This window comes from Flavobacterium zepuense, from assembly GCF_007097145.1.
Taxonomy (GTDB): Bacteria; Bacteroidota; Bacteroidia; order Flavobacteriales; family Flavobacteriaceae; genus Flavobacterium; species Flavobacterium zepuense.
The window spans coordinates 288,357-403,699 of record NZ_VJVZ01000002.1; the positions used below are offsets into that span (position 1 = coordinate 288,357).

Sequence of the window (115,343 nt, forward strand, 5' to 3'; positions counted from 1 at the left end):
TAGGGCTTACCCTGCTCGTCTATTTCAAAATTATAATCGGCAAGTCCGGTAGCTTCATAACCACTAAAATAAAGGTGGCGCTGTATTTCGTCTCCAAAAAACGCATTAGGCTGAAACCTTACTTTAAGGTCTTTCCCGCCAAGATCCTGCACAAGCTTAACATCACGCTCATTTGTGGCACTTACCATTACATAACCTTCAGTACCGGCGGTATTGTTAAGCCATTTAAAAAATCCTGAATGCAGTAAAGGCGCAACCCAGTACAGTTGGTCGTTAACTTTCTGAATAAAAAATTCGCCAAGTTCGGCTTTGCTGCCCAATGCAGGGTCAGATCCTAATATTTTTTCACCCAACAGGGTGGCAAGTTCTTCATCAACCACGCGAATACGGTCTAACGATATAGGTGCTATGTGGTTGGTTATCTTTTCACCTTTGTGTACTTTACCTATCATACCTCTGTAAGCATCACTCCTAAAGATGGGCGCAGTGGTTACTAACGGCACAATTGTAATATACAGCAGTATAACAACTATACCTATAAGCGGTATGCGGTGCCATTTTGTAAATTTAAATGTGGTTTTACCGGCTTTCATTTCCGGCCTTATGGTTATGGCTATGCTTAAAACAAACAATACCAAAAGCATAATTGGCAACTGCATAAACCCATAATTAATAACGGGCATACCAAAATACAGGAATAAAAATGCTAAAAAAGCCAATGGCAATACAAATAAATATTTTTTCATTTTAGGTGGTTTTGGTATATTAGTCGGTATTGTTGCATAAAGTTACAGGGAAATATTTAAGATTTTTTATTTAAGATTTAAAGTGAGTGATATTAAATGAACGGCTTAAGAGAACAGATGGCTTTCTTATGTAAAAGGTTAGGCAAATCCGGTTCATTTTTTTTTAACATGTATATCGGTCAAAAATAGGTTTGCAGGATATTTATGTAAATCTTTACCACACAATTACTATTTTTGTTGTAATTACCCTAATTACTTTATATGAAGCTGCTGATTGTTGAAGACGAACCCAATTTGTTATCGGTTATCCGAAAGGGTTTATCTGAGAAAAACCATGACGTTAGTGCCGCGTTGGACGGCACCACAGCGCTGGAAATGATTGCTGAAACCTCTTTTGACGTTATTGTTTTAGATGTAATGCTACCTGATATTAATGGAATAGAAATTTGCCGCAGGCTTAGGGCAGCGGGTAATTTTGTGCCAATATTGATGCTAACCGCACTTAACAGCAGCGAAAATATTGTGGCGGGCCTTAACACAGGCGCCGATGATTATATGGCCAAGCCCTTTAGGTTTACTGAGCTTGAAGCGCGTATAAATGCCCTTGCACGCCGCGCATCGCAGGAGCATAAAACTCCGGAGACTATTACAATAGAAGATCTTACCATAAACCTTCGCACTAAAACCGTAAGCCGCGGCGAAGACACAATAGCGCTTACCGCCAAAGAATTTGGACTTTTGTATTATTTAGCAAAGAATACTAAGACCATACTATCGCGCGAAAAGATACTGGATAACGTTTGGAACATTAATTTTGACATGAATACTAATGTGGTAGATGTTTACATTAATTACCTGCGCAATAAAATTGATAAACCGTACCCTAACAAGCTCATTCATACTATTAAAGGGTTAGGCTATGTGCTTAAAGCATAACGCATGCAGATAAAAAAAAAAATAACCATTACTTATGTAGCGCTTTCGGGCGTAAGCACGTTGCTGCTGTGCATAGTGGTGTTTTTTCTTTTTAAACGCAATAACGAATATTATTTTGTTAAGCGGCTGGTAGACAGGGCAAAGATAGTTGCATCGATACATTACCAGGAAGACCCCGAAAAGGCCAATTATTACCGTGCGCTTAAAGAAAATGGCCTGCCGGAGCTTATAGATGAGCATGAGTATGTGCTTAAGGTAAACGGGCCTGATTCTTTTGAATACAATACCGCCCTTAACCTGCCTCCTGAATTTTATAGTGACGTTATGAAAACCGGAAGCGGCTGGTTTGCCGAAGGCTACACGTATTATTACGCCCAAATATTTAACGAGAACGGACTTAAGTATATGGTTATAGTATCGGCAAAAGACCGGCGGGGCAATACTACAACTTTGTATATTTTAAGGATAATGTTATTTGGCGGACTTGCATTCCTGTTGCTTGCTTACTTTTTAGGCCGGTTCCTTGCCCGCAGGGTTATTAATCCGGTAGCACGCATAACTAAGGAGGTTAACCGCATTAGTGCGTCTAACCTGCATAATCGGCTACCGATGCCCGATGCCGATGAGTCGGACGAAATATACGAACTTACCAAAACGTTTAATAATATGCTTGACAGGCTGGAGACAAGTTTTGAAATCCAGGCCAACTTTATAAACAACGCATCCCACGAGCTTAAAACTCCTATAACTACCATAATTGCCGAGACTGAAATAGCGCTTCTTAAAGAACGCGACCCCGGCGAATATGAGGAGGTACTTACTAATATACACCAGCAGGCAACGCGCCTGGGCAATCTTACCGAAAGCCTGCTGAAGCTTACACAAACCGGTTACGACGGTCAGAAACAGGTTCAGGATATCGCCCGCCTTGATGAATTGCTTATTGATGTGAAAGCCGATCTTGACAGGCTGTATCCTAACAACCGCGTTACCTTAAGGCTTAACGATATGCCAGACGACCAAAAACTGCTTAAACTGCCATGCAACCGTGCCTTGTTAGAACTCGCTATTGGCAATATTATAAGCAACGGGGTTAAGTACAGTAACAATGAAGAAGTTTTTGTAAACCTAAAGGCTAACGATGTTGGCATTCATATTTCTATTAGTGATATTGGTATTGGTATACCACCCGAAGATATTCCGCATTTATACGAGCCATTCTTTAGGGGCAAAGAAGCATCCCGGTATAATGGCTATGGCCTTGGCCTCCCTCTTGCCATGAAAATTATCCGTATGCATAATGGTAACCTTACCGTACAGTCAGAACCCGGTAAAGGCACCGTAGTATCTATTATTTTTTATCGTGAAAAATTTGATCCTAAAAACCTTATCGTCAATGTTAGAAAATCTAACGGATAATCTAAGGAAAATCTAATTCAAATTTAAACCCACTCTAATGTTGTAGTAGTTAATTTGTAGTGTATCAAGCAATTTACACTATGAAAAATATACTCATACCCACTATTCTTGAAGCCGATACGGTGGGCGCTGTTAAAACGGCCGCCAAACATGCATCAGGACAAAATTGTGCCGTTGTATTGATGTTATTGTGCGATGTGCCCGATACGTATTCAGCTGGCTACCTGCTGCAAAAAATAACTCCCGGTTATACTGCAGCACAGTCAGCCGTGCTTAACAAATGCAAAGAAATTATAAAAAATACTCCAAACTGCGTATTGCAGGTACATATTCAGCATGGTATATCGGCACCTTTACTCAAAGGGCTTATAGAACACAAGGGTATTGGCCTAACTATACTAACAACTTCCTATAAGCAGGAGCAGCAAAAAATACACCGCTACTGCACTGCATTGCTTTTAAACAGTAAGTGCCCTTTGTTACATCTTGGGCAAAACTGTACGGGCCAGCTGCTTAGCAAAGCTATGTATCTGGAACAGGAAAAAACCACAGTGGGTTTGCAGGAAGTTCAGGACATGATTAACGACCGTTTTAGTTTTACCATTGTAAGCCGTGCCATGCTTGCCAGCGAACAGGACCCCGAAGACCTTGCGCCCATGCTTGCCGAAGCAATTTTTAAGAATGATATTGACGTACTTGTAGAAACACGGAAGCCTGAAAAAGTTAAGCTTAACAGGAAAAGCCATTCCGTTGTAAACGAAGCTTTGGGTATGCCAGTATTATCGCTTTACGAAGGGGTTTTATAATCATGTCTATTAACAATTAAAGAGAAGATTATGCTGCTAAATAAACGAATACCCATGTCTTATGTGCTGGGCAAAATAAAGATAGAATTGGCGCTCGTTATAGTATATGCACTGGGTTTTGAAGTTGTACACCATTTTTACCATGCTATATCTATAAATATTCCTATTGCTGTGCCTACTATTATAGGTACAATTATATCGTTACTGCTTGCATTTAAAAGCAACCAGGCTTATGACCGTTGGTGGGAAGCCCGTATTGTATGGGGTGGTATTGTAAACGACTCCAGGTCGTTGCTGCGCCAGGTAATTGTATTTTACAAAGACCCTGATTTTTCTATAGAAGCTAACGATTTTAAAGAAGGCTTTGCTAAAAGGCAGGCTGCATGGTGCTATTCGCTCGCCCAGGCGCTGCGTGGTAAAGACCCGGTTAAGCCTATTAAAACATTATTAAATGAAGACGAATTGCGCTTTGTAAAGAACCACAAGCATGTGCCTAATGCATTATTAATGCTGCATGGCAAAGAACTTAAAAAAGCATTAGAGGAGGGCAAGCTAAACGTATACCAGCAGGTAGAGATAGATAATACCCTAACGCGTTTGTGCGACTCTATGGGCAAGTGTGAGCGTATTAAAAACACCATTTTCCCAACCACATATAGCATGTATATAAGGTTTACGCTTTGCCTGTTCCTTATACTGCTGCCTTTTGGGCTTACCGATTATTTAGGATGGCTGCAAATACCGGTTGTGGCAACTATAGGCGCAGCGTGTTTTCTTATTGAAAAAATGGCGATACACCTGCAGGATCCGTTTGAGAATCGCCCTACCGATACGCCTATGATATCAATATCCAACAATATAGAAAATAACCTGATGCAAATGGTTAACGAGTACCGGGACGAATTTGCGCCGGAAGATGCTCCTAAAGAACCTAACCTTCATCATATACAACCTGTTAAGAATGCCTATTTTGTTTTGTAGTTTATAATTGTTTTACAAGCCTTAAGTTTTGTGTTTTCCGGCCTGTTCCGGGTAGTTATGTATGGTTGCCGCCCTTGTTATACAGGGGCGGTTTTTTGTTTATTACCATCAAATCATCAATTGTTAGCAATCCCGCAAAAAACATTATTTTTGCAGTCACAAACAGCAAAAAACAAAATTAAGATATGAAAGCATATGTATTTCCGGGTCAGGGTGCCCAGTTTACCGGTATGGGTAAAGAGCTTTATGAAAGTTCTGCCGAGGCGAAGGAATTATTTGAAAAAGCTAACGATATACTGGGTTTTCGCATTACCGATATTATGTTTGAAGGTACGGCCGACCAGCTTAAAGAAACCCGTGTAACACAGCCTGCGGTTTTTTTACACTCGGTTATATTGGCAAAAACATTAGGCGACAGCTTTAAGCCGGAAATGGTTGCAGGCCACTCGTTAGGGGAATTCAGCGCGCTTGTGGCTGCCGGAGCCTTAACTTTTGAGGACGGACTTAAACTGGTTTCGCAACGTGCCCTTGCCATGCAAAAGGCCTGCGAAATAACTCCCAGCACTATGGCCGCCGTTCTTGGCCTTGAAGATAATGTAGTAGAAGAGGTTTGCGCACAAATAGATGGCGTTGTAGTTCCTGCCAACTATAACTGTCCCGGCCAGCTTGTAATATCCGGCGAAACAACAGCGGTAGAAGCTGCCTGCGAAGCCATGAAGGCTGCCGGCGCTAAAAGGGCGCTGATACTGCCTGTGGGCGGTGCTTTCCACAGCCCTATGATGGAGCCTGCCCGCGAGGAGCTTGCTGCTGCCATAGAGCAAACTACTTTTACCAACCCAATTTGCCCAGTATACCAAAACGTACCTGCAACCGCAGTTACAGATGCCAATGAAATTAAGCGTAATCTGATCATTCAGCTTACTGCCCCTGTAAAATGGACACAGAGTGTACAAAACATGATTGCCGATGGCGCTACCCTGTTTACAGAAGTTGGCCCGGGTAACGTACTGCAAGGCCTTGTAAAAAAAATAAACAAAGAAGCAGAGACAGCTTCGGCGGGAGCATAATTTAAGTTTTCAGCCTGCCTGTTAGTAAACAGGTCTAAGTGATCAGTTTTCAGATACAGCTAATCCCCATTATAATCGTAATGGGGATTTTTTATGTAACTAAATCATCAATAAACATAATTACAAGCAACCTTTTAACAATTGCACCATCTGCTAAGCAATCGCCTTAACCAAACCCTATGCTACCACGATTACTATGGCTTTTGCTGCTGCCGCTATGCCTTACCTCCTGCGCCACGATTTTTAACCGCAAAGAATATAAGCTCAAAATATATGCCTACGAAAATAATGTAAAGGCAAAAGTATACGACAGTATATACACCCTGCCCGCTTACGTTAAGGTAAAACGCGGTAAACAAGACCTTGCCGTACAGTTTATAACCGACTCGCTTACACGCAATATAATAGTTAAATCATCGGTAAATCCGGAGTTTATTTACGGCAACCTTGCCTTTCTACAACTTGCGCCGGCAGGATATATTACCGATTGCTTTACCGATAAACGCTTTTACTACGGCCGCAAACTGCTCTTTAAAAGCTGGGATACCACTACGGTTTTCACGCCGCCTTTACTTAGTGGAGTAAAGAAATATTTTGCCCAAAAATATCCGGTGCAAAAGAGGCAGGTAAATATGTCGGTTTCTATTCCCTATATAAACGGGTTTTATATGCAGCCAAAGGACGAGGGCATAAGGATGAACGCAGGCTTTTTTGGGCTAAGTGCCGGGTTGGAATACTATTATAAAGACAATACATTCGTGAAACTTAACATCGCCAGCACCATAGATTTCGACTTTTTTATACCTGTACCTATAGAAGGTGATGGGCCATACCAAAGTACACGGAATTTTAATATAAGCCTTACCAACAATCATAAAGTGTCGCGCTTTGTTTTGGGTTATGGGGTTAGCTACGCTAAAAACACCTGGCAGTATCATACCGGAAATAGCTTTGATGAAACATTTGGCACCATTATGCCCACACCATCACGAAAAGAGGTAAGCCACTCTTTTGGATTAGCTTTTAATGCCTACCACCAATTTACCGACGACTTTTTTATGGGCGTAGTATACAACCCCACATTTTATGATGTTTCGCCTTCAGGCAATTTTAATTACCAGCACGTTATAAGCCTTGACCTTATGTGGAAGGTGCGACTTTGGAAATAGAGTTTAATGATAGCAAAAATCCCAAACCGTATGGCTTGGGATCTTATATATTTTATTCGATATTGCTCACTTCGCTACGCTCGTTCGAAAGGACAAACTTGCCTGAAAACTGTTACTGCGACTGAAAACTACTTCGCGCGCACCTTTTGTTCCCATTTCCAGGCAGAGGCAAGTGCTTCATCAAGGCTTAGTTCGGCTTTCCATCCCAAAACATTGTTTGCTTTGGTAGTATCGGCGTAAGCCTCGGTAATATCACCGGCCCTTCTCGGCACTATTTTATAGTTAAGGCTTTTGCCAGATGCTTTTTCAAACGCATGGATAACTTCTAAAACAGAGCTTCCTTTACCGGTACCAAGGTTAAATACCTCTACTTTATCGGCATTCTTTTTATCTACAAGCCTTTTAAGGGCTTTTACGTGTGCTTTGGCAAGGTCTACCACGTGTATGTAATCGCGCACGCAGGTACCATCAGGCGTTGGGTAATCATCGCCAAAAACCGAAAGCTGGTCGCGCAGGCCTATGGCGGCCTGTGTAATGAACGGAACAAGGTTTTGCGGCACACCCAGGGGCAGCTCGCCAATATTAGCCGACTCATGCGCTCCAACCGGGTTAAAGTAGCGCAGTAATATTGCTTCGATAGCGCTAACAGCAGCCACATCGCGAATGATCTCTTCGCCTATTTGTTTGGTGTTGCCGTAAGGCGACATGGCAGGTTGCACGGCAGTATCTTCAGTAATAGGCATTTTTTCGGCCTGGCCGTAAACGGTACACGAAGAGCTGAATATAAAGTTGGCTTTATCTTTCTTTTGCAATTCCTGTAAAATATACACCAGTGCACCAATATTGTTTTCATAGTACAGTAACGGGTTTTGTACACTCTCGCCCACCGCTTTAGATGCTGCAAAATGTATAACTCCGCTAACATCGGCATATTTGGCAAAAAACTGCTGTACGGCTGCTTTATCCCTAAGGTCAACCTGTTCAAATTCGGGACTCTTGCCGTTAATGGCTTTAATACCTTCTAAAACGGTTACAGATGAGTTAGAAAGGTCGTCTATAATAACAACCTCAAAGCCTTCGTTTTGCAATTCTACCACAGTATGCGAACCTATAAAGCCCAGGCCGCCGGTTACCAGTATTTTCATATTTATTTTTTAGTTGGTGCAACAGTATAATTAAAAAGGTACTCGCCGTTCTTATCCCTATAATCGTAAGTTAAGGCAACATCCATTTTCCTGAATGCCTCCATAGTAGAAGCATTGTCAAGATTATCCTGAGCCTGTTTTTTTAGTTGTGCTTTTACCTCTTCAATATTTTCGGGCAGGGCATCTTTACTGGCGGTTGTAGCCGTATAATAGTACACGAGCGTTAACGGCGCTTCTTTAGCCGATGTGCTATCAAGGCGCGTACCGCCATCAATAACCATTGGGCACATTTTATCCATCTGGACAGACATTTCCTGCAACTCGGTAAAATAGTCGTCTTTTACACAACCTGTTGCCAATGCAGCGATAAGAAGCATAAAGCACAGCCTTAATCCTAAATGTATAGTACCCAATTTATCTTTCATTATGCTAAAAATTCGATTACACTATCGGTAATAAATTTAATTTGCTCATCATCAAGCTCGGTATGCATAGGCAGGGCAATAACCTCTTTTACCAGTTGGTTGGTAACAGGGAAATCGGCCTCGTTGTAACGGGCATCGGCGTAAGCCTTTTGGCTGTGCAATGGTATAGGATAATAAATAGCACAAGGTATGCCTTTATCCAGCAGGTGTTTCATAAGCGCATCCCTGTCGGCATCCAGTATACGTAATACATACTGGTGAAACACATGGCTATCTGTACTGCCAATTACAACTGGAGGAACAATTTTAGCATGGTTGGCAAAAGCAGCGCTGTATTTAGCAGCCGCTTCCTGTCGTGCTTTGTTATAGGTATCAAGATGAGGCAGTTTAGCATTAAGCACTGCCGCCTGAACACTATCCAGCCTTGAGTTTACACCCACAACATCGTGGTGGTAACGCTCATACATGCCATGGTTTACAATACCTCTAAGGGTGTGCGCAAGGGCATCATCATTAGTAAAAATGGCACCACCATCGCCATAGCAGCCTAAGTTTTTAGATGGGAAAAACGACGTTGAAGCCACATCGCCTATTACGCCAACTTTCTTTTTAGAACCGTCGGCATACGTATAATCGGCACCAATGGCCTGTGCGTTATCTTCTATAACATACAGGTTATGTTCTTTAGCAATGTCAAGGATAGCCTCCATATTAGCGGCCTGCCCAAACAAATGCACCGGAACGATAGCCTTTGTTTTAGGAGTAATGGCTTTTTTAATAGCCTCGATAGAAATGTTGTAAGTATCAACATCAACATCTACCAAAACCGGGGTAAGCTGCAACAAGGCAATAACCTCTACCGTGGCGGCAAAAGTAAAATCGGCCGTAATAACCTCATCGCCGGGTTTAAGGCCAAGGCCCATCATGGCTATCTGCAGGGCATCGGTACCGTTTGCACACGGTATTACGTGCTTAGCGCCAAGATACTGCTCAAGGTCTTTTTGAAATTTATGAACCTGGGGTCCGTTTATATAAGCTGTGTTATCTAAAACTTCCTGAATAGAAGTATTTACTGTATCTTTAATACTTTCATACTGGCCTTTAAGATCGACCATCTGGATTTTTTTCATTATTCTGAAATTATTTAAATCAACGCAAAACTACTAATTTAATAACTCAGCACCAATCAAAATGCTATAAAGTATGTAATTTAGCAGCCCAATATTTTACTTATGTTTTTCCTTTACAGCCTGCTTACGCACATAGCCAGTTTTGTTTTAAAGATTGTAGCGCTTTTTAGTCCTAAGATCAAACTATTTGTGCACGGGCGTAAAGATGTATTTAAAACGCTTTCGCAAAAAATAAGCCCTGCCGACAAGACCATTTGGTTTCATGCGGCATCGTTAGGCGAATACGAGCAGGGCCTGCCCATTATGGAAAAAATGAGGCAACTGCATCCCAGCCACAAAATAGTGCTTACGTTCTTTTCGCCATCGGGCTACGAAATACGCAAAAACACTAAAGCCGCAGATGTGGTGGTGTACCTGCCATTAGACACCCTGGCTAATGCTAAAAAGTTTATGCAACTTGTACACCCATCAATGGCATTTTTTATTAAGTACGAGTTTTGGCCCAACTACCTTAACGAGCTTAAAAAACAAAACACCCCTACCTATCTTATATCGGGACTGTTTAGGCCCAATCAGGCATTTTTTAAATGGTACGGCGGTTTTTACCGTGAGGCATTTAAAGCCTTTAACCACTTTTTTGTGCAGTACGAAAGCTCTAAACAATTACTGGCAACTATTGGCTTTACCAACGTTACCATTAGCGGCGACACCCGTTACGACCGCGTGAGCGAAATTTTAAACCGCGACAACAGCCTGCCGTTTATAGAAGAATTTATTAATGGCAAAACTACCGTGGTGTTAGGTAGTTCCTGGCCAAAGGACGAAGCCCTAATCCTGCCGTTTATAAATGCCTCTACCGATGTAAAATTTATAATAGCGCCGCATACCCTGGGCGAAGACCACATAAACGATATAAAGAACAGCCTTACCAAAAACACCGTTTTATTTTCTGAAAAAGAAGGCAGTAATCTGGCAGAATATTCGGTCTTAATTGTAAATACTATAGGTATATTGGGTAAAATTTACAGCTACGCCGATGTGGCCTATGTAGGCGGTGGCTTTGGTACGGCGGGGCTTCATAATATATTAGAACCTGCCGCTTTTGGCGTGCCGATTATTATTGGCCCGAACCACCAAAAATTCCCCGAAGCAGTTGCACTTGTACAAATGGGCGGTGTTATTGCCGTTAAAGACAAGACCGGAATGGAAGATGCATTATCGTCTTTAATTTACAACGATGATTACCGTTGGGAAACCGGCCACACTGCCGGTACTTTTGTAAGCATGAACCGCGGTGCGGTAAACATTATAATAAACCATATTATTACAGATGCAGCCAACATTTAAACCCTTTGAAGCTACCGATGCCCCTGCTGTAATTACCATGATGCAGCAGTTTTATGCCATAGACGGTTACCCCATTGATGCAGCCGTTAGCAATGGCCTGTTTTTTGAGTTTATAGAAAATGATTCTCTTGGGCATGGCTGGGTTATGTTATATGACGGCAAGCCTGTGGGTTATTTTATCCTGACCTTTGTATTTAGTTTTGAATACCAGGGCCGCATAGCCTTTTTAGATGAGCTGTTTGTATCGACCGAAGCTCGTGGCGCAGGGCTTGGCAAACATGCACTTGATTTTATTGCCGAAGAAGCTAAAGCACTATCCATTAAAATCGTTTACCTGGAAATTGAGCCCCATAACGAGGCCGCCCGCAAACTCTACCTCTCTAAAAACTACACTGTACACAAACGCGGACTGATGCGTTTGGTTGTTCAATAACATTAGCAAATTATATCTTATGCATTAAATTCCGGAGGGGCGGCACATCTATAAATTGTATGCCGCTCCTCCGGAGCTCTATTGCATAAAGCAATATATAACTATAAATATACCGCCCCGCTGAGGCTCATACTTCTTCACTTAAAACGGGAAGCTACAAAACGCAAATTATTTCATATTAATAATAAGCTTCGGAGAAGCGGCATATTTATAGAAACAAATCTCGTAGCGCGTTTTTGAGCTCTGGAGGAGCGGCATATAAATACTTTCAATTTATCTAATCCTATTACTCCGGCATCATACCAGTAGTTATGGCTATACGGTTCCAGCTGTTTATTACTACAATGTTCATGATAACCTGAGCAGTATATTTTTCGCCTAAAACTGCCACGGCAGCATCATACGTAGTATCGCTCACGTGGTTGCCTATAAGGGTAACCTCTTCGGTAAGGGCAAGTATGGCCTGCTCTTCAGGGCTAAAAAATGGGGTATCCCTCCATGCACTTACTGTGTAAATGCGCTGCTCTGTTTCGCCATATTTGCGGGCATCTTTAGTGTGCATATCCAAACAATAGGCACAGCCGTTTATTTGCGAAGCGCGTATTTTTATAAGTTCTTTGTGTAGTTTATCAACCTCTGTAGTAGCAAGGTATTTTTCAAATGCCATCATAGCCTGGTAGCCTTCTTTCTCAATTGCGAATAAATTCATTCTTGTTTTCATGACTTATTGTTTTAATTTGTTTGATACAAATTTCTAACAAGCACACATCAAAAAACTTAATCAAGATTAAGAAAAAAAATTTACACTTTTTTAGCCCGTATTTTACTCAAAAATTCGGGTGTAACCCCAAGGTAAGAGGCTATTAGGTATTGCGGAACCTTCTGAACAAAATCCGGATTCATAGTGCTGAAAAAACGGTAACGCTCCTCGCCCGACATATTAAATACATAATTAAACCGCATTAGCGATGCACCATAAGCCGTTTCGAGCACCAGCCTGAAATAGCGCTCCAATTTTGGTATCTTTCCTGACAGCTCCTCCATTTGCTGCTCATCAACCGCAATAACAACGGCATCGTTTACGGCCTGTAAATTAAACACTGAAGGTTTTTTGTACTTAAAACCCAGATAATCGGTAATCCACCAGTTATCAATCCCAAACTGGATCATTTGGTCTATCCCTTTAGCATTAGTAATGTACAGCCTAAGGCAGCCCTGCACTACAAAATATTTGGCACGGCAGGGTTCTCCCGCTTTAAACAAAAATTGCTTTTTCTTTAAATGTTCAGTAAAAAGCACGTCCTCAATAATAGATTTTTCTTCCGCGCTAAGCGCTACCTGCTTCTCTATATGGGTTATAAGCCGGGATACCATTTGCTAAATAATTTTTAGCTAAAGTAATTATTTTCAGCCAATACTGTTTTCAGAATATCACAACTCAACCACTCATTGTTAAAAAATTATTATATTGCGCCCGCTAACTTAAACTTATCATGAAACTACTACGCTTACTGGTATTATTGTTTGCTTTGCCTGCTTTTTCACAGCAGGGTGGCATGTGGATACCATCGCTCCTAAAGGGCATGAACGAAAAAGAAATGAAACACCTGGGCATGAAAATGACCGCACAGGATATTTATGATGTAAATAAATCAAGCCTTAAAGATGCCGTACCACAATTTAACGGCGGCTGCACCAGCGAGGTTATATCATCTCAGGGATTATTACTTACCAACCACCACTGTGGTTTTGGCGAGATACAAAGCCACAGCACGGTAGAGCACGATTATATTGCCGATGGCTTCTGGGCCATGAACCTGTCTGAAGAGTTGCCCAACCCAGGGCTTGAGGTTACTTTTATAGCCCGTATAGAAGATGTTACCACTAAAGTATTAGAAGGTACCCAAAACCTTACCGAAGAAAAAGACAGGGTTAAAAAAATACAGGACAACATTAGCAACCTTACCAAAACACTACCTAAAGAAAGCTGGCAGGAAAACAGCATACGTACCTTTTACGAGGGCAATCAATACATGCTGTTTGTAACCGAAACATTTAAAGATGTTCGCCTTGTGGGTGCACCGCCATCATCTATAGGTAAATTTGGATCGGATACCGATAACTGGGTGTGGCCACGCCATACCGGCGATTTTTCTCTTTTCCGTATTTATGCCAATAAAGATAACCGTCCGGCAGCCTACAGTAAAGACAATGTGCCTTATGTGCCTAAGTACTTTTTCCCGGTATCGTTAAAAGGTATTAAGGAGGACGATTTTACACTTGTGTTTGGCTATCCGGGCCGTACTACAGAGTATTTACCTGCCATTGCCGTAGAGCAAATTGTAAACACCCTTAACCCTGCCAAAATAGAGGTTAGGGATGCTGCCCTTAAAGTAGCCGATGGCTTTATGCGTAAAGACAAAGCCATAAAAATACAATATGCCGCCAAGTATGCCCAAATTGCCAATTACTGGAAAAAATGGATAGGCGAAACACAAGGGCTTAAAAAAACCAATGCCGTACAAATTAAAAAAGATTACGAAAAGCAATTTACCGCCTGGGTACAAAAAGCAGGTAAAGAGGCTGAATATGGCAACCTGCTTAGCGACTTTACTTTGTATTATAATGCAATTGAGCCGTATTCGCTTTCGCGCGATTATTTTAACGAGGTGGTATTGCGCAATACAGAGCTGCTTAGCATAGGCTACAGGATGTTTCAGTTAGAGCAGGTTTTAAAAACCAAAGGGCCACAATCTTTTGGCGACCGTAGGGAAAAAACCCTTGCCGCGCTGGAAGAAACTTATAAAGATTTTAATAAGGCGGTTGACGAAAAGGTGTTTGAGCAGCTTATTACGCTATACGCAACAAAATCCCCAAGGCAGTTTGTTCCGCTTGAATTGAGGGATGCCGATTATAAGAAAATTACGACCGAGATATACAGCAGGTCTAAACTAACCAGCCTGCAGGGCGTAGAAGACCTGCTTGACGGCGATCCAATGGCTGCCGTTGCCAAGCTTAATGACGATAAGGGCTACCAGTTCGTTAAACTCCTTACGCAAACGTATATGGATAAGGTATCGCCAAAGTACGACGAACTTAATCTAAAGATTGCTGCCCTGCAACGCACGTACATGAAGGCTATCTTAGAGCTTAGTCCTAAAGATGCACGCCTGTTCCCTGATGCTAACAGCACGTTAAGAGTAACTTATGGCAAGGTTAAAGGATATAAACCCGGCGAAGACGATACTTATTATGATGCGCAAACCTATTTAGATGGCGTAATTAAAAAGTATGTTCCCGGCGATTATGAGTTTGATATACCTAAAAAGCTTATAGACCTATATAATGCCAAAGATTACGGACAGTATGGCGAAAAGGGCAAAATGCCGGTTTGCTTTATAGGCACAAACCATACTACCGGCGGAAACTCGGGAAGCCCGGCCATAGATGCCAATGGTAATCTTATAGGCCTAAACTTTGACCGTGTATGGGAAGGTACCATGAGCGACATACATTATGACCCATCTATATGCAGGAATATTATGGTAGACATTAGGTATGTGCTCTTTATAATAGATAAATTTGCCGGTGCAGGCCATTTAGTAAAAGAAATGAAGGTGGTTAAGTAAGAATTTAACCACGCCTGTTGTATTTTATTTTATTGCAAAACAAGCATTTAAGATGTAAGCCGGTTACAGATAATTAAAAAATCTGTTAAAAACTGAAAACGATGTACATAAAATTCTGAATTTCAGCGTTAAAAGAATTAAAAAAATTTTAATGATTATTATTATGTCATATCAAAAAATTTATATCTTTGCTCCGAATTAATAATTAACCTTTATAATTTAGTAAGATGAAAAAAGTTGTTTTAAGCGTAGCTCTTGTAGCTCTTGTATCTTTAGCGTCATGTAAAAAAACTGAAACTGAAACTACTGTAAATGCAGACACAGTTGTAGCTCCAGTTGAAGAGCCAGTTGCACCAGTTGCTGCTGACACTACTGCTGCTCCAGTTGCTGATACAGTTGCTCCTGCTACTACTCCAGCTCAGTAATTAGTTACTGCAAAAAGTATTAAGAAGCTCCGCAATGCGGGGCTTTTTTTATGGGATATATTTACAATACAATCAAAACATATGATAAACTGGCTACAAAATTGGTTTCTTGAGCAATGCGATGGAAATTGGTAACACGAACAGGTTATTAAAATTGAATCTTTAGACAACTCCGGCTGGAGCATTGAAATTGATTTTAACAACATTTCAATTCATGTTAGATATGATGTTCCGTATAAATTATTTGAAAGAGAGGAAAATAATTGGATTGGATATGAGATAACAGATAATATATTTTACGGCATAGGCGACCCATCAAAACTACATATGACCCTTGAATTATTTAAAAGCCTGGCCACCCACAATAAGATTGACAAAAAGAAGATAGTACTTTAAACGATATACGTTTAAAATACCATAACTTGATGGCGTAGGTTTGCAATCCTACAAAAGATTAATTTCAAACCACAACCCACAAAAAAAGCCCCAACATCTGTTGAGGCTTTAAGATAATATGAGCGAAAAACGGGATTCGAACCCGCGACCTCGACCTTGGCAAGGTCGCGCTCTACCAACTGAGCTATTTTCGCAGTACAATAAATAACACTCGCAATACTGGTATTGCGAGTGCAAATGTAACACATATTTTTAATTTTGCAAATATTCAGTACACCGAAAAGCAAAATTTATGCTAAATACACTTACCAAAAACTAAGACACAAAAAAAGCCTCAACAATTGTTGAAGCTTTTAAAAATCTTGTACTCAAGGCGGGACTTGAACCCGCACGGGCATTACTACCCACTGGATTTTAAGTCCAGCGTGTCTACCAATTCCACCACTCGAGCATAAAAGTAGATTCTGAGCGAAAAACGGGATTCGAACCCGCGACCTCGACCTTGGCAAGGTCGCGCTCTACCAACTGAGCTATTTTCGCATTAAATAAAAGAACGTTACCGTGTTATTATTACGGGTGCAAATGTAACACATATTTTGAGTCCTGCAAGCGTTTTCGGTAAAAATATTTCAGCCAAACCATAACTTTCTGATAACGTTTACCTTAAAAACAAACTTTTTCTACACACTATTTAACCAGCATGCGCTTAATCTCGTTAAGCTTCATTAATGCCTCTACCGGGGTTAGTGTATTAATATCAAGGTTTACTATTTCTTCTTTTATTTCTTCCAGCAATGGGTCGTCCAGGTTAAAGAAGCTCAACTGCAATTCTTCCTTCGGCGATGCCTTTATATTACCCAGTGCTTCACCGCTATGGTCTTTCTCAAGCTTTTTAAGCAACTTCTGGGCCTTCTGTATCACCGTTTGCGGCATCCCGGCCATCTTAGCCACATGGATACCAAAACTGTGCGCAGAGCCGCCCTTTACAAGCTTACGTATAAACAGCACCGTATCTTTTAATTCTTTAACCGATACATTGAAGTTTTGCACACGGGTATAAATATCCTGCATTTCGTTAAGCTCATGGTAATGCGTAGCAAACAACGTTTTAGGCTGCGCGGGGTGCTCGTGCAAAAACTCTGCAATGGCCCAGGCAATACTGATACCATCATACGTACTTGTACCACGGCCAATTTCGTCGAGCAAAATAAGGCTGCGGTCACTCAGGTTGTTCAAAATGCTGGCCGTTTCGTTCATCTCCACCATAAAGGTAGATTCGCCCATCGATATGTTGTCGCTCGCCCCTACCCTTGTAAATATCTTATCTACTATACCCATACGCACGCTTTGCGCGGGCACAAAGCTTCCCATCTGCGCAAGCAATACTATCAGGGCAGTTTGACGCAGTATAGCCGATTTACCCGACATATTGGGCCCCGTTATCATTATAAGCTGTTGCGATTCCCTATCCAGGAACACATCATTGGTAATGTACGGCGTACCTACAGGCAGTTGCTTTTCTATAACCGGGTGACGGCCTTCTTTAATATCAAGCTCAAAACTATCGTCAATTTCAGGGCAAACATATTTATTTTCTATGGCCAGTTGCGCGAAAGATGCCAGGCAGTCCATCTGCGCAATAAGGCTGGCGTTAAGCTGTACCGGTTTAATATAAGTAGCTATCCATACCACTAACTGATCAAACAACTGGGTTTCCAGGTAATGTATCTTTTCTTCGGCACCTAAAATTTTGGTTTCGTATTCTTTAAGCTCTTCAGTAATATAACGCTCGGCGTTTACAAGGGTTTGCTTACGTATCCACTCGGCCGGGACCTTATCCTTATGCGTATTACGAACCTCTATATAATACCCGAACACATTATTGAACGATATTTTTAACGACGAGATTCCCGTTGCGGCGGACTCGCGCCTCTCTATCCCCTCTAAATATTCTTTACCGCTATAGGCAATAGCCCTAAGCTCATCCAGTTCCGGGTGTACGCCTTTAGCAATCGCATTGCCCTTGTTTATGGCAACGGGCGCTTCGGGGCTTAGGGTAGTCTTAATTTTTTCACGCAGCAGTTCGCAGGCATGCAGGCTGTCGCCTATAGCTTTAAGCGCATCGTTCTGGCTTTCCAGTGCAAGCTGCTTTATAGGCACAATAGCATCAAGCGAATCTTTAAGATACACCACTTCACGCGGCGACACCTTGCCGGTAGCAATTTTAGAGATAAGGCGCTCCAAATCTGATATTTGCTTTATCTGCTGCTGAATACGCGTCAGTATACTTTTATTTTCTTTTAAGTAGGCCACCACCTCATGGCGTGCCCTTACTTTATTGGCATCTTTAAGCGGCAGCGCCAGCCAGCGCTTAAGCAGCCTGCTGCCCATAGGGCTTAGGGTACGGTCTATAACATCAAGCAGCGTAACCGCATTAGGATTGTTGCTCTGGTATAATTCGAGGTTACGGATGGTAAAACGGTCCATCCATACGTAAGCATCTTCGGCAATACGCTGTATGGCAGTAATATGCTGCACGCGGTTGTGCTGGGTTTCGCTAAGGTAATACAGCACCGCGCCACTGGCTATAACACCTTCCTGCAGTTCTTCTACCCCAAAACCTTTAAGGGAGTTAGTACCAAAGTGCCCGGTAAGGCTCTCAAAAGCATAATCTTCTTTATACACCCAGTCTTCCAGAAAAAACGTGTGGTAATCATCTCCAAAAGCAGTCTTAAAGGTTGCCTTATCGTTTTTGGGAACCAATACCTCACTAGGACTAAAATTTTGCAGCAGCTTATCTATATACTCTTCATTACCCTGTGCAGTTAAGAATTCGCCGGTAGAAACATCAAGAAATGAGATACCCACTATCTTTCTGCCAAAGTATACCGATGCCAAAAAGTTATTGGACTTGCTGTGCAGCACCTCATCATTCATAGACACGCCTGGGGTAACCAGTTCGGTCACGCCGCGCTTTACTATGGTTTTGGTCATTTTGGGGTCTTCCAGCTGGTCGCATATTGCTACGCGTAAACCTGCTTTTACCAGTTTAGGTAAATAAGTGTTTAACGAATGGTGCGGAAAACCCGCCAGGGCCGTCTCGCTATCGCTGCCGGCACCTCTTTTGGTAAGGGTTATGCCCAATATCCCCGCTGCCCGAACGGCATCTTCGCCAAAGGTTTCATAAAAATCGCCCACCCTGAACAGCAGGCACGCATCGGGGTATTTCGCCTTAATTGCGTTATACTGTTTCATTAACGGGGTTTCTTTAACTATTTTTTCTTTAGATGCCAAGGCTGTAGGATATTAAATGTAAGGAGGCGAATTTAATCAAAAAAAACGGCAATAAGTAATCCGGCACTACCTGCATTATACACCATTTATTAACCGCAGTTATTTACGGGTTTACCTCAATTATTTACCGCAGTCTTTATTATTGCTTACTTTTGAACCAAACTAATATTATTACCGTATATATAAAAAGCATAAGCTAAGAAAAATACCTAAACACTACTATTTCTTATGCCGATAACCGCTCTCTGGGAGAAGAGCGGTTATTTTTTTATAGATAGTGATTAGTAGATTATTGGATGGGTTGGGTATATTAGATCAGCCGGACCGTCTAAAAATCTAATACACCAATTATCTAAACATCTAATATACTAACAATCTAAAAATCCCACTTACTCCATAAAATTTGCCTTAATTTTGCTGCTGCAATTTATAATGCACTTATGAGAAAGATAACCAACAGCGAACTGAACCGCAAAAACCCTGAAGAATTTAAGGAGGCTGAAAAAACACCCATCATTATTATTTTAGATGACGTACGGAGCCTGCACAATATCGGGTCGGTTTTCAGGACAGCGGATGCTTTCCTCATAGAGAAAATATACCTGTGCGGCATTACCGCCACACCCCCCAATAAAGAAATTCATAAAACCGCCCTTGGCGCTACTGAAACAGTTGCCTGGGAGTATCAAAAAGAGGTTACCGAGGTTATAAAATCGCTTAAAAACCAGGATATTGCCGTTTTAGCCATAGAGCAGGTAGAAAACTCTGTTCTTTTACAGGATTTTGAGCCAACTGAAGGCAAAAAATTAGCCTTAGTGTTTGGTAATGAGGTTAAAGGAGTGGCGCAAGAAGCTATTGACTTATGCGACGGAACGATAGAAATACCCCAGCTGGGAACTAAACATTCCCTCAACATTTCGGTATCTGTGGGCATTGTAGTGTGGGATTTGTTTAAAAAAACTATACGATAACGTTTCCGCTGTTATTTTTGCTATTTTTACGGGATGAAGACTTTTGCCCCGTTTTTTTTACGATTACAATTATTTTTACTTCTTGTTTGCTTTAATGCTACTGCCCAGACAAACCAGGCGCCTGTTGTAACTGCAACCGGTAACCAGGTATATTGCCCCGGCACCCCCATAAATATTGTAACCGCATTTAACATTACCGATGCCGATGACACCGGCACCACGGCCGTATACATACAAATATCGTCGGGTTATGTAAACGGGCAGGACAACCTTAGCCTTAGCACCACTATACCCGGCATTACCAGCAGCTGGAATGCCCTTGCAGGCAAGCTTACCCTTAGCGGTACCGGCGGGCAGCAGGTACCTTACACCACACTTATAAATGCAGTTAACAGCGTTGTATATAACAGCACTTCACCAAACCCATCGGGTACGCGCACGTTTTCTATTACTTTAGGCGATGCCAATTATTTGCCTTCTACGGGGCATTATTATAAATATATAGCTTCATTAGGCATAAGCTGGACGGCCGCTAAAACAGCCGCTGAGAACTCCACTTACTTTGGGCTACAAGGCTACCTTGCCACACTTGGTGCAGCCGATGAATCGCAGCTTTGCGGCCAGCAAACCACCGGCACAGGCTGGATAGGAGGATCGGACGCGGCTACAGAAGGCGTTTGGAAGTGGGTAACCGGCCCCGAGGCAGGCACCACGTTTTGGAACGGCGGCGCCAATGGCTCATCGCCCACCTATGCGTTTTGGAATAATGGCGAACCCAACAATACCGGTAATAACGAAGACTATGCACACATTACCGCACCGGGTGTTGGTATTCCCGGATCGTGGAACGACCTGACCGTTACCGGCGACCCCAACGGCAACTACCAGGCAAAAGGCTATATTGTAGAGTATGGCGGTATGCCCGGCGATGTTGCCCCGCAAATATCGGCCAGTACTATGGTTACCATTCCAACTATAACCGGTTCTACAGCGGGCAACACCTGCGGTAGCGGAACAATTACCTTACAGGCACAATCCGGCAGCGGTACGGTGTATTGGTACGCCGGCACAACAGGAGGCCCTGTACTGGCAACCGGTAACAGCTTTACCACGCCCAACTTAACACAAACCACAACCTATTATGCGTCGGCGTATGATGTTAGCTGCACCACAGCCAACCGCACCGCTGTTGTAGCAACCATAAAACCCATACCTGTGGTAACAGTTACGAGCCCGTCTTTTGTGTGCGATATGGGTGCACCTACGTTACAGGCAACAACATCGGGCGGAACCATTAGCTGGTTTACTCAGGCAAGCGGCGGAACGGCTATTGGTACAGGAACAAGTTTTACAGCACCTGCCGTTAATGGCAATACCACTTTTTATGCCGAGGCGACTGATAACGGCTGTACCTCAGCACGTCAGCCTGTAAACGTGGTGGTTACACCTTTACCAACCATAACAGCCCCTAACCCGGCCGCCCTTTGCGGTGGTGGTACTGCAACTTTGCAGGCCGCTCCATCGGCTGGTACAACAAACTGGTACGATGCGGCAACAGGCGGCAACCTTATTGGCACAGGGAACAGCATTACGAGCCCGCAGGTAACGGAAACAACCACATTTTATGCCGAAGCGGTAAACAATACCTGTACCTCTGCAACACGGGAAGCAGTTACGGTTACGGTAATTCCACAGCCGGTTATAACAACAACAAGCCCTGTATACGTTTGCGTACAGGGAACTGTTCAACTGGAAGCTACGGCAACCGTAGGCACCATAAGCTGGTACGATGCCCCAACAGGCGGTACCCTTATTGGTACAGGCAATAGTATTACGAGTCCGTTTATAACATCTGACACTACTTTTTATGCAGAGGCTGATAACTCAGGCTGTATAACACCTACCCGCACACCGGTTTTGGCTACGGTATTAGCATTGCCAACCGTTACGGTAACCACGCCGGTATCTATTTGTGGCGAGGGTATCGCAACCCTAACGGGTGTGCCATCGGCGGGAACTATTGAGTGGTATGATGCCCCAACAGGCGGTAACCTCGTGGCTACAGGCAATACGGTTACGAGTCCGACTATTACTACCGATACCACTTTTTACGCACAGGCACTCAACAATAGTTGCCCCGGTGCTACCAGAACCGCGGTTAATATAATAGTGAACCCTGTACCGGTTTTAGGTGATGATGAAGATGTTGAATTTTGCGAAATTGCAACCCTGATTTTAGATGCAGGCCTGCCTAACGAAACGTATTTATGGAGTACCGGCGCCACCACCCAAACCATTACCATTGATGAAGCCGGTACGTATAGCGTAACGGTTACTAATTCGGTTGGGTGCCCGGCTACAAAAGTATTTACGGCAACCACTATTGCAGCGCCTGAAATCGACGATATTATTGTGACTAACGAGAACGCCACCATAACGCTCGAAAACCCTAACCCCGAAGATTTTGTATACTCTGTAGATGGTGAGAATTACCAAACTTCGCCTACGTTTCACAACCTGCCAAGCGGGGTGTATTATGCGTATGTAAAATCGAACATAGGTTGTGGTGAAGATGATAAACGTTTTACTGTAAACCTTATCCCGAAAGCGTTTACCCCTAACGGCGATAATGTGAACGATGTTTTCAGTTTAGCGGGCATGAATAAGCTGCCACAGGCTACTGTGCTTATTTTTGACCGTTACGGCAAAATAATCACGCAGCTTAACAGGCAAAACCGATCATGGGATGGCACGTATGATGGCCGCCAGTTACCCTCTACCGATTATTGGTACATTGTAAAAGTAGATGATGCAACCCCCGAGATAAAAGGCCACTTTGCCCTGATACGCTAACAATTGTCTATTTTGGCGCATTGTGTATCTGCTCCAGCAGCCAGATGTAATCTTCCTGTTGGTTTACAAAATCACGCCCGCTTACATCAATAATTAAAATATTGAGTCCGGTGGTGTTTTGCATATACTCTAAATACCCTTTATTGATATCATCAAGGTACTGAGCGGTAATTTCCTGCTCATAACTGCGGCCGCGCTGTTTTATGTGCTGTAAAAGCGTTGCACTGTTTTGGTACAGGTACACATACAATCCCGGCCTGGGGATTTCGCTGTACATAATATCAAACAGCTTTTTGTACAAGTTGTACTCATCTTCGCTGAGGGTAACTTTAGAGAATATCAGCGATTTAAACACGTGGTAATCGGCAACCACAAAATCGTTTTGCAGGTTAAACTGCGCCAGGTCATCGGTAATTTGCCGGTAGCGGTCGGCCAGGAACGACATTTCCAAAGAAAACGCATATCTGTCGGGTTCCGCATAAAATTTAGGCAGGAACGGGTTATCGGCAAAACGTTCAAGTATAAGCCGCGCATTAAAATCTTCCGATAATTTACCCGCAAGCGATGTCTTTCCTGCACCAATATTCCCTTCTATGGCAATGTACTTAAACTGGTCGGGGGTAAAAGCCGTTAACGGGCCGGGCAGTTGCATTACAAAATCGCAGGGGCTGTCGTCTCCGGAATTATCAATTAAAGCATTTACATCCATTTGTAGCTGCGGGTGCACCCAGTGCGGCGCAACATCCCGTAAAGGCAGCAGCACAAAGTTGCGCAGCTGCATCCGCGGATGCGGTACCTCTAAATGCGGCTCAGCAACCACATCATTATTAAAAGCAATAATATCTATATCTATCGTGCGCGATATGTGCCTTACATAGGCATCCCTAACGCGGCCTCCCGCCTGTTCGGCTTCCTGAAGGCCTTCTAAAAGCTGGTGTACGGTTTTGCTTGTATGCAGTAAAAGCGCGCAGTTGTAAAAAGCATCGCCATCAAACCCCATAGCGGGGTTTTCATAAATACCCGATATTTTTACAACGGTAGCCACGCGGCTGTTTATAAAATCTATCCCGTCCTGCAGGTTTTGCAGGCGGTTGCCAATATTACTGCCCAACGATAAAATGGCGGTGTTTTGAAATTTCATAGCTGCAAAGTAAGTAAACATTTTAACTGCGGCGGCAAATTACATGCAGCTTGTTATAAAGAGTGCAAAAATAAGTGTAACATATGTTAGGTTTTTACGACATATGTTTAAAAGTAATTAATTATGCAGTTTTTAAAAAATGTATTGTCTACACTGGTAGGCTTATTCCTGTTTTGTTTCCTGTTCTTTATTTTCATCATAGCTATAGCAGCAATTGCCGGTGGCGGTGGCAGTAGCGATGATGTAGTTCAGATAAAAGACAACTCGGTTATAGAACTTGACCTTAGCGAAGTTACCGCCGACTATGGCGGAAAATTTATTTATAAAGACTTTAGCATGCTCGACTCTGAGCCTAAAGACGGCCTTATTGATGTGCTTAACGCCATTGACGAAGCTAAAAAAGACAGCAAGATAAAAGGCATTACCATAACCAACAGCAGCATTAACCTGGGCATGGCACAAACCAAAGCCCTTAGGGATAAGCTGGAGGAGTTTAAAAAAGCGAAAAAATTTGTTGTGGCGTATTCTGACATGTACAGCCAGAAAGACTACTACCTTAGCTCGGTAGCCGATACGCTTTATATCAACCCGATTGGCGACCTGGAGTTTAAAGGATTATCATCTGAAGTGATGTTCTTTAAAGATTTTCAGGAAAAAACCGGCATTACCATGGAAGTCATCCGCCACGGAAAATACAAAAGCGCGGTGGAGCCGTTTTTAGCCAACGAAATGAGCCCTGCCAACAGGGAGCAGATCAATGCGCTGTTAACATCGGTTTGGAGCGGCATTGTAACCGATATTGCCGCAAGCCGCAGCATACCGGCGGACAGCCTTAACAGCATTGCCGACAGGCTTGGTGCCCGCACTGCCGAATTAGCAAAACAGGTTAAGCTTATTGATAAAATAGGTTATGAAGACGAATACCGCAACGGTATTAAAAAAGCACTAAAGGTTGATAAGGCCGATGATTACAACAAAGTAGACATACTGGATTATGCAAAGGCTACAGCGCTAAATTCGCTGCTTAGCGGCGCTACCGATAAAATAGCGATTATTTATGCACAGGGCGAAATAAGCGGCGGCCAGGGCGACATTAACGTTATTGGCGAAGGCTCGTTACGCAAAGCTTTTAAGAAGGCACTGGAAGATGAAAATGTAAAATCTATCGTATTGCGTGTGGATTCTCCGGGTGGAAGCGCCCTTACATCAGAACTGATATGGAGGGAAGTAGAGCTTGCCAAAAAGAAAAAACCGGTTGTGGTTTCTATGGGTAATTATGCGGCATCGGGCGGGTACTACATTTCGTGTGGTGCCAACAGGATCTTTGCCGAGCCGGGTACCATTACAGGGTCTATAGGTGTGTTTGGCGTATTGCCCAATTTTACCAAGATAAGCAACAACATGGGCATACATACAGAGCAGGTTAGCACGCATAAAAATTCGGCTGGTTACAGCGTGTTCAGCCCGCTACAGGACAACAATCGCGAAACCATACAGCAAAGCATAGAGCATATTTACAGCACGTTTGTAAACCGCGTGGCTACCGGCAGGAAAATGACCCCGGAGGCCGTTGATGCCATTGCGCAGGGCCGCGTTTGGACGGGTAGCGATGCCCTTAAAAACGGACTTGTAGATGAAATAGGCGGGCTTGATGATGCCGTTAAATATGCTGCAAAACTGGGCAAGACCACTAAATATAATACGCAAAGCTTTCCGCAGTTTGAAAGGGACCTTAGCAAGATGTTTGCCAACCTGCCGTTTGCACAGTCTAAAGAGGCATTTATTAAAGAAGAACTGGGCACAGAAAATTACCAGATGATAGAACGCATAAGGCGTGTAACCCAGCTTAGGGGCACACAGGCCATGATGCCTTTTGAAATAAATATTAGGTAAGACTCGTTGTATTGTTTTATCTTTAAGGCCCAAATAGTTTTGTTATGTTGAAAAAGATCCTGAAATGGACAGGTATTACCCTGTTGGTTATAATTATTGCGCTTGCCGTTGCGCCGTTTATTTTTAAAGACAAAATAAAAGCCATGATCGTTAAGGCTATTAACGAGAAGGTAGATGCCACTGTAGCCTTTGAAGATGTTAACCTTAGCCTGTTTAAGCATTTTCCGCAGGCGAGTGTAAACATCGAAAAGCTGAGCATTATAAACAAAGCCCCTTTTGCCGGCGATACGCTGGTGTACATGGGCGAGATAGACCTTAACATGTCGGTTAAGGAGTTGTTTAAAAGCGAGGGCGAAACCATGGCGCTGCAATCCATCAGCACTAAAAACGGTGTGGTAAACATACTTTTTAATAAAGATGGTGTGGGCAATTTTGATATCGCTATTAAGGACGATTCGGAAAAACCTGCTTCTGCCGAGGCAAGCAAGCCTTTCGCGCTGAGCATACAGAATTATGAAGTAGAGAACCTAAAGTTCCGCTACCACGACGACCGCTCTAAAATAAACATGGTTATAGACAGCCTTAACCACAAAGGCACCGGTAACTTTGCCGCCAACAAGCTGGACCTTGACACCCATACCACTGCAAAACTTACGCTGGATATGGATAAGACCAACTACATGCGCAACGTAGCCCTTAAGCTGGATGCCGTGTTAGGCCTGGACCTTGATAAGAGCATTTATACCTTTAAAGAGAATAAGGCTTTTATAAACCAGCTTCCGCTGGAGTTTGACGGCAGCATGGCGTTGCTTGAGGCCGGACAGCAGATAGACATGACGTTTAAAACGCCTACCTCATCGTTCAAGAACTTTTTAGGGCTGGTGCCGGAGTCGTATTCGGGCAGCCTTGCCAACGTGAAGACTGAAGGCGACTTTACCATTAACGGTAAAGTAAACGGATTAAACAGCGATAACAGCGTACCTAAATTCAACATTGCGATAGCATCAAACAATGCGTCGTTTAAATACCCTGACCTTCCAAAATCGGTTCAGAATATTGTTATCGATACAAAAATCATCAACGAAACAGGTGTGCTTAACGACACCTACGTAAACCTTGATAAACTGTCGTTTAGGATTGACCAGGATGTGTTTGATGCCAAGGCAAATATTAAAAACCTTACAGAGAACCCACTGGTTGATGCGCGTCTTAAAGGAACGGTTAACCTAAGCAACGTAGCAAAGGCCTACCCGGTAAAGCTTGATATGCCGCTAACCGGTATATTAAAAGCTGATGTTGAAACTAAATTCGACATGAAATCGGTAGAGACCGGCGCTTACGAAAAAATACAGAACAACGGTACCATGAGCCTAAGCGGCTTTAATTATAAGGCCGATGGCTTTGCACAGCCGTTTGTTATAAGCCAGGCCGATGTTGCCTTTAACCCAAGCCGCATTACCCTTAGCCGTTTTGATGCCAAAACCGGCAGCAGCGATATTGCCATAAATGGTACGCTGGATAATTTTTACGGCTTTGTGTTTAAAGACCAAACGTTGCAGGGTAAATTCAACATGAGCTCTAACAAGCTTGTGGTGTCTGATTTTATGGCGCAGGAAGCCAAAACCACTACTACCAAGAAAACAGAGGGCGGCGAAACCACTACCACCACTAAAACAACCACAAAATCGGATGCGGTTAAGATACCTGCCTTTTTAGATTGTACAATTAATGCTAAGGCAAACACGGTGGTGTATGATAACCTTAACCTTACCAATGTATCGGGCACAATGATCATTAAAGATGAGGCGGTGGCATTGCAAAACGTAAAAACAAACGTGTTTGGGGGTACCATAGGCTTTGCGGGTAATGTATCTACAAAAGGCACAACACCTAAGTTTAACATGGACCTCAACCTTAACAGCCTTGATATTACACAGTCGTTCACGCAGCTGGAAATGCTAAAATCTATTGCGCCTATTGCCGGTGTTATTAACGGTAAGATGAACTCGAATATTAAGCTATCAGGTAACCTGGACAGCAAGGAAATGACCCCCGATCTTAAATCGCTTATTGGCGACCTTGCCGGATCTCTTGCCGGTACTACCATCAATACTCAAAACTCCAAGGTACTAACAGCGCTTACCAGCAATGTTAAGTTTTTAGATCCGTCCAAACTTAACCTCAACCAAAAAATAAACCTGAGCTTTGCCGATGGTAAGGTAAACATTAAGCCGTTTGCGCTTAAATACCAGGATATAGATATTAACATACAGGGTACGCATGGCTTTGACCAGAACATGAACTACAATGTAGCGTTTGATGTGCCTGCTAAGTATTTAGGATCTGAGGTTACCAATCTTATTGCCTCTTTAAAAGGCGCTGACGCAAGTAAAATAAGTGTGCCGGTTAATGCCGTTTTAAGCGGTAACTTTAAAAGCCCTAAGGTTACTACCGATCTTACAAAATCGGTTACGAGCCTAACGCAGCAGCTTATAAAACAGCAAAAAGACAAGTATGTAAATGATGCCAAAGACAAAGGTAAAGACCTTTTAAATGGCCTGCTAAACGGTAATAAACCTGCTACAACTCCTGCCGATACTACCAAAGCCAAGGCACCGGTAAAAACCGAAGATAAAGTTAAGGAAGGCTTAAAAAACCTGCTTGGCGGTAAGAAGAAAAAAGAGTAGGCTTTAGTTGACTGTTTCAAGTTTTCAGTCGCAGTCACAGTAGGCAGAACATAAAAACGCCTGACAGAAATTATCTGTCAGGCGTTTTTATTTATCCCGAAACCCAAAACTCTGAACTCGAAACCCGTAACTTTTTAAACATTTATCTGCACTACAAAACCTTCGTAGGCACGCACATTAAATACGGTACCGTCTTCAAAAATAAGGTATTGCCCTTTAATGCCCATTAGTTTGCCGCTGTAGGCGGGGGTTGTGGTAAGGTTAAGGCTGCTTATCTTTTTAGGGTATTCTAAAACAGGATATTCCAGCGTGTATAATTTCTCGGCGGTGGTTTCAAAATAAGGCATTACCTCATCGGGCAGGTTCCAACTTGCTTCATTACGGCGCGCAATCAGGTCTATGGGCGGCACATCATTCAGCAACATTTTCTTCCAGTTTATCTTATCAGAAAAATACTGTTTAAGGGCAACTTCGGTAATCCCGGCAAGGTAGCGGTTAGGCACCTCTACCAAAGGTGTTGCATAGCTGGCACCCTGGTCTATCCAACGGGTGGGCACCTGCGTTTTGCGGGTTACCCCTACCTTCATATCGCTGCTGGCAGCAAGGTATACCACATGCGGCTGTAATTGCACCTTTTGCTCGTAGGCCAGGTCGCGATCGGCGATACCCAAATGGGCGGTACTCAGTTCGGGGCGCATTATCCAGTCGCCTGCACTCGGTATGCTGTAAAAACAGTCGTAACAAAAGCCCATGCGGTAAATTTTCTTCTTCTTGTTGCAGTTGGTGCAACGAAAACCCATAAAGTTAATTTCGAAGTCTTTACCCAAAAGCTGGTTAACATGTAAAAAACTATCATCAAAAACCAGGTAATATTGTATAGGGCTACCCGCCTCGGTTTGCATTTTTGTGAGAACTCCTTCGTATTGCATGAAAAATTTAGTATTTTTATGGCTATAAAGATAGCAAAATATGGCTTTGCCAATAATCAATTCGATAGCCTCCTGGATACTCAAAAAAAGGGTTCACCAAATAGAACTTTTTATGAAGTACCCTAACGAAGTACAGGAGGAGTTACTGCACAACCTTGTTAAAATGGCCGAAAACACTGCCATAGGCCGCAAATATGGCTTTGAGTCGGTTAAGAATTACAGGGCTTTTGCCGAGAGGGTACCGGTATCTTCTTACGAAGACCTGGAACCCCTTATTGAACAAACCCGCACCGGCGAGCAAAATGTTTTTTGGCCCACCCCTATTAAATGGTTCGCCAAGAGCAGCGGTACTACTAATGCCAAGAGCAAATTTATACCCGTAAGCCCCGAAGCGCTTGAGGATTGCCACTATAAAGCAGGCAAAGACCTACTGTGCCTGTACCTTAACAACAACGAAGATTCTCAGCTTTTTACCGGCAAAAGCCTTCGCCTTGGCGGAAGCAAACAGCCGTATGAAGACAATAATACTTTTTTTGGCGACCTGTCGGCCATACTGATAGACAATATGCCGTTTTGGGCCGAGTTTAGCAGTACGCCCAGCAACCGTGTATCGCTTATGGGCGAATGGGAAACCAAGCTCGCCGCCATTGTACAGGAAACCATGCACGAAAACGTAACCAGCTTTGCCGGTGTACCCTCGTGGATGATGGTGCTCCTCAACAAAATAATGGAAGAAACCGGCAAGCAGAACCTTTTAGAGATATGGCCCAACCTTGAGGTGTATTTTCATGGGGGCGTTAGCTTTGAGCCATATCGCGAGCAATACAAAAAGCTGCTGCCCAAGAGCGGTTTTCAGTACTACGAGATATACAATGCCTCCGAAGGCTTTTTTGCCATACAGGACAGTAACGACAGCAACGAACTGCTACTGATGCTGGATTACGGCATTTTTTACGAGTTTATCCCGATGGATACTTTTGGCACCCTTAACCAGCGCGTTATCCCGCTAAGTGAGGTAGAGCCCAACCGCAACTATGCCATTGTTATTACTACCAATGCCGGGTTATGGCGCTACATGATAGGCGATACCGTGAGGTTTACGTCCATCAACCCGTACCGCATAAAAATTACGGGGCGCACCAAGCACCATATTAATGTTTTTGGCGAGGAGCTGATGGTAGAAAATACCGACCAGGCTATTGCCAAAGCCTGCCAGGCTACCGGTACCGAAGTGATAGATTATACCGTTGCCCCTATTTTTATGGAAGGCAAAGAGAAAGGTGCCCACGAGTGGATCATCGAATTTAAAAGTGTCCCGGCTGATGTAGAGCATTTTAGGGCAACATTGGACGAGGCGCTGCAATCTTTAAATTCTGATTATGAGGCCAAGCGTTACAATAACATGACGTTAAACCCGCTTGTGTTAAATGTAGCACGCCCAAAATTGTTTTACGACTGGCTTAAAGAGCAGGATAAACTGGGCGGGCAGCACAAAATACCACGCCTAAGCAACGAGCGCCATTATCTGGAACAGCTAAAGAATATGCAGGTGGCAGGCAGTTTTTCTGACATCGCATAAAATTTAACACATACAAAATCAACCAAGTATAAAATTTTGGCATTACATTTGCCTAACAATTAACAAATTATTAATAAGATGGGTTTAATGAAGAAGAAGTATTTTTATGGAGTGGGTATAGCCCTTGTTTTATTAACAACCTCTTGCGGCCCTGCGGCGCACAGGTACAGCTGCGGCGGCAAGCGCCGTTGTATATCGTATAACGAAGTTGAAAAAGTTCCGGTAAAAACGCCACGCACTTTTACAAAAAACGCATAAAAAATGCCGCTCTAAACAGAGCGGCATTTTTTATTGCTGCTTTAGCTTAATTATATATTTAAAATCGCCCTCGTTACCATTGTTTATATCAAACTTAATTGCACCTGTATAGTTAACATCTCCCCGTTTAACCTTGAAAACATATACAAGTTTAAGATCGTTATCGCTGTTTAGCAGAAATCGGGAAAGATACGTTTCTGTATCACCTATAAATTCAGCAAGTTCAGCAGCATTAATTACAGTAGTAAAACCTTTACTGCCATGCATTACAAATAAAGAGGTATTACGTACCGGCCAGTTCTTAAAAAGTTCATCATCCGGCCATATTGATGGATCGTTATCTGCAAAAATATCACTTGACGGGCTGGCTGCATAGGTTGAAAATGTTTCGTTATACTCCTGCTTAGTGCCCAGCACCATATCTATATTGGCCGCATGTGCAGCAGCTTCGTTAACCCTGTAGGTAGTTCCTGTCACCAAATCTAAATAACATCTGGGGTTTGCATTTAAAACGGTAGACGCTGCAATTTCTAAATTACCCTCTATTACGGCTATACCCTCATATTGGGGCGCAGGCTCTGCATTATCATCGCTGCAAGAAATTAGGGCCATGCTAAAAAACAGGGCTAAAAATGTACTGTGTAGTTTTTTAATCATATTATCTTATAGCAAGGTTAGGGAATGTTGCTGATGCTCGTAAAATACGCAATTTATTAATATTCCTGCAACCGCCCCAAAAAAAAATGCCACTCCAAACCGGAGCAGCATTCTTAAATATATATAACCTGTGTACTACTTATTATTTAATGCTTATTGCAGCACCACCGCCCGGTGCAAGTTTTTGCTGTAGTTTGGTCTTGCTGTTTACCTTAATGGTTTTGATGGCATAGCTTTGAGGGTTTTTCTCGTAGTGCGCATCTTTACCATCTTCATAAATAGTAGCGGTAAACGTTTTGCCTTTTGGCAGGAATTCAAAACTAATGTTTGCGGTACGTGCATTTTCATCGGTAATGGCGCCAATAAACCACTCGTCTTTACCTTTTGCTTTACGTGCCATAGTAATGTAATCGCCAGGCTCAGCTTCAACAACGTAAGACTGATCCCAATCGATCGCTACATCTTTAATAAACTGGAACGCATCCAGGTGCTTGTTATAGGTTTCCGGTAAATCAGCCGCCATTTGCAGCGGGCTGTACATGGTTACGTAAAGCGCTAATTGCTTAACCAGCGTGGTATGTACAAATGAGTTATTATCGGGGTTGTAAGCGCTAATTTTAGTCTGGAAGATACCCGGGGTATAATCCATTGGGCCGCCCATTAGCCTTGTAAACGGCAGGATAGTAGTATGGTCCGGGTTATTACCGCCAAACGATTCGTACTCGGTACCACGCGCCGCCTCATTACCAATAAGGTTAGGATACGTTCGCGCAAGGCCTGTAGGGCGCACTGCCTCGTGGGCGTTAACCATAATTTTATATTCGGCAGCCTTGGTAATGGCATACAGGTAATGGTTGTTCATCCACTGGCCGTAATGGTATTCGCCACGCGGAATGATATCGCCTACATAACCGCTTTTAACAGCGTTATAACCGTTATCAACCATAAACTGGTAGGCTTTATCCATCCAGCGCTCGTAGTTGCGCACAGAGCCCGATGTTTCGTGGTGCATAATTATCTTAACCCCTTTAGAGGCCGCATAGCGGTGCAGTTCTTTCACATCAAAATCAGGGTACGGGGTTATAAAGTCGAACACAAAATCTTTCGATTTGCCAAACCAGTCTTCCCAGCCCTCGTTCCAGCCTTCTACCAATACGGCATCAAAACCATGTTTGGCTGCAAAGTCAATATACTCCTTAACGTGCGCGGTGTTTGCAGCATGCTTACCGTTAGGCTTGGTTTTGCTGTAATCCAACTCTCCAAGATGCACATTGGTAAGGTCGTTATACGCCCAGGTGCTTTTACCGGTAATCATTTCCCACCAAACACCTACGTATTTAACGGGTTTTATCCACGATACATCTTTAAATTTTGTAGGCTCGTTAAGGTTGTAAATGGTGCGCGACATTAGTATATCGCCCGCTTTATCGCTAACCAGTACGGTTCTCCACGGCGATTGGGCAGATGCCTGCAGGTAGCCTTTGTTACCGGTAGCATCGGGGGTAAGCCACGACTCAAGCACCATATTTTTGTCATCAAGGTTTAACGACATGGCCGAATAATCAATAAGCGCTGCCTCGTGTATGTTGATATAAAGGCCATCTTTGCTCTTCATCATCAATGGCGTTTGCAGGCCGGTTTCGGAAAAAGTTTCCTGCGATGCATTTGGCGTAACGGCACCTTTCATCTTAGCGCGAATTTCGGACAGGTTAGATGTTGTGGTGCTGTACTCCTGTGTATCGTAATCGCCCGGAAGCCAGAAGGCCTTATGGTCGCCCGCCAGTGCAAACTGGGTTTTTTCTTCTTTTATAACAAAATAGTTAAGCTCCGGCTGCTCCGGGAACTCGTACCTAAAGCCAAGGCCATCATTAAACACCCTGAAGCGTATGCGGATGTACCTGCCTTTTTGTGCCTTTTGGCTCAGTGTTACCAGCAGCTCGTTATAGTTGTTACGGATGCTTTTTTCCTCGCCCCACACCGGTGCCCAGGTTTCATCAAAGGTGGCGTTCTCGGTTTTATCAACGGTAAAACCGTCTACCATTGGGGCAATATCCTTAGTATCAATACCCAGCTTACTGGTTTTAATTACCGGTTTCTTTTTATAACTAAGCTCATATGTAGGCTCGCCTTTTGCGCTTAGCTTAAAGGTTAGCACAATGTTTTTATCGGGTGATGTTAACTGCTGGGCGTGCAACACGGCACCGGCAAGCAGCATAACAGCCCATAATAATTTTTTCATGGAGTTTGTTTGAAAGTTAATTATTTGTTTGAAAACGATAAAATTACCAAAATAAAGCACGCAATTTTGCACTATAACAATTTCGTAGCTACGCAAACCTTTGCGTGTTGAAAAGTTTTCAGTCAAAGGCCATAAAGTCTGTCAAGTTTATCAAGTCGTAAGGTCGAAAGCCGAAGGACTGATGATCTGTCTACGATAATTACACTAAAATAGAAAGGTGATTTATTGCCGCTTCGACAGGCTCAGCATGACAATAAATTATCTTCTATTTTAAACTTTATTTTAGATTGCCGCACTCCGCAAGCTTCGTTCGCAATGACAATGCGTGAAAATATCTACGTAAATCAGCGTTTGCCTTGTATCCTTGTTATCCCCACCTGTAACGTCCGTGTCATCCGCGTTCCATTACTGGTGTAGGTACAAAAAAATAGCTGCCCGTCCCCGGGCAGCCCTTTTCCAAAAACATCTATTCTAAAATTCACAATTATGCCAGCGGTCCGCCGGCGATAATCTCTTCATTTGAGAACGTTTCAAATTTAGTAAAATTTTTCCTGAATTCGCCCGCTAATTCATTGGCTTTTTTATCGTAGGCGCTTTTATCGCTCCATGTGTCGCGTGGATTTAACACCTCATCAGGCACATTAGGGCAGCTTTGCGGTACCGATAGCCCAAAAAACTCATCCTTTATATAAGTAACGTTATCAAGTTGCCCGTTTAATGCCGCGGTAATCATGGCACGGGTATATTTTAATTTCATACGGCTGCCGGTGCCATAAGCGCCACCTGTCCAGCCGGTGTTTACAAGCCATACATTTACACCGGCCTCCTTCATTTTCGTACTCAGCATCTCTGCATACGCTGCCGGGTGCAACGGCATGAACGGCGCGCCAAAACAAGCCGAAAAATTAGGCTGCGGCTCTTTAACACCTTCCTCGGTACCCGCAACTTTCGCCGTGTAACCCGATATAAAGTAGTAAGCAGCCTGGCCCGGAGTAAGTTTAGATATAGGAGGCAGGATACCGAAAGAGTCGGCACTCAGGAAGAATATATTTTTAGGGTTGTGGCCTATAGAGCCCGGCTGCGTGTTGTTAATGTGGAATAACGGATAGCTAACACGGGTGTTGGGAGTGATGGAAACATCCTCATAATCAACCTCGTTAGTACCCGGTTTAAACACCACATTTTCCAGCAGCGCCCCTTTTTTGATGGACCTGAAGATATCTGGTTCGTGCTCCTCGGTAAGGTTAACCACCTTGGCATAGCAGCCGCCTTCAAAGTTAAACACGCTGTTATCATGTGCCCAGCCGTGCTCATCATCGCCAATTAACTTACGGTGCGGATCGGCCGATAAGGTAGTTTTACCCGTACCCGATAAACCAAAGAAAATAGCGGTATCGCCCTCCTCGCCCACATTAGCACTACAGTGCATGGGCAGGGTATCTTTAAAAACAGGAAGTATAAAATTAAGTGCAGAGAAAATGCCCTTTTTCATTTCGCCGGTATAGCCCGTGCCGCCTATAAGCGCTATCTTTTTAGTAAAATTAAGTATTGCAAAATTATGGCTTCGGGTACCGTCTACCTCAGGGTTGGCCCTAAAGCCCGGCGCGCAAACTACATGCCAGTCGGCTTTAAAATCTTCAAGCTCCTCTTCTTTAAGCCTTAAGAACATATTGTAGCAAAACAGGTTGCTCCACGCTGTTTCTGTAACCACCCTAACATTAAGCCTGTAATCGGCATCGGCACACACATAGCTGTCCCTTACAAAAACCTCTTTACCGCTAAGGTAAGCCGTAACTTTGTTGTAAAGCGCATCAAACTTATCGCTGTTAAACGGCAGGTTTACGTTACCCCACCACACTTTATCCTCGGTAATACTGTCTTTAACAATAAAACGGTCCTGTGGCGAGCGGCCGGTAAATTCCCCTGTGTTAATAGCCAGGGCTCCGGTAGAAGTTTCTACACCCTGTCCTTTTTCAATTGTAATGTCATGAAGTTCCTCTGGCGTAAGCTGATACCTGATTGTAGCATCGTTGATTCCGATCTCATTTAACGCAATCGTTTTCGTAAAAAGGCCGTAATTCTCCATAGTTTTGGGTTTAGAGTGAATAATTACTACGGCGCAAAGATAGTAATTATTCTTTTCCCTATAAAGAATTATGATTTTTTTATCGCTTTTGCTTTATTATGTGTAAAAACAACACAGCCCACGCACTAATTAGTAACAATCCTCCAATAGGGGTTATCCACCCAAACTTAGCAAAATCAAAGGGTAAAAGCGTATTTATAGCCAAAAAATAGATAGAAACCGAAAATAAAAACACACCGCCCACAGTTAGCCAAAGGATGCTTTTTTTAGCTTTATCCGAAACATAAGCCGTGGTACCCACAAACAACAAAAACAGCGCGTGGAAAATCTGGTAGCGTACCCCGGTTTCAAAAACGATGACCATTTCAGGCTCTACCACCTTTTTTAAACCGTGCGCCCCAAAAGCGCCTAAAACTATTCCTGTAAGGCCTAAAACGGCTGCTGTTGCTATAACTTTCCTATCCATTTTTGTAAGTATTAATCATTGTAAAATTAATGACTTTAAAATATTTAACGCAGAATATTTTTTTATAAATATAACATTTTACTACATTCGTGTTATAATTATAAAAAGCTATGAGGAATATTTTAATTATTGGCGCCGGAAGATCGGCCTCGTCATTAATAGAATACCTGTTGAATAAGTCGGTTACCGAAGATCTTTTCCTAACCATTGGCGACCTTTCGGCAGCGTTGGCCGAACGCAAAACCAACGGCCACGAAAGGGCGCGCGCCATAGCTTTTGATATTTTTAACGAAGCGCAGCGCCATGAGGAGATAGGCAGGGCTGATATTGTAATTTCGATGCTGCCTGCCCACCTGCACTACGAGGTGGCTAAGGACTGCATTACTTATAAAAAGCACATGGTTACGGCCTCTTATATTAGCCCCGCCATGCAGGAGCTGGATGCACTGGTTACCGCCAACAACCTTGTTTTTATGAACGAGATTGGGCTGGACCCGGGTATAGACCATATGAGCGCCATGAAGATTATTGATGAAATACGCGACCAGGGCGGCAAGGTGATATTGTTTGAGTCGTTTTGCGGAGGTTTAGTAGCGCCTGAGAGCGATAACAACCTGTGGAACTATAAGTTTACCTGGAACCCGCGCAATGTGGTTTTGGCCGGCCAGGGCGGCACTGCCAAGTTTATCCAGGAGGGTACGTACAAGTACATTCCGTACAACAAGTTATTCAGGCGTACCGAGTTTATGCAGGTAGAGGGTTACGGCCGTTTTGAGGGCTATGCCAACCGTGATTCGCTTAAATACCGCAGTGTTTACGGTTTGGATGATGCGCTTACCCTTTACCGGGGCACGCTGCGGAGGGTGGGCTTTAGCAAATCGTGGAATATGTTTGTTACCCTTGGCATGACCGATGATAGCTACGTTATGGAAGACTCTGAAACCATGAGCTACCGCGAGTTTATTAACTCGTTCCTGCCCTACCATCCTACCGACTCTGTTGAGCTGAAGCTGAGGCATATGCTTAATATAGACCAGGATGATATACAGTGGGAGAAGCTAATGGAACTGGATTTGTTTAATGCCCACAAAATAGTAGGCCTGCGTAACGCAACGCCTGCACAGATACTGGAAAAAATACTATCGGACAAGTGGACGCTGAGCTCTGATGATAAAGACATGATAGTAATGTACCACAAGTTTGGCTACGAGCTTAACGGACAGCAAAAGCAGGTGGATGCCACTATGGTTTGCATAGGCCGGGACCAAACGTTTACCGCTATGGCAAAAACCGTAGGCCTGCCGGTGGCAATTGCTGCATTACAGATACTTAACGGCAAAATTACCACTCCCGGTGTGCAATTGCCCATAAATAAAGAAGTGTATTTACCCATACTTAAAGAACTTGAAGAATTTGGGGTTGTTTTTCATGAAAAACACGTTCCTTACATGGGTTACAACCCGCAAAATGTAGCGAGCTAAAACCTCACTAACTAACTCAAAACCCGAAAAACCTTCCTGCTCCCGGCAGGAGGGTTTTTTATTTGCCTGAAACCTCATCATTAAAAATAAAAAAAACCGAAGGGCAAAAATGCCGATCGGTCTCTATATTATTTTGAAATTCCAAACTTAAAATTCCAAGTTCCAAAAATCAAATTTCAAATTTAGAAAATCCCAAAAAACAAATTCTAAATCTCAAAGTTTAAAATCAAATTTCAAACTTGAAAACAAATCTTATTTCCAAAAATCTGATATTATAAAAAATCTAAGAATCCAAAATGCAACTCAATATCCAAAAGTGAAATATTAAGGTTTTTTAACCATTTTAGGTCCAAAAACAGACTTAATTTAGCCTCAAATTTGGCATTTCAAAATCCAAAAGTGAAATATTAAGCACTTTTAGAGGTTAATTTTTGAATTCTTAAATCTAAAATCTTTAAATCTTAAATTAATTAAAACGGAAGATCGTCGTGGTCTTCTTCTTTATAATTGGTTGCAGGTTCAAAAGCATCACGTGCTGCCGGAGCCTGTCCGTAACCCTGTTGTGGTGCCTGCTGGTAGCCGCCGCCTTGTGGCGCCTGGCCATAACCCTGCTGCGGAGCCTGCTGATAACCACCCTGTTGAGGCGCGTCGGCTGCTTTTTCTATCCTCCAGCCCTGTATAGAGTTAAAGTATTTGGTTTCACCCTGAGGGTTAACCCATTCCCTACCCCTTAAATTTATGGAAACTTTAACCGGCTCACCTACACGGTAGTTGTTAAGCAGGTCGCACTTATCCTGAGTAAACTCAATCATAATGTGCTGCGGGTACTGCTCGTCTGTAGTAACTACCAACTCTCTCTTCCTGAAACCGTTAGCGCCAAAAGCTTTGGTCTCATCGATCATTTTAATTCTTCCTGAAACTTCCATAATGTAATTGTTGTTTTTCTACCTTAAAATAGTAGCTATCGTTATTAAATGTTTTAAAAATCCTTCTTGGCCAGCAGTACCTTCCACGCGTCAAAAACGCGGTTATCGTCCAAGTATTCCTTGGCTTTTTGCAGTTTTTTATCCTGATCATCAGCGCTTAACACGCCCTTTACCTCAAAGCTCTCTTTTACAAATATACTAACTTCTTCTTCAGTAGGCAAGGTTTCTGTGTTACCAAGTTTGCCTAAATCGTTACCATCAAAAAAATGGCTCTCTTTAACAAAAGCCGGTATGGCGTCAACCCCTATGCCCAGTGTGGTTAGCGGCTTCTCAACCTCAAAAAGCCCTTGCGAAGACCTTGAGTACCAGTTACCTCCAAGCCTTGACACGAGGTCTATCTTATGCTGATCTATAGCGCCGTTTTCATCTAAAATGCTCTCATCTATGTGCATTTTAAGCACTTCGCACAGTATAAGGTTACCGGCGCCACCCTCGGTACCCATGGCAATAATCTCGTTAACGCGGCACTCAAACTGTACCGGTGCCTCCTTAACCCTGAATGGGGCTACTATATCGCTGGGAATCATGGTAAAGCCTGCTTTATCAAACTCGTTTACCCCTGCGGCATATTCGGTACTTGATAGCGATGTTTGCTCTACCATGCCATAACTAACCACGTTTATAACTACCTCACGGTTAAGCTCTGCGTTAAGCAGGGTATGCTTTACAGTGTTGTCGCGCACACGCCTTGAGGGCGAAAATATAAGTATGGGCGGGTTGCTGCTAAACAGGTTAAAAAAACTGAATGGCGATAGGTTAGGCACCCCGTTCCTGTCTACAGTACTCGCAAGCGCTATGGGCCTTGGTCCTACAGAGCTTTGCAGGTAGCCGTGCAGTTTTTGAGTGGTGAGTTCTTTTGGATCTATAGTAAGCATGCTGCTTTAATTTAGATTGCAAAGATACTTTTTTGGCCTATTGCAAACAGGACTGTTAATAAAATAAATACCTGCCTTTAGCGTTATTAGTACCCACACCTTACCTACCGTAACTTTTACTATCTTTAAGCCTCAAAATTTTTGTATGCAAATTTCAGATAACAGGACCGTTACCCGCTGGATCATTATCATTATCTCCTTTTTAATTTTACTGCTTATTGTATGGAATACCTACTACCTTTTTCAAACCTTTAAGGCAGAGGAACGTGCTAAAATGGAGCTTTGGGCAGCATCTCAAATAACACTAAACAATGCAACAGAGAATACTGACGTGGATTTGCCGCTGGAAATTATAAGCAACAACACTACTATACCCATTATATTAACCGAGATAAAAAACGGTAAAGACAGCATTGCCAAGGAAGCTAATATTAGCGAAGATATTGTAAAGGACACCGTTAAAATGCGCGACCTTTTAGAGAGCATGAAAAGGGAAAACGCTCCTATAAAGATGGAAATTTCTAAAAACCACATGCAGTATATTTACTATGGTAACTCATCGCTGCTTAACCTTTTAAAGTACTATCCCTTTGTATTGGTGGTCATTATACTATTGTTTAGTGCCGTGGTTTATAACTTTTACCGTGCCACAAAAGCAGGGGCTCAAAACAGGCTTTGGGCCGGTATGGCTAAGGAAACTGCACACCAGATAGGCACTCCCCTATCGTCTTTACTGGGGTGGATAGAAATTATGCGGGTGGATGATGTAGACCCTACCACGATTGCCGAAGTTGAGAAAGATGTATTACGACTGCAAACCATAGCCGACCGTTTTAGTAAAATTGGATCGGAACCCTTATTGGAAGAGCGCGATATTATTGCTGAAACCGAAAAATCTTTTGAGTACCTGCGCTCGCGTGCCTCTAAGCAGGTGGAGTTTAGCTTTAAGGCCCCAAATCACGCCATACTGGTACTGCTTAACCCTGAGTTGCATAGCTGGACAGTAGAGAACCTTGTAAAGAATGCCATTGATGCCATGAAGGGCAAAGGCAAGCTGGATGTTGTTATTGAAGAAAAAGACCGCTTTGTAAAGATAAAGGTATCCGACTCCGGAAAAGGGATACCAAAAACACAGTTCAGGAAAGTGTTCGAGCCCGGTTTTACTACCAAAAAACGCGGTTGGGGCCTTGGCTTATCGCTTACTAAGCGTATTGTAGAAGAATACCACAAAGGCAAAATAAAGGTACTAAACTCTGAAATTGGCAAAGGCACTACCATGCAGGCCAGTTTTAAAAGGGTATAAAAAAGCGGGAAGTTTTTATCTTCCCGCTTTTTTATGGTAACCAATTGGTTACTATGGGTTGCTGGTGAAAATATAAGTAATATCAGCACCATTAAAGGTTGTAGTGATCTCAAAATTTTGAGCATCAAGCTTATCAATACTATACGTTATTGTTTCGCCATCTATTGTTGTTGTAAGCGTTTGCTCTGCTGCTGTATAAGTTCCGGTAGCAGTTGCAGCATCTGTCTGGCAGTCATAATAATCAACTTCTTTTACAGTTCCATTTGTTAGGTACTCGGTGTAATCTTTCCCGCAGCTTTCATGCCCGTCATAAGGAACGGTTACACCTCCAAATTTTGTAGACACAGGATACCATCTATGGTCAAGATGCTCCAGGTTAACCGCAGGGCCATCATCATCACTGCCACATGAAGTTGCAATGAATGCCATGCCAAGAAGTGCAAAGCTTAATTTAAGTAATTGTTTCATTTGAAAATATAAGTTAGGGTTAGTGGGTAAAATATGTTTAAAAAAGGCGGAAACAACGTCCGCTTACTATCTTAAAGGTTGGCGCTTATAGCTTTTGCCAGTTCCTCAAATTCTTCTTTTTCAAGCTTTACCTTATTTACAAAGCGCATCTCGTCCATTTCGTTAAGCGGTATAAGGTGTACGTGTGCATGGGGCACTTCCAGTCCTACAACAGCCATACCCACCCTTTTGCAGGGTACGGTTTTTTCTAAGGCAATGGCCACTTTGCGGGCAAACTCCATAAGGCCTACGTAATTTTGCTGCTCCATATCAAACAGTTTATTTATTTCCTGTTTGGGTATGCACAACGTGTGACCTTTAGCATTAGGATTAACGTCTAAAAAAGCAAGAAAATTATCGTCTTCGGTAATTTTGTAAGCCGGTATCTCGCCGTTTATTATTTTAGTAAAAATAGTGCTCATAAGCTAAGGCTTTACATTAGTCTCTTGTAATTTCCAGCAGTTCGAATTTAAGGATACCGTTAGGGACGTTAATTTCTGCGATTTCACCTACCGATTTACCCAAAAGCCCTTTGCCTATTGGCGATGTAACCGATATTTTGCCCGTTTTGAGGTCGGCTTCGCTCTCGGCAACAAGTGTATATTTCATTTCCATGCCGTTGGCCTGGTTTTTTATCTTAACTGTACTTAATACAAGCGCCTTAGAGGTATCTAACTGCGACTCATCTATAAGCCTTGCGTTAGATACAACTTCTTCCATTTTAGATATCTTAAGCTCTAAAAGGCCCTGCGCCTCTTTAGCGGCATCATATTCGGCATTTTCAGAAAGGTCGCCTTTGTCCCTGGCCTCAGCAATAGCTGCACTTGCCTTAGGTCGTTCTATACTTTTTAGCTGATCCAGCTCGTCTCTTAATTTTTTTAACCCTTCTGCAGTGTAGTAAGATACTGTACTCATAACTTCATCGTTTATATAAATAGAAAAAATCCCATCACGACGGGATTTCTTTTATGCAAAGATAGCATTTATTTGTTAAATCACTTTTTAAATGTGCAATAGCACAAGCCAAAGTTAATTAAATTAAATTTGTTTCATAATTATTAAAGTAAAATTTACCCATGAAAAAATATATTTTTTTCCTGCTTGCACTACCCCTTTTTTTAGCCTGTAGCAACGACGATTTTAATAACAGTAACCGCTATCTGCCCAGCTATAATTTTTCTATCCCCATAGATATGAGCCTGCCGCTATACAGCAATTTACAGTTCACATCAAACCCGGTGCGTATTACTACCGACGGCATAGGCATTAATGGCGTAATTGTTATGAACACAGGTAGTGGCTACCGCGCATTTGAGGCCAGCTGCCCCAACCAGGCCTTAAGCGATTGTTCTGTTTTACAAATTAATGGCATATTGGCAAAATGCCCCTGCGATGGCGTAGAGTATAGCCTTTTTACGGGTGATGCCACCACCAAAGTAGAATTCCCATTAAAACAATACAGGGTAGAGGTTTTAAGTTCTACCGCAATACGGGTTTACAACTAATATGCCGGTTATAAGGCTGCAATACAGTATTAACGCCCCCATAAATGTGGTGTTTGACCTTTCACGAAGTGTAGACCTGCACAAGATATCTACAGCGCATACCAATGAGGAGGCTGTTGCCGGGAAAACATCGGGGCTTATGGAGCTTCATGACAGCGTTACCTGGCGTGCAAAGCACCTTGGGCTTACCCAGCACCTTAGTTCCAAAATTACGGCATTTAACCGCCCCAATATGTTTATAGACGAAATGGTAAGCGGCGCTTTTAAAAGCTTTAAGCACCAACATATTTTTACCGAAGTAAACGGGCAAACCGTAATGACGGATGTTTTTACCTACCAAAGTCCGCTTGGGATATTGGGACGCATTGCAGATGCTGTTTTTCTTAAGAAGTACATGCAGAAGCTTTTAACCGAACGCAACCGCATTATTAAAGAGTTTGCCGAAGACGCTGATAAATACAAAAAAATCCTGCCGTGAAGCAGGATTTTTATACAACACAACTAAACTCAAAAAATATTAGAATTTAAGCGTAGCCCCAACTAAAAAGTTAGTGCCTGCCTGCGGGTAGTAACCCGCACCTTCTATAGTTTGTATGGTTCCGGGATTGGTAAAATCATCATCATAAGTATAGAAATAGCCGTTAGACTCGTATTTATAGTCAAAGATGTTATTTACAAGGCCCGATAGTACTATCGATTTTACGAAGCTATTAGTGGTAATTTCGTAACTGATGTTAAAGTCGTTTACAAAATAGCTTTCCAATTTAGAGCTATCGCTATCTATATTACCCATGTACTGCTCGCCCACAAATTTAGACAGCAAACTCGCCTGCAATCCTTTTACAGGAAGCACCGTTATGGCATTACCCATTACTACATTTGGTGAAAATGCTATATTGGTATTGCCCAGGTTTTGCAGCACACCATCCCTTTGGAAAAAGAAATCAAGGTTTTTGTTGCTGCTTACCGCTACGTTAGGGCGCAATAAAAGCTTATCAGTGACGTATACGGTGGCATCAAGCTCTACACCCAGCCTGTAGCTGTCGCCACTATTGGTATAAATAGGCGATCCCACATCATTTAAAGCCCCTGTAAGCACCAGCTGGTCTTTGTAGCGCATGTAGTATCCGTTAATATTTACAAGCGTCCTGCCACTTTTAAACCTCCAGCCCAACTCAAAATCGTTAAGGGTTTCGGGTTTGGCACTGCCATTCTCGTAATCGTCCCGGCGTGGCTCACGGTTGGCGCGGGCGTATGATGCGTATAGGGTATTTTTATCGTTTACTGTAAAGGTTAAACCTGCCTTAGGATTGTAAAAGTCAAAGGTATCATCTACAGGGTCTACAAGCACGCCATCGGCACTGTAATTTACCCTGCGGTACTGCATGTCGCCATACACTCCTAAAGCGGTTGTAAGCTGGTAGTTTATCTTACCAAACACGTTAAAGTCGGTTTTTTTGGCATCATCATTATAATAACGCTGGCCCGGGCGCACATTGCCGCTAAACTGCGACCATATAACCTCTCCATAGTGCCCCCCTTCATACTTGTTCCAAGCACCGCCTACTGTAACACTAAGTTCGTCTTTTTTATAATTGGTAGAAAATGTAGTACCGTAAAAATCGTTATCCAGCCATTTGCGGGTAATAAGATCGGCTGCGCTAACCTCTTCGCCATTTACTGTAAGGGGCGTAAGGCCATAGTCAACAAAATCAGCATCATCCCTGTAATTTTCATAATAGCCTTTACCTTTTGTATAGTGTACGGCAAGGTTAGTGTTCCAGTTCTCGGTAAGCTTCTCATTCCAGTGCAACTGGTAATGGTCCTGCTGGTAATTATCGGTCTCATTGTTATAAAAACGGGTTACGCCGTTTTCATCAACATATTCGCCAGATGTATTGTAGGTTCGGTCGTTTTTAAGTTTCTCCAAGTCTTCAAGGCCGTTCCATGACTGGTACGTTTTCTCGTTACCGCCAAAAACAAGCGCCTTAATTAAGGTAGTTTTACCCACATAGGTACCCTGTAAAAAGTACGATTTTAAGCTGGATGCAGCCCTGTCTATATACCCGTCTGACTCTATGTTAGATAACCTTCCGGCAATCTCAAAATGGTCGTTCATTAAGCCGGTGCTGAATTTTACCGTGTGTTTCCTGGAATTGTAGCTGCCAAAAGAGTTGGAAAGCTCTGCACTCGATTTCTTTTGAAACGCATCGGTAAGCAGGTTAAGGCTTGCGCCAAATGCTCCCGCACCGTTGGTAGATGTACCTACCCCGCGCTGTAACTGGATGTTCTCTACCGATGAGGCAAAATCGCCCATATTAACCCAAAACGTACCGTGCGACTCGGCATCGTTATACGGGATACCGTTAAGCGTTACGTTAATGCGCGAAGCGTCAGACCCACGCACGCGCATACTGGTGTAGCCTATACCGTTACCGGCATCTGTTGTGGTTACTACTGATGGCAGGTAATTTAGCAAAACCGGGATATCCTGGCCCAGGTTTCGGGGCGCAAGCTCTTCTTTGCTGATGTTACTAAACGTAACCGGTGTTTTGCTGTTTACACGCACAGCCTGTACCAAAACTTCATCAAGCTTGGTAGTGTCCTGCGCTGCAGGCTGCTGAGCAAATGCTGCAACTCCAATAAAAGATAGTGATAATGAAAGCAAAGGCTTTGCAACTTTGCATCTTTGCAACTTTGCGACTTCCTTAGAATTGAATAAAGTTTTCATCCGTAAAAATGATTTACGAATAAAAGGGGCAATTATTCTTGTTGTTAGTTAAAAAATATGTTTGGCAAAATGTTACGGCGTGCACTCCGCTTGTTTGGCCTTTTAATTTCCCTTGGCGGCATTACCCGCCCAGGTTCTTTGGGTATGATCTCAGCCCGATTGTTTAGGGCACCCCTTTGAGACGGCGCAAATGTAGTAAAAGTATTGAGACAAAAGTATCAAGAACTGAGAAACCCGTATGATATTTAAAAACCAGCTTTATTATTTAACAATTAAATTAATTATCAAGCACTTAACCATCTGATAATAATTTAAAAACACGTTGTAAATAGCCAGTTAACCTATAATAATGTTCTTTGTAATGGTCGCGATCCAAAAGCTTTTTCACAAACAACAATCAATTTTTATCAATTAATTAAACTTCATCCAATGAAAAATACTATGCTTGCAATGCTGGCCCTGGCCGGTGTGATGCTATTTTCATGCTCTGCGCCATCTATAAACGAAATCGAGGAAACCGACGAGATAATGCCTGATACTACAGCTAACGGCCTGAGATTAGCCGCCACGGTAAACACTAACGCTTTTTTAAGCTGCGGTTGTACCGAAAGCACTGCTAAGATTACAACGACAGAGTCGGCAACATGGGCCACAACTTTTGCGCCGCTTGTTAAGTTTGACCGCGCTGCGCCTGATTACCCAACATCGGTAGAAGATATATGGGCAAGTACTAACCCGGGCAGTATTGTTTGCAACGGACAATTACAGCTTACTAACAGCACCGCCCCTACCAGCCTTAATTTCCCTACCTATTATGATGTGCAGCAGCACCCAACTGATGCGGATAAAGTATTTATAGACTACTGGTTTACCTATAAAAAACAGGAGCCTTGTTCTGCCGGGCAAGGTGGCCATGATTACGATTGGGAGCACATTGTTATACAGTTTAAAAAATCAACGCAGAGGATCGTTACGGTTACGTATTACCAGCATGGTGGCTGGTATACTATAGACTGGCGTAATAAAGCCGCAGGCACAAGGGTTGTGGCATTTGTGGGCAAATATGCACACGGTATGTACAACAACAGCAACACTATTAGCTTTATTGGCTATGCCTGTACTTATTTTGGCGATTACCGCAACCCGGCCGATGCCACCGACGAGGCAAGCACATGGAACAACCTTGTACGCATGACGTGCGATAAAACTGAATTTAACTTTAACGGTGGCTGGGGCACTACAGGTAAAGGCCCGCTACACCGCGACCGCCAGTACTGGAACTTTGCAGCCTGCAACGGCAGTGATACCTTTGGCACTAACGGCTGTAGTGGTTCTGACTTTGCTGTAGGCACCATTATAGGCACCATTAACTAATGGCTTAATCCATCTTTATATTTTTTTGAAACTGGCTGTCCCCGTGGGGGGATGGCTTTTTCACTCATCAAATACAAACGATTATTAAAGCACAAACCCCGCCAATTATTTGGTGGGGTTTGTCTATTATCTCAAATCTATTATCTGACTGTCTTCTCCTAAAAATCCGGACGGCGGCGCGATTGTTTCTTATCAGCCTGGCGGCGTTTGCCCTCTATCCTTTTCTTGATAACCGACCGTGGTATTTTTGTAGGCACCCTTGGTTTATCTACCTTAAGGGCACCCTCTAAAACCTGTAAAAAGCGCCTGGTAACAATATCTTTATTGCGTATCTGGCTACGGTCTTCGTCACACTGCAAAATCAGTACCTTATCATCGGTAAGGCGGCTGGCAAGCTTTGTTTCTATAAGCAGTTTCTCTTCATCGGATAACGACTGCGATTGCAACAGGTTAAAACTAAGCACTACCTTACTGGATACCTTATTTACATTTTGCCCTCCTGCACCACTACTCCGTACTGCCTTATAAACCAGCTCTGTAATTATCTTTTCCCTGTCCACAACTTCTTTGTTCTTCTAAATATTATACCGGTTTTTGGTGCGCTGCCTTAAGCAGGTCGTTAACCGTTTTAACCGGGTTAAAGGTTTTAAGCGGCACCTCTGCAAATACGGTTATCCAACCAGCCATAGCACCGTTCCATAAGCCCGGAAGCTCGTATGATTTTACATCTTTACCCATCCTGTTCTTGTATACAATAAAACCCGTATTAGGATCAATATACTGTGTTAGGTCAAACTTATTGCCTTTGTAATCTTTAAGCCCGCACACAAGGTCTACCGGGTTAAAATGGGTAGATTGCGAGAATATATGGCTTTGTATCTTGTTATCAAGGTCTATTTGCGAGCTCTCTACAATTTGCAGCGATACCCTGCCCCTTTTACCTTTAACCCAGAACGGACCACCACCGGGCTCGCCCTCGTTCTTAACCATACCGCATACGCGGATGGGCCTATCTAAAGACTCCTTAACGTATAAAAATTTATTTTCAAGCGTAAACTTATCAAAATCAGGCGAAATATCAAGCGAAAGCTTGTTAGCAGCAAACTCTACAATTTCGTCCAGCTCATCCTCGCTAAGGTCGCGGTTTTCAATATGCCTCAGGTAGTTAAAAATCTTACCCTGAAGGTCTACCAGCATGCCGCCAAGCGCCTTTTTATAAAGGGCTATGGTTTCCATCTTGGTATGCCTTACGTTATCTATGTTCTTAACAAACACAATATCTGCATCAAGGCGGTTAAGGTTCTCAATAAGAGCGCCGTGGCCTCCCGGCCTAAAGAGCAGGTTGCCTTTTTCGTCCCTAAATGGCTTGTTGTCCATATCTACCGCAAGGGTATCTGTTTCCTTATGCTGGTAGGTAAAGTTAAAACTTATCTTAATACCCGACTCTTCCTCCACAAGGCTCCTAACCTCATTTATAGAGTCCAGGAATCCGTTAAGGTGATTTTCGGATATGGTAAAATGCACGTGCGTTTGCCCCTGAGAGCTGGCGTATGCCACACTTTCCCTTAAATGCTCATATACAGGCGTTGCCGTAAGGTTGCCATAGCAATGAAAAGGCAAAATACCTTTTGGTTTGTTAGCATAATCAAAAAACTCTTCAGACATCATTGTCTTGATAAAGCTGTAGTTACGCGCATCTTCCCTTACGTTTTCATCATCAGCCGTTGGGTATACAACGTGCTTTTCTGATACGGCAGCGATCTCTTTATAAAAAGGGAATTTTTCAAGGCCCAGTAAAAACACCTGTAGCGAATTATCTTTTTTACGGTTTATATATCCGTTAATAGTCTCTTTTTTAGGATCATAGTCGGATATAAAGTCGTGTAAAAACTTAAACATCCTTGTAGCTGCGCCAGATGCAGGCACAAACTTTTTAAGCTTATAGCTCTCTTTCTTAGTGTCAAAATAGCTGGCACAATCTTCGGCCATTTCTTTGGTAAGCATAAAGATACCATCGCCCGGTGTTGCAGGGCGCTCCAGCGTAATTTTATCTATACCATTTTTAAATATAGAAAGCTGGCTGCCAATCTTTTCCTGGCTAATATTTCTTTTGTATATCTGTATAAAATCGGTTATGGTAAGGCCCATTTCAAAAGCCTTTTCAAGCTCTTCTATAATAGATGATACTTTTTCAAACACGTTGTCATACCCATCAATAATGCGCAGGCGCGGGTTGCTGTTAACGCGTAGTTTTTCGGCAAGTATATTAGCCTCTTTATTTTCTTCGGGAGCAATAACAATAGCCATATCCGATTGTTTTGGCATACTTACCAAACCAATGTCTTTAGCTTTAAAGTTAAGGCGGCGGTTGTTTTTTTCTTCGGCAAAAGGTTCCTTGTTTAACAGGCCCGCAGTGTGCTTGCTGTCAAATTCTGCATAAATAGTGATATTTAATGTTGCAGTTTTTTGTCGTGTAAAATTGTCTTCCATGCTATGTAGCCGTAAATGGCAATTACAGTTAAAAATACATTTAAAATACTGGTAAGCGTATAGCCCTTTAGGTAAAAAAGCGGAATGGCTATTATATCCCCGGCTATTAAAAACAGCCAATTTTCGAGCTTTCTCTTTGCAAGAAGGTAAGTTCCTACAAAAAGCAGTCCTGTCATTATTGTATCTGCATAAGCCCACCAATGAACAAGCATGTTAAACCCTATGTAAATACACGACACAAATATAATAGAAACAATGAAGATAATTGCGCATATTTTGTAATCTAAATGCGAAATTTTTGTTATTTTTAAGGATTCTTTAACATTTCTGTATCTTCTCCACAAAATCCAGCCATAAATACTCATATAAAAATAATACAAATTAATAAGTAAATCGCCATAAAGCTGCCATTGCACCAAGAGGTATATATAAATAATGGTACTTGCCAATCCTGTAGGATAAAGGAGTATGCTGTTCTTTTTAGAATAGATAACACTTATAATACCCAAAACAACCGCGGTAGCCTCAAGAATTTTTTGTATGGTGGTATATGTGCTGTACTGGCTAAATAAAGTAGTAATTAAGTAGTTGTAAATGTCGTGCATTAGGTGCAGTTACTAATTGTTCTTACCCAGGCAGTATACAAGGGTAAATTCTTCTATTTCTTCAAAATAAAAGGGGTATTGGGCATGTATGTCTTCAAATTTAACTTGGGCTATGCCTTGTGCATTGGCTAATTCAAACGGAAAGACCTCAATATGCTGCTTAAAGCTTAATCCTTTACGCGACAGCATTTTATAAACCGCCTCTTTAACTCCCCAAATAACAATAAGCTTTTTCATGTAGGTATCTAAGTGTGTGGGGTCCAGGTAGGCAAACTCAGGTTCCATGAACTTCTCTGCTATGGTAATAACCTTTTCACGCTGCATTTCCATATCAATACCACTCTCGCCACTACTTACAATTATAGCCGAAAATGCATACGAATGCGTTATAGATATGGTGTTGCCGTCCTTAAGGTGGGGCTTGCCGTCGGGCGTGTAAAAAAGGTCGTAATCGGTATAGCCTATTTCCTGCATAAGCATGCGCACGCCAAGGAAGGCCTTGCGGTGTGCCTCGCTTTTCATCTTATCCATCTTATGCACACAAACATCCTTAAGCCTCACAGCCTGAGACAGCTCCTCCATGCTTTCGGTGTTTTTCCAGACAAGCAAACGGGTGGTATCATTTATAGTAACAGATTTATATAAAGGCATTTATTATAGTAAAAAGGGCGTTCTTTAAAAACCAATTCATTAAATTTGCAAAAATTTTGGCTAATACAAATATACAATATTCATGAGTACTACAACTACGCCATTTGTGGCTTATAAGGTTAAAGATATTTCGCTTGCGGAATGGGGACGAAAAGAAATAGGGCTTGCCGAAGCAGAAATGCCTGGCCTAATGGCACTTAGGGAAGAGTATGGCGCACAGCAACCTCTTAAAGGTGCGCGCATTGCAGGCTGCCTGCACATGACCATACAAACTGCGGTGCTTATAGAAACCCTTGTTGCCCTTGGCGCAGAGGTTACCTGGAGCTCTTGTAATATATTCTCTACTCAGGACCACGCTGCTGCTGCCATTGCTGCTGCCGGCATACAGGTTTATGCATGGAAAGGCCTTAACGAAGAGGAGTTTGACTGGTGTATTGAGCAAACGCTTTTCTTTGGCGAAGACCGCAAACCGCTTAACATGATCCTTGATGATGGTGGCGACCTTACCAACATGGTTTTTGACCGTTTCCCGGAGCTTGTTGCTGAAATTAAAGGACTTAGCGAAGAAACCACTACGGGTGTTCACCGCCTGTATGAAAGGATGAAGAATGGTACGCTGCTTATGCCGGCCATCAACGTTAACGACTCGGTTACTAAATCTAAATTTGATAATAAATACGGCTGTAAAGAGAGCGCTGTAGATGCGGTTCGCCGTGCTACCGACCTTATGCTTGCCGGTAAACGCGTGATTGTGTGCGGTTATGGCGACGTAGGTAAAGGTACTGCTGCTTCATTTAGGGGTGCAGGATCTATAGTTACAGTTACCGAAATCGACCCTATTTGTGCCCTACAGGCTGCAATGGACGGTTTTGAAGTGAAAAAGCTTGATACTGTGATAGCTACAGCCGATATCATTATTACCACTACCGGTAATAAAGACATTGTTGTGGGCCGCCACTTTGAGCAAATGAAAGATAAAACGGTTGTTTGTAACATCGGACACTTTGATAATGAGATAGATATGGCTTGGTTAAACAAAAACCACGGTGCCTCTAAAATTGAGATCAAACCACAGGTTGATAAGTATACCATTGCAGGTAAAGATATCCTTATCCTTGCCGAAGGCCGCCTTGTTAACCTTGGCTGTGCTACGGGCCACCCAAGCTTTGTAATGAGTAACTCCTTTACAAATCAGACACTTGCGCAATTAGAGCTATGGAATAACAGCGATAAATACAACAACGAAGTGTACATGCTGCCTAAACATCTTGACGAAAAAGTGGCTTCTCTTCACCTTGCTAAGTTAGGTGTTGAACTTGAGACACTTAACAACGAGCAGGCTGCTTATATTGGTGTAGCGGTTGAAGGTCCGTACAAACCGGAATATTACCGTTACTAAGATTAATTTCCGAGTAAAGAATTCAGAATTAAGAGTGAAAAAGCTTCAAAAAGTGCTTAATATTTCACTTTTGGATTTTGAAATGGCCTTTTTGAGTCGAAAATAGTACGATTTTAAGCCCAAAAAGGGCTAAAAAACGTTGATATTTCACTTTTGGATTTTGGATTAAGATTTCAGATTTTAGAATTCAGATTTTAGATTGGAATTTGTTTTCGTGATTTGATTTTTGAAATTTGTAATTTGTAATTTAAATTATATACATTCCCTCATGATTTTTCATGGGGGTTTTGTTTTTAAAAAAGAACAGTATAATTTTGTTATGCCTGCATACGTTATTATAAACAAAAGCATTTTATGTATTTTTTATCGCGCGAACTTTTTTTCCCTCCCCTAAGGCATGCTTCACCCGAAGGCATCATTGCCATAGGAGGCGACCTTTCGCCCGAGCGGTTAATGCTGGCCTACCGCAGCGGCATCTTTCCGTGGTTTGAAGAAGACGAGCCCATACTGTGGTGGTGTCCGCCGGAACGCATGGTACTGCTCTTCCCGGAGCTTAAGGTATCTAAAAGCATGCGCAACATCCTTAATCGCAACATGTTTACCGTTACCTTTAACACCGCTTTTGCCGATGTTATTGCCAACTGCCGTACTATTAAGCGCGACGGGCAAAACGGCACCTGGATAACCCCCGAAATGACCGAGGCTTACTGCAAACTGCACGCCCTGGGCCATGCAAAATCGGTAGAAGTGTGGAAGGATGGCGAACTTGTGGGTGGTTTATACGGAATAGACCTGGGCCATATTTTTTGTGGAGAGAGCATGTTTTCTAAAGTCCCCAATGCAAGCAAAGTAGCGTTTATTGCCCTTGCTAAAAAACTGGAGAACGAAAATTACCGCCTATTAGACTGCCAGGTACATAACGACCACCTGGAGAGCCTTGGTGCCTGCGAAATTTTCAGGGAAGATTTTTTAGAGATACTTACGAGTTAAGATTTCAATTGACAATTTAAAGGTAAGCACTGCTAATAACTCTGATTAGCCTACCGCAATTATATTTCAGACGGAAATTCTTCCTCAACTAATTCGGCAAGTGTTGGCAACGCTTCTCCGTTCCTGATCTTATCTAAAATCAATTGTGTTTCCCTATATTCCATTGCCTCGGGAGAAGTTGAAAATTCTGCTTTAAAGCCTAATTCTTTGATTTTGGCTTCAATTTCTTCTAAAGTGACCTTAAAAAATTCACGCCTGTAATTAAGCATGTTTACCTTCTTCTCAGAAAAAGCCTTATGAAGTTCATATTCTAATGTTCTGGCTTCATCAGAATAAATTAGCGCATGTACGTCAAATTTAAAAGGAACCGAAGCATCCCCTAATTCGCGTACACGGTCTAATGGCTCAAGCCTGCGGGTCATACCAATTTTGTATACATCTTCGCCAAATGAACCAATGTTAGAAATTATGTATACATGCCCTCTCTTAGTTTGCTGCGCCATAGACAAGGCTCGTTCTTTTCTCAACCTCGCTTCTTCCAGTTCAGCTTCCAACAGCGATATTTGTTCCTGTAGTTTAAATTGGGTTTCCGTATCTGCCAAACCAAGCTCTTTCTGTACTTTTTCTAATGCTTTCCTGTAAAGTGATTCTTCTTTTTCAGCCTCACGCTGAACTTTTTCAAACTCACGTCTTGCCTTTTCTTCCTCCCTCAGTTCCTCCTGTATCGCCCGCATTTCTTCTTTTTCCTGTTGCTTTTTTGCCTGATATTCATACTCCAATATAAGTTCTTTCAACTTAAGATTGTAATACTCGTGGCTTATAGAAATTGCATTGTTTTCGGCTAATTTATTTATCGCCTCAAATGACTTGCGTATACGCTCCTTTAGTTGGTTAACGTTGTTCCATTTAACTTTGGCTATTAACGAATCGCTTTCGCCATTGAATGCCCGGAGTGTAAGCTTAATTAATCTTTTGGTAGAAGCAGTACCTTTTGCAACACTGCCGTCAATAGTCCAGTTAATACTGCATTTAGCCGCTGTTTCGGAGTAGAGCATATTCTTTTGCTTCTCACGTATCCTGCCTTGTTCTTCACGATACTCATCAGATTTTTCGAAATCGTAAATCGGCTCGTAAACCCCAAAGTCAATTAAGTCTAATTTATTTTCGTATACACTAATCTCATTGCGAAGTTTGGCATATGTTTCTTTTGAAGTAGAATACTTTGTTTTTAACTCCTGATACTGGCTTTGTAATTTATCAATATTATCCCGTTTTTCTTTTGAGGCAATTTCATAATCGCTTTTTATGGATTTAATTTTTTTATTTAAATCAGCTATTCAGTAAATCTGCCAATGGTCGATTCAAAATTATTGATCTGTAATTCTTTTTCATGAATCATAGAATCCAAAGCTATTTTACTCGACCGTATTTTTTCGTTTAATGCTGCAATTTCGGTATATCTGCCAATAGTCGACTCGAAGTTATTAATTAACAATTCCTTTTCGCGAATTGCTGCATCCAGATCAATAATTGGCTTATACTTTTCTAATAAAGATTCGAGTTCTTTTATTCGTTCTAATTCCTCCCTTTTAAAAAAATCCAGTGCCATAATTATATTGGTTAGTTGCACAAACCTAAATAATAAATTTATAAATACTTTACGGAAATCCTCATTATCACAAAATAAAAAAAGCCGCTTCAACCACAGTTGAAACGGCTTCTCATCATTATAAAGAACTGTAAACATTAATTTAAAAACTGCTTGCGGAACTCCACCGGGCTTAAGCCCGTTTCTTTTTTAAAGAGGCGGCTAAAGTAGGGCGGATTTTCAAAACCCAGCAGGTAGGCAGTTTCAGCCACTGTTTTTTCTGATGCCTGCAATAGGTTCTTGGCCTCACCTATAAGGAAGATATGGATGAGCTCCAGAGCCGTTTTGCCGGTTTCCTGGCGCAGCAGGTCGCTTAAATAGCGTGGGGAGGTGTTAAGCTGCTCTGCCATACTTTTTACGTTAGGCAGGCCGTTATCTTTAAGGCGGCCATCATCAAAATAAGCGCCCAAAAGGTTGTTGAACTTAGACACCGTTTTACCCGAAACCTCTTTACGGTTAATAAACTGGCGCTTGTAAAAGCGCTGTGAATATTTAAGGAGGCTATCTATATGTGTTAGTATAATTTCGCGGCTGTACTCATCCTGGTTATCATAATACTCGCCTTCTATTTTACGGTAAAGTTCCCATATAACAGCCTCTTCTTTTGGCGAAAGGTGCAGGGCCTCATTGGTTTCGTAGTCAAAAAAGCCATACTTTTTAATATCGCCATGCAGCATGTGCCCGTTAAGGTAATCTTCATGAATGTAAATAAGAAAACCATCTTCTTCCAGCTCTAAATCGCGTATCTCTATCACCTGCCTTGGCTTAAGGAACATGAGCGACCCATTAGCATGATCGTAAACGGTGCGCCCGTAGCGTATAACCCCCGACTTCATTTTTTTAAAGCCAACGGTATAGAAGTCGCCAGTAAATTCACCCTCGCCTACACTGCACGCGCTAAGCTTTTGGCACCTTATGAGTCCTAACAATGGATTCTCCGGCGGCGGAAAGCCCACAGCGCGGCACAATTCGCTTATACTTTTGTAATGTTTCATTGTCAATACTGTTTATATACCCCCGCAAAAAGCAGCACTGTAAAGATATAAAATTAATATACCAATCGGTATATTTTTAGTTGCCGTGTGCCGCAACTGCTACATCATTCCACTCTTCCCATTGGGCTATACGTTCCTGGTATACGTTTTTAGCCCAAGGCAATGTATGCTTGCCAAGGAACAGGCGAAGCGGAGGGTTTTTACTATCAACTAATTGAAGCACCGCAGCCGATGTAGCTTCCGGGTCGCCAAAAAAGCCTTCCTGGCTACCGGCTTCGGCAAACGATTCGCGTATGCTGCCATAAATCTCCATAGGTTCGCTTTGCACCGCACTGGCACCACCCCAATCTGTACTAAAACCGTTAGGCTCTATAAGCGATACGTTAATGCCAAACTGTTTAACCTCCTGCGCAAGGGTGTCGCTAAGGCCTTCCACAGCAAATTTAGAGGCGTTATACAGCCCCAGCAGCGGCAGGGTTACAATACCAAGCACGCTTGATACCTGTATGATGTGCCCGTACCCCTGTGCCCTGAAAACAGGCAGTGCAGCCTGTGTTACCCACAGCAGGCCAAACACGTTGGTTTCAATTTGCTGGCGTGCCTGCTCCTCGGTAGTTTCTTCTATAGTGCCAAACAATCCGTAACCGGCGTTGTTTATTACTACATCCAACCCGCCAAAATGGTCGGCGGCATTTTTAACCGCAGCAAAGGCATCGGCACGGTTGTTAACATCAAGTTTAATGGGTAGTACAGCATCGCCGTAAGTAGCTACAAGGTCGGCCAGGTCGGCAGTATTACGGGCAGTGGCAGCAACTCTATCGCCACGTTTTAAAAAGGCTTCGGCCCAAAGTTTACCAAACCCACGAGATGCTCCTGTTATAAAAATTGTTTTTGACATGATTTTGTTTCTTTAAGATTATGATACAAAGTTATGCCCACGGTGCCCGTGCCGACTTATACAAACGAGCGGAAAGATGATACAGATTACCGTTTGAAATGACAATAAAGGTAATTTGGTGATTTGGTAATTTGGTGATTTGATTTGTGAAAATTTGTGCTAATTCGTGTCAAAAAAAATTGCGATAATCCCGACAAGAATTACACTAATTTGCACAGATTAAATTAGATACATAATCTTGGTAAATTTGCGCAATTTGTGAAAATTCGTGTCTAAAAACTTTATGATTTGCTTTACATAACCATTTTTCTTATGCAAAAATATCAATAAACAAAAAAACCGCCCCTACATCAGCAGGGGCGGTTTAGTGTTATTCTGCGATAGCGTTTCCTTTGCTATCAAAAAAGTGGTATTCTAAATACGTGTAAGCGTCACGTGGTATAACTTTTATCCATTTTTTGTGCTCTAAATACCATTTAGTGCGTATGGATGGGAAACCTTTGGTAAGGTATGCGGCAACAAAAGGGTGTGCATTAATCACTACTTTTTTGTGGCCTTTTAATCGTTCCAGGTCGGCCGAAATACGGTCTATCACCAAAATCGGGGCTTCTATCTCCTGATTTTCGTTGTTGGGGTCTTCTTCCCTCGTTTTGATGTTAACCTCTGGCCTAACTCTTTGCCGCGTAATTTGCACTAAGCCAAATTTACTCGGTGGCAGGATCTTGTGTTTAGCTTTATCGTCGCTCATTTCTTCTCTAAGGAAGTCGTAGAGCTTTTTCCTATTGTCGGGGTTAGACATGTCTATAAAATCCACAACAATAATCCCTCCCATATCCCTTAATCGCAGCTGGCGCGCAATCTCTGCGGCAGCTATAAGGTTAACTTCAAGGGCGGTATCTTCTTGGCTAAGGGCCTTGTTAGAGCGGTTGCCACTGTTAACGTCTATAACGTGCAATGCCTCTGTATGCTCTATAATTAAATAGGCGCCTTTGCTCATAGATACCGTTTTGCCAAAAGAGGTTTTAATTTGCCGCTCTATGTTGTATTTTTCAAATAGAGGCAGCTCCCTGCTTTGGTAATGTTTTACGATATTCGCTTTTTGGGGAGCTATCTCCTGCAGATAGTCCTTTGTTGCATAAAATAAGTCTTCGTCATCTACATAAATCCCGGTAAAAGTGTCGTTAAACACATCGCGGAGGATAGATGAAACCTTATTTACTTCGCCCAGCACTTTACTTGGGTGATGGGCACTGGGAATCCTCTTGCACATGCCTGTCCATTTGTCCAGCAGGTTTTGTAGGTCTTTATCCAGTTCTGCTACTTTTTTCCCTTCGGCTACCGTTCTTACGATAACGCCAAAACCTTTAGGCCTTATAGATTGTACGAGGCGTTTAAGGCGGTCTTTTTCTTCTTTAGAATCTATTTTTTGAGAAATAGAAATCCTGTCGCTAAAAGGCACCAGCACCACATAACGGCCAGCCATGCTAAGCTCACTGCTTATCCTTGGGCCTTTGGTACTAATAGGCTCTTTTACAACCTGAACTAAAATAGACTGGTTAGAGCTAAGCACATCGGCTATGGCACCATCTTTATCTATTTCTTTTTCAAAAGGGAAACTTTTTAGGGTGTAGTCTTTTAATTTACCTGCGCTTACAAGTTTAATGAATTTCATCATGGATGGCAGGTTAGGCCCTAAATCGTGGTAATGCAAAAAGGCATCTTTCTCAAAGCCTACATTTACAAACGCGGCGTTTAAGCCGGCCACTGGCTTACGGATCTTAGCAATAAAAATATCGCCTACCGCAAACAGGTTCTTGTCTTCCTTTTCCTTGTGTAATTCTATTAGTTTTCCATCTTTTAATAAGGCAAAATCTACGGCTTCAGAACCAGATCGAATAATTAATTCCTTGTTCACACTGTACATTTTTATCCGTACAAGTTTTAAGCTTACAGTTTATGGTTTACAGTTTAAAGGCAGCACCTTTAACTGTTAACTGACAACTGACAACCGTTAACTAAAATACAGATGGATTAAACAATAATTTACAGGTATTGTTGTACCCGGAGAGAGCAGTTGTCGGTAACAGTTTTCAGGAGGCACTGCCAAATCTGAAATCTAAAATCTGCAATCTGCAATCTTTCTTTCAATGAACTTAATTTTGAGATAGTTAGACTAAAGATAATAGATTAAAGGCTACAGTAATGTGTCTCTCGTCTATTATCTTATGTCTTTCAGTCTCTTTTAAAAACTTTTTCCTAAAAAAAGAAAAAAGTAGTTTGCACTACTTTTTCTTTTTGTGACGGTTAGCTCTCGCTCTCTTTTTACGTTTGTGAGTAGCTACCTTATGTCTTTTTCTTTTTTTACCACTTGGCATAACATGTAAAGGGTTTGGTGGTTAATAATTAATTAGTTTGCTTTTACTTCGGTGTTTGTTTTTACACCGTCAACAAATATTTTTGCTGGCTTAAATGCCGGAATGTTGTGCGCAGGTATTTTAATTGTGGTATTTTTGGAAATATTCCTTCCAGTTTTTTCAGCACGTGTTTTAATGATAAAACTTCCGAAACCTCTTAGGTATACGTTATCTCCGGTTTCAAGTGATGTCTTTACTTCTTCCATAAAAGACTCAACTGTTGCTTGTACATCTCCTTTTTCTAGTCCAAGTTTCTCCGAAATTTTCGCTACGATGTCTGCTTTCGTCATTTTCTTTCTAAATTTATTATTGTGTGTATTTTTTTTGAGTGCGCAAATATAAGAATTAAAAAAACAATAATTCAAGGTTAATGCATTAAAATTTAATAACATAAACTTTTACTTTTGCAAACCCTACCTTAATCATGGAGTTTTCTAAGTCTTTAATAAATTGGTATTTACAAAATAAACGCGATTTGCCCTGGCGCAAAACACCGCAGCCCTACCCCGTTTGGTTATCTGAAATTATGCTTCAGCAAACGCGTGTAGCACAGGGTTTACCCTATTTTTTAAAATTTATTGATGCTTTTCCTACCGTACATGATATGGCCGCCGCCCACGAGGAGCAGGTGCTAAAATTATGGCAGGGCCTGGGCTATTACAGTCGCGCCCGCAACCTGCACGCCACCGCAAAACAGGTAGCTTTTGATATGGGCGGAAACTTCCCTAACAGTTATGCAGGGCTGCTAAAGCTTAAAGGCGTGGGCGATTATACTGCTGCCGCCATTGCCTCTATAAGTTATGGAGAGGCTGTGCCCGTTGTAGATGGTAACGTTTACAGGGTGCTCTCCCGCGTTTTTGGGGTTGAGACAGATATTTCTTCATCGGGGGCTAAAAAGGAGTTTACAGCCCTTGCAGCATCGCTTATGCCTAAAAAACAGGCATCGGAGTTTAACCAGGCCATTATGGAGTTTGGCGCTTTGCAGTGCGTACCCAAAAACCCCAACTGCAGTGTTTGCATTTTTAACCGCGATTGCGTAGCCTTTTTAACCGGCAAGGTAAACCAGCTGCCCGTAAAGTTAAAGAAGACCAAAGTGACCAACCGTTTTTTTAATTACCTTATAATAAAGGATGCTAACGGTAACACCCTTATTAACCGCCGTGGCGATAAAGGCATCTGGCACGGGCTGTATGAATTTCCTGTTGTGGAGACCGAAACGCTGACATCCGAAGCCGAAACTGTTGCCTTAATTGAGGCTACCACAGCATTAAATTTTTCGCCGAAAGGCATACGATTGCTGCATCCTGATGTGATTATCCACAAGCTTTCGCACCAAAAACTCCACATAAGATTTTGGGAAGTAACTTCTGACACCGTTCTGCCCGAAGCTGTTGATATTGAGCAAATAAAAACTTTTCCGCTGCCCATTGTCATTCATAATTTTATAGAGAACAATTGGCAATGATGATTAATTTTATTACATTTGGTTAACACAAAAACAAAACAATGAACGGTACGTTAAACAAAGTAATGCTTATTGGGCATTTGGGCGACGAGGTAAAGATCCACTACTTTGAAGGTGGCAATTGCATCGGGCGTTTTCCACTTGCTACAAACGAGGTTTACATTAATAAGCAAACTAACGAAAAGATAACCTCTACCGAGTGGCACAACCTTGTGGTGCGCAACAAGGCAGCCGAAATTTGCGAGAAATACCTTAGTAAAGGGGATAAGATCTATATAGAAGGACGCATAAAATCGCGCCAGTGGCAGGGTGAAGACGGCAGTACCAAATATACTACAGAGATACAGGTAACCGAATTTACATTCCTTACCACTAAAAAAGAAATTGACAACCACAACCGTCAGCCTGTTAGCGCAGGCCAGGAGCCTGCAAAAACAGCTGCTTATGATATACCTAACGTGCCGGCGCCAGAAGACGACCTGCCGTTTTGATTGTTTAACTAATACCCCCTATTTTGGACCCCGGCCCCACGAGCATATTTAGTATAGATTATAACCTTGTTATAGGGTTTACAGCCATTGTTGTGCTGCTTCTTTGTTCTGCATTTATATCGGGTACAGAGGTGGCGCTGTTTAGCCTCACTAAAGACGACCTTGACAAGATTAACAGCAAAGACAAAAAAAAGGGCAGCCTTATAGCTACCCTGCTCGAAAAGCCTAAAAAGCTTTTAGCCACCATTGTTATTACCAACACCTTCATAAACATAGGCATTATCATACTGTTCTTCCGTATGAATGCCTTCTCGGCCATACTCCTGCCCGGCCTGCGCTTTGCGGTAGAGGTTGCCATTATTACCCTGCTTATCTTACTGTTTGGCGAAGTATTACCCAAGGTATATGCCGGGCGAAACAGCCGACGCTTTGCCAAAAAAATAGCCTGGCCGCTGTTTGTGCTTAACAAACTGCTGTCGCCGCTTAGCATACCCATGCGCGAGGCCACATTATGGCTCAACAAGAAATTCGGCGTGCAAAAATCAGAATTTTCTATTGATAGGCTGTCGCAGGCGCTGGAACTGACCGATTATGGCGATGCTACTGCCGAGGAACAAAAAATACTACAGGGCATTGTAAGCTTTGGCAATACCGATGCAAAACAGGTTATGAGTCCGCGTATTGATATTTTTGCATTAGATATAGAGGAGCCTTTTAGCAAAATAATGCCCAAGATCGTAGATACCGGTTTTTCGCGCATACCGGTGTACCGCGACAATATTGACAAGATCGAGGGTGTACTATTCATAAAAGACCTCATACCCCACATTGATGACGACGATTTTGAGTGGCAGTCTATTCTCCGCGAGCCATTCTTTGTACCCGAAAATAAAAAGCTGGACAACCTGCTTAAAGAATTTCAGGAAATGAAAAACCACCTTGCCGTAGTGGTAGATGAGTACGGCGGTACATCGGGCATTATATCATTAGAGGATATACTTGAAGAAATTGTGGGCGATATTAGCGATGAGTTTGATGATGAGGATATTATATACTCTAAGTTAGACGACCGCAACTACCTTTTTGACGGCAAGATAAGCCTCAAGGATTTTTACCGCATAACCGAGGTTAACGAAGATACTTTTGAGGAAGCCAAAGGCGAAGCCGAAACCCTGGCGGGACTGCTGCTGGAGATTACAGGCAATTTTCCTAAAAAAGCACAAAAAATTAGCTTTAATGGCAATATCTTTACCGTCGAATCTGTTGATAGGAGAAGGATAAAACAAATCAAGGTTACGCTTGCATGAAAATACCAAATAAAATACCGGGTTTATTGCTTTTACTTACTCTTGCACTGCTAACATCGTGCAAAGAAGATACCCTGCCCAAACCACAGGCCTACCTAAGGCTGGAGTACCCCATGGGTACATACAAACCTTTTGAGGCCAATTGCCCTTATACCTTTGGCTACAACTCGCTTGCTATTGTTAAAGACAAAGGCAACTGTAACTTTACTATAGAGTACCCTAAAATGAAGGCTACCATTTACCTAACCTATAAGCCTGTAACCAACAACAACCTTGATTCGCTGTTGCGCGATGCCGAAGAGCTAACCTACAAGCACGTTATTAAAGCTGAATCTATAGATGCGCAGCCGTACAGGAACCCCGGTAAAAAGGTGTATGGTATGTTCTCCCAGGTGGGTGGTAACGCAGCTACTAACGCACAGTTTTTTGTAACCGATAGCACACGCCATTTTTTAACGGCATCTATGTATTTTTACGCCAAGCCTAATTTCGATTCGGTTATGCCGGCAGCTGCCTATATTAAAGAAGACATGCAAAACATCATGGAAACCCTTAAGTGGAAATAATTTTTTAATTAGGAATTTCAAATTACGAATTATGACTGAGCTTGAATTACGAATTTCAAATTACGAATTACGATTCTCCTGAATATAATAAGACACGAACCTGCCTGCCGGCAGGCAGGTTCGTGTCTTTGCTTTTATTTAGAGTTTATTGGTAAAAATTCGTAATTCGTAATTCGTAATTCGTAATTCGTAATTACCCAACGTTTTCCAGCAGCAGTGTTATTTCTTCCATAGTGCTGTGTCCCTTATCCTGCAAATACCATTTTTGCAGTTCGGTTTTGGCCTCAGGAGGTATGGTCCCGAATTTCTCTTTATACTCGCGTATCAGCTGCGCACCACCCTGCGGCCTTGGCCCCCAGCTTGCACGCGCATTTTGCTCATCATCCAGCAGCACAAGCTTAGGTATAGAGCGGGCACCGTTGGTAAGGTATTCGTCCATCAGTTCCGGGTTATCATCGCGCAAAACAATCTGTACATCCAGCTTATCGGTAGCTTCAGCAAGTTTATTAATAACCGGCAGTATTTGGGCAGCATCGCCACACCAGCCTTCCGAAATTATTAAAAGCGTATGCTCTTTTTTAAGGTTCGCCAGTCGGTTTTTAATATCTTCCGGCAGTTTTACGGTCTTATCAAGGCGGTTCATGCGCACCTCGTTAAGGGTAGTATAATGGGTTAAGGCTTCGCTTTGGGTAGCACCCGTGCTAAGGCCATCTAATAAAAGTTGCGACACATGCGCCCTGTACTCGCTATAGGAATAGCTGTTTTTAAGGCTTTTTTCAATTAACGCTACATCTGTTATCATAACTGCAAAATTTAATGCAAAAATACTTCAACTTTTAATATATCAAAAAAAAGACCATAACAGAAAAAACTGTAATTTAGTCAGGAAATCACAACCGAAATGAAATTTGACGGAAACACCATTGGCATCATCCTTTCCGGGGGTGGTACCAAAGGCATAGCCCACGCGGGCGTATTAAAGTTTTTTGATGAGATAGGCATCCGCCCGTCGCACATTGCAGGAACCAGTTCAGGCGCCATTGTGTCAGCACTTTACGCCTGGGGCAAACAACCCGAAGAGATACTGGAATTCTTTAAATCCATTTACTTTTTCCACTGGAGGCACTTTACCTTTCGCAAGCCCGGATTTATAGATTCGGTAGCCTTTAAAGATTATTTTGACGGTATTTTTAAAGATGCCACTCTGGGCGACCTGCCCTACAAAATGCACCTAACGGCAACCGACTTAGTATCGGGCAAGCTAAAGATATTTGGGTCGGAAACTAAAGTAGCCGATGCCGTGCTGGCTTCCTCTGCATTTCCCGGCATCATATCTCCCTATGAGATAGAAGGCAGGCTGTACAGCGATGGCGGTATTATAAACCACTTCCCTACCGATATTTTGCAGGGCCGCTGCGATACGCTTATCGGTGTTTACGTGAGTCCCATCCAAAAGATAGACAAAGAAGACCTTACTTCTATAAAAGCTGTAACCACGCGCGCTTACGATTTGCTTTCGGCCAACAGCAACATGCAAAAATTTACGCTGTGCGACTGGGTTATAAGCCCCGATGAGCTGGCGCTTTTCAGCACATTTGAAACCAACAAAGCCAAAATGGATGAGATCTTCCAGATTGGTTATGAAGCCGCTAAAAAGTCGTACGAGGATTTGATTGTTTGATAGTCCTTACCCCCAACCCCTTTCCAAAGGAGAGGGGAGTAGCTACACTGAGGCAGAACATATAGAGAACATCAATGAGTAAGCCGTAATGAGTGAAGCTTAGCCTTAAACTTCGTTGCGTTAAGCAAAATAGAAGTTGATGCGTTAAGAATCATTTGCTGTTTGAGCGCAGCGAGTTCAAATGATTTAGCCGATGCTTCTATTTTGTAGCATAAGAAGTTATAGCCTTGAATTTTTGGTTCTTTTGTTTCAAGACAAAAGAACATGTATTGTAATAATTTCATCATAAAATCTCTATATCCACAAAAACAATTATTACTATATTTGCACCACAAAAATATCCCTATGAAATACAACAGAATCCTGTTAAAGCTAAGCGGTGAGGCCCTTATGGGCGAAAGGCAATATGGTATAGACCCGCAAAGGCTTGCCGAATACGCACAGGAAATTAAGCAGATACATGATAAAGGCGTGCAAATTGCCATTGTTATAGGAGGCGGTAACATCTTTAGGGGGTTAGCCGGGGCCAGCAATGGTATGGACAGGGTTCAGGGAGATTACATGGGTATGCTTGCCACTGTTATTAACGGCATGGCATTACAGGGCGCCCTTGAAGACGCCGGTATGCAAACCCGCCTGCAAACAGCGCTTGAAATTAAAGCCATTGCAGAGCCGTACATTAAAAGAAAAGCCGTACGCCACCTTGAAAAAGGCCGTATCGTTATATTTGGCGCCGGTACAGGTAACCCATATTTTACTACCGATACCGCTGCTGTACTTAGGGGTGTAGAGGTTGAGGCCGATGTAATACTCAAAGGTACCCGCGTAGATGGTATTTATACTGCCGACCCTGAGAAAGACCTTAGCGCCACTAAATATGACACCCTTACTTTTGAAGACGTGCTTAAAAAAGGCCTTAACGTAATGGACACCACTGCTTTTACACTGAGCCAGGAAAATGCATTGCCAATTATTGTTTTTGATATGAACAAACCGGGCAACCTTGTAAAAGTTTGCGAAGGCGAATTGGTAGGAACTACTGTAAACGTTTAATTTTTTATACCCGTAAGAATTAAAAAACTATGGAAGAGATTGAATTTATTTTAGATAGCACAAAAGAATCGATGGAAGGTTCTTTAACCCACTTAGAAAAAGAATTTTTAAATATACGTGCCGGTAAGGCCAGCCCTGCAATGCTCGGCGGCGTTAAGGTAGATTATTACGGGTCGCAAACCCCAATAAGCCAGGTGGCTAACATTAACGTACCCGATGCGCGGACTATTACCGTTACCCCTTGGGAAAAAAACATGCTGCACCCTATAGAAAAAGCCATCATGATAGCTAATCTTGGGTTTAACCCAATGAACAATGGCGATAACATCATCATTAGTGTTCCTGCGTTAACCGAAGAAAGAAGGCGCGACCTTGCCAAACAGGCTAAAGTTGAGGCCGAGGATGCTAAAATAGGTGTGCGCAGCGCCCGTAAGGATGCCAATACCGATATTAAGAAATTGGAAAAAGACGGACTATCGGAAGACGTGTGCAAAGGCGCCGAAGAAGAAGTTCAGGAGCTTACCAACGCTTATATAAAGAAAATTGACGAGCTGCTTGCCCTTAAAGAAGCAGAGATTATGAAAGTATAATTGAAAGTCCGCCCAACGGCGGATTTTTTTTGCAATCATAAAATCAAAGAAAAGTCGTTATCTTTATATCTTCAAAAATTATTACAATGGATGCTGTCAAAAAACTGGAATTGCTTGACTGGGTGCTAAACCTTCAAAATGATAGTATGCTTCAAAAACTTTGGGCATTAAAAGATGAAGCTAATACATATCCGCAAGACGAAATTGTGGGTTATTCTGCTTTGGGTGAGCCTATGAACATTGCTATGTACAGGGCCAGGCTTGAACAGGGTAAAAAAGATTATGAAGAAGGGCGCTATACAAGCCACGAAGATTTTTTGAAAGAAATAGACAACTGGTAAAATGCCCCAAACTCTAAACATTGTATGGTCTGCAAGGGCTCAGGCAGATATTTTGGATATCTATAATACCCTCCTTGAAAAGAATTCTAAAGAAACTGCGCGAAAAATTCGAAAAGAGATTGTCTCTGCACCTGAAGGAATTGTCTTTCCTGAGCAATTTCAATATGACGAATATGGTTTTATGTACAGGCGGATAATAGTGCGCAATTACAAAATATTTTATGACGCGGATGGCAATAAAATTGTAATCGTAAGCGTATTCAATACCCACAGGCATCCTTCTCTAATGAAAGGCTGATTATTACCAACCCAATGAGGCTGTTAAACTTTTTATTTTTATTAATTACTATCTCCATGGGGGCGCAAACCGCCATTACGGTAACGGTAAAAGATGCCCAAAACAATACCGGGCTGCCTTTTGCAACGGTAACATCGCAGGGCAGGAATTACATTACCGATGTAGATGGCAAACTGGTACTGGAAGAGCCATCGGCTATAATCACCGCAAGCTATACCAGCTATACCTCTCAAAACATAGAAATCACCCCCACCAGGCGCTTTTATACCATAAAACTCGTGGCACATTCTGAAGTTTTAAAAGAACTGGTAATAGAGGGCGCTAACCCTGCTAACGAAATTATGGGGCGTGCCATTCGCCGTAAGGTTATAAACGACCCGCAGCGCAAGCTTTCCAGCTTTACCTATAAAACTTATGACAGGCTTATTGTTACTGCCGACCCCGACTCGATAAGCAGCAAACTGGATTCGGTTTTTGTATACGAAAAGATAGGCAAGCGCTTTGCCAAGGTAGATTCTACCGGCTTTAAATTTAAAAAACTGATAGACCGTAGGCACTTATACCAAACTGAAAAAATATCCGAATATAAATTTAACCGCGGGCAGGGCCTTAAGCAGGAGGTACTGGCAACGCGAATGGCGGGCTTTAAGCAGCCGCTGTATGAATTTATCGGGCTAAAGCTGCAATCGTATTCGGTATACACCGATAAGATCGACCTGCTGGAAACCAAATATGCCGGCCCAATGGCAAACGATGCCCTTAGCGAGTACAATTACAAGATACTGGACACCGTTAGCATTAACAAGCGCCAGGCCTACATGATCTATTTTGTCCCTAAACACCGCGGCAAAAAGAAGCTAAGCGGTATCTTGTACATAGACACCTATAATTACGGAGTTGCCAAAGCCGTTTTCAGGGTACGCAACGTATTAGACATTACCTCTACCCACTTTTTTACTTACGAAAAAGACCAGCAACTGTGGTTTCCCGATCGTAAAACCCTAAAAATAGTAAAGGGTAATAATAAAGAAGATATTAAAATATTGGGCGAAACCATAAAGTTTGATGCCGTAAGCAGCCAGGATGCAAAGCGCGAAAAAGAGCCTTCGGATTTTGTTTATATGTACTCCGAGTCGGATAATTTCGACAAGCATTTTAACGAGCCGGTTACCATAAGGCGATCATCGGTAGCCATAGAAATTAAAGACGACGCCATAAACCGCCCCGAAAGTTACTGGAACCAGTTCAGGCCCGATACGCTCGATTCCCGCAGCATGACTACCTACATGGCTTTAGACAGCCTTGTGGCAAAAGACAACTGGGAGCAGCGCATTATATTAGGCAGGCGCATTATAAATGGGTACATTCCGCTTGGGCCTATAGACCTTGACCTTAAGCAGATTGTAAAATACAACAATTACGAGGGCTTTAGGCTTGGGGTTGGCTTTATAACTAACGATAAGTTTGCCGAGACCTTCCGCATCAATACTTATGGTGCCTACGGTACTAAAGATGGCGAGTTTAAATACAGCCTGGGCGGCGCCGTAAGACTGGGAAAATTCTCTAATTCATGGATAGGCGGCTCCTATACCGATGACATTAAGGAGATAGCGAGCACATCATTCGCTACCGATAAAAGGGTATTTAAAATTTACGACCCCCGCCCTATCAATATCTCTACTTTTTACAACTACCAGCAATGGCAGGGGTATATAGAAACACGCATTATACCCAAAACCGAGAGCGTATGGCAGCTAACGCGCAGCCGTATAGACCCTAAGTTTGATTATGTGTATAATCCTACCGGGGTACTGCCTTACTCGGTTTTTAATCTTACCACGGCATCGGTTTCTTTGCAATGGAACCCGTTTTCCGACTTTATGCAAACTCCGCGCGGGCGCATAGAAGTAGAGAAGCGTTTCCCTAAATTCGCCTTTCAGTATACCCAGGCGGTATCAGGCATTTGGGAAAGCGACTTTAATTTTGGAAAGTTCGATTTCAGGGCAGAGTTTGAGCATAAATACCTCAACGGGCAAAAAACCACGGCACTGGTGCAAACCGGTCTTGCCTTAGGCGATACCCCCCTAACCCATTTGTACAGTACATCGCCTAACAATTTAGACAGGGAAGGCGTGCTGGCGCGTATAACCTTTGCAGGAAAGAACAGTTTTGAGACCATGTATTTTAACGAGTTCTTTTCCAGCCGCTACATGATGCTTCAGGTAAAGCACGGGATAACCCGTTTTACTATTTTCAGGAGCCTAAAGCTGTCACCCATGCTGGTTACGCGTTTTGCCATTGGCGGGCTCGACCATAAAAACCAGCACACCGGCCTTGATTACAAAACCCTGGACGACGGTTATTACGAAAGCGGCGTAGAGTTTAACGAGATTTTTAAAGGCCTTGGCTTTACTGCTTTTTACCGCTACGGCCCTTACCAGTTACCGGCGTTCGACAGGAATATTGCCCTTAAAATATCGTATGTACTCAACTTGTTTTAAGCAGTTTACCCCATCAAGTCTATTACTCATCAAAAAGGATTCTCCAAAATAATATCCAGCGCCAGGTAGTTGGCATCTTTAATATGGTGGCCATGGCCCATAAGGTCGTTCATGTAGCCAATATCAAAGGTTACAGGCAGTGTGTCAGGCGCATAGGAATAATAAAAGCAAAAACGACTTTCTTTATATTCATAGCCGCCCCAGCCCTTCGCGGCATCATGGCTGATTGAAAACAAAGCTTCGGCGCTGCCCAGCAGGCTATTTTCATGGTCATTATCCAGCGGAAGCGACACCTGTGTTTTAAAACGTGAACGGAGTTGAAAGTCATCTTCAACATTCTCAAAATCAGGGGTGAAAAATTTACGCACTTCCTGTCGGTATGTTGTTTTCCATTTGGCATTGCCCAGCATTGCTGTATAACTCAACCTTCCGTAAAGTCGGAACTCTTGTTGTATAGCCATAGGCTCCAAATCATAGGGTGCCTGGCTTTCATATTGATCCTGCCTCCTGTAGCTTACCGCATAGCTGTATTGCAAATGGGTGTTTAGCTTGTGGTATATCTCCTCGTTCAGCACCAGTATTGATGGTTTTTTAAACGGATCGGCATCGCTCTCAGGGTCGCTTATCCTGCCGAAGCCAAGATAGGTGACCGATGTGTTTTTATCATCAAGTTTTTGCCTAACCCCTAAAGCGCTCCAAAAAGCACCTTGGGTAGTGCCAAGCCCCGGCGGGCTCAACTGTGCATTACAGTCGGTTACAAAAAGTAATGTAAGTAGTATAGGTACAATGAATTTTATAGTTCGCATAGTACATTTATTTTGATGCAAGTTGCCACGCGAAACTGGAAACAATTGGGATTTTTAGTAATTGGCAATTATTTATGATCCTCATTCAGCCTGATATTGCAATTTAAAACTGCATGTACCTATAGTCCAGTTGTTTTAAAACGGCTTTATTAAATACAAATAAAATTTATGAATCCATGTATGAAAATTTACTTATTTGTAAACTTTTGGCTGTTCATAAATTTTTATATAATTGTTTTTCAGAATATTAGATGAATAAATTTGTAAACTTTAGCAGCTTTAATTTTTTTAGGATTTATTTTAGTTGTAAATTTACAACTCGTTACAAACACATTCCCAACTCCAAATATATCACTTATGAGTACACCCCTAACCATAAAAAACGCAGCTACTTACACCCAGGAAGAAGCCGTAACCGCCTCGCTGGAATACTTTAAAGGCGACAGCCTTGCCGCTACGGTTTGGGTAAATAAGTACGCGCTTAAAGATTCTAAGGGCAACATTTACGAGCGCACACCCAACGATATGCACCGCCGTATTGCAGGCGAAATTGCCCGTATAGAATCTAAATACACCAACCCGCTTACCGAAGACCAAATCTTTAACCTGATAAAAGATTTTAAATACCTTGTGCCGCAGGGCAGCCCCATGACAGGTATTGGCAACCCGTTCCAAATCGCATCGTTATCCAATTGTTTTGTAATTGGTAATGATAACTCCGACTCGTATGGCGGTATCATGAAAACCGATCAGGAGCAGGTACAGCTTATGAAACGCCGTGGTGGTGTGGGGCACGACCTTAGCCACATTCGCCCGAAAGGGTCGCCGGTAAAAAATTCGGCGTTAACCTCTACAGGCCTGGTGCCGTTTATGGAACGTTTTTCTAACTCTACCCGCGAGGTAGCCCAGGATGGCCGCCGTGGTGCGCTGATGTTATCGGTATCTATAAACCACCCCGATGCCACCGATTTTATAGATGCTAAAATGGAGCAGGGTAAGGTAACGGGCGCTAATGTATCGGTACGGATTGACGATGAATTTATGAAAGCCGTACAGGCCGGAACAACCTATACCCAAAAATATCCCATATTTAGCGATGCCCCTCTATACACTAAAGAGATTGATGCACAGGCGTTATGGGGAAAGATCATTCATAATGCATGGAAATCTGCTGAGCCTGGCATCTTGTTTTGGGATACTATCATTAAAGAGTCGCTACCGGATTGCTATGCCGATCTTGGTTATAAAACACTGTCTACCAACCCTTGTGGAGAAATCCCGCTTTGCGCGTACGATAGCTGCCGCCTTTTGGCTATTAACCTGCTTTCGTATGTAGATAATCCGTTTACCAAAGAGGCTTCGTTTAACTATCTGTTATTTAAACAGCATGTTGCTGCGGCCGAGAGGATAATGGACGATATCATCGACCTTGAGCTTGAAAAAATAGACACCATACTTGCCAAAATTGATGCCGACCCGGAAGGAGAAGAGATCAAGCTGGTTGAGAGAAACCTTTGGCTAAACATTCGCACCAAAGCCCGCGATGGCCGCCGTACCGGTATTGGCATTACTGCCGAAGGTGATATGCTTGCCGCACTTGGCCTGCGCTACGGTAGTGATGAGGGTGTTGACTTTTCTGAGAACATACATAAAATACTGGCAGTAGAAGCCTACAGGGGCTCGGTTAACCTGGCTAAAGAGCGTGGCGCGTTTACTATTTACGATTCAGAACGTGAAAAAAACAACCCGTTCGTGCTTCGATTAAAAGAGGCCGATAGCCAGTTGTTTTACGAAATGCAGGAGCATGGCCGCCGTAATATCGCCCTGCTTACTATTGCCCCAACAGGCACTACCAGTTTAATGACGCAAACTACCAGCGGTATTGAGCCGGTTTTTTTACCGGTTTACAAACGCAGGCGTAAAGTAAACCCTAACGATAAAGATGTTCGCGTAGATTTTATTGATGAAGTAGGCGATAGCTGGGAAGAGTATGTGGTTTTCCACCACCGTTTTAAAGAGTGGATGGATGCAAACGGCCACGATACCTCTAAAAATTACACCCAGGAAGAACTGGATGTTTTTGTAGCGCAATCGCCGTACTACAAAGCCACCAGTAACGATGTTGACTGGCTTAGCAAAGTGCGCATGCAGGGCAGGATACAAAAATGGGTAGACCACTCTATATCGGTAACGGTAAACGTACCTAACGAAACCCCCGAAGACGTGGTTGCAAGATTATATATGGAGGCATGGGAGGCCGGCTGTAAAGGCGTAACGGTATACAGAGATGGCTCACGCTCCGGGGTGCTTATCTCAAATTCTGATAAGAAAGATGAAAAAACATCCGGTGGTGCATCAACCATTTTCCCTACCAAGCGCCCGCAGGTGTTGGAGGCCGATGTAGTGCGTTTCCAAAACAGTAAAGACAAATGGATCGCCTTTATCGGTTTGATAGATGGCAGGCCTTACGAGATCTTTACTGGCCTTGTAGATGATGAAGACGGTATATTGATACCGCGTTGGGTTTGCGAAGGCCTTATCATAAAAAATAAAAATGACGACGGTACAAGCCGTTACGATTTTCAATATAAAAATGCCCGTGGCTATAAAACCACTATCGAAGGCTTATCGCATAAGTTTAACCCGGAGTACTGGAACTACGCCAAACTAATTTCGGGCACCTTAAGGCACGGCATGCACATAGAAAAAGCAGTCGACCTTATTAACAGCCTCCAATTAGACAGCGAGAGCATCAACACTTGGAAAAATGGTGTGGCACGCGCCCTTAAACGCTATATTATGGATGGTACTGAGGCACACGGCCAAAAATGCAGCAATTGTAACTCCACTAACCTTATTTACCAGGAAGGCTGCCTTACCTGCAACGATTGCGGTTCGTCTAAATGCGGATAATCTGCCTAAAAATGTTAATGATATCTATAATCCGTTCCCTTTCGGGAACGGATTTTTTAATTTTAGGGGTTATGGTGTTTAACCAAAACCTACAAGGTCTCGAAGACCTTGCAGGTTACGCAAGCGGCTACATTTCCTGCAAGGTTTTTAAAACCTTGTAGGTATTATTCACATAACCACTTTTAACATGACCCAAATACACAGCAACAGCGTTTTTTTACAATTTTTAGTGTTTGGCGCTATTGGGCTGGTGCTAACCTTTACTATTGTGTTTCTAGTGCTAAAACGTGTAGGTAAAGACCCCAATAACCTGTTGCCGGTAAACTTTGCCAACCGGATAAAATTCCCCCTGCTGCTCATTATTATTGCCTTGGTATTGCGAATAGGCCTGGTTAACGATGTGTTTTTAGATTCTTATGTAAAACTTATTGGGCACGTGTGTACGCTCGTGCTTATTTTTTCGGTTACCTTGGCCTGTATCGTACTGCTTCGTGCGTTTAAGAGCGGGCTCATGCGCAAGTACGACATTACGGCTGATGACAACCTGCACGCCCGCCGTGTGTTTACGCAGTTTACCGTGCTGGAACGGGTAATTATATTTTTGCTCGTGGTGTTTGCCATTGGCATAGCCCTTATGAGTTTTGATAACATTCGTACCATAGGCATAAGCTTTTTAACTTCGGCAGGTATTGCAGGGGTTATACTGGGGTTCTCGGCACAAAAAATGCTTGGTACCCTTATAGCCGGTATACAAATAGCCCTAACGCAGCCCATACGGTTAGACGATGTTGTTATTGTGGAAGGCGAATGGGGCTGGATAGAAGAAATTACCCTGACTTATGTGGTTGTACGCATTTGGGATAAGCGCCGTATGGTACTGCCTACAACTTATTTTATAGAAAAGCCATTCCAGAACTGGACACGCACCACATCGGAAATCCTTGGTACCGTCTTTATCTACACTGATTTTATGATGCCGGTTGATAAGCTGCGCGAAGAGCTTACCCGCCTGCTAAATACAACTCCCCTTTGGGACGGTAAGGTAAATGTACTACAGGTTACAGGCGCTACCGAAACGGGAATGGAAATCAGGGCATTGATGAGCAGCAAAAACTCACCTACCTCGTGGGATTTGCGTGTGTTTATCCGCGAAAAGCTGATTTATTACATACAGCAAAATTATCCGGAGAGCCTTCCGCGAACGCGTATCGAAATGAAAACCGATGCCCGGGCTTAATTTTAGGCTGTGCAAGCTTATAAAAATTAACCATTACTATAAAAGTATTACTAAACTTTTGCATCTTTGTACATATATGAATACAGGTAGCTTTATGCAGCGCATTTACGTTTTATTGTTCTGTTTAGTCGGTTTTATATCGGTGGCACAGGTTATGGAAACCATGCCTAAAGACACTATTAAACTGGACAGTATTCCTGTAGTGGCCGACCCTAAATACCGTGAAGACCAGTTTTATGCCACCATTGCCTATAACCTTATGCACGGGCAGCCGGCAGGTTACAGGCAATATTCGTTTTCAACCGAGCTTGGTGTAGGTTTTTTGCGCGATATGCCCATAAACAAACGCCGTAACCATTCTATTGCTATTGGGGCGGGCTATTCGTACAACAACATTAAGCACAATTTAAAGGTTGACAATACCGATCCTAAGGGCATTACCTACGCTACGGTAGACCGGGAGGAATTTGACAAGAACAAGCTCGTGCTTCACTATCTCGAAGTACCGTTAGAACTACGCTGGCGCAATTCCGACTCCATAAGCCATAAATTCTGGCGGGTATATGCAGGGTTTAAGGCAAGCTTTTTATTTTCAGACAAAGCTCAGTACCAGCCTGCCGAAGGCGCTACTATAAAGCTTAAAAACGATGCCAACCTCAACAAGATACTGTACAGCACCTATCTGTCTGTAGGATGGAATACGTGGAACTTTTATGCTTCCTATGGTATCACGCCAATTTACGATACTGCCATAACAGATGAGGGCGAAAAGATAAAAATGGGGTCGCTAAAAATGGGGCTCATTTTTTATATACTCTGATTTTGTTGGCTAAAGCATCAATAAAAAATGATCGCTATGCAAAAATGTACCATCAAACAGATTTTTAAAGGGATTGATTTTTCGCCATCAGAGCTGGAAGCTGCCGAAAACAAATTTGAAGAAATAAAGGTTAAGAAGGGCGATATCCTGCTCACTCCGGGCCAATTGGTACCATTCCAATATTTTGTTTGCAACGGTTGCCTGCGAACCTACTATATCTCCGACACCGGAAAAGAATATACACTGCAATTTGCGGTTACCGACTGGTGGATAAGCGACTATACAGCCTTTTTTACAGGTGATAAATCGATGTTTTATATAGACTGCGTTAAAGATGCTGTGGTCTATAAACTATCCAAAGAAAGCATGGAGCAGTTATATAAGGAAGTCCCGCAAATAGAATCGTTCTTCAGGATCAAGATGGAGCGGTTTTTTGGCAGTTACCAAAAGAGGATATTATCGGATCTTGCCTTAACGGCAGAAGAAAAATACCTGCGGTTTGTAAAAAATTACCCTGATATAGAAAAGCACATAAAAAACTACCACTTAGCATCTTACCTGGGCATTACTACCGAAAGCCTTAGCAGGGTACGGCACGAATTGGCGAAGAAATAAACATATCTAAATTGTATAGTAAGGATGGCACAATGCCATCCTTTTTTTGTGCCCTGAAATTTTTATTACCATACATCAATTTTTAGGAGGATACAGATGCAGAACTTTGTAGTGTAATAAAATGTTGATAATCATAAAAATAGAGTTGGTGTTTATTACCATACATCAATTTTTTTAAGACGCCGATTCAGGAACTTTGAAGTGTAATTAAGAACTACTAACAACAGATAAAAATACAGGTCATGGAAAAAGAACTTATTGTAAAATGGAAGATCAGGAAAGATAAAACATCTGAAATCCTGATACTGCTGCCGGCCCTTGCCGAAGCCACTAAAAAAGAAACCGGGAATTTGCTCTATGCGGTTTACCAGTCGGAGTCTGATCCTAACGAACTTATCCTTCACGAACGCTATGCTGATGAAGCTGCCGCAGAAGCACACAAAGCATCAAACCATTACCGGGATATAGTTGTGGGTAAGATTATACCGCACCTTGAAAGCCGTGAAGTAACCATTATCAGGCAACTTTTTTAAACAGAAACCTATTCATTACCAATTCTAAATTTAAAAATTAAACATCATGAAAAAAGTTTTAATTATTGTTTCTAACGCCAATGTTATTGGCCCGAACAACAGGAGAACAGGCAATTTTTTACCGGAAGTAGCACACCCCTATGCCGAATTTGCCAAAGCCGGTTACCAGATAGATTTTGCAAGCCTTAGCGGCGATACACCATATCTTGATGCACTTAATTTAGCCGGAGATCCTGACAATCTTGCGTTTTTAACCGGTAAAGGCTGGGAAGATATGCAAAAGGCAGTAAAGCTATCTACTGTAGATGTGAGTACTTACGATGCCATTTTTATGCCGGGCGGACTTGCACCAATGGTAGATATGCCGGATAATGCATTGCTTAAACAGGTGGTTAAAGAAACCTACGAGCGCAACGCTGTAGTGGGCGCGGTGTGTCATGGCCCGGTATCGCTGTTAAATGTAAAACTTAGCGATGGCAGTTATCTTGTGAAGGGCAAAAATATTTCGTCTTTTACTACAGAAGAGGAAGACAATTATGCAAGGGCCGACGTGCCTTTTGACCTTCAGACCGCCCTTACAGAGCAAGGAGCTATATACCATACTGTAGCGCCGTGGGGAGCTTTTAGTATTGCCGACGGTAATTTGGTAACCGGCCAGAACCCTGCATCGGGTAAAGGTGTTGCCGAAAAGATGATCGCTATTTTAGAAGCCTAACAGCCTTTTTAATTAGCACATAAAACAAAACCCGCTTAAGCACTAACCGGGTTTTGTTTTATATTATTTCAGTAGCCAAATAAACCAAAGGCCTATTTGTGGCAGGATTCCCAGTAGCGTACCCAATATAAGTTCGCTAAAAGAATGTGCTTTTGCCTGTAGGCGGGATGAGGCCACAAAGCCGCAGCACAGTATAAAAAAGGCTACAAATACGGTTAAACTTATGTGATAATAGGCTGCGATGCTTATTACAAATACCGTAAACCCGGTAATACCCATCATGTGCAGGCTGGCTTTATGGCTAAACATAACCAGCAGGAGTGCCAGCACGGTGCTAATCATTACGCCTACAAAGTAGTAATATAGTTCTGGTATTACAAAGCTGGAAAAACTGTGTTTTACGAGCATTAGTAGCAACAGGGCATAAAAGGTAAGGGGCAGCCGCCGCTCTTTTTTATCCAGCATCATTTTGCTCTTTATACGCCCTAACGACTGCAACAGATAAAATAACGAGATAGGCAGCAATACCGTAAGTATAAGTACCTGCACAAACACAAGGTATATCTCGTTGTTATGAAAGTACTTGCCCGCTACAAAAAAGTAAAACAGCGTGGCATATACGGGTATAAACAACGGATGAAAAAGGTAAGAGAACGAACGGATAAACTTTTGCATAGTTTATATTTTCTTCCTCATACGGGCAACGGGTATATCCAGCTGTTCGCGGTATTTTGCAATGGTACGGCGGGCTATGGGGTAGCCACGGTCTTTAAGTATATCGGCCAGTTTATCGTCGGGCAGAGGTTTGCGTTTGTCTTCTTCCTCAATAACGGTTTCCAGTATTTTTTTAATTTCTATGGTAGATACATCCTCGCCCTGGTCGTTTTTCATGGCTTCGCTAAAAAACTCCTTAATAAGCTTGGTACCATAAGGGGTTTCTACATACTTACTGTTGGCCACACGGCTCACGGTAGATATATCCAGCCCTACCATATCGGCAATATCTTTAAGGATCATTGGCCGCAGCTTGCCCTCATCACCATCTAAAAAGAATTCTTCCTGATAATGCATAATGGCATTCATGGTAACAAAAAGCGTTTCCTGGCGCTGGCGTATGGCATCTATAAACCATTTGGCGCTATCCAGTTTTTGCTTAATAAACTGTACAGCATCTTTTTGCTGGGACGATTTATCGCGGCTGTCTTTATAGCTTTGCAGCATTTCCTGGTAGTCTTTGCTAACATGCAATTCCGGCGCATTACGGCCATTAAGCGAAAGCTCCAACTCGCCATCTACGATTTTAATGGCAAAATCGGGCACTACATGCTCCACCGCTTTAGATGAGGTATTATCATAAGAGCCGCCCGGCTTAGGATTAAGGCGCTCAATTTCATCTATTGCTGCACGAAGCTGGTCCTGCGAGATATCATATTTTTGCAGCAGCTTGTCGTAATGTTTTTTGGTAAAGGCATCAAACTGGGTTTCCAGTATGCTTATGGCAAGCTCTATGGCAGCAGTAGGCGTTTTGTGTTTTAGCTGAAGCAAAAGGCACTCCTGCAAATCGCGGGCACCCACGCCACTTGGCTCTAACTGGTGAATGATGTGCATAATGTGTTCCACCATTTTTTCATCGGTGTACACGCCTTGTGTAAAGGCAAGGTCATCTACAATATCAGGGATACTGCGGCGAATGTAACCCATATCATCAATACTCCCCACAAGGAATTCGGCAATTTCACGCTCATCTTCGGTAAGTATAAATGTGTTAAGCTGGTCTATAAGGCTTTGGTGAAAGCTAACCGGTGCGGCAAAAGGCATACTGCGGTCTTCATCATCATCGCTGTAGTTATTGGCCTGTAGCTTGTATCCGGGGGTTTCGTCGTCGCTAAGGTATTCGTCTATATTAATCTCGTCGGCATCAATCCTGTCGTTATCATAATCATCATAATCGTCAAACTCATCGGTGGTATCAAACTCATCCTTTTCATACTCCGGTTCATCAGTACCGGTCTCAAGGGCAGGGTTTTCTACCATCTCTTCCTTAAGGCGCTGCTCAAAAGCCTGGGTAGGCAGTTGTATCAGCTTCATCAGTTGAATTTGCTGTGGCGATAGTTTTTGCGATAACTTTAATTGTAAATTCTGCTTAAGCATAATAAAAACGGGCTATTTGTACAGTATAAAAGTACAAAAAACAGGCATAATTATTGATGCTTTTTAGATAAAATTATAAAAGTGCTGTGCTAATGGCAGTTGAAGGTGTAATTATTTTTTCTGCATGCGTTTTGGGTTGTTAATCGTAGCAGGATTTTGTCTTAATTAAGAGTGTAAGGCAACTTTTATAAATTACCATTTTTCCAATTCGGCTTCTAACTCATCAATTGTCATAATACGTCCTGCTGCGTAATCCTCTTCAGATTTTTTAGCGCGTTCAATTAATTCTTCGTTAGTGAAAGGGTCCTTATCCTGTTTCATAATATTTTTTTCAAATACATAAAAAGCCTCCCGAAGGAGGCTGTATATTAAAACTCTGCGTTTTGTGGCGTCCTTGGGAAAGGAATCACATCCCGAATGTTGCCCATACCGGTTACAAACAGCACTAAGCGCTCAAAGCCAAGGCCAAAGCCACTGTGTACTGCCGTACCAAAACGGCGGGTATCAAGGTACCACCAAAGCTCTTTTTCGTCGATACCAAGGTCGGCAATTTTTTGCTGAAGCACGTCTAAACGCTCCTCACGCTGCGAACCGCCTACGATCTCGCCAATACCCGGAAAAAGGATATCCATTGCCCTAACAGTTTGCCTGTCCTGAGCCGTATCATCGTTAAGCCTCATGTAAAATGCCTTAATTTTTGCAGGGTAATCAAATAAAATTACCGGGCATTTAAAGTGCTTTTCTACAAGAAAACGCTCATGCTCGCTTTGTAAATCAGCACCCCACTCATCAATAATATAGTTGAACTTTTTGTTCTTGTTAGGCTTAGAGTTCCTAAGTATCTCAATAGCCTCGGTATAGCTAACGCGCTTAAAGTTGTTCTCTAACACAAAGTTCAGTTTTTCAAGCAGGCTCATTTCGCTGCGCTCTGCGGTAGGCTTGGTTTTCTCTTCGTCGGTTAGGCGCTGGTCTAAGAATTTTAGGTCATCAGCACAACGCTCTAACGCATATTTAATAACGTATTGAATGAAATCTTCGGCAAGATCCATGTTGGCGTCCAGGTCGTTAAACGCAACCTCCGGCTCTACCATCCAAAACTCGGCAAGGTGGCGGCTGGTGTTGCTGTTCTCTGCACGGAATGTAGGCCCAAACGTGTACACCTGTCCTAACGCCATAGCATAGGTTTCAGCTTCAAGCTGCCCTGATACGGTAAGGTTGGTTTCTTTACCAAAAAAGTCTTCTTTATAGTTTATTTTGCCTTCTTCAGTACGTGGTGTACCATCAAAGGGAAGCGCAGTTACCTTGAACATTTCGCCTGCACCTTCGGCATCGCTACCTGTAATAATTGGCGTGTTTACATACACAAAGCCTTTTTCCTGAAAGTACTGGTGAATAGCGAATGACAGTACCGAACGCACCCTCATTATCGCACCAAAAGCGTTGGTGCGTACACGCAGGTGGGCATTTTCACGTAAAAATTCCAGTGAGTGTTTTTTAGGCTGCATAGGGAATTTTTCCGGGTCGCTGTCGCCCAGTATCTCTAATGCTGTAACCTGTATTTCATATTTTTGACCGGCACCTTTGCTCTCAGTTAAATTACCTTTTATAGATACGGCAGCGCCTGTGGTTATGCGTTTTAGAGTTTCGGCCGGTGTGTTCTCAAAATCAACCACACACTGTATATTATGCAGTACAGAACCGTCATTAAGTGCAATAAACTGATTGTTCCTAAAGGTTCTTACCCATCCTTTTACTATTACATCGTCAATCGGTTTAGAGCTGTTTAACAGGTCTTTTACTTTTGTATGCTTCATTTTTCTTTAAAAATTAATCTTTTGTTTATTGCAAATGCCTGCAAATGTAGTAAAAAGCGTAAAAATGTTGCACCACAAACGGCACAAATTTCTAACTCCCGGTTAAATACTATCTTTGCAAAAATAAATAACAATGAACTGGATACTGCTTATTATTGCCGGCTTGTTCGAGGTAGGTTTTGCATCATGCCTAGGCAAAGCCAAAGAAACTACCGGACTGGTTTCTAACTACTGGATGGGTGGCTTTTTTGCCTGCCTCACTATTAGTATGCTACTGTTGTATAAGGCTACCCAAACGCTGCCTATTGGCACCGCTTATGCGGTGTGGACGGGCGTAGGCGCGGTAGGTACTGTATTGGTGGGCATTGTTGTTTTTAAAGAACCGTCGGACTTTTGGCGGTTAGTTTTCCTTACTACGCTAATTGCAAGCATTATTGGCCTGAAGGTGGTATCGCATTAATGTTGTGCTCATAATAAGTTAGTTATAAAAAAAAGCCATCAGGATCTCTCCCAACAGCTTAGTAATAAAACAGTTAAAGTCTTTAGTTCGGATTAAGGGCGCCAAAAGCCGCTGCATAATCTGATTTTGACAACTCATAAATTACAGCGGTATCGCCTGTATGAATTTCATAAGTATCAGATGCAAAAGCATTTACAAGATCATCCGCCAGTACTGATGGCGCAATACCGTTCTCACCGCCAATTTCTTTAGAAAAATCAGTGTTAACCAATGGCGGCATCAACTCGAAAACTTTAACCGGAGTATCCTGTAACACAAGGCGTAACGACTGGCTATACGAATGCAAGGCCGCTTTACTGGCGGCATACGTTGGCAAACCGGCATTAGGCACAAACGCCACGATAGAGCTAACACTTACCACCGCAGCCTCAGGCTGTTGCTTTAAAAGCGGAAGCAATTGCTCCGTTAAACGAATAACCGACAGATAGTTAACAAGCATTTCGTGCTGAGCTTTGGTAAAGGCATCGGCGTTTTCGTTAAGCTTGTAGTAGTACGCCTGCCCTGCATTGTTAATCAGGATATTCAGATTAGGGAATTCTGTGGTAAGCCTTGCAGCTAAAGCAGTTACGTCTTCAGGTTTCGACACGTCAAAAGCAATTGCAGTTGCATTATCGCCCAATTCGGCAGCAGCCTTATCAAGACGGCCCTGGTCACGGCCCGTGATAATCACATGGTTACCCTCTGCTATAAACCTTTGGGCTAAAGCCAAACCTATACCAGCACTCCCGCCGGTTATTAATATGGTATTACCTGTTGTTTTCATTATTGTTATGTATTTAGATTTATCTTAAAACCTCATTATCAATTAATAATCAATTATGTTTGGTAAAATATACACTATTTAACCTTCTTAAATATGGTACTGGCGGTATGGCCACCAAAACCAAAAGTGTTGTTTAGCACGTAGTTAACATCAGCTTTTAGGGGTGTGCCCAGTATTAAATTGAGTCCGGCAGGTACTTTCTCGTCTATATTGGTTGTGTTTATGGTAGCGGGAATAATACCGTCCCTGATACTCAGGATACTAATAATGCTCTCTACCGCGCCGGCAGCCCCAAGCAGGTGCCCCGTCATGCTTTTGGTAGCACTAATGGGCGTATTAAGCCCGTTAAAGATGCTGCTAATACCCACAAGCTCACTGATATCGCCCAAACCGGTAGAGGTAGCGTGCGCGTTGATGTAGCTAATAGCCTCAGGTTCAATACCTGCATCGGCTAAAGCCTTTTTCATACCCAAGGCAGCGCCAAGCCCGTCGGGTGGTGTGCCTGTTAAGTGATAGGCATCGGCAGCCATACCACCGCCCACAATTTCGGCATAAATGGTAGCGCCACGGGCAACAGCATGGTCGTAATCTTCTAATATTAAAGCACCTGCACCCTCCCCTGCCACAAAACCATCGCGGTCGGCATCAAAAGGGCGGGATGCCGATTGCGGATCATCATTACGTTTAGAAAGTGCGTGCGATGCATTAAAACCTCCTATAGATGAAGGGGTTAGCGCAGCCTCACTGCCCCCGGCTATCATTATTGTTGCCTTGCCCAAGCGGATGGTATCAAACGCGGCAATAATGGCTGTATTAGACGATGCACAGGCCGAAACCGTGGCATAGTTAGGGCCGTGAAGCCCGTAACGTATTGATAGTACGCCTGCTGCAATATCTACGATCATCTTGGGGATGAAGAACGGGTTAAAGCGCGGCGTACCATCTCCGGAGTGGAACTCGCGCAGCTGCTCTTCAAACGTACCGATGCCGCCATTACCGCTTGCCCATATAACTCCCACCTCAAAGCGCTGTTCCTGAGGTATTTCGGCAAAATTAAGCCCGGCATCCTTAACTGCTTCTTCGGCGGCGGCAATGGCATATTGGGTAAAGAGGTCGTACTTGCGAATCTCTTTTTTGTCGATGTACTCCTCTGCATGAAAGCCCTTTACCTCGCAGGCAAAATTGGTTTTGAATTTAGAAGTATCAAATTTGGTTATGGGCCCGGCACCGCTTTTGCCTGCCAGTATGTTGGCCCAAAACTCCGCCACATTATTGCCTAAAGGTGTTATTGCCCCAAGGCCCGTTACTGCAACTCTTTTCATTTTACCTGCTTTTTTGTGCTTAATATTTCACTTTTGGACTCTGACATTCGTGTTTTTTTATACATCGTCATGGCAAAGGCTATCAATTTATTTTTCATTTGTCTTTTATAGGCGTTTTAAGCATGTTAGTGTAGCCTTTAGCAATAAGGCGGGTACGGTCATGGTTCCATATATCGCACTGGGCGTTAACTATCTGCCTGCCTTTTTTCACTACGGTTGTTTGCGCAATAACTACATCGCCCTCCTTGGCAGCGGTAAAACAGTCTATGGCAAGGTTAATGGTTACATGAAAGTACGGCTCGCCGTATGCAATGAGCGTAGCGCCAATGGCATCGTCTATCATGGCTGCGGTAATGCCTCCGTGCAGCGTACCAAAAGGGTTGGTCATCTCTTTACGGATGGTGTACTGAAACGCCAGGCTGCCCTCCTCTACCGATAGCATTACCGGCCTTAGCCAGTTCATAAACGGCGAGGGCGAACCCACCACCTCTTTATCTATAAATTGCCTTAAAAATGCTGCTTCTTTTGTGTCCATATTTCTTTATTTTATACCGATCGGTATATTTTTAATTACAAAACTACCTGCTTTTACGTTTTATACCAATCGGTATATTTTATGCCAAAAAAAATCTGTTTTCACAGAATCTATCTTTCAATCAAAACCTCTTACAAAATATACCAATCGGTATATTTTTAGGCAAATTTTTAAGGGTGTAATTCCTTAAGCATTTTTTTAGCGTAGGCAACGGCTGCATTAATTCCGTCCTGCTTACCGGTAACTTTGGTCAGCATAATTCCACCTTCTATAATGGCAATATAAGCCCCGGCAAACTCCTTAGCATCTACGCCATCTTTAATCTGGCCGGTTTCCTGTCCGCTTTCAATAATACCACCAATATTCTTATACCATTTGTCTATGGCATTAGCAGCACGCAGGCGCAACTGCTCGTGGGTATCATCGGCCTCAATAGCGGTATTTAGTATGGGGCAGCCGTATTTAAGGTTTGTAACATATTGCAAATCGGCAAACACATCAAGAAATACCTTAATTTTATCTATAGGGTGTGCCTTATCTTCCATTTTACGCTTAATGGCAGATGATAACGTGGCATGGTTATAGTCAAACGCTGCCAGGGCCACCTCATCCTTATTGCCAAAGTTACCGTAAATGCTGCCTTTGGTAAGCCCGGTAGCCTCGGTAATGTCGTTAAGAGATGTGCCTGAATATCCCTTTTTATTAAAAATGGGCGCTGTTTTTTCTATAATAAATTGCCTTGTTTTTTCTGCTTTGCTCATGGTATCAATTTCACAATACAAAATTATACCAATCGGTATATTTTTCCAAACTATTTAATGTTTATTATTTATAGCGCTATAGATAAATCCTAATCTTATGCTAATCCTTGTGTTTTGCGTTTCAAAAATTGGTAAATTTGAGTATAGACATTTAAACGAATAAACTATGCAAATTACCATAAACACCGACAACCACATAGAGGGTAACGACAGGAGAGAAAATTATTTTAGCGAAGTTTTGAATGAGAAACTAAAACGCTTTGAAGATAAAATAACCGGACTTGAAATTCATTTAACCGATGAGAATTCATCTGAGAAAACTGCGATTGCCGATATTCGCTGCCTTATGGAGGCCCGTATTAATGGCCTTGCCCCACAAGCAGTTACCAACCATGCCGAGAGCGTAGAACTTGCTATTAAAGGCGCTGCCGATAAAATGAAAAAACTGCTGGAGCATACTTTTGATAAGATGCGCACCCACTAAAATAAACAACACCAACACAACCGGAAAACCTTCAGCACGTATGTTGAAGGTTTTTTGTTTTACGATTTTTTGCAGCTAAGTAATACACACCAATTCATTGAGAGGCACTAAGCGATCTCACTTGGGAGTTAATGTAATGATGGGATTGCTTCGTCGCTCCTTCTCGCAATGACGGCGCATAAAGAAAAGTGTAACATGACAACAATTAATTACACCACCGTTATCCCCATATCCTTATAGGCCTGGAGTTCAGGGCTATCGGGGGTGGCTTCGGTTATAATTATATCAATATCAGTAACAGGGCATATATAATAGGTCTCGGCGGTATTCATTTTTTCGAGAGTAGAAAGCGCAATGATCTGCGACGACATTTCTACCATTTTTTTCTTCACTTCGGCATCTTCATAACTCTTGGCAGTCAGCCCAATGGTGTGGATGCTGCTTACACCTAAGAAATATATATTAGCGCGAATGCTCCTAATCGTTTCTATAGTTTGCAGCCCTATTGTGGTAAATGCCGTTTTAAAAAGGCGGCCACCGGCAAAGATAACTTCGGCATTGGGGTGGTCTTCCAGGGCATTAGCAACAGGGAAACTATTGGTTACAACGGTAATTTTAAGGTCTTTAGGCAGGCTCTGCGCTAAGGCAAGGACCGATGTACCCCCATCAAAAAACACTACCTGCCCGTCTTTTAAAAAATGCAGCGCCTTATCGGCAATAACTTTTTTCTGGCCCAGGTCGTAATTTTCACGGTCGCGGTAATGGTGCGGCACGGTAGAGTTTGCAATGGCACCACCACGCACGGCCTTAAGTAACCCTAATATATCGAGTTCCTTAATGTCGCGCCTCACGGTATCTTCAGATACGTTAAGGAGGCGGCTCATTTCGTTAAGCTGTACCTTGTTATCGCGGGTTAATTGCTCCAGTATGGCCTGTAAGCGTTCTTCTTTTACCATTGCACACAGAATTTACGGCAAAGATACAAAAATTTAATATTGCAAAACTTTGCAAAATTTTGCAGATTATTGCAAAATACTGTACCTTTGTTGCAAATCAAAGCAAAAAGTAAGTATGAAAAAATTAAGCAGAACAATTGCAATTGACATGGATGGCGTAATAGCCGACGTGGAAGGCCAATTACTGGAATGGTACCGAACGAAGTACGGCGTTACTTTAACCCGCGAGGATATTAAAGGCCGATCTGAAGAGGAGTTGTTCCCTGAAAGCGGAGCACTAAGGGAATTTTTATTCACACCGGGATTTTTCAGGACATTGCCGGTTATGGAAGGTGCGGTAGAAGCCGTAAAAGATTTGATGAAAGACTATGAGGTATATATAGTATCTGCCGCAATGGAATTTCCGCAATCTTTAATAGAGAAACAACAATGGCTGGCTGAACATTTTCCGTTCATAAGCTGGAGGAACATTGTATTTTGTGGTGACAAAAGCATTATAGATACTGACTTCCTTATAGACGACCACTGTAAAAACCTCGACTTTTGTAAAGGCAAACCGCTTATGTTCACGGCATTTCACAACGCAAACATGAGCCACCACCAAAGGGTTAACAATTGGAAAGAAATACCGGCACTGGTTAGGGATTTAACCGAGATACGCAAAAAGCTAAACACGGTAATACCTGCAGTACCCGAAAACAGGCCACGATGGTAAGTACAGGCTGCTGTAAAATAAGTTACCCAATACCACTTACAGCAATTAATTTTGATAGAGACAACAGCTCCGGAAAGCAGATAGTAAACACTATGCTGATTTCCGGAGTTTTTTATTATATAAAATCAATCTCCTGATTTTTTGTAGTTTAAATCCTTAAACTTCGCAAACAATTTCGCAATTCAAAATCAAACTGGTAGCTAATCTGCAAAAACTGGTAGGTACTGGTATGGTTGGTGTGTTTTTATTTCTACTTTTGGTGCTGTATTGATAAAAATATAATGGAAAATAATAACATTTCATACTATACCGCTAATTGTGTTACGAAATCATTTGGAGTGCTTGCTAATGGCAAAGCTATTTCCAGCTACACATTAAGCAATGCCAGTGGTATGGAAGTTACCGTAATAAACTACGGCGCCACTATTACCTCGTTAAAGTTTCCCGATGCAAACGGCAAACAATTAGAAGTTGCCCTGGGCTTTGATGATGTTAACAGCTATATCAATTCGTTCGGGTTGCCATCGCCGCCTTATTTTGGGTCGGTTGTAGGCAGGTATGCCGGGCGCATTGCCAATGCAGCCTTTACGCTGAATGGAAAAGAATACAAACTGAATGCCAACCACGGGCCTAATACCCTGCACGGTGGCAAAACAGGTTTTGGGCGTGCTTTCTGGAAAATGAAGCAGATAAGGGGCGGCGAGAGTCCGTCGATAACCCTTACCTATACAAGCGTTGATAGCGAAGAGCATTTTCCGGGTGAGTTAACGGTAGATGTTACTTATACAGTTACCCAGGATAACATGCTTTTGGTAGAATATATAGCTACAAGTACAGCCGATACCGTTATTAACCTTACCCAGCATACCTATTTTAATTTAGATGGGCATTCGCAATCGATATCAGGGCAGCAATTGTACGTAAACTCAGAAAAAGTGTTGGAGACAAAACCCGATGGCATACCTACCGGTAATTTTACTGAGGTTCACAATACAGCACTTGATTACACGGCCGCGCACAACGCGCCGGAAAGCATTGATACATCGTTTGTTTTAGAAAATAGTGAGCAGCCCGCCGCGTCGCTATACAGTGATAAGACAGGGATAGAAATGACGGTTTATACCAACCAGCCATCGGTACACATATATGTAGGCGGTAACTGCTTTGGAGAAATAAAAGGTAAGGACGATACCGAATACCATACCACAAGCGGTATTTGCTTTGAAACTCAAAATTATCCTGATGCACCTAACAATGAGCATTTTCCAAATTCTGTTTTGAAAAAAGGAGAAGTATATCATCATAATACTACCTTTACTTTTAAACAGATAAAAAAATAGTTATGAAAAAGATTTTCAGCATATTAATTCCTGCGTGCATGGCTTTGGCGATGTTTATTTCATGTGGTGGCGATGACAGCGCTACAGACCCTGTAGCCACCGATGATGTGGTGACTGATGATGTAGTGAACGATGATGTTATCCCTGAGGATACTTTTATCCGTGCGGTAGATATGTCGTTCCTGCCGGAGACTGAAGGTGCAGGTACGGTTTACTATAATGGTTCAACAGCACAGGATGCATTGGCAACACTTAAAGATGCCGGCGTAAATACCATACGCATCCGCCTTTGGAAAGACCCTGCAACAGCGCACAGCGGCATGGCCGAAGTAAAAGCACTGGCACAAAAGGTTAAGGCCGCCGGAATGAAGGTATGGCTAACGGTGCATTATTCAGACACGTGGGCCGATCCTGCCAACCAGATTAAGCCACAGGCATGGGAAGGGCTGGCATTTGCTCAACTAAAAGCTGCTGCTGTAACCTACACACAACAAATACTTACAGAGGTTAACCCCGATATAATACAGATAGGTAACGAAACCAACAGTGGTTTTATATATCCTGAGGGTAACCTTGTAGATAACGAAGCCGGCTTTTTGGAGTTGGTAAATGCGGTAAGCGCTACCATAAGAGAGCAATCGCCGCAGGCAAAAATAATGTTGCATTATGCGGGTATTGCCGAGGGGGCCGACTGGTTCTTTAACAAAACCGCTAACGTAGATTTTGATTACATAGGCCTGTCCTACTACCCTATATGGCATGGTAAGAGCATCCCGGCGCTTCAAAATAAAATAGCAGCGCTTAAAGCAGCGCATAATAAAGAGGTTATCGTGGCCGAAACTTCTTACCCTTTTACACTGGGATGGGAAGACTGGACCAATAATGTAGTAGGGTTAGATAGCCAGATAATACCGGCCTATCCTGCAACGCCGCAGGGGCAAAAAGATTTTTTGCTTGCCGTTCGCAATGCAGTTGAAGTAGGTGGCGGCTTAGGCTTTTGCTACTGGGGTGCCGAGTGGGTTGCCTTTAGGGGGTCTGAGGCTACTAACGGCTCTACCTGGGAAAACCAGGCGTTATGGGATTTTGATAATAAAGCAGTACCTGCTCTGGAAGCGTTTAACTTTTAAAAAAGGGTACATAAAATATATCCGGGTTCAAACCCGGTAACAATAGAAATTTGGGTTGATAAGCTGTTGCCCGGCAAAGGGCTTTATTGGGTTTACTAAAAGAAATTTTGGGTTAAGTTTGGGTTTAAAACAATTCCTCTCAACGTAAATCATAAGATAATGCACGTAAACGCTGGGCAAACCGCTTATCTGATTACAATTTAAACAGGACACATTAATAATGAAAAAGAAATTAGTAGGGCAGGTTACTGCCTATTTTAACGAGTATTTTAAAAGCGCACCGCAGTATATTTTCCTTTCACCGGGGCGTATCAATATTATAGGCGAACACGTAGATTATAACGATGGCTTTGTATTGCCTGCTGCTATAAACAAATATGTTTGCTTTGCCGTTTCTCAAAGCGAGGACACAAAATGTACACTTATTGCCAAAGACCTTGATGAAACGTATACGTTTGACCTTAACGATACCCTGGTACCGGTAGAGCAAATGTGGGTAAACTTCTTTTTAGGGGTACTACAGCAATTAAAAGACAGGGGCTTTGCCATGACAGGCTTTAATATCGTGTTCAGCAGCACGGTACCTATGGGTGCTGGCTTATCATCATCGGCAGCGGTAGAGTGTGGTTTTGGCTATGCGCTTAATAAAATTTTCAGCCTGGGCCTTAGCAAAGAAGAAATTGCCCTTATCGGACAAAAATCAGAACATACTTTTGTGGGCGTTAACTGTGGTATTATGGATCAGTTTGCCAGCGTTTTTGGTAAAAAGAACAAGGTTATAAAACTGGACTGTAACACCCTGGAATACGAATACCACAATGCCGACTTTAAAGAGTATGCATTACTGCTGTTAGACAGTAAAGTAAAGCATACACACCTTACATCGGGCTATAACGACCGCAGGAACGAGGTAGAAAAAGGCCTTGCGCAGCTAAAAGCACATTACCCGGAGGTTAAAACCTTCAGGGACCTTAACGAGGCGCAGGTAGAAGCACATAAGGAAGAGCTTGGCGATGTTATTTACCGCCGCTGCCTTTTTGTGGTGCGCGAAATTCAGCGTGTGCTGGATGCCGTTGCAGCGCTTGAGGCCAACGATTTTGCCAAACTGGGCGACCTTATGTTTAAAACCCACAACGGGCTTTCTAAAAATTATGAGGTAAGCTGCGAGGAGATCGACTTTTTAGTAGATGCCGTTCGTAATGATGAAAATGTTATAGGCGCACGTATGATGGGCGGCGGCTTTGGCGGCTGTTCTATCAACCTTGTAAAAAAGGAGGCGGTTAACGGCCTTATAGAGCGTGTAAGCAAAGAGTATAAAGAAAAGTATAACATAAGCCTTAAAGCTTATAAAGTAAAAATAGCTAAAGGTACTACCCTTTACAAAGCATAGTATGGAAGCATTTGATAATAACGAGCATCCGCACAGGCGTTTTAACCCGCTATTGGGCGAATGGATATTAGTATCGCCACACAGGGCTAAAAGGCCGTGGCAGGGGCAAAAAGAGAGCACTCAGGCACTAAACCTGCCGGAGTACGACCCTACCTGTTACCTGTGTGCAGGCAACGAGCGCTCTAACGGGGTGTACAACGATAAATATACCGATGTTTTTGTTTTTGATAACGATTTCCCGTCGCTGTTACAGGGCGAGGCCGAAGCGCCTGAGGAAAAGAGTCCGCTTTTTCAGCTAAAGCCGGAAAGGGGCATTAACCGCGTTATCTGTTTTTCGCCAAGGCACGACCTTACCATTCCTGAAATGGAAGTTAGCGCCATAGAGAAAGTAATACAGGCCTGGAAAGACCAGTACGTTGATCTTGGCAGCCGTGATTTTATAAACCACGTACAAATTTTTGAAAACAAGGGCGCCGTAATGGGCTGCAGCAATCCCCACCCCCATGGGCAAATATGGTCGCAGTCTTCGCTGCCTACCCAGGTAGAGAAGACCCAGGCCAACCTTAAAAAATACTTTGAAGAGCACGGCAGGAGCTTATTATCCGATTACCTTGCCGAAGAGCTTGAACGCAAAGAGCGCATTGTTTTAGAGAACGAGCACTTTGTGGTACTGGTTCCGTTCTGGGCCATATGGCCGTTTGAAACGCTTATCATCAGCAAAAGGCACTTTGGCAACATAACCCAGATGACTGCCGAAGAAACCGCCGCTTATGCCGATGTTTTAAAACGCATTACTGTTAAGTACGATAACCTTTTTGAAACGTCGTTCCCTTACTCATCGGGCATCCACCAAACCCCAACCGATGGGCAGGAGCACCCGGAGTGGCATTTCCACATGCATTTTTACCCGCCGTTACTGCGCTCTGCAAGCGTAAAGAAATTTATGGTAGGGTACGAAATGATGGCCGAAGCCCAAAGGGATATCTCTGCCGAGAAAAGCGCTGCCATGCTGCGCGAACTTTCTGAAACCCATTACAAACAGAAATAAATAATTTTTTAACCCAAACCCATTTTTCTAAAACCCAGGATTTTATATGAAAGCATTATCTACTGCTGACTATATCGTTTTCCTTGTTTACTTTATCGTTATTGTAGGCTACGGACTGTGGATATACAACCGTAAAAAGAAGGAAACCGAAAGCAGCAACGACTACTTTTTAGCCGAAGGCTCACTTACATGGTGGGCAATTGGCGCATCTTTAATTGCCAGTAACATTAGCGCCGAGCAGTTTATTGGTATGAGCGGCAGCGGCTTTAAGCTGGGCCTTGCCATTGCTACTTATGAGTGGATGGCTGCCCTTACCCTTATTATTGTGGCCGTATTTTTTATACCGGTATATCTTAAAAACAAGATATTTACCATGCCACAGTTCTTAAACCAGCGCTACAACGGCACTGTTGCCATGATCATGGCGGTGTTTTGGCTGTTGCTGTATGTTATTGTAAACCTTACCTCTATTTTATACTTAGGTGCACTTGCAATAAGCAGTATATCGGGGTTAGATTTTAACCTGTGTATTGCGTTTCTTGCCATTTTCTCTATCATGATTACCCTTGGTGGTATGAAGGTTATTGGCTTTACCGATGTTATACAGGTATTCTTCTTAATATTAGGCGGACTTATTACTACCTACCTGGCTGTTAGCCTTGTGTCGGACGAATTTGGCGGAAACGGCATCCTTGATGGCTTTAGCATCCTTACTACACAGGCGCAGGATCATTTCCAGATGATATTCTCTAAAGATAACGAGAACTATGCCGAGCTACCGGGGCTATCGGTACTTATTGGTGGTATGATGATCGTTAACCTTAACTACTGGGGCTGTAACCAGTACATTACCCAGCGTGCCCTTGGCGCCGACCTTAAAACGGCCCGTGGCGGACTTTTATTTGCCTCATTCCTTAAACTGCTTATGCCGTTAATCGTGGTTATACCGGGTATTGCAGCTTATGTATTGTACCAGCACGGTGGTTTCCAGACGGAGATGCTACAGGACGGATCGGTAAACCCGGACAGGGCATACCCGGTACTGCTTAACCTGTTGCCAAGCGGGCTAAAAGGCCTTTCGTTTGCAGCGCTTACAGCGGCTATTGTGGCATCGTTAGCCGGTAAGGCAAACAGTATTGCTACCATATTTACACTGGATATTTACAAGAAAACCATAAGGCCTGAGGCTACCGAGAAAAAACAGGTACAGGTAGGTAAGATTACCGTTGTGGCAGCTATGATTATTGCCATTATGATAGCGCCGTTTTTAGGTATCGATAAAAAAGGGGGCTTCCAGTTTATACAGGAGTACACCGGCTTTGTAAGCCCGGGTATCTTTGCCATGTTTATACTTGGTTTCTTCTGGAAAAGAGCTACCTCTAACGCAGCCCTGTTTGCTACCATTGGTGGTTTCTTATTCTCAATATTCTTTAAATTCCTTCCCGGCTTTGCAGATCTTTCGTTCCTGTATGAGTTTGGGTTTGCCGTACCAAATTCGGCCGGAATTTACGAAATACCGTTCCTGGACAGGATGGGCTTTGTATTTATAATATGTATTTTAGGTATGTACACCATTAGTACCATAGAAACGCGTAATGGCGTTAAAACCAATGGACTTGAGGTAGATGCCTCTATGTTTAAAGTATCTCCTTCTTTTACAGTAGGATCGCTTATAGTAATAGCAGTTACTGCGGCGCTCTACACAGTATTCTGGTAAGATTTGGAGTTTTATAAATGTTTTTTTACACACAAAAAAAGCCCTGCAATTGCAGGGCTTTTTCATTTTTACAGGCAGGTGGAGAGCTCTAACACTTCACCTTTGTAAAAATCGAACAGGAATAATTTATCATAACCGCTTGTAAAAGGCGGGTGCAGTACATCATCACTAATATAAAAGCTGTCGCACTGGCTCACCAGCCTGTCCAGTACCAAAACAAGCCATTGGGTGTTACCATCAGCGGTAAACGGGGTGCGTTGTATGGCGTTAATAATATCGTTACGGTTACAGTCTTTTACCACTACATTGGTGTAAATACCGGGTGTGGCATGCAGTTTTGTTATCTTTTTTACCTGGTTGTAAGTAACAAGTTTTCCCTGTATTGCATTAATTATTTCTTCCTCAAGCTGTAGCAGGCTCGTGGCAGTAAAGTTGTTTTTTTGCTCGTGCTGCTCTATATAATAGGCACCATCACTTTTGTTGTTAAGTACAGGCGTTATGGCGCTGTAAATATTACGAATGTAATTACTTTTGGGCGAAGCTTTAAGGCACATATCGGTAAAGGTTACCTGTATATTGCTTTGGGTGGCAGTGCTTAATAGGGCTTCATCGGTAACATGGGCATCATAAGAACAACAGCCGGAGAACTTCCATAAATTAATAAGGTTCTCAATGCGCTTGTCTTTATCAATAATAAAATCATTATCTTCAATTACGCTAATCCATCGTTCTATTGTTGCTGCTTCCATAACTACAAAAATTTATTCAAATTTACCTGTAGATAGTTTTAAGCAGCAGGTTTTTATACCAAAGGCATACTTTTTTATACCAAAGGCGTTTACAGTAAATGACGTTTCAATCAATTAAGGGTTGGTATAAAATAAACAAGGTTTGGTATAAATAAGTTTTACCTTGTGTGGGTTTTGCCGTATTTCGCATTGGATTTAAAACTATGAAGGCAGTAAGGGACATATATTGCACACAAAACGGGCTTGTAAATTTTTTTGTTGAGAAAAAATACAGGGTGTACCGCCATTTACTGATATGGATTTACCTGGCGCTCACACTGCTGGACCGTGGAGACCGTCCGGAATTTACAGAGCCTTATGATCTTTACATCCGCATTATGTGGATGGGCTATTTTCTTACAATGGTATATATTAATATGTATGTTTTAGTACCCTACCTTTTGTTTAGGGGAAAATACTTAAACTACCTTATTAAACTTATAAGCCTTATAGCAATAACGTTTGCCATTGTGCGGCAAATTCATGTTGTGTATTTCGATCAGCACAGGATATTACCAAGAACAATAAGGATTGGCGTTTACAGGGAGATTATAGCAGCGGCTAATATTATAACGCTAACAGTATTCTCTTCTACTGCCATAAAGCTTTTTCAGCGTTGGAAAGAAGACACCACCAAAATGGCAGAGCTTGAAAAAACAACGCTGCAAATGGAGCTTAAGGAGCTGAAGAACCAGATAAACCCCCACTTTTTGTTCAACATGCTTAATAATGTAAATGTGCTGGTTACTAAAGATCCTGCAAAGGCATCGCTGATTATCATGAAGTTGTCGGATTTCCTAAGATACCAGTTGTACGAGAACAATGCGGCATCGGTACAGTTATCATCAGAAATTCAGTTCCTGAACGATTTTATGGAGCTGGAAAAGATTCGCCGCGACGATTTTACCTTTGAGCTTACCGTTAACCACAAGGCGTATAATAAAGATGAGTTTAACGCGGTAACGCTGCCGCCAAGCCTGTTTATTGTGTTTATAGAAAATGCCATTAAATACAGTATCGATTTAGATAACCCATCTTACGTGCGGGCCAATTTTACCATTACCAACACCAGCCTGCACTTTACCTGCATAAACAGCAAAGCAAAGGAGCCTATAGAGTTTAGCGGAAGCGGTGGCCTGGGCCTTATAAACATTAACCGTAGGCTGGAACTTTTATATGCAGATAGCTTTGCCTGCAATGTAAAAGATACGCAATATGAATATGAAGTTAACCTGACACTGCCGCTATGAAATGTATAATTGTAGATGATGAGCCGCTGGCGCGCGAAGGGATGCTGCTGCAATTGCAGGATATACCCGATGTTACTGTTATAGGCAGTTTTAACGGGGTTAAAAAGGCCCGCGACTTTATGAAGGATAATGCGGTTGACCTTATTTTTCTGGACATACAAATGCCGGGCATTACTGGGCTGGAGTTTGCGGCTACCATACCGCGGGAAACGTTGGTAATATTTACCACCGCCTACTCGCAGTATGCATTGCAAAGCTATGAGGTAGAGGCTATAGATTACCTTGTTAAACCCGTAAATAAAGAGCGTTTGGTAAAGGCCGTGCAAAAGGCGGTGGTGTATAAAAACCTGCTAAGCGGGCAAAATGCCTCTATGGAAAGTATTGAGCAGGAGTTTATGCTTATAAAGGCAGAAAGGCGTTTTCATAAAATATTATTTAAAGACATATTGTATGTAGAGGGGCTAAAGGATTACGTGGTTATTTATGTAGAAGACAGCAAGATAATAACCGCCATGAACCTTAAAACCATACACAGCCAGATTAACCCTGCCGTGTTTGCCAGGGTAAGCAAATCGTACCTGGTAAACATAAACCATATCGATTCGTTTGATAACCATACCATATATATTAAAAATACCGAGATACCCATTGGCGATGTGTTTTGCAAAGACTTTCTGGATCTTTATTTAGGTAAGAACCTGTCGGGTAAGCTGTAGGAGTTCAGTCATCATAATCAATCAAAAAACAACCATGAAAAAAACGCTTTTTTTATTTTCATCGGCATTGCTATGCCTTAATGTAAGCGCCCAGGAGGCAGAGCCCACCAACAAACAAAAGTTTCAGTCGGCTATTGCCGATAAGTTTCCCTTTGCCAGGGTTTTTGATGTAAAGTACACGCAGTACCTGCCTAAAGACTTTGAGAGCAAACTGTTTGATGAAGATTTTATAGAAGGGCGTATCAAAAACCAGTCGAAGCTAAACATTGCCGCCAACCTGCCGGTTATAATGAAGCCAAAATGGAATGTAACGGCATCGGCAGCCTATAAATACGAACATGCTGATATAGATCAGGTTGTAGGCCTTAATGATTTGGGGCAATCTTTTAGCAATCACAGTTACGACAGACACTACATATCCGGCGCACTGAGCTTTACTTATTTTTCTACCCTGTTTAAAAAGCCGTTTATATACAATGCCAGTGTTATTACCGATGGCGATGAGCGTGCCGCCCAGCGTATAAAAGGATTTGTAGGTGGTACCATAGTAGTAAAGGCCAATGCCAAAACTAAAATTGCAGTAGGGGCCATAGTGCTTATAGACCCTGCATCGCCCGTACCGGCTGCGCCTGTATTTACCTTAGAGCACAAGTTTAATTCCGGGTGGATAATTGATATCATCCTCCCGCAAAGGGCGTTTATAAAGCACGATATCTTTACCAATGGCAGATTGTATCTGGGTACAGAGCTTATAGCCGACGGTTTTTATTTAAATTCAACCCAGCCAGGGTTTGCAAAAGTATACGATTACCGCCAGCTGGAAACGCGATCGGGCGCTACATACGAGCATTGGTTTGGCGATGGGCTAATAGGCACGTTTAAAGTAGGGCTTGCCAATGTATTTAATTCCAGGGTTACTGAGAGGGGCGAGTCTACCAACGATTATATTTTATCTACCACGCAAAACGGCACAGGCTATTTTAGCGTTGGTTTCTCGTATAACCCATTTACCAAAAGGGGAAACAAGGCGGTTAAGCAGTAGTGTATGCAAGCAATAACCTTATCAACAAGCTACTGGTGAGATAGCCAGTAAACTATTTAATAATAGCTTTTAATTCCTGCCTGTACTGCGAGGCACTCTTACCCGTAAACTCTTTAAACGATTTATTAAAGTGGCTAAAGTTATTAAAGCCGCTTTCGTAACTAACATCGGCTATACTTATAGGTTTCTCTGCCAATAGTTTACAGGCGTGTACCACACGGTATTCGTTTACAAAATGTACAAAGGTTTTGCGCGTCATCTTTTTAAAGTACCGGCAAAACGATGGCACCGTCATGCTTGCCCTCTCGGCTATGTCTTCTAATGCAATAAGATCTTTAAAATTATCTTTCACATAGTTGAACACCATATTAATACGGTCGTTATCCTGCACCTGGGTTTCCAGCGCAAAGCCCTCTGCATTAAGCACTTTGTAGTCGCGCGCCTGCTCCAGGCCGTTAAGCACTTCTATCATGGTAAGCAGCCTTTCAAACGGCATCTGGCTGCTCATAGCCTCCATCCTTTCGCCAAATTTAGCACGGGTTTCCGGCCCGAAAGCAATGCCGCCCCTGGCACGGTCAAAAAGGCTTTGCAGGTTTTTAGTTTCGGGCAAACCCATAAAAGCTTCTCCTAAAAAATCAGGTTTCATTTGTATAACTACCTCATCCTTATTGTTGGTAAGGTCATCGGTAAAGCCACAGTGCGGCAGGTTGCTGCCTATTAGTATCAGGTCGCCATCCGTATAATAAGATATATGGCTGCCTATCTGCCGCTTGCCGGTACCACCGTTTACAAACACCAGCTCTACCTCCGGGTGATAGTGCCAAACGTGCGATTTTATGTTGGCATTCTGCACATAGCGCGTGTAGGCAAAAGAACTCCCAAAAGAGGGTTCAACTACCTCAAAACTTGGCTTTAATGTTTTCATAATTTTAAACATTTTTACCTTACAAAATTAGTCAATTTACATAGATATTTGCCTTATTTAACTAAAAAACGTTTTCGTAAAGTTAATATAGCATAGATATAAGAAAATATAGATGTATATATAAATAAGGTATGTGTGTAATTTAGCATTATAAAATTAAGACAACCACTTAAAGGAAATAAATATGAAAAATGTAATGAAATTCGGGTTGGCACTGGCAATGATCTTTAGCGTTGCAGTAGTGCGTGCAAATGAAGGGTTTTCAGTAACTTCAAAAGAAGGTATGGGTAAAGTTATCAGCTTTACTATCAATGAGACAAACAGCGTTCACGTTTCTATATACAATGCAGATGGTTCGGTTATTTTTGACGAAACCACTAAAGGTAAAGACGGCAAAATAAGCAGGACTTACGACCTGAATGCTTTTCCTGACGGAACTTATTTCCTTGAAACTGAAACTGGTGCTAAAGTAGCACGACGCACTATTACCCTTACAGGTAAAAGCGCCAAAGTAGATGAAACAGCTGTTGCTGAGATTGTTAAACCGGTTGTTACAAACAAAAACGGTTTGGTTTCGGTAAATATAGCTAATACAAATAATGCGCCGGTACAAATAAAAATGTATGATGAAGCTAACAACGAGCTTTACAGCGAGACACTTAAAGGTGCTAACGTTGCTAAGAAGTTCAACATCAACAGGGCAGGCGCTAAAAATTTCACGCTGGTAATGACTTACAACAACAAAACGTTTGTTGAAACCATTGCTGCGAGATAAAATGAGGTTTGGTTATAGCAGAAATCCCCGTACTTGCGTATGGGGATTTTTCTTTATATAAACTATTGATATTCTATATATTACCAATAATAGTATCCAACACCCAGTTGGTATGCGCACCGGTTTTACCCAATGACGGGTGTATAGATTTACCCTGTAAATGATCGCGCATGTTTTGTACATGGTACAGCTGTATGTTTTCCGGGTGGGCTATTACCGCTTCCTTACTGCCCTCATTATTAGTAAGTACCAGTGAAACCTCATCAAACACGGCAAACGTAATCGTGCCTTTGCTACCGTAAATGGTTACCTTGTCTTCCCTCTCAAAAGCGCCAAAATTCCAGTTGCCCGTACCCGTAACACCATTGGTATGCAGCCAACTGGCAGCAGCGGCATCCTTAGATGTATACAAACCCTGTTGGTTGAGGCTTACGCCCGATACCTCTTTAACCTCCCCAAAAAAGTAAATGAAAAGGTCTAACCCGTGGCTGGCAAGGTCGTCAAAATAACCGCCTGTGGCTATTTTAGCATCGGTACGCCAGTTGTATTCGCCTGATATATCAACAGTTGACGGCGTTTTGGTAAGGTGCCAGTTAATGTGGCGCACCTCGCCTATCCGGCTTTCTTCTATCCATTGCTTAACCTGCAAAAAGCGGGGCAACGACCTCCTGTAATAGGCCACAAACAACGGAAGCCCCTTATCTTCAAAGGCTTGCACAATAGCCACGCATTCGGCATAGGTAGGAGCCATAGGCTTTTCTATACAGCAGGGCTTACCCGCAGCGACCACTTTAAGGGCATACAGCTTGTGGGTATCGGGTGGGGTGGCAATGTAAACAGCATCAATTTCAGGGTCGTTTATAAGAGCGTCGGCATCGCTGTAGTGCTTCTCAACACCATGACGATCAGCATAATCGGCCGCTTTGGCAGCATCGCGGCGCATCACGGCCTTCAGTTCAAAACCCTCGGTTTTTTGGTAGGCCGGGCCACTCTTGCGCTCGGTAACATCGCCGCAGCCTATAATGCCCCAGCGTATAATTTCAGGATAATTTCCCATATAATTCTTCAGTTTGGTGGCTCTAAATGTAGTAATTTTTGGGCAATTCCTGACCCAGTTTTACTTTGCATCAATTTGCAGAGTTTGCAAAATTTTGCAATGATCAGGTATTGATTTGCGATATCCTGCAACCAAAAAAGCTTAATATTTCACTTTCGGACTCTGAGTTACGCCAAAAACACCCCTAAAAACAAAAAAAGGGCTTAAGCCCTTTTTCATCAAAATATTTAGTTGAACCGCTCCCTAAATTCGAGCGGACTCTGGTTGGTTTTATTTTTAAATAACCGGCTAAACGATTGCGGCTGTTCAAAACCCAACGCATAGGCAATTTGGGAAACCGACAGGCTGGTGGTAGAAAGTTTTTCCTTCGCCTTTTCTATCAGTTTTTCGTGGATGAACTGCTGGGTAGACTGGCCGGTGAGCTGTTTTAATATCCCGCGAAGGTAGGCAGGCGACACGTTTAGCGCATCGGCGATGTGTTGTACCGATGGCAATCCGTCTAACATAAGCGTGTCACTGTCTAACATTTGGTTCACTATGGCCTCCAGGCTGTCTAACACCTCATGGTTTATCTTTTGGCGGGTAATAAACTGCCGTTGGTAAAACCGGTCGGAATAATTTAACAGGGTTTCCAGCTGCGAAACAATAATGGGCTGGCTAAAGGTATCTATCCGCTCCATGTGTTCCTGGCTGATGTTCTGCACGATCCGGTTAACCTTTACCTCCTCATCTTCCGAAAGGAGCAGCGCCTCATTAGCCGAATAATCAAAGAAATCATACTTTTTAATGGCGGTGGCAAGCGATGTACCGTACAGGTAATCCGGGTGCACCATCATCATCCAGCCCGTAGGCCGTTTAGAATCTTCGGCTATCCTGATGTTTAATACCTGGTTGGGCGCCATAAAAAACATAGTGCCCTCATTAAAATCGTAGGCATACTCCTGCTGGCCGTACTTATACACATGGTTCATGCCCCATTTTAAAGATATGGTGTAAAACTCAAACAGCAGGCTTTCCTGGCCTTTAACGGCAGGCTTGGTAACATCATCAAAATTAACGATGCTAATTAGAGGGTGTTTGGGCCTGGGCAAGCCGCGCAACGCATGAAATTCTGCTATGGTTTTTATCCTGAGGGGTACATTGGTAGTCATAAGTAGTATAAAGTTAGCAAATTAATACTCGCATATTCATTCTCACTAATTATTCGCTGTCCTGCCCAAAATAAACATCGCCATGAAGATCTTCCAACAGCCCCGGGTGCACAGGCTCCCAGCCCAACGTTGCTTGCGTAACGACGCTGGATGCAGGATTGTTTAACGATGCAAAGTGTGTAAACCATGCAAAATAACCGGCGGCCTCCTCCGGCGTTAGCGATACCAGCGGAACATTAAGCTTTTTGGCAATTGCCCCGGCAATGTCTTTCATAGGCACACCTTCTTCGCCCACTGCATGAAAACGTGTACCGGCGGTAAACGGTGCTTCTATTGCCAGGCGGTATAGCTTAGCGGCATCCAGCCTGTGCACGGCAGGCCATACATTAGTGCCCTCGTTAATAATCGCAGCCTTACCTTTTTCTTTAGCAATATTCCGCAACATCGGTACAAAGCCATGCCTGTCTTCATCGCCATGCACTGAGGGTGACAGCCGTACTACGGCAACGCGTACCCCTTTTGCTGCTACCGCATCAACGGCCAGTTCTGTAGCTGTACGGGGGTTGGTAAAGCTGTGTATGCGGCCGGCCTCGGTTAAAACATCATTATTAGCTGCCACAGCCGTGCCCGATGTTACAATAAATGGCTTATCAGTACCAATAAGCTCCCCGCCCATTGTTTCAATTACCGTTTTATCTATAGCGCAAACCTCAGGGAAACGGGTAAAATCGTGTATGAACCCAAGGTGTATAACGCCATCGGCAGCACGTACCCCTGCCTTAATGCTTTCGAGGTCGTTAAGGTCGCCCAAATGCGCCTCAGCACCGGCAGCCTTTAATTTTTGGGCTGATGCCTCAGATCGTGCCAATCCTAAAACCGTGTGCCCTGCTTTTAGTAATTCCTGTACCACTGCCGAACCTACAAATCCGGTAGCTCCTGTTACAAATATTTTCATATGGTTATAATTTCTATACCACAAAATTACAGCAACACCCAACCGAGGGTTGTAACCAAAAAGTATTTTGTTGTAACCGAAAAAATGTGTGCGTTACAGCTACCTCAACATCCTATAAAACAAAATATAACTTTTTAACCCTTTCACCTGTATTTTTAAAACATAAGCAACCATTGCAGTTAAAATGATTCAGAGTTTTAGAATTTATTAACACTTTATGCGCATTTATTTAACCCGCGTTCGTATTTTTAACCCGATTACCTAAATACGAATACACAGTTGCTCCGTTTACTTACATTACTATTCCTTTTAATTGCACCTTATTTGGCCCTTGCTCAAAACGTAAGGCATTTATCGGGTAAGGACGGCCTGCCGCAATCTTTCGTATCAGGACTGGAGCAGGACAGTTGCGGCTTTGTTTGGATAAGCACCCGCAACGGCCTGGCGCGGTATGACGGTAACCGCTTTACGGTATTTCAGCATAAGCCCAACAACAGCAGTTCGTTAGCCTCTAACGTTATTACCGATATCAAAAAAGGCTACGGCGACGACCTGTGGATAAAATATGAGTCGGGTGAATTTGACGTTTTTAATGTAAAAACGGGCAATGTACGGCATGCCCTTACGCACGATATTCTTACCAAAAACGCAATAAACATTACGATAAGGGGCTGGTGCGTATTGCCCGATGGCACCCTTTGGTACATCTCTAAAGCAGGCGTGCTGCACAGCTATAAACCCAGCGGCAAGGCAGGCTTTACAAAAAACGATTATCCTTTTACTGCCGATACCCTGCGCAGCCTGGTTACCAACAGCAAACAACAATTATGGGTGCTGAGCCAAAAAAGCATCAGCCGGTTTAATAGCATCACCAAAAAGTTTACAAGGTTTAAAATTCCGTTTGCAATGGATTTTAACGACGAGCTTGATTTTGGCGATGACCTGCCCGCCATACACGAACGCCAGAACGGCGAACTGATGTGGACCGACAGGCAGAGTATTTTCTTTTTTAACCCGGCTAACGGGGCATTCAGGAAAACACCGCTGCCTTATGCCCTTAACTACAGTATTAAGTGGATAAATACCGGGCCTGATGGCAAGGACTATTTTACGGCCAACAACATTATTTACAGCTATAGCGATGCTACAGGGCTTGCCGCCCGAAGCCGGACGGGCGTTAAGAATTTTGAGCAAACCCAGGCATTCCTGGTAGACCGCTATGGCCTTATTTGGGTAGGTGCCAATACCGATGGTATTTACCAGGTAGACCTTACTGCTAACTTTACGGCTTTTACTTATCAGAAAGATTTTGCAGCCGACCTGTTTGCCAGCGAGTTTGGTGTAGATGCCAACAGTTTTTTTAAATGGGATGTGGCAGGCAAAAAAGGCTACCTGCCCCCTGCCTACTACCTGCGCAGCACCACTAAAAACAACAGGCTGTGCATAGCGCTTATGCGCACGGTTTGCTATTATGATAATGCCACCAAAAAACTGGTTAAACTACCGCCGCTGCCTCAAAGTAGCGAGAGTTTTGCGCCCATAAGGGGCATAACCATAACAAAACAGGGCGACCCGCTGGTAGCCGACCTGCAGGGTAATTTGTTTTTGTATGATGCCAGTGCTAAAGCATGGCAGCCGTACTTTTCGTTACAGGCAGCCTTTAAACAGAACATTCAGCCGCAGGATATTTATGCCGATGACACAACTGTTTGGGTGACTACCGAAGCCAATGGTTTGATTTACATCAACATCAAAACGAAGAAAGCGCAAAGGATCATGAGGTCGTGTAAAAAGTTCTCCTTGCCTACCAACAACCTATTGGGCATAGAGCAGGATGTAGCAAATAGTAACCTGCTATGGATAGCTAGCCAGCAGGGGTTATTACGTTTAGATAAAACCATGATGCAATGCACCACCTTCTCGGTAGAGCAGGGCTTGCCCGATAATATAATTTACTCCATCCTGCCCGATAAAGCCGGGTATTTATGGCTGGGCACCAACAAAGGCCTGTGCCGCTTTGATACCAAAACCCACAAACAGCGAACCTTTACCATATCATACGGGTTACCGGGTAACGAGTTTAACCGCTTTCACAGCATGGCGCTGCCCAACGGTAAAATGGCTTTTGGCGGGATGGATGGCTGGATAGAATTTGCACCGCTATCTGTTAAAGATGATAATTTTAACCTGCCTGTTGCGATAACCGGCATCAAAATAAATAATGCCAATGCAGATACTATTGCTACGCCGCTATCGCTTAACAGCATTACCGGGTTAAACCTGCCGTACAACGAAAACTCGTTAACCATAGAGTATGCCGGGCTGCAATACAACCAGCCACAGGATATTATGTACCGCTACCGCCTTGTAGGCTATGATAATAAATGGGTGCTTGCGGGTACCAACCGTGAGGCTGTGTACACTAAAATTCCGCCGGGGCGCTACAAGCTGCGCATTAATGCCAGCAGTATGGGCAAATGGAGCAGCATGGTAAAAACCATACAGATAAACATATCGCCTCCATGGTACAACACTTGGTGGGCACGCCTTTTATACCTAACTACGGCTGTAATTGCCCTCGTGGCATTTAGTAATTACAGGATACGGCAGGCGGTATTAAAGCGCGAAATGGCGCTTAAAGAAAAAGAAACCCTGCAACTGCGTGAGCTCGATGCCATGAAAACGCGCTTTTTCTCTAACATAACGCACGAGCTTCGCACGCCGCTTACCCTTATACTTGGCCCTGCCGAACAGCTAAAGCACGAACGCGATAACGGCAATCACAACCGTTTGTTAGCTGTAATTATAAAGAATGCCAACAGCCTGCTAAACTTAACCAACCAGTTGTTAGACATGGCCAAGCTGGAGGCCGGTGCCATGAAACCGCAGCCGGTAAATGCCAACCTTACCTTGGCGATAAAAAGCATTGTAGAAACCTTTAGCGAAGACGCTGCCTTAAAAAAGATAGCCATAAATGTCATCGCGCCTGATACGGCCAACTATACCTTTGCCCCCGATATGCTGGAGCGCATACTCGGCAACCTCATCTCAAATGCGTTAAAATTCAGTCCGGAAGGTTCGGCAATAAATATAACGGTCACAAAATTAGCGGCCGGCGTACAACTCATGGTACAGGATACCGGCATTGGCATCCCTCAGGACAAGCTGCCCTATATTTTTGACCGTTTTTATAGCGAAAAGAACAGTGCCCAAAACATAACGGGTACAGGCATAGGGCTCTCGCTGGTAAAAGAATTGGTAGAGTTGCAGGGTGGCAGCGTAACTGCGCAAAACAATACCGAAGCCGGTACAGGCATGGTGTTTACGGTGTTCCTTCCGTTTAAAGAAAGCGGGGTAAGCTTTGAGCCATCACTGCCTGATATGGAAGTTATGGCTTCTGAAAATAACGATCCTGAAAAACCTTTGGTACTGGTTGTAGAAGACAATAAAGAACTGGCCGATTTTATAATAGATAACCTTGCGCCCCACTACCGCATTGCCTACGCCCCTAACGGGCACAGGGGGCTTGCGCTGGGACTGGAGCTGATACCCGACCTTGTGGTGAGCGACGTGCTTATGGAGGGCATGGACGGCTTTGAAATGTGCCGCGAACTAAAAAGCGACATCAATACCAGCCATATCCCGGTACTGCTATTAACCGCTAAGGCGGATATGGAGAGCAGGCTCGACGGCTTGTCTTATGGTGCCGATGATTACATTACCAAGCCGTTTAACGTTCCGGAATTGCTGTTGCGCATAAACAACAGCCTGGAACAGCAACGGCGTTACAGGGATTTTATACATAGCCAAATTAATATACTGCCTATGCAAGGGGTTTTGGAAACCGAAAATGTTGATCCTGACCCTTTCCTCAACAAAATTTATGAGGCGCTAAACTCCAACCTGGATAATGATGCCTTTGGGGTAGAAGAGCTTGTGGCAGCTCTGCACATGAGCCGTACCAGCCTGCACCGCAAAGTTAAAGCCCTTACAGGCATCAGCACCGGCGAACTTATAAAAGCCTACCGCCTTAAAAAGGCCGTGGCGCTGTTGCAGCACAATTTAAACATATCTGAGGTGGCGTATAAAACCGGTTTTGGCAGCCCTGCTTATTTTACGCGCTGTTTCAGGGAGTTATATGGTATAACCCCGTCGGATTTCATTAAAAAAAACGACGTTTGAAACGACGTTTACAGCATTTGAAACAGGAGTTATAGCCTTGGCATGGGCAATTAGTTAGGTTTACGGCAATTAATAAAACGTAAACTACTAACTCCTTTTTTTATGAAAAAAATTACATTGCCCTACAATGTATTTACCCCTGCCATGCTTAAAAAAGTGGCAAAAATGGTATGCATCTGTACCGGGACCTTCTTTTCCCATGCTGCCATAGCACAGGATACTCCTACCACTGTTACTGTATTTGACGAGATCCTGTTTTACGATGGCTACGCCCAAACCGTTACCGAGCCTGTTCCCGATGGCGTGATACGGCATAACAATTCGGCGTATGCCAAAAAACTTACGCAGGAGCAAATTGATGCCTTGGGCAACACCCTTATCATGAACATTACCATAAAAGCAGCCTGCGATAATTATGACAGGATAGGCAGTGCCAACATTGCCCTTGTACCTAAAAATGCCACAAGTTATAATTATAATGATGTTACCCGGATTGAGATAGGCCGCTACATTACCCCTTTTATGGATAAGAATGTAATGCCCGATGAAGTTCCGTATACCTATGATGTTGATAATGTAACCCGCATTGTAAAAGACCCTGTGCTTAGTGCACAATATGACTTTTGGGTAGAGCTGGAAGTTTTTGGTGTACCATATGCTGCAAACGAGCAAATTGCAGGCTGCGAGGGCAGGAGCGATGTGTTTTTTGGCTCATTGGAGTTTGTATCTGATAACAGCGGTACTACCGTTGATGGCGACAATTTTATGCTGCCGCTATCGTATAAATTTGAAATGAGGGATTATACTTTAGAAGGTACCGATGTACTTAACGAAACCGTAAAAACCATCAACTTTACCCTTGATGAGCCCGTACAGGATGCTAAATATTATTTAATTACATCTAACCATGGTGCCGGATCCGGCGGCGAAGAATATGTTAGGAGATGGCATTACATTTACCACGATGGCGAAGAGGTTAGCAGCTACAGGCCGGGTGGGGTATCGTGCGTGCCGTTTTTACAGTACAATACACAGGGTAACTGTATTTATTATAACTGCAACACCGGAGTACCCCTTGCCGATACCAACGCCGCATGGAGCTGGAACAACTGGTGCCCGGGCGATAAAATCCCTATACGTGTTATAGAACTGGGCAACCTTGCCGCCGGAGACCACAGCTTTAAAATAGATGTACCTGCTGCTGTATTCGCGGGTAACGATGGGCACTTCCCTATGTCGGTCTACTTACAGGGCAAAACAGGAACGCTTGCCACGCAGGAGTTCAGCACAACTGCTATTAGCGTGTTCCCAAATCCGGTAAATAACCTTTTAACCATAGAGGCCGCCAACACCGATGTTAAAAATGTAACTATAACCAACCTTGCCGGGCAAACCGTACTTACAACGACTACAAAAACAGTAGATGTTTCGCAGCTTGCAAGTGGTGCTTATTTTGTAAACATAGCGCTTAGTAACGGTCAGGCTTTGGTTAAAAAAGTCATCAAACAATAATTTTCTCACTTTACTCAATAAAACATGAAACGAAATCTACAATTTACATCAATGCAGCTTTGCAGGAACATGGCGTTGTTCCTGTTGTTCTGCACAGGCGCGGCACAAGCCCAAACGGCAACACCGGTTACAGTTACCGGCGGCTTTAACGCCGATATTATTGCAAACGGCGTAGGCAATGCATCGGCATCTACCACCCAGAGTTTTGACGAAACCAATACACGCGCGCTTGTATCGCTTGATTTCCTGGCAACAGCAGGCGGAACAGCACCAACATACGGGCTTCCGGCAAACGGCAGCATAACCAGCGCGGCAAACAGCAATGTAAGCTTTCAGCTGGCAGGCTACAGCGTAGATAATGCCTTATTCCTTACGCCATCGTATATTAATAACAGCTCACCCGATTCAGGCACATTAAGCTTTAGCGCATCAAATGTGCAAACCCTTTACGTTCTTGCCGGTACAGCAGGCGGCGGCCTTGCAACCGTGCCGCTTACTGCAACGGTAAACTTTAGCGACAATACTACCCAGGTGGCTACCATCAGCGTAGCCGACTGGTACAACGGCCCTGATTATGCCATACAGGGCATTGGCCGTATAAACACCAGCAATAACAACCTTGAGGGCGCTTTTAACAACCCAAGGCTGTACCAGGTGCCCATAACACTTACAGCGGGTAACTATAACAAAACCATTACGGGCATTACCTTTTCCCTTGCGGGAGATGCCACTGCCGAGTACGGTATGGAAATCCGCGCCTCGATACTGGCGGTAAGCGCCGTAGCTGCGCCGGCAACCGTTACAGCCGTTGCGGTAACTACAGCAGGCAGCGCACCGGCAACCATTACTACCGATGGCGGAACGCTTCAGCTTAATGCAGCCGTTACCCCGGCAACAGCAGCACAAACCGTAACCTGGAGCATTACATCGGGCAGCAGCTTTGCCACCATAACCAGCACCGGCCTTGTAACGGCAACAGATAACGGTACGATAACCGTAACCGCTACATCTACAGCCAATAGCAGCATAACCGGTACATTACAAATTACCATTACCAACCAGGTACCGCCGGCATTTTCTCCGGTTGCAATTACTGCCGGTTTCAACCAGGATATTATAGCTAACGGCGTGGGCAATGCTTCGGGAAGTTCTACAATGGGATTGGATGAAACCAACTCCCGCGCCCTTGTATCTTTAGATTTCCAGGCCAACTCATCGTCGGCACTACCTACCTATGGGCTTCCGGCAAACGGAACTATTGCCAGCGCAGGTACCGATGATGTTACTTTTCAGCTTGCCTCTTACAGTGGCAACAATGCACTGTTCTTAACGCCATCATACGTTAATAACGGCGCAACCGCCAGCGGAACGCTATCCTTTAGTGCAAGCAATGTGGGCAGCCTTTATATATTAGCATCGGCTGCGGGCGGTGGCTTACCGGCACTACAGGTTAATGCTACCATTAACTTTAACGATAACACTACGCAGGTTTCTACCATATCGGTTGCCGACTGGTACGATGGTATTGGTTATGCCGTACAGGGTATTGGCCGCGTAAACAGGACAAACAACAATTTAGAAGGCAACGCTACCAACCCAAGGCTGTATGAAATTAACCTGCCTTTAAACGCGGCTAACTATACTAAAACCATTACCGGCGTTACTTTTAACCTTAACGGTGATGCAACTGCCGAATATGGTATGGAAATAAGAGCGAGCATACTGGCCATAACTACTGCTGTTGCCCCTCCTGTAGTTACTGTTGTAAACGTAACTACACAAAACAACGCTCCGGCAACCATTACTACAAACAACGGCACCCTACAGCTTGTCGCTACCGTTACACCAACCACTCAGGCGGTTACCTGGAGCATTACAGCGGGAGCCGACTTTGCTACGGTAAGCGCAACAGGGCTTGTTACTGCTACCGAAAACGGCACTGTTACCGTTACGGCTACTACCGTTACCGGAGAAACCGACACTATTGATATTGTAATTACCAACCAGGTTACAGAGGTTACAGCTATTACCATTTCGACAGAAGATGATGCCCCGGCTACCATTACTACTAATGCAGGCACACTACAGCTTACGGCTGCCGTTGCCCCGGCTAATGCTACCGATACTACGGTTACATGGAGCATTACAGCAGGTACCGGCTTAGCAACTGTAGATACCAACGGGCTTGTTACAGCCATAGCTAACGGTACAGTTACCGTAACGGCTACATCGGCTAATGGTGTTACCGATACTATTGAAATTGTTATTACTAACCAAATTGTAGAGGTTACTGCGTTAACCATTACCACGCAGGATAATGCACCGGCAACTATCACTACCATAGGCGGAACATTACAGCTTGTGGCTACCGTTACCCCTGCCAATGCTACCGATACTACAGTGGTATGGAGTATTACAGCAGGCACAGGTTTAGCAACTGTAGATGCTAACGGGCTTGTTACGGCTATTGCTAACGGTACGGTTACCGTAACAGCTACATCGGCTAATGGTGTTACCACAACGTTTGAGGTGGTTGTAAATATACCAACTACAGGTTTAGACGGCCTTACTGCTACTAAAATTAGCGTGTACCCTAACCCTACCAACGGCATAATAAACATTAATGCTGCTACTGCTGTAAACTTTACGGTATACAATACGCTGGGCCAGCAGGTAACTGCGGGTAAAGGCACTACTGTAAACCTACAGGAAGTACAAAAGGGCATCTACATGCTGCAAATAACTTTAGAGGGCGGAGCAAGCCAAACGGTTAAGGTTATTAAAAACTAATTTTTTAATTTACGTAAATAATAAGGGCTGCCCAATGGGCAGCCCTTATTATTTACGCTGATTATTCACTAATTATAACCAGTCCAAATAAAAATAATCCCTTTAGCATAATTCATAATCCTTTTGGCTTAATCCTAAAGCAATCTTAGATATGACCTTTACACGCAAATTAAGAATCGTGTTTAACGCACACTTACATCATATCAAAATTATAATTATGAACCAAATTACTTTTACAACAGGCCCTTTGCAGCGCCTGCGGAGAGCATTTAAAGCTACGCTAACGGCGGCAATTATGCTGGTTACATTTTACGGCAATGCCCAAACCTGGGGCTACCTGGGTGCAGAAGCAGGGATATCCGGCGGCGGCGCAAGTTTCATCAACTTTGCCAAGGGGCCAACAGGCACCCTGTACATGTCCTATTATGATACATCGGTATCTAAAGGATCGGTACAGCAATATGCCTCAGGCGGATGGAGCTATGTAGGCGGCAGCGCCGGTATAACCACAGGCACGGCTACATACAACTCACTAAGTGTAGATGCCAGCGGCACTATATATTACACCAACCAGTTAGGCTGGCCGGGCAGCGGTATGGAAGTACGCTCTTTTAACGGCACAGCATGGTCTTCATTACCATCGGTTACCACAGCAGGTATTAACTACCAGGCCAGTGTGGTAAGTTCTAACGGCATACTTGTGGCTGCTAATGGCGAGGCATCGGGTACGGCAAAACGTTACGTTAACGGCGCGTGGGAACAACTTGGCGCAGCAGGCTTTGCAGGCGGCACCCCCACCTACCTTAAAATGGTGGCAGGCAACAACGGCGTTGTATACGCAAGCTATAACAACAACGGCAACGTACACGTATCTAAAATAGCAGATTCGGCTACAAGTACCGATGCATGGGAGGCAGTGGGCACGGCAAACGTTGGTGCTGCATCCAGTTCAGAAAACTACAACTCATCTATCGCTATACACCAGAACAACAATTTGTATTTAGCGTATGTGTCGGGTTCGGCAGGCGGAAACAAACTGAACGTTAAAAAATATGATGGTACAACATGGACACAATTAGGCACAGAAAACTTCTCAACAGGCAAGGTTCAGCACGTTAGTATCGCGGTTACGGCATCGGGCACACCATATGTTGTGGCAAGCAACTGGGAAGATGCCGATTTTCTTAAAAACTATGTAATGGCTTACAATGCCGGTACAAATACGTGGACGCAGTTAGGCACAGGCTTTATTTCTGCCGGGCAGGCAACATACAATGCGCTTGCTACAGACAGCGATGGCAACTTGGTATTGGCTTACGCCGATAACAGCCTTGGTAAGATTTTGGCAAGAACATACACAGTAACCGATACACCTCCTGCTACACCGGTGACCGGGGTAACCGTTACAACGCAAAATAACGTGCCTGCTACTATTACAACTGCTGCCGGTACACTACAGCTTGTGGCTACGGTTGCCCCGGTTGCAGCAAGCCAGGCCGTTACATGGAGTATTACAACAGGAGCAGCATTTGCTACGGTAGATGCCAACGGATTGGTTACAGCCACAGCAAACGGTACGGTTACGGTTCGTGCAACATCAGTAGCTGATGCAACCAAATTTGGAGAAATGGCCATAACGGTTAACATTCTGCCTGCGTGCCCATCATTGACCAGTTTATATGAAAATTTCGATACCCTATCCTGCTGTGCAATGGGCGTTGTACCAACCTGCTGGAATAGTTTATTGTTAGGGGGCGCAAGCCAGATAATCTCAAGCACGCAGCCCGCTTCCGGCACAAGCCAGATCTACCAGAATGGCTATGGCGCGGGTAAAATCTCAATTGTGGCTTTACCGCATTTCAGTAACGTTAATGCCGGTACACACCAGTTCAGGTTCAAGGCAAAAGCTAACAGCGGCCCGGGGATATTGGAATTTGGTTACATTACCGATGTTAACGATGCAACTACCTTTGTAATTATACAAACCATTACCATTAGTAACAGCAGCTACACCAGTACGGATGCTGAAAGAACTTTTACAGTTCCTACAACAGTACCGGCTGATGCAAGGTTAGCAATAAGGAACCCAGGTACAACATGGGCCGGTATGTACTGGGATGATGTGTATTGGGAGCCAATACCGGTAACCGTACAAATAGCCACGCAAAATAATGCCCCGGCTACTATTACAACTAATGCAGGTACACTACAGCTTGTAGCTACAGTTACCCCGGTTGCGGAGGCGGTTACATGGACGATCTCTACAGGTACAGGACTTGCAACTATTAATGCCAACGGGCTTGTTACAGCCATTGTTAATGGTACAATAACCGTTACTGCTACAACAGCCGGTGGCGCTACAGATATGTTTGATGTAGTTATTACCAATCAGGCGGTTTTAGCAGCAGCTATAGAGATAAGCACCCTTAACAACGTAGCTGCTACGATAACTACCAACGCAGGTACATTACAATTAGTAGCTACCGTTACCCCTGCTAACACTACCGATACTACGGTTACATGGAGCATTACCGCAGGTACAGGACTTGCAACTATTGATGCAAACGGACTTGTTACGGCCATAGCAAACGGTACAATTACGGTTACCGCAACATCAGCTAACGGCCTTACCGATACGTTTGAAGTTGTTATTACCAATCAGACTGTTGAGGTTACTGCCATTACTATTTCTACCGAAGATGATGTTCCCGCAACGATAACGACAGCAGCGGGTACCCTACAGCTTATTGCAACTATTACCCCTTCGAATGCTACCGATACTACAGTTACATGGAGCATTACAGAAGGGTCTGAATTTGCAACCATAGATGCTGACGGACTTGTTACGGCTGTAGCTAACGGAACTATTACGGTTACGGCAACATCAGCTAATGGTGTTACCGATACTTTTGAAGTTGTGATAAACATCCCTACAACAGGCCTGGGCGATGTTAGTATTACTATGTTTAGTGTATACCCTAACCCTACCAACGGCGTGCTAAACATTAGCGCCAGCCAGGAAATAACAGGCTATACAGTTTATTGTAACTTAGGCCAGCAGGTTACGGCAGGTAAAGGGTCACAGATTAATTTACAGGGTGTACAAAACGGCATGTACTTAGTACAGGTAACTTTTAATGGCGGTGCAAACAAAACCGTAAAAGTTATTAAACAATAAACCAATTTTCCTTTATTTTTTAGCGAAGGCTGCCTGTATGGGCAGCCTTCGCTTTTTTTATAACGTGTATTGTATTGAAATGCAATTTTATATAGATTTGCCTTAATCATCATCAATCAAAAAAATCAAATCAAAATGAGGTATGTAATTGCATTTTTCTTTCCGTGGCTCTCGCTGTTTTTGCAGGGCAAGATACTATCGGGCATTGTTTGCCTTATTTTACAAATAACACTAATTGGGTGGATACCCGCTTTTATATGGGCCGTAACATCGCTTAACCGCATGTATGCCGACAGGAGGACCCATAAGGTTATCCGCGCCATGAGAAGGGCGTAAGCAATTTATTAGACTTATGTTTTAAGTTTCGTGAACCCCGGAGGGGTGGCATATCTATAGAAAATTCGTGTTTATAACAAAAGAGCTCCGGAGGAGCGGCATAAATGCCGCTCCTCCGGAGCTCTTCCAATTTTGAAAGAATATCAGCTATA

At 43.1% G+C, this 115,343-nt stretch carries 102 protein-coding genes and 3 tRNA genes (1 of these 105 only partly in view); 57 read left to right on the forward strand and 48 right to left on the reverse strand.

The annotated features are described in order from the left end of the window. Positions 1–746, reverse strand: partial view of a hypothetical protein gene (locus tag FMM05_RS04105; protein WP_143372069.1) — the start only. 883 nt of this gene lie to the left of the window's left edge; the window shows 746 of its 1,629 coding nt (coding positions 1–746); the start codon lies at positions 744–746; the stop codon falls past the left edge of the window. Between the two features lie 261 nt (positions 747–1,007). Between FMM05_RS04105 and FMM05_RS04110 the strand changes: the two genes are divergently transcribed. From FMM05_RS04110 to FMM05_RS04135, 6 genes are all read left to right on the forward strand, one after another. Beyond that, positions 1,008–1,682 (forward strand): response regulator transcription factor, encoded by a 675-nt coding sequence (locus FMM05_RS04110; protein WP_143372070.1) that lies wholly within the window; start codon positions 1,008–1,010, stop codon positions 1,680–1,682. 3 nt (positions 1,683–1,685) lie between these two features. Beyond that, complete coding sequence (locus FMM05_RS04115) at positions 1,686–3,101, forward strand: sensor histidine kinase (protein WP_143372071.1); 1,416 nt, start codon at positions 1,686–1,688, stop codon at positions 3,099–3,101. 80 nt (positions 3,102–3,181) lie between these two features. Beyond that, complete coding sequence (locus FMM05_RS04120; RefSeq protein WP_143372072.1) at positions 3,182–3,907, forward strand: hypothetical protein; 726 nt, start codon at positions 3,182–3,184, stop codon at positions 3,905–3,907. Positions 3,908–3,937: 30 nt separating this feature from the next. Then, on the forward strand, positions 3,938–4,888 hold the full coding sequence (locus FMM05_RS04125) for a bestrophin family protein (protein ID WP_143372073.1): 951 nt from the start codon (positions 3,938–3,940) through the stop codon (positions 4,886–4,888). 185 nt (positions 4,889–5,073) lie between these two features. Further along, the gene (gene fabD / locus FMM05_RS04130; RefSeq protein WP_143372074.1) at positions 5,074–5,955 is read left to right on the forward strand and encodes an ACP S-malonyltransferase; all 882 of its coding nucleotides are present in this window, start codon (positions 5,074–5,076) and stop codon (positions 5,953–5,955) included. 179 nt (positions 5,956–6,134) lie between these two features. Continuing rightward, positions 6,135–7,124, forward strand: coding sequence for a hypothetical protein (locus tag FMM05_RS04135; RefSeq protein ID WP_143372075.1), 990 nt, complete (start codon positions 6,135–6,137; stop codon positions 7,122–7,124). A gap of 128 nt (positions 7,125–7,252) precedes the next feature. Here the strand turns inward: FMM05_RS04135 and galE are convergent, their stop codons facing one another. Genes galE through FMM05_RS04150 form a run of 3 tightly spaced genes read right to left on the reverse strand, consistent with a single transcriptional unit; the run spans position 7,253 to position 9,824 of the window. Beyond that, complete coding sequence (gene galE, locus FMM05_RS04140; RefSeq protein WP_143372076.1) at positions 7,253–8,269, reverse strand: UDP-glucose 4-epimerase GalE; 1,017 nt, start codon at positions 8,267–8,269, stop codon at positions 7,253–7,255. A 2-nt stretch (positions 8,270–8,271) separates the two neighbouring features. Further along, positions 8,272–8,694: a hypothetical protein gene (locus tag FMM05_RS04145; protein ID WP_143372077.1), complete on the reverse strand. Its 423-nt coding sequence runs from the start codon at positions 8,692–8,694 to the stop codon at positions 8,272–8,274. Next, complete coding sequence (locus tag FMM05_RS04150; protein WP_143372078.1) at positions 8,694–9,824, reverse strand: DegT/DnrJ/EryC1/StrS family aminotransferase; 1,131 nt, start codon at positions 9,822–9,824, stop codon at positions 8,694–8,696. The genes FMM05_RS04145 and FMM05_RS04150 overlap by 1 nt, the downstream gene beginning before the upstream one ends. A gap of 102 nt (positions 9,825–9,926) precedes the next feature. Here FMM05_RS04150 and FMM05_RS04155 point away from each other — a divergent pair, with 102 nt between their 5' ends. Together FMM05_RS04155 and FMM05_RS04160 are read left to right on the forward strand one after the other, a co-directional pair. Continuing rightward, the gene (locus FMM05_RS04155; RefSeq protein WP_143372079.1) at positions 9,927–11,171 is read left to right on the forward strand and encodes a 3-deoxy-D-manno-octulosonic acid transferase; all 1,245 of its coding nucleotides are present in this window, start codon (positions 9,927–9,929) and stop codon (positions 11,169–11,171) included. Then, entirely contained in the window at positions 11,155–11,604 is a 450-nt protein-coding gene (locus tag FMM05_RS04160) for a GNAT family N-acetyltransferase (RefSeq protein WP_235894356.1), read from the forward strand. Before FMM05_RS04155 ends, FMM05_RS04160 begins: the two co-directional genes overlap by 17 nt. A 286-nt stretch (positions 11,605–11,890) precedes the next feature. On the opposite strand, the gene FMM05_RS04165 is transcribed toward FMM05_RS04160, so the two are convergent. Next, the gene (locus FMM05_RS04165) at positions 11,891–12,325 is read right to left on the reverse strand and encodes a carboxymuconolactone decarboxylase family protein (protein WP_143372080.1); all 435 of its coding nucleotides are present in this window, start codon (positions 12,323–12,325) and stop codon (positions 11,891–11,893) included. Positions 12,326–12,405: 80 nt separating this feature from the next. Then, positions 12,406–12,978 carry a Crp/Fnr family transcriptional regulator gene (locus FMM05_RS04170; RefSeq protein ID WP_143372081.1) on the reverse strand — a complete coding sequence of 191 codons (573 nt, stop codon included), beginning with the start codon at positions 12,976–12,978 and terminating at the stop codon, positions 12,406–12,408. A gap of 119 nt (positions 12,979–13,097) precedes the next feature. Here FMM05_RS04170 and FMM05_RS04175 point away from each other — a divergent pair, with 119 nt between their 5' ends. From FMM05_RS04175 to FMM05_RS21285, 3 genes are all read left to right on the forward strand, one after another. Further along, positions 13,098–15,233 (forward strand): S46 family peptidase, encoded by a 2,136-nt coding sequence (locus FMM05_RS04175; protein WP_143372082.1) that lies wholly within the window; start codon positions 13,098–13,100, stop codon positions 15,231–15,233. Between the two features lie 227 nt (positions 15,234–15,460). After that, entirely contained in the window at positions 15,461–15,658 is a 198-nt protein-coding gene (locus tag FMM05_RS04180; protein ID WP_143372083.1) for a hypothetical protein, read from the forward strand. 147 nt (positions 15,659–15,805) lie between these two features. Further along, a complete protein-coding gene (locus FMM05_RS21285; RefSeq protein WP_143372289.1) occupies positions 15,806–16,054 on the forward strand; it encodes an Imm53 family immunity protein in 249 nt (82 codons plus the stop codon). Positions 16,055–16,175: 121 nt separating this feature from the next. Here FMM05_RS21285 and FMM05_RS04190 read toward each other — a convergent pair. The 4 genes from FMM05_RS04190 to mutS form a co-directional block, all read right to left on the reverse strand. Next, positions 16,176–16,248: transfer RNA gene (locus tag FMM05_RS04190), tRNA-Gly, on the reverse strand. Positions 16,249–16,419: 171 nt separating this feature from the next. Further along, positions 16,420–16,505 (reverse strand) — tRNA-Leu (locus tag FMM05_RS04195). A gap of 16 nt (positions 16,506–16,521) precedes the next feature. After that, a tRNA-Gly gene (locus FMM05_RS04200) sits at positions 16,522–16,594 on the reverse strand. 147 nt (positions 16,595–16,741) lie between these two features. Next, a complete protein-coding gene (gene mutS, locus FMM05_RS04205) occupies positions 16,742–19,348 on the reverse strand; it encodes a DNA mismatch repair protein MutS (protein ID WP_143372084.1) in 2,607 nt (868 codons plus the stop codon). Positions 19,349–19,788: 440 nt separating this feature from the next. Between mutS and FMM05_RS04210 the strand changes: the two genes are divergently transcribed. Then, positions 19,789–20,319 carry an RNA methyltransferase gene (locus FMM05_RS04210; RefSeq protein WP_143372085.1) on the forward strand — a complete coding sequence of 177 codons (531 nt, stop codon included), beginning with the start codon at positions 19,789–19,791 and terminating at the stop codon, positions 20,317–20,319. Positions 20,320–20,352: 33 nt separating this feature from the next. After that, on the forward strand, positions 20,353–23,172 hold the full coding sequence (locus FMM05_RS04215) for an Ig-like domain-containing protein (RefSeq protein WP_143372086.1): 2,820 nt from the start codon (positions 20,353–20,355) through the stop codon (positions 23,170–23,172). Positions 23,173–23,179: 7 nt separating this feature from the next. On the opposite strand, the gene folK is transcribed toward FMM05_RS04215, so the two are convergent. After that, the gene (folK, locus tag FMM05_RS04220) at positions 23,180–24,313 is read right to left on the reverse strand and encodes a 2-amino-4-hydroxy-6-hydroxymethyldihydropteridine diphosphokinase (protein WP_143372087.1); all 1,134 of its coding nucleotides are present in this window, start codon (positions 24,311–24,313) and stop codon (positions 23,180–23,182) included. Between the two features lie 123 nt (positions 24,314–24,436). On the opposite strand from folK, the gene sppA reads away from it, so the two are divergent. Together sppA and FMM05_RS04230 are read left to right on the forward strand one after the other, a co-directional pair. Next, on the forward strand, positions 24,437–26,206 hold the full coding sequence (gene sppA, locus FMM05_RS04225; protein ID WP_143372088.1) for a signal peptide peptidase SppA: 1,770 nt from the start codon (positions 24,437–24,439) through the stop codon (positions 26,204–26,206). Positions 26,207–26,250: 44 nt separating this feature from the next. Next, on the forward strand, positions 26,251–28,893 hold the full coding sequence (locus FMM05_RS04230; protein ID WP_143372089.1) for an AsmA-like C-terminal region-containing protein: 2,643 nt from the start codon (positions 26,251–26,253) through the stop codon (positions 28,891–28,893). A 134-nt stretch (positions 28,894–29,027) separates the two neighbouring features. On the opposite strand, the gene FMM05_RS04235 is transcribed toward FMM05_RS04230, so the two are convergent. After that, positions 29,028–29,822 (reverse strand): DUF2797 domain-containing protein, encoded by a 795-nt coding sequence (locus FMM05_RS04235; protein WP_143372090.1) that lies wholly within the window; start codon positions 29,820–29,822, stop codon positions 29,028–29,030. Between the two features lie 40 nt (positions 29,823–29,862). Between FMM05_RS04235 and FMM05_RS04240 the strand changes: the two genes are divergently transcribed. Beyond that, positions 29,863–31,401, forward strand: a complete 1,539-nt coding sequence (locus FMM05_RS04240; RefSeq protein ID WP_143372091.1) for a GH3 auxin-responsive promoter family protein — start codon at positions 29,863–29,865, stop codon at positions 31,399–31,401. Positions 31,402–31,488: 87 nt separating this feature from the next. Beyond that, a complete protein-coding gene (locus FMM05_RS20930) occupies positions 31,489–31,659 on the forward strand; it encodes a hypothetical protein (RefSeq protein WP_185965498.1) in 171 nt (56 codons plus the stop codon). A gap of 30 nt (positions 31,660–31,689) precedes the next feature. Here FMM05_RS20930 and FMM05_RS04245 read toward each other — a convergent pair whose 3' ends face one another. The 4 genes from FMM05_RS04245 to FMM05_RS04260 all read right to left on the reverse strand — a co-directional run bounded on the left by FMM05_RS04245 (position 31,690) and on the right by FMM05_RS04260 (position 37,107). Beyond that, positions 31,690–32,271: a hypothetical protein gene (locus tag FMM05_RS04245; RefSeq protein WP_143372092.1), complete on the reverse strand. Its 582-nt coding sequence runs from the start codon at positions 32,269–32,271 to the stop codon at positions 31,690–31,692. A 187-nt stretch (positions 32,272–32,458) separates the two neighbouring features. Further along, on the reverse strand, positions 32,459–34,555 hold the full coding sequence (locus tag FMM05_RS04250) for a glycoside hydrolase family 97 protein (protein WP_143372093.1): 2,097 nt from the start codon (positions 34,553–34,555) through the stop codon (positions 32,459–32,461). Between the two features lie 484 nt (positions 34,556–35,039). Beyond that, entirely contained in the window at positions 35,040–36,641 is a 1,602-nt protein-coding gene (gene pckA / locus FMM05_RS04255; protein ID WP_143372094.1) for a phosphoenolpyruvate carboxykinase (ATP), read from the reverse strand. Positions 36,642–36,720: 79 nt separating this feature from the next. After that, on the reverse strand, positions 36,721–37,107 hold the full coding sequence (locus FMM05_RS04260; protein WP_143372095.1) for a DUF423 domain-containing protein: 387 nt from the start codon (positions 37,105–37,107) through the stop codon (positions 36,721–36,723). Between the two features lie 110 nt (positions 37,108–37,217). On the opposite strand from FMM05_RS04260, the gene FMM05_RS04265 reads away from it, so the two are divergent. After that, positions 37,218–38,588 carry a saccharopine dehydrogenase family protein gene (locus FMM05_RS04265; RefSeq protein ID WP_143372096.1) on the forward strand — a complete coding sequence of 457 codons (1,371 nt, stop codon included), beginning with the start codon at positions 37,218–37,220 and terminating at the stop codon, positions 38,586–38,588. A 470-nt stretch (positions 38,589–39,058) separates the two neighbouring features. Here the strand turns inward: FMM05_RS04265 and FMM05_RS04270 are convergent, their stop codons facing one another. Further along, a complete protein-coding gene (locus FMM05_RS04270; protein ID WP_143372097.1) occupies positions 39,059–39,514 on the reverse strand; it encodes a DUF3127 domain-containing protein in 456 nt (151 codons plus the stop codon). Positions 39,515–39,567: 53 nt separating this feature from the next. Further along, positions 39,568–40,449: a flavin reductase family protein gene (locus FMM05_RS04275; protein ID WP_143372098.1), complete on the reverse strand. Its 882-nt coding sequence runs from the start codon at positions 40,447–40,449 to the stop codon at positions 39,568–39,570. 145 nt (positions 40,450–40,594) lie between these two features. On the opposite strand from FMM05_RS04275, the gene FMM05_RS04280 reads away from it, so the two are divergent. Then, positions 40,595–41,752 carry a sensor histidine kinase gene (locus FMM05_RS04280; protein ID WP_143372099.1) on the forward strand — a complete coding sequence of 386 codons (1,158 nt, stop codon included), beginning with the start codon at positions 40,595–40,597 and terminating at the stop codon, positions 41,750–41,752. A gap of 51 nt (positions 41,753–41,803) precedes the next feature. Here FMM05_RS04280 and FMM05_RS04285 read toward each other — a convergent pair whose 3' ends face one another. The 3 genes from FMM05_RS04285 to greA form a co-directional block, all read right to left on the reverse strand. Further along, positions 41,804–42,220, reverse strand: coding sequence for a hypothetical protein (locus FMM05_RS04285; RefSeq protein WP_143372100.1), 417 nt, complete (start codon positions 42,218–42,220; stop codon positions 41,804–41,806). A gap of 71 nt (positions 42,221–42,291) precedes the next feature. Continuing rightward, positions 42,292–42,681, reverse strand: a complete 390-nt coding sequence (locus FMM05_RS04290) for an HIT family protein (protein WP_143372101.1) — start codon at positions 42,679–42,681, stop codon at positions 42,292–42,294. A gap of 16 nt (positions 42,682–42,697) precedes the next feature. Further along, complete coding sequence (gene greA / locus FMM05_RS04295) at positions 42,698–43,174, reverse strand: transcription elongation factor GreA (protein ID WP_026989966.1); 477 nt, start codon at positions 43,172–43,174, stop codon at positions 42,698–42,700. Between the two features lie 161 nt (positions 43,175–43,335). On the opposite strand from greA, the gene FMM05_RS04300 reads away from it, so the two are divergent. Next, positions 43,336–43,764: a Rieske (2Fe-2S) protein gene (locus FMM05_RS04300; protein WP_143372102.1), complete on the forward strand. Its 429-nt coding sequence runs from the start codon at positions 43,336–43,338 to the stop codon at positions 43,762–43,764. A 1-nt stretch (position 43,765) separates the two neighbouring features. Beyond that, complete coding sequence (locus FMM05_RS04305; RefSeq protein ID WP_143372103.1) at positions 43,766–44,242, forward strand: SRPBCC family protein; 477 nt, start codon at positions 43,766–43,768, stop codon at positions 44,240–44,242. Between the two features lie 39 nt (positions 44,243–44,281). Here FMM05_RS04305 and FMM05_RS04310 read toward each other — a convergent pair whose 3' ends face one another. After that, a complete protein-coding gene (locus FMM05_RS04310; protein WP_143372104.1) occupies positions 44,282–46,495 on the reverse strand; it encodes a TonB-dependent receptor in 2,214 nt (737 codons plus the stop codon). Between the two features lie 429 nt (positions 46,496–46,924). Between FMM05_RS04310 and FMM05_RS04315 the strand changes: the two genes are divergently transcribed. Beyond that, positions 46,925–47,869 (forward strand): NPP1 family protein, encoded by a 945-nt coding sequence (locus FMM05_RS04315; protein ID WP_143372105.1) that lies wholly within the window; start codon positions 46,925–46,927, stop codon positions 47,867–47,869. A gap of 158 nt (positions 47,870–48,027) precedes the next feature. On the opposite strand, the gene arfB is transcribed toward FMM05_RS04315, so the two are convergent. From arfB to FMM05_RS04335, 4 genes are read right to left on the reverse strand one after another with little or no spacing between them, the layout of a single operon-like run. Beyond that, on the reverse strand, positions 48,028–48,429 hold the full coding sequence (arfB, locus tag FMM05_RS04320) for an alternative ribosome rescue aminoacyl-tRNA hydrolase ArfB (RefSeq protein WP_143372106.1): 402 nt from the start codon (positions 48,427–48,429) through the stop codon (positions 48,028–48,030). A 22-nt stretch (positions 48,430–48,451) separates the two neighbouring features. Continuing rightward, positions 48,452–50,359: a DUF4301 family protein gene (locus tag FMM05_RS04325; protein ID WP_143372107.1), complete on the reverse strand. Its 1,908-nt coding sequence runs from the start codon at positions 50,357–50,359 to the stop codon at positions 48,452–48,454. Then, positions 50,320–50,964 (reverse strand): nicotinamide riboside transporter PnuC, encoded by a 645-nt coding sequence (pnuC, locus tag FMM05_RS04330; protein ID WP_143372108.1) that lies wholly within the window; start codon positions 50,962–50,964, stop codon positions 50,320–50,322. Before pnuC ends, FMM05_RS04325 begins: the two co-directional genes overlap by 40 nt. 12 nt (positions 50,965–50,976) lie before the next feature. Then, positions 50,977–51,615, reverse strand: coding sequence for a 4'-phosphopantetheinyl transferase family protein (locus tag FMM05_RS04335; RefSeq protein ID WP_143372109.1), 639 nt, complete (start codon positions 51,613–51,615; stop codon positions 50,977–50,979). Between the two features lie 82 nt (positions 51,616–51,697). Here FMM05_RS04335 and ahcY point away from each other — a divergent pair, with 82 nt between their 5' ends. After that, a complete protein-coding gene (gene ahcY, locus FMM05_RS04340; protein ID WP_143372110.1) occupies positions 51,698–53,014 on the forward strand; it encodes an adenosylhomocysteinase in 1,317 nt (438 codons plus the stop codon). Positions 53,015–53,368: 354 nt separating this feature from the next. Next, on the forward strand, positions 53,369–54,004 hold the full coding sequence (aat, locus tag FMM05_RS04345) for a leucyl/phenylalanyl-tRNA--protein transferase (protein ID WP_143372111.1): 636 nt from the start codon (positions 53,369–53,371) through the stop codon (positions 54,002–54,004). A 59-nt stretch (positions 54,005–54,063) separates the two neighbouring features. Here the strand turns inward: aat and FMM05_RS04350 are convergent, their stop codons facing one another. The 6 genes from FMM05_RS04350 to FMM05_RS04375 all read right to left on the reverse strand — a co-directional run bounded on the left by FMM05_RS04350 (position 54,064) and on the right by FMM05_RS04375 (position 60,249). After that, entirely contained in the window at positions 54,064–55,059 is a 996-nt protein-coding gene (locus FMM05_RS04350) for a DUF4041 domain-containing protein (RefSeq protein ID WP_143372112.1), read from the reverse strand. Between the two features lie 278 nt (positions 55,060–55,337). Beyond that, positions 55,338–55,613, reverse strand: a complete 276-nt coding sequence (locus FMM05_RS04355) for a hypothetical protein (RefSeq protein ID WP_143372113.1) — start codon at positions 55,611–55,613, stop codon at positions 55,338–55,340. 137 nt (positions 55,614–55,750) lie between these two features. Continuing rightward, on the reverse strand, positions 55,751–56,647 hold the full coding sequence (locus FMM05_RS04360) for a helix-turn-helix domain-containing protein (protein ID WP_143372114.1): 897 nt from the start codon (positions 56,645–56,647) through the stop codon (positions 55,751–55,753). Between the two features lie 76 nt (positions 56,648–56,723). Next, positions 56,724–57,545, reverse strand: coding sequence for an SDR family NAD(P)-dependent oxidoreductase (locus FMM05_RS04365; protein WP_143372115.1), 822 nt, complete (start codon positions 57,543–57,545; stop codon positions 56,724–56,726). Between the two features lie 370 nt (positions 57,546–57,915). Then, positions 57,916–59,469, reverse strand: a complete 1,554-nt coding sequence (locus tag FMM05_RS04370; protein WP_185965499.1) for an Rne/Rng family ribonuclease — start codon at positions 59,467–59,469, stop codon at positions 57,916–57,918. Between the two features lie 483 nt (positions 59,470–59,952). Further along, positions 59,953–60,249, reverse strand: a complete 297-nt coding sequence (locus tag FMM05_RS04375) for an HU family DNA-binding protein (protein ID WP_026989950.1) — start codon at positions 60,247–60,249, stop codon at positions 59,953–59,955. Positions 60,250–60,383: 134 nt separating this feature from the next. Here FMM05_RS04375 and mutY point away from each other — a divergent pair, with 134 nt between their 5' ends. From mutY to gldD, 4 genes are read left to right on the forward strand one after another with little or no spacing between them, the layout of a single operon-like run. After that, positions 60,384–61,424, forward strand: coding sequence for an A/G-specific adenine glycosylase (gene mutY / locus FMM05_RS04380; protein ID WP_143372117.1), 1,041 nt, complete (start codon positions 60,384–60,386; stop codon positions 61,422–61,424). A gap of 41 nt (positions 61,425–61,465) precedes the next feature. Further along, a complete protein-coding gene (locus FMM05_RS04385; RefSeq protein ID WP_143372118.1) occupies positions 61,466–61,915 on the forward strand; it encodes a single-stranded DNA-binding protein in 450 nt (149 codons plus the stop codon). 23 nt (positions 61,916–61,938) lie between these two features. After that, on the forward strand, positions 61,939–63,222 hold the full coding sequence (locus FMM05_RS04390; RefSeq protein ID WP_143372119.1) for a gliding motility-associated protein GldE: 1,284 nt from the start codon (positions 61,939–61,941) through the stop codon (positions 63,220–63,222). Next, the gene (gldD, locus tag FMM05_RS04395; protein ID WP_143372120.1) at positions 63,219–63,788 is read left to right on the forward strand and encodes a gliding motility lipoprotein GldD; all 570 of its coding nucleotides are present in this window, start codon (positions 63,219–63,221) and stop codon (positions 63,786–63,788) included. Before FMM05_RS04390 ends, gldD begins: the two co-directional genes overlap by 4 nt. A gap of 193 nt (positions 63,789–63,981) precedes the next feature. Here the strand turns inward: gldD and FMM05_RS04400 are convergent, their stop codons facing one another. Continuing rightward, a complete protein-coding gene (locus FMM05_RS04400) occupies positions 63,982–64,590 on the reverse strand; it encodes a thioredoxin family protein (protein WP_143372121.1) in 609 nt (202 codons plus the stop codon). Positions 64,591–64,689: 99 nt separating this feature from the next. Between FMM05_RS04400 and FMM05_RS04405 the strand changes: the two genes are divergently transcribed. The 6 genes from FMM05_RS04405 (at position 64,690) to FMM05_RS04430 (ending at position 70,252) form a co-directional block, all read left to right on the forward strand. Continuing rightward, positions 64,690–65,469, forward strand: coding sequence for a patatin-like phospholipase family protein (locus FMM05_RS04405; RefSeq protein WP_143372122.1), 780 nt, complete (start codon positions 64,690–64,692; stop codon positions 65,467–65,469). 345 nt (positions 65,470–65,814) lie between these two features. Beyond that, positions 65,815–66,522, forward strand: coding sequence for a UMP kinase (gene pyrH, locus FMM05_RS04410; protein ID WP_143372123.1), 708 nt, complete (start codon positions 65,815–65,817; stop codon positions 66,520–66,522). Between the two features lie 29 nt (positions 66,523–66,551). After that, a complete protein-coding gene (gene frr / locus FMM05_RS04415; RefSeq protein WP_143372124.1) occupies positions 66,552–67,112 on the forward strand; it encodes a ribosome recycling factor in 561 nt (186 codons plus the stop codon). An 86-nt stretch (positions 67,113–67,198) separates the two neighbouring features. Further along, a complete protein-coding gene (locus FMM05_RS04420; RefSeq protein ID WP_143372125.1) occupies positions 67,199–67,453 on the forward strand; it encodes a hypothetical protein in 255 nt (84 codons plus the stop codon). 1 nt (position 67,454) lies between these two features. After that, the gene (locus FMM05_RS04425) at positions 67,455–67,751 is read left to right on the forward strand and encodes a type II toxin-antitoxin system RelE/ParE family toxin (RefSeq protein WP_143372126.1); all 297 of its coding nucleotides are present in this window, start codon (positions 67,455–67,457) and stop codon (positions 67,749–67,751) included. A 56-nt stretch (positions 67,752–67,807) separates the two neighbouring features. Next, on the forward strand, positions 67,808–70,252 hold the full coding sequence (locus tag FMM05_RS04430) for a DUF5686 family protein (protein WP_235894357.1): 2,445 nt from the start codon (positions 67,808–67,810) through the stop codon (positions 70,250–70,252). A gap of 29 nt (positions 70,253–70,281) precedes the next feature. Here FMM05_RS04430 and FMM05_RS04435 read toward each other — a convergent pair whose 3' ends face one another. Beyond that, positions 70,282–71,058 carry a DUF2490 domain-containing protein gene (locus FMM05_RS04435; RefSeq protein WP_143372128.1) on the reverse strand — a complete coding sequence of 259 codons (777 nt, stop codon included), beginning with the start codon at positions 71,056–71,058 and terminating at the stop codon, positions 70,282–70,284. A gap of 357 nt (positions 71,059–71,415) precedes the next feature. Between FMM05_RS04435 and FMM05_RS04440 the strand changes: the two genes are divergently transcribed. The 6 genes from FMM05_RS04440 to FMM05_RS04465 all read left to right on the forward strand — a co-directional run bounded on the left by FMM05_RS04440 (position 71,416) and on the right by FMM05_RS04465 (position 77,891). Then, positions 71,416–73,971 (forward strand): adenosylcobalamin-dependent ribonucleoside-diphosphate reductase, encoded by a 2,556-nt coding sequence (locus tag FMM05_RS04440; RefSeq protein ID WP_143372129.1) that lies wholly within the window; start codon positions 71,416–71,418, stop codon positions 73,969–73,971. 187 nt (positions 73,972–74,158) lie between these two features. Continuing rightward, the gene (locus FMM05_RS04445) at positions 74,159–75,208 is read left to right on the forward strand and encodes a mechanosensitive ion channel family protein (protein WP_143372130.1); all 1,050 of its coding nucleotides are present in this window, start codon (positions 74,159–74,161) and stop codon (positions 75,206–75,208) included. A gap of 94 nt (positions 75,209–75,302) precedes the next feature. Then, positions 75,303–76,028 (forward strand): porin family protein, encoded by a 726-nt coding sequence (locus FMM05_RS04450; protein WP_185965500.1) that lies wholly within the window; start codon positions 75,303–75,305, stop codon positions 76,026–76,028. Between the two features lie 36 nt (positions 76,029–76,064). Further along, positions 76,065–76,643: a Crp/Fnr family transcriptional regulator gene (locus FMM05_RS04455; RefSeq protein ID WP_143372132.1), complete on the forward strand. Its 579-nt coding sequence runs from the start codon at positions 76,065–76,067 to the stop codon at positions 76,641–76,643. 242 nt (positions 76,644–76,885) lie between these two features. Continuing rightward, positions 76,886–77,176, forward strand: coding sequence for a putative quinol monooxygenase (locus tag FMM05_RS04460; RefSeq protein WP_143372133.1), 291 nt, complete (start codon positions 76,886–76,888; stop codon positions 77,174–77,176). A 46-nt stretch (positions 77,177–77,222) separates the two neighbouring features. After that, positions 77,223–77,891 carry a type 1 glutamine amidotransferase domain-containing protein gene (locus FMM05_RS04465; RefSeq protein WP_221932245.1) on the forward strand — a complete coding sequence of 223 codons (669 nt, stop codon included), beginning with the start codon at positions 77,223–77,225 and terminating at the stop codon, positions 77,889–77,891. A gap of 63 nt (positions 77,892–77,954) precedes the next feature. Here the strand turns inward: FMM05_RS04465 and FMM05_RS04470 are convergent, their stop codons facing one another. From FMM05_RS04470 to asnS, 4 genes are all read right to left on the reverse strand, one after another. Then, a complete protein-coding gene (locus tag FMM05_RS04470; RefSeq protein WP_143372135.1) occupies positions 77,955–78,566 on the reverse strand; it encodes a hypothetical protein in 612 nt (203 codons plus the stop codon). Positions 78,567–78,569: 3 nt separating this feature from the next. After that, the gene (rpoN, locus tag FMM05_RS04475; RefSeq protein WP_143372136.1) at positions 78,570–80,042 is read right to left on the reverse strand and encodes an RNA polymerase factor sigma-54; all 1,473 of its coding nucleotides are present in this window, start codon (positions 80,040–80,042) and stop codon (positions 78,570–78,572) included. Positions 80,043–80,234: 192 nt separating this feature from the next. Continuing rightward, positions 80,235–80,363, reverse strand: coding sequence for a hypothetical protein (locus FMM05_RS21220; protein WP_262711230.1), 129 nt, complete (start codon positions 80,361–80,363; stop codon positions 80,235–80,237). Between the two features lie 47 nt (positions 80,364–80,410). After that, positions 80,411–81,856 (reverse strand): asparagine--tRNA ligase, encoded by a 1,446-nt coding sequence (gene asnS / locus FMM05_RS04480; RefSeq protein ID WP_143372137.1) that lies wholly within the window; start codon positions 81,854–81,856, stop codon positions 80,411–80,413. A 133-nt stretch (positions 81,857–81,989) separates the two neighbouring features. On the opposite strand from asnS, the gene FMM05_RS04485 reads away from it, so the two are divergent. Further along, the gene (locus FMM05_RS04485) at positions 81,990–82,316 is read left to right on the forward strand and encodes a DMT family transporter (RefSeq protein WP_143372138.1); all 327 of its coding nucleotides are present in this window, start codon (positions 81,990–81,992) and stop codon (positions 82,314–82,316) included. A gap of 82 nt (positions 82,317–82,398) precedes the next feature. On the opposite strand, the gene FMM05_RS04490 is transcribed toward FMM05_RS04485, so the two are convergent. The 4 genes from FMM05_RS04490 to FMM05_RS04505 form a co-directional block, all read right to left on the reverse strand. Then, positions 82,399–83,139, reverse strand: coding sequence for an SDR family oxidoreductase (locus FMM05_RS04490; protein WP_143372139.1), 741 nt, complete (start codon positions 83,137–83,139; stop codon positions 82,399–82,401). A gap of 74 nt (positions 83,140–83,213) precedes the next feature. After that, positions 83,214–84,461, reverse strand: coding sequence for a beta-ketoacyl-ACP synthase II (fabF, locus tag FMM05_RS04495; protein WP_143372140.1), 1,248 nt, complete (start codon positions 84,459–84,461; stop codon positions 83,214–83,216). A 94-nt stretch (positions 84,462–84,555) separates the two neighbouring features. Next, on the reverse strand, positions 84,556–84,996 hold the full coding sequence (locus FMM05_RS04500; protein WP_143372141.1) for a PaaI family thioesterase: 441 nt from the start codon (positions 84,994–84,996) through the stop codon (positions 84,556–84,558). A gap of 170 nt (positions 84,997–85,166) precedes the next feature. Continuing rightward, entirely contained in the window at positions 85,167–85,757 is a 591-nt protein-coding gene (locus FMM05_RS04505; RefSeq protein ID WP_143372142.1) for a TetR/AcrR family transcriptional regulator, read from the reverse strand. 166 nt (positions 85,758–85,923) lie between these two features. Here FMM05_RS04505 and FMM05_RS04510 point away from each other — a divergent pair, with 166 nt between their 5' ends. Then, entirely contained in the window at positions 85,924–86,241 is a 318-nt protein-coding gene (locus FMM05_RS04510) for an HPF/RaiA family ribosome-associated protein (RefSeq protein ID WP_143372143.1), read from the forward strand. 209 nt (positions 86,242–86,450) lie between these two features. On the opposite strand, the gene FMM05_RS04515 is transcribed toward FMM05_RS04510, so the two are convergent. Next, positions 86,451–87,197, reverse strand: a complete 747-nt coding sequence (locus FMM05_RS04515; protein WP_143372144.1) for a DeoR/GlpR family DNA-binding transcription regulator — start codon at positions 87,195–87,197, stop codon at positions 86,451–86,453. Between the two features lie 115 nt (positions 87,198–87,312). On the opposite strand from FMM05_RS04515, the gene FMM05_RS04520 reads away from it, so the two are divergent. From FMM05_RS04520 to FMM05_RS04545, 6 genes are all read left to right on the forward strand, one after another. Further along, positions 87,313–87,912, forward strand: coding sequence for a 5' nucleotidase, NT5C type (locus FMM05_RS04520; protein WP_143372145.1), 600 nt, complete (start codon positions 87,313–87,315; stop codon positions 87,910–87,912). A gap of 281 nt (positions 87,913–88,193) precedes the next feature. Next, on the forward strand, positions 88,194–89,252 hold the full coding sequence (locus FMM05_RS04525) for an aldose epimerase family protein (protein ID WP_143372146.1): 1,059 nt from the start codon (positions 88,194–88,196) through the stop codon (positions 89,250–89,252). Between the two features lie 2 nt (positions 89,253–89,254). Then, positions 89,255–90,379: a glycoside hydrolase family 53 protein gene (locus FMM05_RS04530; RefSeq protein WP_235894358.1), complete on the forward strand. Its 1,125-nt coding sequence runs from the start codon at positions 89,255–89,257 to the stop codon at positions 90,377–90,379. Positions 90,380–90,599: 220 nt separating this feature from the next. After that, positions 90,600–91,769, forward strand: coding sequence for a galactokinase (gene galK / locus FMM05_RS04535; RefSeq protein WP_143372147.1), 1,170 nt, complete (start codon positions 90,600–90,602; stop codon positions 91,767–91,769). A gap of 1 nt (position 91,770) precedes the next feature. After that, positions 91,771–92,817, forward strand: coding sequence for a UDP-glucose--hexose-1-phosphate uridylyltransferase (locus FMM05_RS04540; protein WP_143372148.1), 1,047 nt, complete (start codon positions 91,771–91,773; stop codon positions 92,815–92,817). A gap of 46 nt (positions 92,818–92,863) precedes the next feature. Beyond that, positions 92,864–94,534, forward strand: a complete 1,671-nt coding sequence (locus FMM05_RS04545) for a sodium/sugar symporter (protein ID WP_143372149.1) — start codon at positions 92,864–92,866, stop codon at positions 94,532–94,534. A gap of 68 nt (positions 94,535–94,602) precedes the next feature. On the opposite strand, the gene FMM05_RS04550 is transcribed toward FMM05_RS04545, so the two are convergent. Further along, a complete protein-coding gene (locus FMM05_RS04550; protein WP_143372150.1) occupies positions 94,603–95,283 on the reverse strand; it encodes a hypothetical protein in 681 nt (226 codons plus the stop codon). Between the two features lie 203 nt (positions 95,284–95,486). Between FMM05_RS04550 and FMM05_RS04555 the strand changes: the two genes are divergently transcribed. Genes FMM05_RS04555 through FMM05_RS04565 form a run of 3 tightly spaced genes read left to right on the forward strand, consistent with a single transcriptional unit; the run spans position 95,487 to position 98,330 of the window. Then, a complete protein-coding gene (locus tag FMM05_RS04555) occupies positions 95,487–96,572 on the forward strand; it encodes a sensor histidine kinase (RefSeq protein ID WP_143372151.1) in 1,086 nt (361 codons plus the stop codon). Continuing rightward, positions 96,569–97,288 carry a LytR/AlgR family response regulator transcription factor gene (locus FMM05_RS04560; RefSeq protein WP_143372152.1) on the forward strand — a complete coding sequence of 240 codons (720 nt, stop codon included), beginning with the start codon at positions 96,569–96,571 and terminating at the stop codon, positions 97,286–97,288. Before FMM05_RS04555 ends, FMM05_RS04560 begins: the two co-directional genes overlap by 4 nt. A 34-nt stretch (positions 97,289–97,322) precedes the next feature. After that, positions 97,323–98,330, forward strand: a complete 1,008-nt coding sequence (locus FMM05_RS04565) for a hypothetical protein (RefSeq protein ID WP_143372153.1) — start codon at positions 97,323–97,325, stop codon at positions 98,328–98,330. A gap of 52 nt (positions 98,331–98,382) precedes the next feature. Here FMM05_RS04565 and FMM05_RS04570 read toward each other — a convergent pair whose 3' ends face one another. Then, positions 98,383–99,255, reverse strand: a complete 873-nt coding sequence (locus FMM05_RS04570; RefSeq protein ID WP_143372154.1) for an AraC family transcriptional regulator — start codon at positions 99,253–99,255, stop codon at positions 98,383–98,385. Between the two features lie 184 nt (positions 99,256–99,439). On the opposite strand from FMM05_RS04570, the gene FMM05_RS04575 reads away from it, so the two are divergent. Next, positions 99,440–100,030 carry a T9SS type A sorting domain-containing protein gene (locus tag FMM05_RS04575; RefSeq protein WP_143372155.1) on the forward strand — a complete coding sequence of 197 codons (591 nt, stop codon included), beginning with the start codon at positions 99,440–99,442 and terminating at the stop codon, positions 100,028–100,030. 73 nt (positions 100,031–100,103) lie between these two features. Here the strand turns inward: FMM05_RS04575 and FMM05_RS04580 are convergent, their stop codons facing one another. The 3 genes from FMM05_RS04580 to FMM05_RS04590 all read right to left on the reverse strand — a co-directional run bounded on the left by FMM05_RS04580 (position 100,104) and on the right by FMM05_RS04590 (position 103,193). Next, positions 100,104–101,087 (reverse strand): Gfo/Idh/MocA family protein, encoded by a 984-nt coding sequence (locus FMM05_RS04580; protein WP_143372156.1) that lies wholly within the window; start codon positions 101,085–101,087, stop codon positions 100,104–100,106. A 227-nt stretch (positions 101,088–101,314) separates the two neighbouring features. Further along, on the reverse strand, positions 101,315–102,238 hold the full coding sequence (locus FMM05_RS04585; RefSeq protein ID WP_143372157.1) for a helix-turn-helix domain-containing protein: 924 nt from the start codon (positions 102,236–102,238) through the stop codon (positions 101,315–101,317). 49 nt (positions 102,239–102,287) lie between these two features. Further along, positions 102,288–103,193, reverse strand: coding sequence for an SDR family oxidoreductase (locus FMM05_RS04590; RefSeq protein WP_143372158.1), 906 nt, complete (start codon positions 103,191–103,193; stop codon positions 102,288–102,290). A 324-nt stretch (positions 103,194–103,517) separates the two neighbouring features. Between FMM05_RS04590 and FMM05_RS04595 the strand changes: the two genes are divergently transcribed. The 5 genes from FMM05_RS04595 to FMM05_RS04615 all read left to right on the forward strand — a co-directional run bounded on the left by FMM05_RS04595 (position 103,518) and on the right by FMM05_RS04615 (position 115,191). Next, positions 103,518–107,375 (forward strand): hybrid sensor histidine kinase/response regulator transcription factor, encoded by a 3,858-nt coding sequence (locus tag FMM05_RS04595; protein WP_143372159.1) that lies wholly within the window; start codon positions 103,518–103,520, stop codon positions 107,373–107,375. A 102-nt stretch (positions 107,376–107,477) separates the two neighbouring features. After that, positions 107,478–108,887: a peptide-N-glycosidase F-related protein gene (locus FMM05_RS04600; protein WP_143372160.1), complete on the forward strand. Its 1,410-nt coding sequence runs from the start codon at positions 107,478–107,480 to the stop codon at positions 108,885–108,887. Positions 108,888–108,911: 24 nt separating this feature from the next. After that, entirely contained in the window at positions 108,912–111,677 is a 2,766-nt protein-coding gene (locus FMM05_RS04605) for a beta strand repeat-containing protein (protein WP_143372161.1), read from the forward strand. Positions 111,678–111,894: 217 nt separating this feature from the next. Continuing rightward, the gene (locus tag FMM05_RS04610; protein WP_185965501.1) at positions 111,895–114,855 is read left to right on the forward strand and encodes a beta strand repeat-containing protein; all 2,961 of its coding nucleotides are present in this window, start codon (positions 111,895–111,897) and stop codon (positions 114,853–114,855) included. A 135-nt stretch (positions 114,856–114,990) separates the two neighbouring features. Continuing rightward, positions 114,991–115,191: a YqaE/Pmp3 family membrane protein gene (locus FMM05_RS04615; RefSeq protein ID WP_143372163.1), complete on the forward strand. Its 201-nt coding sequence runs from the start codon at positions 114,991–114,993 to the stop codon at positions 115,189–115,191. Positions 115,192–115,343: the final 152 nt, after the last annotated feature.

Excerpts from the sequence above, each read along its gene's own strand:
- FMM05_RS04315 (WP_143372105.1), top strand. The coding sequence starts at position 46,925 with ATGAAAAATACTATGCTTGCAATGCTGGCCCTGGCCGGTGTGATGCTA.
- greA (WP_026989966.1), bottom strand. The coding sequence starts at position 43,174 with ATGAGTACAGTATCTTACTACACTGCAGAAGGGTTAAAAAAATTAAGA.
- FMM05_RS04160 (WP_235894356.1), top strand. The coding sequence starts at position 11,155 with ATGCAGCCAACATTTAAACCCTTTGAAGCTACCGATGCCCCTGCTGTA.
- FMM05_RS04170 (WP_143372081.1), bottom strand. The coding sequence starts at position 12,978 with ATGGTATCCCGGCTTATAACCCATATAGAGAAGCAGGTAGCGCTTAGC.
- FMM05_RS04245 (WP_143372092.1), bottom strand. The coding sequence starts at position 32,271 with ATGGCCCTAATTTCTTGCAGCGATGATAATGCAGAGCCTGCGCCCCAA.
- FMM05_RS04240 (WP_143372091.1), top strand. The coding sequence starts at position 29,863 with ATGGCTTTGCCAATAATCAATTCGATAGCCTCCTGGATACTCAAAAAA.
- FMM05_RS04440 (WP_143372129.1), top strand. The coding sequence starts at position 71,416 with ATGAGTACACCCCTAACCATAAAAAACGCAGCTACTTACACCCAGGAA.
- ahcY (WP_143372110.1), top strand. The coding sequence starts at position 51,698 with ATGAGTACTACAACTACGCCATTTGTGGCTTATAAGGTTAAAGATATT.
- FMM05_RS04125 (WP_143372073.1), top strand. The coding sequence starts at position 3,938 with ATGCTGCTAAATAAACGAATACCCATGTCTTATGTGCTGGGCAAAATA.
- FMM05_RS04575 (WP_143372155.1), top strand. The coding sequence starts at position 99,440 with ATGAAAAATGTAATGAAATTCGGGTTGGCACTGGCAATGATCTTTAGC.
- FMM05_RS04275 (WP_143372098.1), bottom strand. The coding sequence starts at position 40,449 with ATGCTTACTATAGATCCAAAAGAACTCACCACTCAAAAACTGCACGGC.
- FMM05_RS04490 (WP_143372139.1), bottom strand. The coding sequence starts at position 83,139 with ATGAAAACAACAGGTAATACCATATTAATAACCGGCGGGAGTGCTGGT.
- FMM05_RS04235 (WP_143372090.1), bottom strand. The coding sequence starts at position 29,822 with ATGCAATACGAAGGAGTTCTCACAAAAATGCAAACCGAGGCGGGTAGC.
- FMM05_RS04570 (WP_143372154.1), bottom strand. The coding sequence starts at position 99,255 with ATGAAAACATTAAAGCCAAGTTTTGAGGTAGTTGAACCCTCTTTTGGG.
- FMM05_RS04360 (WP_143372114.1), bottom strand. The coding sequence starts at position 56,647 with ATGAAACATTACAAAAGTATAAGCGAATTGTGCCGCGCTGTGGGCTTT.
- mutY (WP_143372117.1), top strand. The coding sequence starts at position 60,384 with ATGGAGTTTTCTAAGTCTTTAATAAATTGGTATTTACAAAATAAACGC.
- FMM05_RS04365 (WP_143372115.1), bottom strand. The coding sequence starts at position 57,545 with ATGTCAAAAACAATTTTTATAACAGGAGCATCTCGTGGGTTTGGTAAA.
- folK (WP_143372087.1), bottom strand. The coding sequence starts at position 24,313 with ATGAAATTTCAAAACACCGCCATTTTATCGTTGGGCAGTAATATTGGC.
- FMM05_RS04450 (WP_185965500.1), top strand. The coding sequence starts at position 75,303 with ATGCAGCGCATTTACGTTTTATTGTTCTGTTTAGTCGGTTTTATATCG.
- FMM05_RS21220 (WP_262711230.1), bottom strand. The coding sequence starts at position 80,363 with ATGAAACAGGATAAGGACCCTTTCACTAACGAAGAATTAATTGAACGC.
- FMM05_RS04120 (WP_143372072.1), top strand. The coding sequence starts at position 3,182 with ATGAAAAATATACTCATACCCACTATTCTTGAAGCCGATACGGTGGGC.
- FMM05_RS04565 (WP_143372153.1), top strand. The coding sequence starts at position 97,323 with ATGAAAAAAACGCTTTTTTTATTTTCATCGGCATTGCTATGCCTTAAT.
- FMM05_RS04355 (WP_143372113.1), bottom strand. The coding sequence starts at position 55,613 with ATGGCACTGGATTTTTTTAAAAGGGAGGAATTAGAACGAATAAAAGAA.
- FMM05_RS04500 (WP_143372141.1), bottom strand. The coding sequence starts at position 84,996 with ATGGACACAAAAGAAGCAGCATTTTTAAGGCAATTTATAGATAAAGAG.
- FMM05_RS04590 (WP_143372158.1), bottom strand. The coding sequence starts at position 103,193 with ATGAAAATATTTGTAACAGGAGCTACCGGATTTGTAGGTTCGGCAGTG.
- pyrH (WP_143372123.1), top strand. The coding sequence starts at position 65,815 with ATGAAATACAACAGAATCCTGTTAAAGCTAAGCGGTGAGGCCCTTATG.
- FMM05_RS04175 (WP_143372082.1), top strand. The coding sequence starts at position 13,098 with ATGAAACTACTACGCTTACTGGTATTATTGTTTGCTTTGCCTGCTTTT.
- FMM05_RS04520 (WP_143372145.1), top strand. The coding sequence starts at position 87,313 with ATGAAAAAATTAAGCAGAACAATTGCAATTGACATGGATGGCGTAATA.
- FMM05_RS04545 (WP_143372149.1), top strand. The coding sequence starts at position 92,864 with ATGAAAGCATTATCTACTGCTGACTATATCGTTTTCCTTGTTTACTTT.
- FMM05_RS04470 (WP_143372135.1), bottom strand. The coding sequence starts at position 78,566 with ATGCAAAAGTTTATCCGTTCGTTCTCTTACCTTTTTCATCCGTTGTTT.
- FMM05_RS04285 (WP_143372100.1), bottom strand. The coding sequence starts at position 42,220 with ATGAAACAATTACTTAAATTAAGCTTTGCACTTCTTGGCATGGCATTC.
- FMM05_RS04290 (WP_143372101.1), bottom strand. The coding sequence starts at position 42,681 with ATGAGCACTATTTTTACTAAAATAATAAACGGCGAGATACCGGCTTAC.
- FMM05_RS04115 (WP_143372071.1), top strand. The coding sequence starts at position 1,686 with ATGCAGATAAAAAAAAAAATAACCATTACTTATGTAGCGCTTTCGGGC.
- FMM05_RS04460 (WP_143372133.1), top strand. The coding sequence starts at position 76,886 with ATGGAAAAAGAACTTATTGTAAAATGGAAGATCAGGAAAGATAAAACA.
- FMM05_RS04150 (WP_143372078.1), bottom strand. The coding sequence starts at position 9,824 with ATGAAAAAAATCCAGATGGTCGATCTTAAAGGCCAGTATGAAAGTATT.
- FMM05_RS04280 (WP_143372099.1), top strand. The coding sequence starts at position 40,595 with ATGCAAATTTCAGATAACAGGACCGTTACCCGCTGGATCATTATCATT.
- fabF (WP_143372140.1), bottom strand. The coding sequence starts at position 84,461 with ATGAAAAGAGTTGCAGTAACGGGCCTTGGGGCAATAACACCTTTAGGC.
- galK (WP_143372147.1), top strand. The coding sequence starts at position 90,600 with ATGAAAAAGAAATTAGTAGGGCAGGTTACTGCCTATTTTAACGAGTAT.
- FMM05_RS04375 (WP_026989950.1), bottom strand. The coding sequence starts at position 60,249 with ATGACGAAAGCAGACATCGTAGCGAAAATTTCGGAGAAACTTGGACTA.
- pckA (WP_143372094.1), bottom strand. The coding sequence starts at position 36,641 with ATGGAGAATTACGGCCTTTTTACGAAAACGATTGCGTTAAATGAGATC.
- FMM05_RS04180 (WP_143372083.1), top strand. The coding sequence starts at position 15,461 with ATGAAAAAAGTTGTTTTAAGCGTAGCTCTTGTAGCTCTTGTATCTTTA.
- rpoN (WP_143372136.1), bottom strand. The coding sequence starts at position 80,042 with ATGCTTAAGCAGAATTTACAATTAAAGTTATCGCAAAAACTATCGCCA.
- FMM05_RS04325 (WP_143372107.1), bottom strand. The coding sequence starts at position 50,359 with ATGGAAGACAATTTTACACGACAAAAAACTGCAACATTAAATATCACT.
- FMM05_RS04155 (WP_143372079.1), top strand. The coding sequence starts at position 9,927 with ATGTTTTTCCTTTACAGCCTGCTTACGCACATAGCCAGTTTTGTTTTA.
- FMM05_RS04265 (WP_143372096.1), top strand. The coding sequence starts at position 37,218 with ATGAGGAATATTTTAATTATTGGCGCCGGAAGATCGGCCTCGTCATTA.
- FMM05_RS04250 (WP_143372093.1), bottom strand. The coding sequence starts at position 34,555 with ATGAAAAAATTATTATGGGCTGTTATGCTGCTTGCCGGTGCCGTGTTG.
- FMM05_RS04510 (WP_143372143.1), top strand. The coding sequence starts at position 85,924 with ATGCAAATTACCATAAACACCGACAACCACATAGAGGGTAACGACAGG.
- FMM05_RS04165 (WP_143372080.1), bottom strand. The coding sequence starts at position 12,325 with ATGAAAACAAGAATGAATTTATTCGCAATTGAGAAAGAAGGCTACCAG.
- FMM05_RS04270 (WP_143372097.1), bottom strand. The coding sequence starts at position 39,514 with ATGGAAGTTTCAGGAAGAATTAAAATGATCGATGAGACCAAAGCTTTT.
- FMM05_RS04445 (WP_143372130.1), top strand. The coding sequence starts at position 74,159 with ATGACCCAAATACACAGCAACAGCGTTTTTTTACAATTTTTAGTGTTT.
- FMM05_RS04555 (WP_143372151.1), top strand. The coding sequence starts at position 95,487 with ATGAAGGCAGTAAGGGACATATATTGCACACAAAACGGGCTTGTAAAT.
- FMM05_RS04540 (WP_143372148.1), top strand. The coding sequence starts at position 91,771 with ATGGAAGCATTTGATAATAACGAGCATCCGCACAGGCGTTTTAACCCG.
- FMM05_RS04465 (WP_221932245.1), top strand. The coding sequence starts at position 77,223 with ATGAAAAAAGTTTTAATTATTGTTTCTAACGCCAATGTTATTGGCCCG.
- FMM05_RS04210 (WP_143372085.1), top strand. The coding sequence starts at position 19,789 with ATGAGAAAGATAACCAACAGCGAACTGAACCGCAAAAACCCTGAAGAA.
- FMM05_RS04405 (WP_143372122.1), top strand. The coding sequence starts at position 64,690 with ATGAAATTTGACGGAAACACCATTGGCATCATCCTTTCCGGGGGTGGT.
- FMM05_RS04300 (WP_143372102.1), top strand. The coding sequence starts at position 43,336 with ATGAAAAAATATATTTTTTTCCTGCTTGCACTACCCCTTTTTTTAGCC.
- aat (WP_143372111.1), top strand. The coding sequence starts at position 53,369 with ATGTATTTTTTATCGCGCGAACTTTTTTTCCCTCCCCTAAGGCATGCT.
- FMM05_RS04580 (WP_143372156.1), bottom strand. The coding sequence starts at position 101,087 with ATGGGAAATTATCCTGAAATTATACGCTGGGGCATTATAGGCTGCGGC.
- FMM05_RS04435 (WP_143372128.1), bottom strand. The coding sequence starts at position 71,058 with ATGCGAACTATAAAATTCATTGTACCTATACTACTTACATTACTTTTT.
- FMM05_RS04560 (WP_143372152.1), top strand. The coding sequence starts at position 96,569 with ATGAAATGTATAATTGTAGATGATGAGCCGCTGGCGCGCGAAGGGATG.
- FMM05_RS04525 (WP_143372146.1), top strand. The coding sequence starts at position 88,194 with ATGGAAAATAATAACATTTCATACTATACCGCTAATTGTGTTACGAAA.
- FMM05_RS04335 (WP_143372109.1), bottom strand. The coding sequence starts at position 51,615 with ATGCCTTTATATAAATCTGTTACTATAAATGATACCACCCGTTTGCTT.
- FMM05_RS04455 (WP_143372132.1), top strand. The coding sequence starts at position 76,065 with ATGCAAAAATGTACCATCAAACAGATTTTTAAAGGGATTGATTTTTCG.
- fabD (WP_143372074.1), top strand. The coding sequence starts at position 5,074 with ATGAAAGCATATGTATTTCCGGGTCAGGGTGCCCAGTTTACCGGTATG.
- gldD (WP_143372120.1), top strand. The coding sequence starts at position 63,219 with ATGAAAATACCAAATAAAATACCGGGTTTATTGCTTTTACTTACTCTT.
- FMM05_RS04420 (WP_143372125.1), top strand. The coding sequence starts at position 67,199 with ATGGATGCTGTCAAAAAACTGGAATTGCTTGACTGGGTGCTAAACCTT.
- FMM05_RS04550 (WP_143372150.1), bottom strand. The coding sequence starts at position 95,283 with ATGGAAGCAGCAACAATAGAACGATGGATTAGCGTAATTGAAGATAAT.
- FMM05_RS04430 (WP_235894357.1), top strand. The coding sequence starts at position 67,808 with ATGGGGGCGCAAACCGCCATTACGGTAACGGTAAAAGATGCCCAAAAC.
- FMM05_RS04600 (WP_143372160.1), top strand. The coding sequence starts at position 107,478 with ATGAAAAAAATTACATTGCCCTACAATGTATTTACCCCTGCCATGCTT.
- FMM05_RS04605 (WP_143372161.1), top strand. The coding sequence starts at position 108,912 with ATGAAACGAAATCTACAATTTACATCAATGCAGCTTTGCAGGAACATG.
- FMM05_RS04370 (WP_185965499.1), bottom strand. The coding sequence starts at position 59,469 with ATGTACAGTGTGAACAAGGAATTAATTATTCGATCTGGTTCTGAAGCC.
- sppA (WP_143372088.1), top strand. The coding sequence starts at position 24,437 with ATGCAGTTTTTAAAAAATGTATTGTCTACACTGGTAGGCTTATTCCTG.
- FMM05_RS04610 (WP_185965501.1), top strand. The coding sequence starts at position 111,895 with ATGAACCAAATTACTTTTACAACAGGCCCTTTGCAGCGCCTGCGGAGA.
- FMM05_RS04110 (WP_143372070.1), top strand. The coding sequence starts at position 1,008 with ATGAAGCTGCTGATTGTTGAAGACGAACCCAATTTGTTATCGGTTATC.
- FMM05_RS04400 (WP_143372121.1), bottom strand. The coding sequence starts at position 64,590 with ATGATAACAGATGTAGCGTTAATTGAAAAAAGCCTTAAAAACAGCTAT.
- FMM05_RS04485 (WP_143372138.1), top strand. The coding sequence starts at position 81,990 with ATGAACTGGATACTGCTTATTATTGCCGGCTTGTTCGAGGTAGGTTTT.
- FMM05_RS04615 (WP_143372163.1), top strand. The coding sequence starts at position 114,991 with ATGAGGTATGTAATTGCATTTTTCTTTCCGTGGCTCTCGCTGTTTTTG.
- FMM05_RS04145 (WP_143372077.1), bottom strand. The coding sequence starts at position 8,694 with ATGAAAGATAAATTGGGTACTATACATTTAGGATTAAGGCTGTGCTTT.
- FMM05_RS04505 (WP_143372142.1), bottom strand. The coding sequence starts at position 85,757 with ATGAGCAAAGCAGAAAAAACAAGGCAATTTATTATAGAAAAAACAGCG.
- FMM05_RS04305 (WP_143372103.1), top strand. The coding sequence starts at position 43,766 with ATGCCGGTTATAAGGCTGCAATACAGTATTAACGCCCCCATAAATGTG.
- FMM05_RS04310 (WP_143372104.1), bottom strand. The coding sequence starts at position 46,495 with ATGAAAACTTTATTCAATTCTAAGGAAGTCGCAAAGTTGCAAAGATGC.
- FMM05_RS04350 (WP_143372112.1), bottom strand. The coding sequence starts at position 55,059 with ATGCTCTACTCCGAAACAGCGGCTAAATGCAGTATTAACTGGACTATT.
- FMM05_RS04425 (WP_143372126.1), top strand. The coding sequence starts at position 67,455 with ATGCCCCAAACTCTAAACATTGTATGGTCTGCAAGGGCTCAGGCAGAT.
- FMM05_RS04260 (WP_143372095.1), bottom strand. The coding sequence starts at position 37,107 with ATGGATAGGAAAGTTATAGCAACAGCAGCCGTTTTAGGCCTTACAGGA.
- galE (WP_143372076.1), bottom strand. The coding sequence starts at position 8,269 with ATGAAAATACTGGTAACCGGCGGCCTGGGCTTTATAGGTTCGCATACT.
- FMM05_RS04385 (WP_143372118.1), top strand. The coding sequence starts at position 61,466 with ATGAACGGTACGTTAAACAAAGTAATGCTTATTGGGCATTTGGGCGAC.
- FMM05_RS04215 (WP_143372086.1), top strand. The coding sequence starts at position 20,353 with ATGAAGACTTTTGCCCCGTTTTTTTTACGATTACAATTATTTTTACTT.
- frr (WP_143372124.1), top strand. The coding sequence starts at position 66,552 with ATGGAAGAGATTGAATTTATTTTAGATAGCACAAAAGAATCGATGGAA.
- FMM05_RS04230 (WP_143372089.1), top strand. The coding sequence starts at position 26,251 with ATGTTGAAAAAGATCCTGAAATGGACAGGTATTACCCTGTTGGTTATA.
- FMM05_RS04530 (WP_235894358.1), top strand. The coding sequence starts at position 89,255 with ATGAAAAAGATTTTCAGCATATTAATTCCTGCGTGCATGGCTTTGGCG.
- asnS (WP_143372137.1), bottom strand. The coding sequence starts at position 81,856 with ATGAAGCATACAAAAGTAAAAGACCTGTTAAACAGCTCTAAACCGATT.
- pnuC (WP_143372108.1), bottom strand. The coding sequence starts at position 50,964 with ATGCACGACATTTACAACTACTTAATTACTACTTTATTTAGCCAGTAC.
- FMM05_RS04135 (WP_143372075.1), top strand. The coding sequence starts at position 6,135 with ATGCTACCACGATTACTATGGCTTTTGCTGCTGCCGCTATGCCTTACC.
- FMM05_RS04585 (WP_143372157.1), bottom strand. The coding sequence starts at position 102,238 with ATGACTACCAATGTACCCCTCAGGATAAAAACCATAGCAGAATTTCAT.
- FMM05_RS04515 (WP_143372144.1), bottom strand. The coding sequence starts at position 87,197 with ATGGTAAAAGAAGAACGCTTACAGGCCATACTGGAGCAATTAACCCGC.
- FMM05_RS20930 (WP_185965498.1), top strand. The coding sequence starts at position 31,489 with ATGAAGAAGAAGTATTTTTATGGAGTGGGTATAGCCCTTGTTTTATTA.